Origin of the sequence: Mesorhizobium sp. M1365, from assembly GCF_040317865.1 — a bacterium.
In the GTDB taxonomy this organism is placed as follows: domain Bacteria; phylum Pseudomonadota; class Alphaproteobacteria; order Rhizobiales; family Rhizobiaceae; genus Mesorhizobium.
Genome location: NZ_JAMYLG010000020.1, coordinates 1 through 95,125 on the forward strand (window position 1 = coordinate 1; position 95,125 = coordinate 95,125).

Annotated in this window: 106 protein-coding genes, 1 tRNA gene and 3 pseudogenes; 55 read left to right on the top strand and 55 right to left on the bottom strand. The window is 62.1% G+C overall.

The features are described from left to right. Window positions 1-233 precede the first annotated feature (233 nt). The 3 genes from NKH04_RS33245 to NKH04_RS20545 form a co-directional block, all read right to left on the bottom strand. Window positions 234-359: an abortive infection family protein gene (locus tag NKH04_RS33245; RefSeq protein ID WP_502913431.1), complete on the bottom strand. Its 126-nt coding sequence runs from the start codon at window positions 357-359 to the stop codon at window positions 234-236. Between the two features lies 1 nt (window position 360). Further along, entirely contained in the window at window positions 361-993 is a 633-nt protein-coding gene (locus NKH04_RS20540; RefSeq protein WP_353044831.1) for a hypothetical protein, read from the bottom strand. A 77-nt stretch (window positions 994-1,070) separates the two neighbouring features. Continuing rightward, the gene (locus tag NKH04_RS20545) at window positions 1,071-1,289 is read right to left on the bottom strand and encodes a DUF982 domain-containing protein (RefSeq protein ID WP_353044832.1); all 219 of its coding nucleotides are present in this window, start codon (window positions 1,287-1,289) and stop codon (window positions 1,071-1,073) included. Between the two features lie 1,088 nt (window positions 1,290-2,377). On the opposite strand from NKH04_RS20545, the gene NKH04_RS20550 reads away from it, so the two are divergent. The 3 genes from NKH04_RS20550 (at window position 2,378) to NKH04_RS20560 (ending at window position 2,921) form a co-directional block, all read left to right on the top strand. Then, complete coding sequence (locus NKH04_RS20550; protein WP_352453788.1) at window positions 2,378-2,557, top strand: hypothetical protein; 180 nt, start codon at window positions 2,378-2,380, stop codon at window positions 2,555-2,557. Next, the gene (locus NKH04_RS20555) at window positions 2,521-2,775 is read left to right on the top strand and encodes a tyrosine-type recombinase/integrase (protein ID WP_353044833.1); all 255 of its coding nucleotides are present in this window, start codon (window positions 2,521-2,523) and stop codon (window positions 2,773-2,775) included. Before NKH04_RS20550 ends, NKH04_RS20555 begins: the two co-directional genes overlap by 37 nt. A 57-nt stretch (window positions 2,776-2,832) precedes the next feature. Next, window positions 2,833-2,921 (top strand) — tRNA-Leu (locus NKH04_RS20560). Between the two features lie 101 nt (window positions 2,922-3,022). On the opposite strand, the gene NKH04_RS20565 is transcribed toward NKH04_RS20560, so the two are convergent. Beyond that, entirely contained in the window at window positions 3,023-3,412 is a 390-nt protein-coding gene (locus NKH04_RS20565; RefSeq protein WP_352614073.1) for a hypothetical protein, read from the bottom strand. Between the two features lie 48 nt (window positions 3,413-3,460). Beyond that, window positions 3,461-4,039, bottom strand: coding sequence for an NUDIX domain-containing protein (locus NKH04_RS20570; RefSeq protein ID WP_352684894.1), 579 nt, complete (start codon window positions 4,037-4,039; stop codon window positions 3,461-3,463). Window positions 4,040-4,192: 153 nt separating this feature from the next. Between NKH04_RS20570 and NKH04_RS20575 the strand changes: the two genes are divergently transcribed. From NKH04_RS20575 to NKH04_RS20610, 8 genes are all read left to right on the top strand, one after another. Then, on the top strand, window positions 4,193-5,296 hold the full coding sequence (locus tag NKH04_RS20575; RefSeq protein ID WP_352970497.1) for an NADH:flavin oxidoreductase/NADH oxidase: 1,104 nt from the start codon (window positions 4,193-4,195) through the stop codon (window positions 5,294-5,296). Between the two features lie 109 nt (window positions 5,297-5,405). Then, window positions 5,406-5,723 (top strand): SH3 domain-containing protein, encoded by a 318-nt coding sequence (locus tag NKH04_RS20580; protein ID WP_353044834.1) that lies wholly within the window; start codon window positions 5,406-5,408, stop codon window positions 5,721-5,723. 62 nt (window positions 5,724-5,785) lie between these two features. After that, window positions 5,786-6,079: a DUF982 domain-containing protein gene (locus NKH04_RS20585; RefSeq protein WP_352541401.1), complete on the top strand. Its 294-nt coding sequence runs from the start codon at window positions 5,786-5,788 to the stop codon at window positions 6,077-6,079. A gap of 28 nt (window positions 6,080-6,107) precedes the next feature. Beyond that, complete coding sequence (locus NKH04_RS20590; protein WP_023674770.1) at window positions 6,108-6,347, top strand: DUF2188 domain-containing protein; 240 nt, start codon at window positions 6,108-6,110, stop codon at window positions 6,345-6,347. Between the two features lie 164 nt (window positions 6,348-6,511). Next, the gene (locus NKH04_RS20595) at window positions 6,512-7,597 is read left to right on the top strand and encodes an ABC transporter ATP-binding protein (RefSeq protein WP_353044835.1); all 1,086 of its coding nucleotides are present in this window, start codon (window positions 6,512-6,514) and stop codon (window positions 7,595-7,597) included. A gap of 33 nt (window positions 7,598-7,630) precedes the next feature. Further along, the gene (locus NKH04_RS20600; RefSeq protein ID WP_353044836.1) at window positions 7,631-8,956 is read left to right on the top strand and encodes an ABC transporter substrate-binding protein; all 1,326 of its coding nucleotides are present in this window, start codon (window positions 7,631-7,633) and stop codon (window positions 8,954-8,956) included. Window positions 8,957-9,143: 187 nt separating this feature from the next. Further along, on the top strand, window positions 9,144-9,995 hold the full coding sequence (locus NKH04_RS20605) for a carbohydrate ABC transporter permease (protein ID WP_502893743.1): 852 nt from the start codon (window positions 9,144-9,146) through the stop codon (window positions 9,993-9,995). A gap of 1 nt (window position 9,996) precedes the next feature. Beyond that, entirely contained in the window at window positions 9,997-10,890 is an 894-nt protein-coding gene (locus tag NKH04_RS20610; RefSeq protein WP_023674766.1) for a carbohydrate ABC transporter permease, read from the top strand. An 89-nt stretch (window positions 10,891-10,979) separates the two neighbouring features. On the opposite strand, the gene NKH04_RS20615 is transcribed toward NKH04_RS20610, so the two are convergent. After that, window positions 10,980-11,966, bottom strand: coding sequence for an alpha/beta fold hydrolase (locus NKH04_RS20615; RefSeq protein WP_353044837.1), 987 nt, complete (start codon window positions 11,964-11,966; stop codon window positions 10,980-10,982). A 147-nt stretch (window positions 11,967-12,113) separates the two neighbouring features. Here NKH04_RS20615 and NKH04_RS20620 point away from each other — a divergent pair, with 147 nt between their 5' ends. From NKH04_RS20620 to NKH04_RS20645, 6 genes are all read left to right on the top strand, one after another. Next, window positions 12,114-12,863: a competence/damage-inducible protein A gene (locus NKH04_RS20620; protein ID WP_353044838.1), complete on the top strand. Its 750-nt coding sequence runs from the start codon at window positions 12,114-12,116 to the stop codon at window positions 12,861-12,863. A 77-nt stretch (window positions 12,864-12,940) separates the two neighbouring features. Continuing rightward, the gene (locus tag NKH04_RS20625) at window positions 12,941-13,774 is read left to right on the top strand and encodes a universal stress protein (RefSeq protein WP_352474045.1); all 834 of its coding nucleotides are present in this window, start codon (window positions 12,941-12,943) and stop codon (window positions 13,772-13,774) included. Between the two features lie 127 nt (window positions 13,775-13,901). Continuing rightward, entirely contained in the window at window positions 13,902-14,402 is a 501-nt protein-coding gene (gpt, locus tag NKH04_RS20630) for a xanthine phosphoribosyltransferase (RefSeq protein ID WP_352481145.1), read from the top strand. Window positions 14,403-14,624: 222 nt separating this feature from the next. After that, window positions 14,625-15,113 (top strand): NUDIX hydrolase, encoded by a 489-nt coding sequence (locus NKH04_RS20635; protein WP_352819695.1) that lies wholly within the window; start codon window positions 14,625-14,627, stop codon window positions 15,111-15,113. A gap of 650 nt (window positions 15,114-15,763) precedes the next feature. Then, window positions 15,764-19,528 carry a vitamin B12-dependent ribonucleotide reductase gene (locus tag NKH04_RS20640; RefSeq protein ID WP_353044839.1) on the top strand — a complete coding sequence of 1,255 codons (3,765 nt, stop codon included), beginning with the start codon at window positions 15,764-15,766 and terminating at the stop codon, window positions 19,526-19,528. A 6-nt stretch (window positions 19,529-19,534) separates the two neighbouring features. Then, window positions 19,535-20,542, top strand: a complete 1,008-nt coding sequence (locus tag NKH04_RS20645; protein WP_353044840.1) for a DUF4238 domain-containing protein — start codon at window positions 19,535-19,537, stop codon at window positions 20,540-20,542. Between the two features lie 224 nt (window positions 20,543-20,766). Here NKH04_RS20645 and NKH04_RS20650 read toward each other — a convergent pair whose 3' ends face one another. From NKH04_RS20650 to NKH04_RS33250, 3 genes and pseudogenes are all read right to left on the bottom strand, one after another. Beyond that, window positions 20,767-21,138 (bottom strand): endonuclease domain-containing protein, encoded by a 372-nt coding sequence (locus NKH04_RS20650; protein ID WP_353044841.1) that lies wholly within the window; start codon window positions 21,136-21,138, stop codon window positions 20,767-20,769. Window positions 21,139-21,366: 228 nt separating this feature from the next. Beyond that, window positions 21,367-22,158 (bottom strand): annotated as a pseudogene (locus tag NKH04_RS20655) (glycoside hydrolase family 25 protein); the annotation flags it as partial. A gap of 84 nt (window positions 22,159-22,242) precedes the next feature. After that, a pseudogene (locus NKH04_RS33250) lies at window positions 22,243-22,386 on the bottom strand (glycoside hydrolase family 25 protein); the annotation flags it as partial. A gap of 259 nt (window positions 22,387-22,645) precedes the next feature. Here NKH04_RS33250 and NKH04_RS20660 point away from each other — a divergent pair. Then, complete coding sequence (locus NKH04_RS20660; protein WP_353044843.1) at window positions 22,646-23,560, top strand: hypothetical protein; 915 nt, start codon at window positions 22,646-22,648, stop codon at window positions 23,558-23,560. Window positions 23,561-23,573: 13 nt separating this feature from the next. Here the strand turns inward: NKH04_RS20660 and NKH04_RS20665 are convergent, their stop codons facing one another. From NKH04_RS20665 to NKH04_RS20685, 5 genes are all read right to left on the bottom strand, one after another. Continuing rightward, window positions 23,574-23,786 carry a hypothetical protein gene (locus tag NKH04_RS20665; RefSeq protein WP_023717422.1) on the bottom strand — a complete coding sequence of 71 codons (213 nt, stop codon included), beginning with the start codon at window positions 23,784-23,786 and terminating at the stop codon, window positions 23,574-23,576. Window positions 23,787-23,904: 118 nt separating this feature from the next. After that, window positions 23,905-24,303, bottom strand: a complete 399-nt coding sequence (locus tag NKH04_RS20670) for a GFA family protein (protein WP_352474034.1) — start codon at window positions 24,301-24,303, stop codon at window positions 23,905-23,907. Between the two features lie 195 nt (window positions 24,304-24,498). Continuing rightward, window positions 24,499-25,455 carry an alpha/beta fold hydrolase gene (locus tag NKH04_RS20675; RefSeq protein WP_352501610.1) on the bottom strand — a complete coding sequence of 319 codons (957 nt, stop codon included), beginning with the start codon at window positions 25,453-25,455 and terminating at the stop codon, window positions 24,499-24,501. A gap of 24 nt (window positions 25,456-25,479) precedes the next feature. Beyond that, window positions 25,480-25,965 carry an SRPBCC family protein gene (locus tag NKH04_RS20680; RefSeq protein ID WP_352501609.1) on the bottom strand — a complete coding sequence of 162 codons (486 nt, stop codon included), beginning with the start codon at window positions 25,963-25,965 and terminating at the stop codon, window positions 25,480-25,482. A 121-nt stretch (window positions 25,966-26,086) separates the two neighbouring features. Next, entirely contained in the window at window positions 26,087-26,335 is a 249-nt protein-coding gene (locus NKH04_RS20685; RefSeq protein WP_023674751.1) for a ParB N-terminal domain-containing protein, read from the bottom strand. A 155-nt stretch (window positions 26,336-26,490) separates the two neighbouring features. Between NKH04_RS20685 and NKH04_RS20690 the strand changes: the two genes are divergently transcribed. The 5 genes from NKH04_RS20690 to NKH04_RS20710 are packed head-to-tail and all read left to right on the top strand — an operon-like array spanning window position 26,491 to window position 31,990. After that, the gene (locus tag NKH04_RS20690) at window positions 26,491-28,131 is read left to right on the top strand and encodes a N,N-dimethylformamidase beta subunit family domain-containing protein (RefSeq protein WP_353044844.1); all 1,641 of its coding nucleotides are present in this window, start codon (window positions 26,491-26,493) and stop codon (window positions 28,129-28,131) included. A gap of 1 nt (window position 28,132) precedes the next feature. Further along, on the top strand, window positions 28,133-29,500 hold the full coding sequence (locus tag NKH04_RS20695; protein ID WP_353044845.1) for an aminotransferase family protein: 1,368 nt from the start codon (window positions 28,133-28,135) through the stop codon (window positions 29,498-29,500). Between the two features lie 10 nt (window positions 29,501-29,510). After that, entirely contained in the window at window positions 29,511-30,440 is a 930-nt protein-coding gene (gene kce, locus NKH04_RS20700; RefSeq protein ID WP_353044846.1) for a 3,5-dioxohexanoate:acetyl-CoA acetone transferase, read from the top strand. 9 nt (window positions 30,441-30,449) lie between these two features. After that, on the top strand, window positions 30,450-30,962 hold the full coding sequence (locus tag NKH04_RS20705; RefSeq protein WP_352501604.1) for a GNAT family N-acetyltransferase: 513 nt from the start codon (window positions 30,450-30,452) through the stop codon (window positions 30,960-30,962). Then, complete coding sequence (locus NKH04_RS20710; protein ID WP_352819678.1) at window positions 30,959-31,990, top strand: histone deacetylase family protein; 1,032 nt, start codon at window positions 30,959-30,961, stop codon at window positions 31,988-31,990. The genes NKH04_RS20705 and NKH04_RS20710 overlap by 4 nt, the downstream gene beginning before the upstream one ends. 18 nt (window positions 31,991-32,008) lie before the next feature. On the opposite strand, the gene NKH04_RS20715 is transcribed toward NKH04_RS20710, so the two are convergent. Together NKH04_RS20715 and NKH04_RS20720 are read right to left on the bottom strand one after the other, a co-directional pair. Beyond that, a complete protein-coding gene (locus tag NKH04_RS20715; protein ID WP_353044847.1) occupies window positions 32,009-33,274 on the bottom strand; it encodes a cysteine desulfurase-like protein in 1,266 nt (421 codons plus the stop codon). Window positions 33,275-33,321: 47 nt separating this feature from the next. Further along, entirely contained in the window at window positions 33,322-34,389 is a 1,068-nt protein-coding gene (locus tag NKH04_RS20720; protein WP_353044848.1) for an aldo/keto reductase, read from the bottom strand. A gap of 384 nt (window positions 34,390-34,773) precedes the next feature. Here NKH04_RS20720 and NKH04_RS20725 point away from each other — a divergent pair, with 384 nt between their 5' ends. Continuing rightward, on the top strand, window positions 34,774-34,938 hold the full coding sequence (locus NKH04_RS20725) for a hypothetical protein (RefSeq protein ID WP_023674744.1): 165 nt from the start codon (window positions 34,774-34,776) through the stop codon (window positions 34,936-34,938). 45 nt (window positions 34,939-34,983) lie between these two features. Here NKH04_RS20725 and NKH04_RS20730 read toward each other — a convergent pair whose 3' ends face one another. Continuing rightward, window positions 34,984-35,490: a DUF1993 domain-containing protein gene (locus NKH04_RS20730; RefSeq protein WP_352681897.1), complete on the bottom strand. Its 507-nt coding sequence runs from the start codon at window positions 35,488-35,490 to the stop codon at window positions 34,984-34,986. 121 nt (window positions 35,491-35,611) lie between these two features. On the opposite strand from NKH04_RS20730, the gene NKH04_RS20735 reads away from it, so the two are divergent. After that, window positions 35,612-36,649 carry a DUF1176 domain-containing protein gene (locus NKH04_RS20735; protein ID WP_353044849.1) on the top strand — a complete coding sequence of 346 codons (1,038 nt, stop codon included), beginning with the start codon at window positions 35,612-35,614 and terminating at the stop codon, window positions 36,647-36,649. Here the strand turns inward: NKH04_RS20735 and NKH04_RS20740 are convergent. The 6 genes and pseudogenes from NKH04_RS20740 to NKH04_RS20760 form a co-directional block, all read right to left on the bottom strand. Next, a complete protein-coding gene (locus NKH04_RS20740) occupies window positions 36,646-37,503 on the bottom strand; it encodes an alpha/beta hydrolase family protein (protein WP_353044870.1) in 858 nt (285 codons plus the stop codon). The genes NKH04_RS20735 and NKH04_RS20740 overlap by 4 nt on opposite strands. Before the next feature lie 92 nt (window positions 37,504-37,595). Beyond that, window positions 37,596-39,206 carry an NTP transferase domain-containing protein gene (locus NKH04_RS20745; protein WP_353044850.1) on the bottom strand — a complete coding sequence of 537 codons (1,611 nt, stop codon included), beginning with the start codon at window positions 39,204-39,206 and terminating at the stop codon, window positions 37,596-37,598. After that, a complete protein-coding gene (locus NKH04_RS20750) occupies window positions 39,203-39,907 on the bottom strand; it encodes an XdhC family protein (RefSeq protein ID WP_352614091.1) in 705 nt (234 codons plus the stop codon). Before NKH04_RS20750 ends, NKH04_RS20745 begins: the two co-directional genes overlap by 4 nt. Window positions 39,908-39,913: 6 nt before the next feature. Next, a complete protein-coding gene (locus NKH04_RS20755) occupies window positions 39,914-40,252 on the bottom strand; it encodes an XdhC family protein (RefSeq protein ID WP_352474017.1) in 339 nt (112 codons plus the stop codon). An 85-nt stretch (window positions 40,253-40,337) separates the two neighbouring features. After that, window positions 40,338-40,434 (bottom strand): annotated as a pseudogene (locus NKH04_RS33255) (AAA family ATPase); the annotation flags it as partial. A gap of 33 nt (window positions 40,435-40,467) precedes the next feature. Next, window positions 40,468-40,962 (bottom strand): flavin reductase, encoded by a 495-nt coding sequence (locus NKH04_RS20760; RefSeq protein WP_352457772.1) that lies wholly within the window; start codon window positions 40,960-40,962, stop codon window positions 40,468-40,470. A 179-nt stretch (window positions 40,963-41,141) separates the two neighbouring features. Here NKH04_RS20760 and NKH04_RS20765 point away from each other — a divergent pair, with 179 nt between their 5' ends. Both NKH04_RS20765 and NKH04_RS20770 read left to right on the top strand, forming a co-directional pair. Next, window positions 41,142-42,215: a branched-chain amino acid ABC transporter substrate-binding protein gene (locus NKH04_RS20765; RefSeq protein ID WP_353044851.1), complete on the top strand. Its 1,074-nt coding sequence runs from the start codon at window positions 41,142-41,144 to the stop codon at window positions 42,213-42,215. 14 nt (window positions 42,216-42,229) lie between these two features. Beyond that, window positions 42,230-43,249 carry a P1 family peptidase gene (locus NKH04_RS20770; protein ID WP_353044871.1) on the top strand — a complete coding sequence of 340 codons (1,020 nt, stop codon included), beginning with the start codon at window positions 42,230-42,232 and terminating at the stop codon, window positions 43,247-43,249. 46 nt (window positions 43,250-43,295) lie between these two features. Here NKH04_RS20770 and NKH04_RS20775 read toward each other — a convergent pair whose 3' ends face one another. Next, window positions 43,296-43,550: a DUF2171 domain-containing protein gene (locus NKH04_RS20775; RefSeq protein ID WP_023674734.1), complete on the bottom strand. Its 255-nt coding sequence runs from the start codon at window positions 43,548-43,550 to the stop codon at window positions 43,296-43,298. 249 nt (window positions 43,551-43,799) lie between these two features. Here NKH04_RS20775 and NKH04_RS20780 point away from each other — a divergent pair, with 249 nt between their 5' ends. From NKH04_RS20780 to NKH04_RS20795, 4 genes are read left to right on the top strand one after another with little or no spacing between them, the layout of a single operon-like run. Continuing rightward, complete coding sequence (locus tag NKH04_RS20780; RefSeq protein ID WP_352772745.1) at window positions 43,800-44,525, top strand: DUF2259 domain-containing protein; 726 nt, start codon at window positions 43,800-43,802, stop codon at window positions 44,523-44,525. 11 nt (window positions 44,526-44,536) lie between these two features. Continuing rightward, window positions 44,537-45,037 carry a hypothetical protein gene (locus tag NKH04_RS20785; RefSeq protein WP_353044852.1) on the top strand — a complete coding sequence of 167 codons (501 nt, stop codon included), beginning with the start codon at window positions 44,537-44,539 and terminating at the stop codon, window positions 45,035-45,037. Between the two features lie 59 nt (window positions 45,038-45,096). Continuing rightward, a complete protein-coding gene (gene purB, locus NKH04_RS20790; protein WP_352576020.1) occupies window positions 45,097-46,404 on the top strand; it encodes an adenylosuccinate lyase in 1,308 nt (435 codons plus the stop codon). After that, the gene (locus NKH04_RS20795) at window positions 46,404-46,976 is read left to right on the top strand and encodes an RBBP9/YdeN family alpha/beta hydrolase (protein ID WP_353044853.1); all 573 of its coding nucleotides are present in this window, start codon (window positions 46,404-46,406) and stop codon (window positions 46,974-46,976) included. The genes purB and NKH04_RS20795 overlap by 1 nt, the downstream gene beginning before the upstream one ends. Window position 46,977: 1 nt before the next feature. Here NKH04_RS20795 and NKH04_RS20800 read toward each other — a convergent pair whose 3' ends face one another. Then, the gene (locus tag NKH04_RS20800; protein ID WP_353044854.1) at window positions 46,978-47,790 is read right to left on the bottom strand and encodes a VOC family protein; all 813 of its coding nucleotides are present in this window, start codon (window positions 47,788-47,790) and stop codon (window positions 46,978-46,980) included. A 271-nt stretch (window positions 47,791-48,061) separates the two neighbouring features. On the opposite strand from NKH04_RS20800, the gene NKH04_RS20805 reads away from it, so the two are divergent. Continuing rightward, window positions 48,062-48,610, top strand: coding sequence for an RBBP9/YdeN family alpha/beta hydrolase (locus tag NKH04_RS20805; protein ID WP_352474656.1), 549 nt, complete (start codon window positions 48,062-48,064; stop codon window positions 48,608-48,610). 99 nt (window positions 48,611-48,709) lie between these two features. On the opposite strand, the gene NKH04_RS20810 is transcribed toward NKH04_RS20805, so the two are convergent. Both NKH04_RS20810 and NKH04_RS20815 read right to left on the bottom strand, forming a co-directional pair. After that, entirely contained in the window at window positions 48,710-49,483 is a 774-nt protein-coding gene (locus NKH04_RS20810) for an HpcH/HpaI aldolase family protein (protein WP_352474655.1), read from the bottom strand. A 120-nt stretch (window positions 49,484-49,603) separates the two neighbouring features. Then, the gene (locus tag NKH04_RS20815; protein WP_254817651.1) at window positions 49,604-49,924 is read right to left on the bottom strand and encodes a DUF1476 domain-containing protein; all 321 of its coding nucleotides are present in this window, start codon (window positions 49,922-49,924) and stop codon (window positions 49,604-49,606) included. Between the two features lie 270 nt (window positions 49,925-50,194). Here NKH04_RS20815 and purC point away from each other — a divergent pair, with 270 nt between their 5' ends. The 3 genes from purC to NKH04_RS20830 are packed head-to-tail and all read left to right on the top strand — an operon-like array spanning window position 50,195 to window position 51,509. Then, the gene (gene purC, locus NKH04_RS20820) at window positions 50,195-50,989 is read left to right on the top strand and encodes a phosphoribosylaminoimidazolesuccinocarboxamide synthase (RefSeq protein WP_023674725.1); all 795 of its coding nucleotides are present in this window, start codon (window positions 50,195-50,197) and stop codon (window positions 50,987-50,989) included. A gap of 40 nt (window positions 50,990-51,029) precedes the next feature. Next, window positions 51,030-51,272: a phosphoribosylformylglycinamidine synthase subunit PurS gene (gene purS / locus NKH04_RS20825; RefSeq protein ID WP_353044872.1), complete on the top strand. Its 243-nt coding sequence runs from the start codon at window positions 51,030-51,032 to the stop codon at window positions 51,270-51,272. A gap of 18 nt (window positions 51,273-51,290) precedes the next feature. After that, window positions 51,291-51,509 carry a hypothetical protein gene (locus NKH04_RS20830; protein WP_353044855.1) on the top strand — a complete coding sequence of 73 codons (219 nt, stop codon included), beginning with the start codon at window positions 51,291-51,293 and terminating at the stop codon, window positions 51,507-51,509. On the opposite strand, the gene NKH04_RS20835 is transcribed toward NKH04_RS20830, so the two are convergent. Then, window positions 51,495-52,241 (bottom strand): hypothetical protein, encoded by a 747-nt coding sequence (locus NKH04_RS20835; RefSeq protein WP_353044856.1) that lies wholly within the window; start codon window positions 52,239-52,241, stop codon window positions 51,495-51,497. The two genes, NKH04_RS20830 and NKH04_RS20835, sit on opposite strands and share 15 nt — an antisense overlap. Before the next feature lie 119 nt (window positions 52,242-52,360). Here NKH04_RS20835 and purQ point away from each other — a divergent pair, with 119 nt between their 5' ends. Genes purQ through NKH04_RS20855 form a run of 4 tightly spaced genes read left to right on the top strand, consistent with a single transcriptional unit; the run spans window position 52,361 to window position 54,785 of the window. Next, window positions 52,361-53,029 (top strand): phosphoribosylformylglycinamidine synthase subunit PurQ, encoded by a 669-nt coding sequence (gene purQ / locus NKH04_RS20840; protein ID WP_353044857.1) that lies wholly within the window; start codon window positions 52,361-52,363, stop codon window positions 53,027-53,029. 31 nt (window positions 53,030-53,060) lie between these two features. Beyond that, window positions 53,061-53,726 (top strand): glutathione S-transferase family protein, encoded by a 666-nt coding sequence (locus NKH04_RS20845; protein WP_352819664.1) that lies wholly within the window; start codon window positions 53,061-53,063, stop codon window positions 53,724-53,726. 2 nt (window positions 53,727-53,728) lie between these two features. Further along, window positions 53,729-54,139 carry a hypothetical protein gene (locus NKH04_RS20850; protein ID WP_352474652.1) on the top strand — a complete coding sequence of 137 codons (411 nt, stop codon included), beginning with the start codon at window positions 53,729-53,731 and terminating at the stop codon, window positions 54,137-54,139. A 4-nt stretch (window positions 54,140-54,143) separates the two neighbouring features. Continuing rightward, the gene (locus NKH04_RS20855; RefSeq protein ID WP_352501588.1) at window positions 54,144-54,785 is read left to right on the top strand and encodes a Pr6Pr family membrane protein; all 642 of its coding nucleotides are present in this window, start codon (window positions 54,144-54,146) and stop codon (window positions 54,783-54,785) included. 26 nt (window positions 54,786-54,811) lie between these two features. Here NKH04_RS20855 and NKH04_RS20860 read toward each other — a convergent pair whose 3' ends face one another. Next, window positions 54,812-55,057 carry a DUF1127 domain-containing protein gene (locus NKH04_RS20860; RefSeq protein ID WP_352449398.1) on the bottom strand — a complete coding sequence of 82 codons (246 nt, stop codon included), beginning with the start codon at window positions 55,055-55,057 and terminating at the stop codon, window positions 54,812-54,814. 93 nt (window positions 55,058-55,150) lie between these two features. Here NKH04_RS20860 and NKH04_RS20865 point away from each other — a divergent pair, with 93 nt between their 5' ends. The 4 genes from NKH04_RS20865 (at window position 55,151) to NKH04_RS20880 (ending at window position 60,023) form a co-directional block, all read left to right on the top strand. Then, entirely contained in the window at window positions 55,151-56,563 is a 1,413-nt protein-coding gene (locus NKH04_RS20865) for an aminotransferase-like domain-containing protein (protein ID WP_353044858.1), read from the top strand. A gap of 148 nt (window positions 56,564-56,711) precedes the next feature. Then, the gene (gene purL, locus NKH04_RS20870; RefSeq protein ID WP_353044859.1) at window positions 56,712-58,949 is read left to right on the top strand and encodes a phosphoribosylformylglycinamidine synthase subunit PurL; all 2,238 of its coding nucleotides are present in this window, start codon (window positions 56,712-56,714) and stop codon (window positions 58,947-58,949) included. A gap of 85 nt (window positions 58,950-59,034) precedes the next feature. Beyond that, entirely contained in the window at window positions 59,035-59,268 is a 234-nt protein-coding gene (locus NKH04_RS20875) for a BolA/IbaG family iron-sulfur metabolism protein (RefSeq protein WP_023674714.1), read from the top strand. A 20-nt stretch (window positions 59,269-59,288) separates the two neighbouring features. Continuing rightward, entirely contained in the window at window positions 59,289-60,023 is a 735-nt protein-coding gene (locus NKH04_RS20880; protein ID WP_352541435.1) for a class I SAM-dependent methyltransferase, read from the top strand. A gap of 2 nt (window positions 60,024-60,025) precedes the next feature. Here NKH04_RS20880 and NKH04_RS20885 read toward each other — a convergent pair whose 3' ends face one another. Further along, window positions 60,026-60,820: a phosphodiester glycosidase family protein gene (locus NKH04_RS20885; protein ID WP_352474643.1), complete on the bottom strand. Its 795-nt coding sequence runs from the start codon at window positions 60,818-60,820 to the stop codon at window positions 60,026-60,028. Between the two features lie 163 nt (window positions 60,821-60,983). Here NKH04_RS20885 and grxD point away from each other — a divergent pair, with 163 nt between their 5' ends. Next, a complete protein-coding gene (gene grxD / locus NKH04_RS20890) occupies window positions 60,984-61,319 on the top strand; it encodes a Grx4 family monothiol glutaredoxin (RefSeq protein ID WP_023674712.1) in 336 nt (111 codons plus the stop codon). Window positions 61,320-61,526: 207 nt separating this feature from the next. Further along, entirely contained in the window at window positions 61,527-62,726 is a 1,200-nt protein-coding gene (locus NKH04_RS20895) for a multidrug effflux MFS transporter (protein WP_502893744.1), read from the top strand. A gap of 18 nt (window positions 62,727-62,744) precedes the next feature. Here NKH04_RS20895 and NKH04_RS20900 read toward each other — a convergent pair whose 3' ends face one another. The 4 genes from NKH04_RS20900 to rpsD all read right to left on the bottom strand — a co-directional run bounded on the left by NKH04_RS20900 (window position 62,745) and on the right by rpsD (window position 65,677). After that, window positions 62,745-63,152, bottom strand: coding sequence for a UCP034077 family protein (locus NKH04_RS20900; protein WP_352501584.1), 408 nt, complete (start codon window positions 63,150-63,152; stop codon window positions 62,745-62,747). A 50-nt stretch (window positions 63,153-63,202) separates the two neighbouring features. Next, window positions 63,203-64,030: an inositol monophosphatase family protein gene (locus NKH04_RS20905; RefSeq protein ID WP_352819660.1), complete on the bottom strand. Its 828-nt coding sequence runs from the start codon at window positions 64,028-64,030 to the stop codon at window positions 63,203-63,205. Next, window positions 64,020-64,907: a tRNA 2-thiocytidine(32) synthetase TtcA gene (ttcA, locus tag NKH04_RS20910; RefSeq protein ID WP_352474638.1), complete on the bottom strand. Its 888-nt coding sequence runs from the start codon at window positions 64,905-64,907 to the stop codon at window positions 64,020-64,022. The genes NKH04_RS20905 and ttcA overlap by 11 nt, the downstream gene beginning before the upstream one ends. 152 nt (window positions 64,908-65,059) lie before the next feature. Then, window positions 65,060-65,677 (bottom strand): 30S ribosomal protein S4, encoded by a 618-nt coding sequence (rpsD, locus tag NKH04_RS20915; RefSeq protein WP_023717376.1) that lies wholly within the window; start codon window positions 65,675-65,677, stop codon window positions 65,060-65,062. Window positions 65,678-66,057: 380 nt separating this feature from the next. Between rpsD and NKH04_RS20920 the strand changes: the two genes are divergently transcribed. After that, a complete protein-coding gene (locus tag NKH04_RS20920; RefSeq protein ID WP_023674706.1) occupies window positions 66,058-66,270 on the top strand; it encodes a hypothetical protein in 213 nt (70 codons plus the stop codon). Between the two features lie 90 nt (window positions 66,271-66,360). Here NKH04_RS20920 and NKH04_RS20925 read toward each other — a convergent pair whose 3' ends face one another. From NKH04_RS20925 to NKH04_RS20940, 4 genes are all read right to left on the bottom strand, one after another. Further along, window positions 66,361-66,549: a DUF3008 family protein gene (locus NKH04_RS20925; RefSeq protein ID WP_023674705.1), complete on the bottom strand. Its 189-nt coding sequence runs from the start codon at window positions 66,547-66,549 to the stop codon at window positions 66,361-66,363. Window positions 66,550-66,625: 76 nt separating this feature from the next. Further along, window positions 66,626-67,438 carry a glutamate racemase gene (murI, locus tag NKH04_RS20930; protein WP_353044860.1) on the bottom strand — a complete coding sequence of 271 codons (813 nt, stop codon included), beginning with the start codon at window positions 67,436-67,438 and terminating at the stop codon, window positions 66,626-66,628. A gap of 140 nt (window positions 67,439-67,578) precedes the next feature. After that, entirely contained in the window at window positions 67,579-68,223 is a 645-nt protein-coding gene (locus NKH04_RS20935) for a DUF805 domain-containing protein (RefSeq protein ID WP_353044861.1), read from the bottom strand. Window positions 68,224-68,303: 80 nt separating this feature from the next. Next, window positions 68,304-69,170, bottom strand: coding sequence for an RNA methyltransferase (locus NKH04_RS20940; protein WP_352681941.1), 867 nt, complete (start codon window positions 69,168-69,170; stop codon window positions 68,304-68,306). 206 nt (window positions 69,171-69,376) lie between these two features. Between NKH04_RS20940 and NKH04_RS20945 the strand changes: the two genes are divergently transcribed. From NKH04_RS20945 to NKH04_RS20955, 3 genes are read left to right on the top strand one after another with little or no spacing between them, the layout of a single operon-like run. Continuing rightward, the gene (locus NKH04_RS20945; RefSeq protein WP_353044862.1) at window positions 69,377-70,588 is read left to right on the top strand and encodes an NADP-dependent isocitrate dehydrogenase; all 1,212 of its coding nucleotides are present in this window, start codon (window positions 69,377-69,379) and stop codon (window positions 70,586-70,588) included. Window positions 70,589-70,599: 11 nt separating this feature from the next. Continuing rightward, on the top strand, window positions 70,600-71,220 hold the full coding sequence (locus tag NKH04_RS20950; protein WP_352681943.1) for a glutathione S-transferase family protein: 621 nt from the start codon (window positions 70,600-70,602) through the stop codon (window positions 71,218-71,220). Window positions 71,221-71,235: 15 nt separating this feature from the next. Next, window positions 71,236-71,817 (top strand): demethoxyubiquinone hydroxylase family protein, encoded by a 582-nt coding sequence (locus NKH04_RS20955; RefSeq protein WP_353044863.1) that lies wholly within the window; start codon window positions 71,236-71,238, stop codon window positions 71,815-71,817. A gap of 134 nt (window positions 71,818-71,951) precedes the next feature. On the opposite strand, the gene NKH04_RS20960 is transcribed toward NKH04_RS20955, so the two are convergent. The 3 genes from NKH04_RS20960 to recA all read right to left on the bottom strand — a co-directional run bounded on the left by NKH04_RS20960 (window position 71,952) and on the right by recA (window position 76,834). Then, window positions 71,952-72,746 carry a PhzF family phenazine biosynthesis protein gene (locus NKH04_RS20960; RefSeq protein WP_352932893.1) on the bottom strand — a complete coding sequence of 265 codons (795 nt, stop codon included), beginning with the start codon at window positions 72,744-72,746 and terminating at the stop codon, window positions 71,952-71,954. 64 nt (window positions 72,747-72,810) lie between these two features. After that, complete coding sequence (gene alaS / locus NKH04_RS20965) at window positions 72,811-75,477, bottom strand: alanine--tRNA ligase (RefSeq protein ID WP_352918670.1); 2,667 nt, start codon at window positions 75,475-75,477, stop codon at window positions 72,811-72,813. Window positions 75,478-75,736: 259 nt separating this feature from the next. Next, a complete protein-coding gene (gene recA / locus NKH04_RS20970; RefSeq protein WP_023674696.1) occupies window positions 75,737-76,834 on the bottom strand; it encodes a recombinase RecA in 1,098 nt (365 codons plus the stop codon). Window positions 76,835-77,110: 276 nt separating this feature from the next. Here recA and NKH04_RS20975 point away from each other — a divergent pair, with 276 nt between their 5' ends. Next, window positions 77,111-78,034: a PfkB family carbohydrate kinase gene (locus tag NKH04_RS20975; protein ID WP_353044864.1), complete on the top strand. Its 924-nt coding sequence runs from the start codon at window positions 77,111-77,113 to the stop codon at window positions 78,032-78,034. Between the two features lie 34 nt (window positions 78,035-78,068). Here the strand turns inward: NKH04_RS20975 and NKH04_RS20980 are convergent, their stop codons facing one another. Then, window positions 78,069-78,392 (bottom strand): TfoX/Sxy family protein, encoded by a 324-nt coding sequence (locus NKH04_RS20980; RefSeq protein ID WP_023674693.1) that lies wholly within the window; start codon window positions 78,390-78,392, stop codon window positions 78,069-78,071. 90 nt (window positions 78,393-78,482) lie between these two features. On the opposite strand from NKH04_RS20980, the gene NKH04_RS20985 reads away from it, so the two are divergent. Further along, the gene (locus NKH04_RS20985; protein ID WP_352458423.1) at window positions 78,483-78,980 is read left to right on the top strand and encodes a GFA family protein; all 498 of its coding nucleotides are present in this window, start codon (window positions 78,483-78,485) and stop codon (window positions 78,978-78,980) included. Here the strand turns inward: NKH04_RS20985 and NKH04_RS20990 are convergent. The 9 genes from NKH04_RS20990 to NKH04_RS21030 form a co-directional block, all read right to left on the bottom strand. Beyond that, complete coding sequence (locus NKH04_RS20990; protein ID WP_352474721.1) at window positions 78,977-79,510, bottom strand: DUF2199 domain-containing protein; 534 nt, start codon at window positions 79,508-79,510, stop codon at window positions 78,977-78,979. The genes NKH04_RS20985 and NKH04_RS20990 overlap by 4 nt on opposite strands. Window positions 79,511-79,521: 11 nt before the next feature. Next, the gene (gene sufA, locus NKH04_RS20995; protein WP_352474720.1) at window positions 79,522-79,908 is read right to left on the bottom strand and encodes a Fe-S cluster assembly scaffold SufA; all 387 of its coding nucleotides are present in this window, start codon (window positions 79,906-79,908) and stop codon (window positions 79,522-79,524) included. Window positions 79,909-80,019: 111 nt separating this feature from the next. Then, window positions 80,020-80,412, bottom strand: a complete 393-nt coding sequence (locus NKH04_RS21000) for an SUF system Fe-S cluster assembly protein (RefSeq protein WP_352474719.1) — start codon at window positions 80,410-80,412, stop codon at window positions 80,020-80,022. Between the two features lie 5 nt (window positions 80,413-80,417). Further along, window positions 80,418-81,659, bottom strand: coding sequence for a cysteine desulfurase (locus tag NKH04_RS21005; protein WP_352918674.1), 1,242 nt, complete (start codon window positions 81,657-81,659; stop codon window positions 80,418-80,420). 52 nt (window positions 81,660-81,711) lie between these two features. Then, window positions 81,712-82,980 carry a Fe-S cluster assembly protein SufD gene (gene sufD, locus NKH04_RS21010; protein ID WP_353044865.1) on the bottom strand — a complete coding sequence of 423 codons (1,269 nt, stop codon included), beginning with the start codon at window positions 82,978-82,980 and terminating at the stop codon, window positions 81,712-81,714. Between the two features lie 43 nt (window positions 82,981-83,023). Further along, window positions 83,024-83,779 (bottom strand): Fe-S cluster assembly ATPase SufC, encoded by a 756-nt coding sequence (sufC, locus tag NKH04_RS21015; protein WP_352681963.1) that lies wholly within the window; start codon window positions 83,777-83,779, stop codon window positions 83,024-83,026. 72 nt (window positions 83,780-83,851) lie between these two features. Continuing rightward, window positions 83,852-84,169: a hypothetical protein gene (locus NKH04_RS21020; protein WP_352681965.1), complete on the bottom strand. Its 318-nt coding sequence runs from the start codon at window positions 84,167-84,169 to the stop codon at window positions 83,852-83,854. 10 nt (window positions 84,170-84,179) lie between these two features. Beyond that, window positions 84,180-85,697, bottom strand: a complete 1,518-nt coding sequence (gene sufB, locus NKH04_RS21025; protein ID WP_352932881.1) for a Fe-S cluster assembly protein SufB — start codon at window positions 85,695-85,697, stop codon at window positions 84,180-84,182. Window positions 85,698-85,886: 189 nt separating this feature from the next. Continuing rightward, a complete protein-coding gene (locus NKH04_RS21030) occupies window positions 85,887-87,065 on the bottom strand; it encodes a cysteine desulfurase family protein (protein ID WP_353044866.1) in 1,179 nt (392 codons plus the stop codon). 255 nt (window positions 87,066-87,320) lie between these two features. Between NKH04_RS21030 and NKH04_RS21035 the strand changes: the two genes are divergently transcribed. After that, window positions 87,321-87,995, top strand: coding sequence for an alpha/beta hydrolase (locus NKH04_RS21035; RefSeq protein ID WP_023674683.1), 675 nt, complete (start codon window positions 87,321-87,323; stop codon window positions 87,993-87,995). Window positions 87,996-88,001: 6 nt separating this feature from the next. Then, window positions 88,002-88,652 (top strand): FMN-binding negative transcriptional regulator, encoded by a 651-nt coding sequence (locus NKH04_RS21040; RefSeq protein ID WP_353044867.1) that lies wholly within the window; start codon window positions 88,002-88,004, stop codon window positions 88,650-88,652. Between the two features lie 40 nt (window positions 88,653-88,692). Here NKH04_RS21040 and NKH04_RS21045 read toward each other — a convergent pair whose 3' ends face one another. Both NKH04_RS21045 and NKH04_RS21050 read right to left on the bottom strand, forming a co-directional pair. Further along, window positions 88,693-89,025, bottom strand: a complete 333-nt coding sequence (locus tag NKH04_RS21045; protein ID WP_023674681.1) for a lipid-A-disaccharide synthase N-terminal domain-containing protein — start codon at window positions 89,023-89,025, stop codon at window positions 88,693-88,695. After that, window positions 89,018-89,746 carry a glycosyltransferase family 2 protein gene (locus tag NKH04_RS21050; protein WP_352474713.1) on the bottom strand — a complete coding sequence of 243 codons (729 nt, stop codon included), beginning with the start codon at window positions 89,744-89,746 and terminating at the stop codon, window positions 89,018-89,020. Before NKH04_RS21050 ends, NKH04_RS21045 begins: the two co-directional genes overlap by 8 nt. Before the next feature lie 387 nt (window positions 89,747-90,133). Between NKH04_RS21050 and tyrS the strand changes: the two genes are divergently transcribed. Then, entirely contained in the window at window positions 90,134-91,387 is a 1,254-nt protein-coding gene (gene tyrS / locus NKH04_RS21055) for a tyrosine--tRNA ligase (RefSeq protein WP_352501564.1), read from the top strand. 547 nt (window positions 91,388-91,934) lie between these two features. Here tyrS and NKH04_RS21060 read toward each other — a convergent pair. Continuing rightward, window positions 91,935-93,029 carry an alkene reductase gene (locus NKH04_RS21060; RefSeq protein WP_353044868.1) on the bottom strand — a complete coding sequence of 365 codons (1,095 nt, stop codon included), beginning with the start codon at window positions 93,027-93,029 and terminating at the stop codon, window positions 91,935-91,937. 57 nt (window positions 93,030-93,086) lie between these two features. Then, window positions 93,087-93,875: an SDR family NAD(P)-dependent oxidoreductase gene (locus NKH04_RS21065; protein ID WP_352501562.1), complete on the bottom strand. Its 789-nt coding sequence runs from the start codon at window positions 93,873-93,875 to the stop codon at window positions 93,087-93,089. Between the two features lie 110 nt (window positions 93,876-93,985). Here NKH04_RS21065 and NKH04_RS21070 point away from each other — a divergent pair, with 110 nt between their 5' ends. After that, window positions 93,986-94,549, top strand: coding sequence for a TetR/AcrR family transcriptional regulator (locus tag NKH04_RS21070; protein ID WP_353044869.1), 564 nt, complete (start codon window positions 93,986-93,988; stop codon window positions 94,547-94,549). Window positions 94,550-95,125 lie beyond the last annotated feature (576 nt).

The following is a 95,125-nucleotide window of genomic DNA, read 5'->3' on the forward strand; positions in this document are numbered from 1 at the left end:
CCTGAGGGCCTTGGCCGCCTGAGCACCGTCATGTGTCCGCCGCTCCGCTAAACACGGGGGCTGCGCGGCGGACACGCCGACGTCACCGCAATGCCACGCCATTTTGCAGAACTTGACGCACACAACTCGAAGTTCTCCTCAGGGTGTAGCCGAGGGGGCACAGGGACACAGGAGACCAGTACCTATCTACCGAAGGAGGGGGTTGGGGCAGCCTTAGGGCTCTGCATTCCCACCTATTTAGCCATCGCCTCCTCGGCGGTCGTTAGAAATACGAGGGTCGAAGCCATCATGTGGAGCATATAGGCCGCTATGTGACCAGGCACCTCAGTCGGAGTCGTACCTTGTCCGTGCCCGCCCATCCTATTGCGGCTTGTGATCGACCCTCCCACCGGACTTTATTAACTTTGCGGTCGCTATCAAAACATAGGAAAATGTCATGTATGCTACAAGGACAAGTATTGAATTGGAAAGAATTACCCAATTACTTGAAAACAACTTTCTCCAAAAGGAGACTTCGTCTGGAACGTTTGTTTGCCCATATTCAATACAAAGAAGGATGCAAATGCAAACAGCGAAACCAACGACATTGACCACAGATGCCCTCACGTGAAAAGCAGTTAGTGGCTTTAATTCTGAACTTAATAAGAAAAAAAATAGAACACATAGCGCCGCCAGCGAAGCGACCAATATATATATTCCAGCAGCGAGCGATATAATATAGCGAATAGACAACCCGTCCATTGCAATAAAGTATCGATAATTGTTGCCAACGGAATAAAAATTTTCAAGCCAAAATGGCTTCACGATCGTAACAGCATGCGTCATTAATAAACTTGCAGGTAAGAAGCAGGAAAAAAGCGTGGCCACTAGGAGCATGCCTTTAAATACCCAATTAATTGTTTGAAGATGGTCATATAGCTTCGGGCACTCGTCTCGCGTCAATATCCAATCAGAAGGGTCTCTTTTGCCCATCCTTTCTAGAAGTTCAATCACGGATGTCCACCTCTACAGTAGTCGATTGATAGCAACCAGTGTCCCTACACATCTGCTTCGTCGAGCATAATGCAGGGCTATACAGGAGTAAGGAACATCTTCTCTTCCTTGGCCGCCGCCTCGAATGCCCTGCGGGCATCCTGGGTAGGCACTTCGGCTTCCATTGCGGCCATGCAGGTTTCCACCGCCTTCTTCCACTTCGGGCCCCTCTTGGTCCACTTCAGGAGTTCCTCGGCGGCACCCTCGACATTGTTGCAGCCGTAGGTGACCCCAGGTCGGTCGGTTTTGACGTACACCGGAGGGGAGAACCAATGGGTTGCCATGAGGGGAACTTAGCGTGGCCGACACAATTAACTAGCGCCACGACTGTGCCTCGCTCATTTTGGCGGAGGTGGCGTGGTCTCGTCTATCCCGGAGTGGTAGATTGCCAACATCCCTGTGATGGAGGGAATGACGCGATTAGTCGACTGTACGCCACCACCTTCACTGATGCTGTGGTAGTTACAGCTATTTGCAAAGTCCTTTTGGTCCGGTTTGTAAGCGACACGTCTTACGCTTGTCCTGACGTAGTTGTAAGGGGCCAGCTTACCCGTCTCCACAAGCCCCCCGCTGGGGTCGATGCTCGAAGGTACTTGATCACCGCGACATGAGAGATGTCATCATCTCGAAAGACCAAGTCATCATAGCCCGATTTGGGTAGTGGCTTACGCACGAGCATCATGCACGTCAGCCCTGTGTCAACAAATGAGCGAGCGGTACCTTTGTTTTGAAATACGACCGTGGCGGTCGTGACCGAAATCAAAGCGGTGAGCAGCGCGAGCGTAGAATTTCCCCATGGAATGAACCGCCGCCAGTCCTGAAATTCGCCGCAGGTCGTACATTTGCGTGCTCGCGCCGGAATAGGCGTGCAGCACATGAGACACGGCTCCGCGCGGGCGATCAGATAACCGGCTCGCACGAAGACCCCTTCGTTTCCCACGTCGTGCCGCTCGCGTTGCCTTCCGTCCCACAATCATTCCCACAACACGACAGATTGTCGAATGATTTCAATGCGGCAAACAGGATAATGTATCTCTTATCGGCCATGAGGGGCACATAGGGGTGTGATCGAGGCGCGTAGAGGTGGCAAGGCATAGGCAAATGTTCCTACGCTTCCCTTCCAATCGGTGCTTTTGCCAATTGACAATCTGTCACAAAATGACCCGGCGATTGCTCCACGGTTCAACGCTAGATGCAACGCTAGGGGCACATCGGCAACGCACATCGGCAAACCTTGCCCTGTCTCTAGCTCCGCGTATACGTAGGGCGGCCAGTGGCGGTGGCGGGCATTTCGTGGGATTGATGCACTGAATTTGGGGCCGCGCCGGCCAGGGGGGAAAAGACCATGAAAACCGCCATCACAGTACTCATTGTTTTGCAAGTCGCCAATTTGGCGGCCACGCTTGGGGCCGATTACTTTGGTCGTCGCCGCGCCACGGCTATTCGCTGCCTGATCTATGCCACGCACGCCATGGGCGAGCCGAAGGCTTGCACGGAGGCATTTCCACGGCCCGAGCTGCCATAGGACGCGCGTGCCTAGTCTACACGACGCGGCATACGTGCTACTCGTGGCAGATCATCCGTGGCATCGACATCCGGCGCGTCCAAATCTGGATGGGCCACAAGTCGATCCAGACCACCCTGAACTACGCCCACCTCGCACCCAATCACTTGCTCGACAACCTGACCGCCCTCGAAGGTGGCGCGGCTCCGAGGCTCGTGGTAGTGAACGGCAAATCCTAGGCCGACCGTGTGGGAAACCATGTGGGAGACCGGTGGGATTTCCCCACAATGTGGGAGGTGGGCGTGGCGGAACTGGTATACGCAGCAGACTTAAAATCTGCCGGTGTTTCAAGCACTTACGGGTTCAAATCCCGTCGCCCACACCAACCCTCGCAACGGACTTAAAATCCCTCGATCTCCGATCGTACGGGTTCGATTCCCGTCGTCCGCACCAGATTTGGATTTGCCAAGACAGCTTAAGGGCGGTTCACTTTGCGGGACCGCAATTACCGACAGCTCGCTTGTTGAGCTTACCAGCCTTCAGGTCTGAAAGCTGCGGAATGGATGCATCAAATCCGGCGTATTTTTCGTAGACTTCCCTGTCCAACGAGATTTGCCGACCGGCGGCAGTAAAAGCGACCATCCCTGTAGTGCCGATATAGGCTCGCGCCGCTCGCATTCTGCAGAAGTATTTTTTCTCGCCGTTGGACACGAACCAGCCCAGCGAGCCTGATGCACCTCGCGACAGCTTGCCGGTCTTGTATCCTTTGCTTTGCAGGTTGGAATAGGATTCAGCGTGTGACGGGGTAATCGATGCCAGGAGAAAGACAGCCATCGAAGTCGCACCCAACCACTTCGGCAAGTTTTTGATAATCATAGATCTGTTCCCTTTCAGCTGCATCTCAGCCCGTTGCGGCAAAGCCGTTCACCCCCCGATCGGGTTCAGCTTCAAATGCTGGATCAGGATAATCGTCTTGGCGTCGATGATCCGACCATCGTTGATGCCAGCCAGTGCCTCGTCTAGCGGCATCTCCAAAACCTCGATGTCCTCGCCTTCGTCGTGGGCGCCGCCGCCGTCGGAAATGCGGTCGGCGGGCGAGTAGCGGGCGACGAAGAACCAGAGCCGCTCAGTGACGCTGCCGGGACTCATATAGGGCGAAAACAGCCGCTGCACGTCCTTCAGGCGGTAGCCGAGTTCCTCCTCGGCCTCCTTGCGGATGCAGGTTTCGGGATCGTCTTCGTCGAGCAGGCCGGCGCAGGCCTCGATCAGCGGCTCCTTGTGGCCGGTGACGTAGGCCGGGTAGCGGAACTGCCGCACCAGAAGCACCGTCGAGCGGTCGGGATCGAAAGGCAGGATCACCGCGCCGTCGCCGCGATCGTAGGTCTGGCGGGTGTGCGTTTCCCATTTGCCGTCGCGCCGGCGGTAGTCGAAGACGGTCTTTTTCAAAACCGCCCACTCGTCGGAAAGGACTTCCTCAGAGCGGATGCGAATGCGATCTTCCATGGTGGACTCCCTGCTGCCGCGGCAAGGCGTAGCCGCGAACGGCGGTTCGTACAATCGGGCCAGCAATTGGTCCAGAGCGCCGGTTCACCGTCTCGTGTCTGGCGCTGGCACAATCGGCTGCCTAAATAGCGGCAACCCTCTCCGGAGTTTTTTATGACCTCATCGCTTTTCCAGCCGATCACCCTCGACGGCCTCACCTTCCCCAACCGCATCGCGGTCGCGCCGATGTGCCAGTATTCGGCCGAGGACGGCTCGGCCAGCGATTGGCATCTCTATCACTGGATGAACCTGGCGATGTCCGGCGCCGGCATGGTCACCGTCGAGATGACCGATGTCGAACGGCGCGGCCGCATCTCGCATGGCTGTCTCGGCCTTTATTCCGAGGACAACGAGGCGGCGGCGCGACGCACGCTGGATGCAGCCAAGCGTGTCGCCGCACCGGGCACGAAATTCGGTACGCAGCTTGCCCATGCCGGCCGCAAGGCCTCCAACCGGAAACCCTGGGAGGGCGGCGGCCCGCTGCATGCCGATCAGGATCCGTGGCCGATCGTGTCGGCCTCGGCGATCGCCTACGACACCGGCTGGCAGGTGCCGCGGGCGCTGGAGGACGACGAGATCCTGCAAATCATCGAACGCTTCGCAGAAGCGGCACGGCGGGCCGAGCGCGCCGGCTTCGACTTCATCGAGCTGCATGCCGCGCATGGCTATCTGATCTTCCAATTCCTGTCGCCGCTCTCCAACCGGCGCACCGACCGCTGGGGCGGCTCGCTGGAAAACCGCATGCGTTTCGCCGTCGAGATCGCCAAGGCGGTGAAGAAGGCGGTGCCGAGACTGATGCTCGGGGCGCGTCTGTCGATCAAGGAATGGGTCGATGGCGGCTTCGAGGTCGAGGATGCGATCGAAGTGGCAAAGGCGCTGAAGGAAGCCGGCGTCGCCTATCTCTGCTGCTCGAGCGGCGGCAACTCGCCGTTGCAGAAGCTGCCCTCCGGGCCCGGCTATCAGGTGCATCTGGCCGAAGCGGTGCGCAAGGCCGTCGGCATCCCGACGCGGGCCGTCGGCCTGATCGACGATCCGAAACAGGCCGAGGCGATCGTCGCCGACGGCCGCGCCGACATGGTGGCGCTGGCGCGCGCCTTTCTTGCCGATCCGCGCTGGGGCTGGCGCGCCGCGGCCACCTTCGGCGAAGAAATCCACCCGGCGCCGCAGCTTGCCCGCTCGGTGACGACGATGCAGCACTGGATGAAGGCGGCGAACTGACGGCGGGTTCGTCTCGCTGGACGGGCCAGCACAGCTTCGCATTGATCCTCTGCCGGTGTAGAGTGGCCGGGGGCCGCGGCTGGGCGCGGCGGGTTGGGGGAGCAGAGACATGTCGTTCAGGGGGATTTCCATTGCGGCCGCCGCCGCGGTTGTGGCCGGGCTGTCGTTCGCCGCACCGACGCCGGCCGGGGCGCAATATTGCGAAGGCACGGTGCACGGCCTTTCCAGGCACTACAATCTGGCGACGGGAAGCGGCTTTCTCGCCGTTCGGGCCCGGCCGAACTCGTCGTCGCGCATGGTCGGGCAATTGTTCAACGGCGACCAAACCGAGATCTTCGACCGCCGCGGAAACTGGTACAAGGTCGATTTCGGCGGCCGCATCGGCTGGGCGAATGCACGCTGGCTGCGCAACGACTGCGGCTATTGAGCTATTTTCGCCTGAGCTAAAATAGCTGTTGCAACCAAATCGGCCGCTCCGCGTTGGCGGCGATGATGGACAGCAAGCCATTTGAAAAGCCGGTCGTGGTCGAACTCGGCCATGTCGGCAAATATCGGCAGATCCGCAGCGCCCAGGAGGCGGCGGAGTGCCTGATGACGATCTGGCCACTCAACCGCGGGCCGCGTCATCGTGATGCCCTCGACACTTGCCTAAAAGTGCTGGAAGGTTATCGTTCGACGGCGGATGCGCGCCGGGCACTGATCGAAGCCGCCAGGGAATCGGACGTGCTGGTCCCAGACGACAGGCTGCCAGACGACAGACTGGCCGACGATAGGCTGCATTGAGGCAACGGGCTTTCAACCGGAGGGTTTCATGGCGAAACTGACCTACAAGATCGTCGAGCATGACGGAGGCTGGGCCTACAAGGTCGGCTCGACATTCTCCGAAACGTTCCCCACCCATCAGGACGCGTTGCGCGCCGCCGAGATCGCTTCGGCCGAACAGCAGGTCGCCGGCAACACCGACGGCATCCAGTACGAGGACGCCGACGGCAAATGGCACGACGAGCTAGCCGACGGCCGCGACCGGCCGCAGACCGAGGTTTCGGATTAGCCGTGTGTCGATATCCAGGTGTGCCGGCGTGCTTTACAGGTCGGTTTGGTAGCGCTACCGTTTCACATCGCGCGTGACCGGGGAGGAGCCTGGGCGCTGTCGCGGGCCAGGCAGGAAAGCGGTTTCCTTCGAAGTCGTTGCGGGAATCAATCGGGAGGAGATCGATGGCGTCTGTCGCGATCGGCGATGTCTACAAATCATTTGGGACCGTCGAGGTCCTGCACGGGGTTAGCGTCGACATAGACGACGGCGAGTTCGTCACGCTGGTCGGTCCTTCGGGTTGCGGAAAGTCGACCCTGCTCAGGATGATCGCCGGCCTGGAAAAGATCTCGCGCGGCCAGATCGCGATCGGCAAACGTGTCGTCAACAACGTTGCGCCAAAGGAGCGCGACGTCGCCATGGTCTTCCAGAACTATGCGCTCTACCCGCATATGACGGTCGCCGAGAACATGGCGTTCTCGCTGATGCTCAAGGGCGTTCCCAAGACAGAGAGCGATGCCGGCGTGCGGCGCGCGGCCGAAATCCTGGGACTGGTGCCGCTGCTCGACCGCTATCCGCGCCAGCTTTCCGGCGGGCAGCGCCAGCGCGTTGCCATGGGCCGGGCGATCGTGCGCGACCCGCAGGTTTTCCTGTTCGACGAGCCGCTATCCAATCTCGATGCCAAGCTCCGGGTGCAGATGCGCGCCGAGATCAAGGAACTGCACCAGCGCCTGAAGACGACGACGGTCTACGTCACCCACGACCAGATCGAGGCGATGACCATGGCCGACAAGATCGTCGTCATGCATGACGGCATCGTCGAGCAGATCGGGCCGCCGCTCGAGCTGTACGACCGGCCGAACAATCTGTTTGTCGCCAGCTTCATCGGCTCGCCCGCCATGAACATGCTCAGGGGCGAGATCGTAAGCGACGGCTCGCCGTCATTTCGCGGCGCCGGCGGGATTTCGGTCCCGTTGGCCTCCGCACTTTCCATCGGCAACGGTGAGCCGGTCGTGCTGGGGATACGGCCCGAGCATTTACGGCTGTCCGACAATCAGGGCATTCCGGTCACCGTCGTGGTGGTCGAGCCGACAGGGTCCGAAGTGCAGCTCATCGGCCGCACCGCCGGTGGCGAGGAGATCGTCGCAAATTTCCGCGAACGCCATTCCTTCACGCCGGGCGAAACCATCCGGCTTACGGCCGAGCCTGGCCTCATTCACCTCTTTCACGGCGAAACCGGACAGCGGTTCGAAACGCCCATCGGGCAGTAGGACGGCAAGGACAATAAGCAGGAGGAAGCGAGCATGAAATTCACCAGACGCGACGTGATCCGCACCACCGCCGGCGTTGCGGCGGGAGCCTTGGGAAGCCGGCTCATCGGCTCTCCCGCCTTTGCCCAGGAGGGGTTGAAATACAAGCCCGAGGACGGCGCCAAGCTCAGGCTGCTGCGCTGGTCGCCTTTCGTGCAGGGCGACGAGGATCAATGGCTGGCCAACACCAAACGCTTCACCGAAGCGACCGGCGTCGAGGTCCGCGTCGACAAGGAAAGCTGGGAGGACATCCGCCCCAAGGCGGCGGTCGCCGCCAATGTCGGCTCCGGCCCGGACCTGATGTTCGTCTGGTTCGACGACCCGCACCAATATCCCGACAAGCTGCACGACGTGACGGAGCTGGGCGAATATCTCGGCTCGAAATATGGCGGCTGGCACGACGGACCGCACCAATATGCGACACGGCAAGGCAAGTTCCTCGGCCTGCCGCTGGCGACCATCGGCAATGCCATCGTCTATCGTGAAAGCTGGGTGAAAGAGGCTGGCTTCTCCGAATTTCCGAAGGACACGGCAGGCCTGCTCGAGCTTTGCAAGGCATTGCAGACGAAGGGGCACCCGGCCGGCTTCACGCATGGCCACGGCGTCGGCGATGGCAACAACTACGCCCACTGGCTGCTGTGGAGCCATGGCGGCCAGATGGTCGACGAGAGCAGCAAGGTGACGATCAACAGCCCCGAGACGCTGAAGGCGATCGAATACGCGCAGCAACTCTACAAGACCTTCATTCCCGGTACCGAAAGCTGGCTCGACGTCAACAACAACCGCGCCTTCCTGGCCGGGCAATTGAGCGTCATCGCCAACGGCATTTCGGCCTACAACACCGCCAAGATCAACAAGGACAAGGATCCGAAACTGGCCGAGATGGCCAAGGACATCCGCACCACCAACCTGCCGATCGGCCCGGTCGGAAAATCCGTCGAGCTGTTCCAGGTGACCACGGCCGTGATCTTCGACTACACGCCCTACCCCAACGCCGCCAAGGCCTACCTGCAGTTCATGTTCGAGGATCCGCAAATGTCGCAGTGGATCACGTCGTCAGCAGGCTATTGCTGCCAGACGCTCAAAGCCTTCGACAACAACCCGGTGTGGACGGCCGATCCGAACAATGCCGCCTACGCCAAGGCCTCGGCGACGCTGCGGCCCAACGGCTATGCCGGCCCGCTTGGCTATGCCTCGGCAGCGACCATGGCCGATTATGTGCTGGTCGACATGTTCGCCAAGGCGGTGACAGGCCAGGCGACGCCGCAAGAAGCGATGGAAGAAGCCGAGAAGCGCGCAAACCGCTACTATCGCGTTTGAGCCGGGTTCAGCCGGGCAGCCATGCTGCCCGGCTTCGAATCGCGCATGGCCGCCCGGCCGTTCAATGAGACCTTAGAGGAGCCGACCCATGGCCGTGACCTCCGCTGCCGCTCAGCCACGCCGGTCGGCGCTGTCGCGCATTCTGACGTTCGTGTCCGAAAGTCATAACGCGCTTGGCTTCGGCTTCATGCTGCCGGCGGCGGCGCTGCTGCTGGTCTTCCTGACCTATCCGCTCGGACTCGGCGTCTGGCTCGGCTTCACCGATGCCCGCATCGGCCGCCCCGGCATCTTCATCGGTATCGAGAACTACGAATATCTGTGGGATGACGCCGTCTTCTGGCTCTCCGTCTTCAACACCTTGCTCTACACGATCAGCGCCTCGGTCCTGAAGTTTGTGCTCGGCCTGTGGCTGGCGCTTATCCTCAACCAGAACCTGCCGTTCAAGTCGTTCTTCCGCGCGATCGTCCTGCTGCCCTGGGTGGTGCCGACGGTGCTGTCGGCGATCGCCTTCTGGTGGATCTACGATTCGCAATTCTCGATCCTGTCCTGGGCGCTTATGGAAATGGGCCTGATCGACCATCGCATCAACTTCCTCGGCGATCCCGAGAATGCGCGGGCTTCGGTCATCGCCGCCAATGTCTGGCGCGGCATTCCTTTCGTGGCGATCACGCTGCTTGCCGGCCTGCAGACGATTCCGCAGTCGCTCTACGAGGCCGCCACGCTCGACGGCGCCAGCCGCTGGCAATTGTTCCGCTATGTGACGCTGCCGCTGCTGACGCCGATCATCGCCATCACCATGACTTTTTCGGTGCTGTTCACCTTCACCGATTTCCAGCTGATCTATGTGCTGACGCGCGGCGGGCCGGTGAACGCCACGCATCTGATGGCGACGCTGTCGTTCCAGCGCGGCATTTCCGGAGGCCAGCTTGGCGAAGGCGCCGCGATCGCAGTCGCCATGATCCCGTTCCTGCTGGCGGCGATCCTGTTCAGCTATTTTGGCCTGCAGCGCCGCAAATGGCAGCAGGGCGGCGGAGATTGACATGACCGCGATCGAAACGAGCAAACGCCCGGAACTCGACGAAGGCGGCATGGGCTACCTGCAGAGTTTGCCGCGCCGCGTGGTGACGGTCTACCTGCCGTTGCTGATCTTCGTCATCGTGCTGTTGTTTCCGTTCTACTGGATGACGATCACGGCGGTTAAGCCCAACCTCGAGATGACCGACTACGCCAATTTCAATCCGTTCTGGGTGGTGCATCCGACGCTCGAGCATATCCGCTACCTGCTCTTCGAGACGTCTTATCCGGGCTGGCTGCTCAACACGATCATCATCTCGACCGCCGCCACGTTCCTGTCGCTGCTGGCTGCGGTGTTCGCTGCCTATGCGATCGAGCGCTTGCGGTTCTCCGGGGCGCGGCAGGTCGGCCTCGCGGTGTTCCTCGCCTATCTCGTACCGCCCTCGATCCTGTTCATTCCGCTGTCTGTGATGGTGTTCAACCTTGGTCTTTACGACACGCCGTTCGCGCTCATCCTCACCTATCCGACCTTCCTGATCCCGTTCTGCACATGGCTGCTGATGGGTTATTTCCGCTCGATCCCGTTCGAGCTGGAAGAATGCGCGCTGATCGACGGGGCGAGCCGTTGGCAGATCCTCACCAAGATCGTGCTGCCGCTATCGGTGCCGGGCCTGATTTCCGCCGGCATCTTCGCATTCACGCTGTCATGGAACGAGTTCATCTACGCCTTGACCTTCATCCAGTCGTCCGAAAACAAGACTGTGCCGGTCGGCGTGCTCACCGAGCTGGTGCGCTCGGACGTCTATGAATGGGGGGCGCTGATGGCGGGAGCGCTGATCGGCTCGCTGCCGGTGGTGGTGCTCTATTCGTTCTTTGTCGAGCACTATGTTTCCTCGATGACCGGAGCCGTGAAGGAATAGCCGACGTGATTAAGTTCGGAGGTATTCCCGGCGGCCGGGATGCCCGGGGCGGGCACCCTGCCGGCCGAGACCGGCGTTCCGGGAGGGTGTCAGCTGCTGGTGTCGGACTTCGGCGCAAATGCGCGGTCGGCAATGCGTTCGATGAAAGCGACGACCCGTTCCGGCTCGACGAATTGCGGCATGTGGCCAAGCCCCTCGACAGGTTCGAAATCGAGCCCGCTGATCTTTTCCATCACCGGCCAGCCGTGGATATCGATGCCCAGCACGCGGTCGGAAGCACCAAACAGAATGCCGGCCGGCATGGTGATTTCACCATAGCGTTGCTCGATGCGGCCAAGGTCATGCTCGATGGCCACGACATCGGTCGACGTTGCATAGAAATGGCTTGGCCTGAGCCCGCACCAGCCGCCGCCCTCGACCATATAGTCGGCCGGCGCCGTCTGCGGCGCGAAAATGAAGGCAAGCGTCGCTTCGGCATATTTGAGAGCCGCCGGGATCGCCACCGTATAAGCCATGATCCGGCGCCGCAGCGGCGACTTGACGTACAGCGGGCCGAACTTCTCGCGCGCGTCCGGCTCCAGATGGGTCAGCGGTGCCAGCAAGGCGATGCCGGAAATCGCCTCTGGATGCTCGATAGCCAGCGTCAGCGCGATGGCGCCACCCAGCGAATGACCGACGACCAGCGGCTTTTCCAGCCCAAGCGCGTCGATAAAATGCCGCACGAAGTCGGCCTGCTCGGACAGCCGTCCGCTGGCGCCCCTGGCCCGCACCGAATAGCCGGAGCCCGGTCGGTCGAGCGCGATCAGCCGATAGTTCGGGCCGAACCGTCCGAACAGCGTGTGGCCGAATTGATGAAGCTGCGCGCCGAGGCCGTGCAGGAAGACGATCGGCCGCCCCTCGCCCGTCTCGACATAATGGATGCGGTTGCCGTCGATCTCGATGAATTTGCCACTGGCCGGCACCAGCCTTTCGGCCTTCGCCGCGATCCGCAGCGTCGCCAGCAGCGGATAGGCTGCCACGACGAGCGCCAGCAGAAACAGCGCGCCGGGTAGCCATAGCAGAATTGATACTGGCATCTTTCCCTCAGCGCCCAAACCGGCGCAGCATCACCCGCCGACGGCTCCACTGCAAGGGAGGTGGCACAGGTGGATCCGTCGTTTGGCGGCATTGCCGCCGGCCGTTTGCCGCGCTATCTCAGGCGACCCCGTTTGCCGGAGCCTGCCATGACCGAAATCGTCACCGCCGCCATGCTCGTCATCGGCGACGAGATTCTGTCCGGCCGCACCAAGGACAAGAACATCGGCCACCTCGCCGAGATCATGACGGCGATCGGCATCGACCTGAAGGAAGTGCGCATCGTTGCGGACGAGGAAGACGAGATCGTCGCTGCGGTGAATGCGCTGCGCACCCGCTATACCTATGTCTTCACCACCGGCGGCATCGGCCCGACGCATGACGACATCACCGCCGATTCGGTTGCCAAGGCCTTTGGCGTGCCATGCGAATACAACGCCAAGGCCTACGCCCTGCTGGAGGCAAGCTACGCCGCCCGCGGCATCGAATACACCGAAGCGCGCAAGCGCATGGCGCGGATGCCGCGCGGGGCAGACCACATCGATAATCCAGTGTCGGTTGCGCCGGGCTTTCGCATCGGCAACGTCCATGTCATGGCCGGCGTGCCGGCGATTTTCCAGGCGATGCTCGACAATGTCGTGCCGACATTGCGGGCCGGCACCAAAATGCTGTCGGCAACCGTGGAATGCCCGTTCGGCGAAGGCCTGATCGGCGGGCCGCTGGGCGACATCCAGAAGGCGCACCCGGACACGATCATCGGCTCCTACCCGAAATATGGCGACGGCAAGTTCTGGACGGAACTGGTGGTGCGCGCCCGCAGCCAGCAGGCGCTGGACTCCGCACGCGCCGACGTAGAGGCTATGGTGGCGGGCTTGATCAAGGAAAGCCGAGTGGGCTGATGGCCGGCCTGACGGAACCAGCATCGCGCAGTGACGTTTGTCACGAGTGGGATCGCCGTATGAAGTGAGGGACTGCCATGCGCTTCAAGACCATCGTCGCCATATTGCAGAATGAACCGGATGCCGAGCGCGTCCTCGACTGCGCGATCCCGCTGGCCAGCCGATTCCAGAGCCATCTGATCGGCATCCATGCCGAGGCGCTGCCCGTGCCCTACACCTCTGCCACCGGCTTTCCGGACACCGAGTTCCTGCAGGTTTCCGCCGATATGAACCGGGAGCGCGCCGAGAAGTTGCAGGCCGCCTTTCACAAGCGCATCGAGAATTCCGGCCTGTCGTTCGAGTGGCGCAGTCTCGAGAGTTTTTCCGGCGACAGTGCGCTGACCGGCATCTCGACCGTTCGCACCGCGGACCTGATCATCGCCGCGCAGCGCGAATCGGGCAGCGACCCGAGCGCCGACGTCGACACGCTGGTCTACGATGCCGGCCGGCCGGTGCTGGTGGTGCCGCATTCGGGTTCGCTGGTGACCAGCTTCAAGCATGTGCTGCTCGCCTGGAACGGCAGCAAGGAAGCCGCGCGCGCCGCCTTCGATGCCCTGCCCTTCATTATCGAGGCCGAAAAGACGGACATCGTCGTCATCGACCCGCCCGATACGCTCGACGAGGCGCCGGAAACAGCCGGCGCCGAGATCGCCGCCTCGCTGTCCAGGCATGGCGCGACCGTCAGCGTCTCGGTGCTGAGGTCCGGCGGCGCCTCGGTCGACGACATCATCCAGACCAGGGTCGCCGAGTCGGGTGCGGACCTGCTCGTGCTCGGCGCCTACAGCCATTCCTGGCTGCGCCAGCTGCTGTTCGGCGGGGTGACGCGAACGGTGCTGCGCACCGCCCCGGTGGCGGCTTTCCTGTCGCGGTAGGTTCACAGGGATAGCTGGCAGGACAATCGCTCTGCCGCGCCCTTGCCAAAGCCAAGCCTTTCCAGTTAATTCCGCGCGCATTCCATAGTGTCTGCGCGCGATGCGCGCTTTGCGGAGTGCGCGAGAGATGTCCCTGCCCGAAAAAGCCTTCCCGGTCTCCTGGGACCAGTTCCACCGCGACGCGCGCGCTCTCGCCTGGCGGCTTGCCGGCGCCAACAAGGGGCAATGGAAGGCGATCGTCTGCATCACGCGCGGCGGCCTGGTTCCGGCGGCTATCATTTCGCGCGAACTTGGCATCCGCATCATCGAGACGGTCTGCGTCGCCTCCTACCACGATTATACCAGCCAGGGCCAATTGCAGGTGCTGAAGGAGGTCACGCCGGCGCTGCTCGCCGATGACGGGGCCGGCGTGCTGATCATCGACGACCTCACCGACACCGGCAAGACGGCGGGCATCGTGCGCGCGATGATGCCCAGGGCGCATTTCGCCACCGTCTATGCCAAGCCGAAAGGCAGGCCGATGGTCGACACTTTCGTCACCGAGGTCAGCCAGGACACCTGGATCTATTTCCCCTGGGACATGGGCTTCACCTACCAGAAGCCGATCGCCGACGACCACGCCGGCTGATTCGCGGCAGCGCCGCTTGATGCACCGAGTCCGCCCAGAGGACCTCCGCACACCGATAAAGGCGTGGCGCGACGCTGCTGCAGTCGCGCCATTAGGCTGAGATCGGCGCAGATTGACGGAATCTGGCCGATCCGTGAAACATTTTTTACTTTCATTGCTTATAATTAGCCGTAAGATTCGTGAGACGGCAAATGATTCTGGAAGCTGGGGCAAGCTTCTCCGATGTTGACGAGGCCAACGACGCACAACCATAAGGCCGAAAGGGTCCGGCGACTCTTAGGCGCGGTGCCGTACCGCCTGCAGGTTGCAGCCCTGCCCTGGCGCGATAGCGGGGACGGCGTCGAAATCATGCTGATCACCAGCCGCGATACCGGCCGCTGGGTGCTTCCCAAGGGCTGGCCGGAAGCAAAGGAGCCGCTTTGTGAAGCGGCGGCACGCGAAGCGGGCGAGGAGGCCGGGCTGCGCGGCACGATCTCGCATCACGAGGCCGGCCGTTATTTCTACGCCAAGCTGCTGGATTCCGGCGAGGAAGTGCCGTGCGAGGTGCTGGTCTTCCCGCTGCAGGTCGACAAGGTCGCCGACCGATGGAAGGAAAAGCGGGCACGCACCCGCAAATGGGTCAGCGCCGCCGAGGCTGTGCGCATGGTCAACGAACCCGACCTCAGCCAGATCATCGCCCATTTCTGCGCGGATCCGCATCGGTTCTCCTGAGTCTCAGTCGCGCATAGCCTATTCGCTCAGGTGCTGTGAACGTCGTTGCCGAAGCGCCTCCACCCAGAGCCGACCCTTCCTCGCCGCGCTCCGCTTCTATCCCCGTTATCCACATATGTGACACACAAGATGTTGGGGTCATAAAAGCTACGCAAACGAATCCTTGACGCCGCAAAACGAGTCGCCTTTTATAGGCCATGCGCTTTTGTTGAGAGTGCGACCGGAAAAGTTTCGAGGCCGGTCTTTTTCCCGGAATATGTGCGTTTTGATCCGCATTCCCGCCTGTTTACGAGGCCGGCGAATGCGTGGGATTTTGAAGCCTTGGGGGGCGAAAGGGGAGGATTGTCGGACTTGAATAAATTGTCTGTTAATACTATATTTAGTGTTTGCAGGTAGGTTCGACGCTAGATAATGTGAAGTTCCCTCGACCGAGGGCGTTACAAAAAGTTTTCAGTTTTGAGGGACCCACAGGGTCCGTGAGCGCGTCGGACAGCGGCCTCGCAAGAGGTTCGACCGGCAGGGCGGCGGAGACTGTGACGATGAGGGCCGGCGGGTTTCGAACGCCGGCAGACGGCGGACATGCGCGTTTCGTCAAGAGGGCAGAAATCCTCTGGGAAAAGCGCTATATGTAGACAAAAGGGACCGGACCAATGCGCATCGAGCGTCGTTTCACCAAGCCAGGACAATCTGCCTATGCGGAGATCGAATTCCGCAAGGCGCTTTCGGAGATCAAGAATCCGGATGGGTCGGTGGTGTTCCGCTTGGACAACATCGACGTGCCGGCGCAGTTCTCCCAGGTTGCCGCCGATATCCTGGCGCAGAAATATTTCCGCAAGGCGGGCGTCCCGGCACGGCTGAAGAAGGTCGAAGAGACGCAAGTCCCCTCCTTCCTGTGGCGCTCGGTCGCCGACGAGGCTGAACTGGCCAAGCTGCCGGAAGCCGAGCGCTACGGTTCAGAGACCGACGCCCGCCAGGTCTTCGACCGGCTTGCCGGTACCTGGACCTATTGGGGCTGGAAGGGCGGCTACTTCAAGTCGGAGGAAGACGCGCGCGCCTTCCGCGACGAGCTCGCCTATATGCTGGCCACCCAGCGCGTCGCGCCGAACTCGCCACAATGGTTCAACACCGGCCTGCACTGGGCCTATGGCATCGACGGTCCGAGCCAGGGCCACTTCTATGTCGACCCGTTCACCGGCAAGCTGACCAAGTCGAAGTCTTCCTACGAGCATCCGCAGCCGCATGCCTGCTTCATCCAGGGCGTGCAGGACGACCTCGTCAACGAGGGCGGCATCATGGATTTGTGGGTGCGTGAGGCGCGCCTGTTCAAATACGGCTCCGGCACCGGCTCCAACTTCTCGTTCCTGCGCGGCGAAGGCGAAAAGCTGTCGGGCGGCGGCCGCTCGTCGGGGCTGATGAGCTTCCTCAAGATCGGCGACCGCGCGGCGGGCGCCATCAAGTCGGGCGGCACGACGCGTCGCGCCGCGAAAATGGTCATCGTCGACGCCGATCATCCCGATATCGAGGAATTCATCGACTGGAAGGTCAATGAGGAGCAGAAGGTCGCCTCGCTGGTCACCGGCTCGAAGATCGTCAAGAAGCATCTCGAAGCGATCATGAAGGCCTGCATCAACTGCGAAGGCAATGGCGACGATTGCTTCGATCCGGCGGTCAACACCGCGCTGAAGCGCGAGATCAAGGCGGCCAAGAAGGACGCGGTGCCGGAGAACTACATCTACCGCGTCATCCAGTTCGCCAGGCAGGGCTACACCTCGATGTCGTTCAAGACCTACGACACCGACTGGGATTCGGACGCCTATCTCACGGTTTCCGGCCAGAATTCCAACAATTCGGTGTCGCTGAAGGACGATTTCCTGCGCGCCGTCGAGCAGGACGGCGACTGGCATCTCACCGCCCGCAAGGACGGCAAGGTGCTGAAGACGCTGAAGGCGCGCGATCTCTGGGAAAAGATCGGCTATGCCGCCTGGGCGTCGGCCGATCCGGGCCTGCATTTCAACACGACGATGAACGACTGGCACACCTGCGCCTCGGCCGGTGCGATCCGGGCGTCCAACCCGTGCTCGGAATACATGTTCCTCGACGACACCGCCTGCAATCTGGCCTCGATCAACCTTCTGCCCTATCGCAACGCCGACGGCACCATCGACATCGCTGCCTACGAGCACACGGTGCGGCTGTGGACCATGGTGCTGGAAATCTCCGTCATGATGGCGCAGTTCCCGTCGAAGGAGATCGCCAAGCTTTCCTACGAGTACCGCACGCTCGGCCTCGGCTACGCCAATATCGGCGGCCTGCTGATGACCTCGGGCATTCCCTATGATTCCGACGAGGGCCGCGCCATCTGCGCCGCCCTCACCGCGATCATGACCGGCACCGCCTATGCCACTTCGGCCGAAATGGCCGCCGAGCTCGGCGCCTTCCCCGACTACGACCGCAACGCGCAGAACATGCTGCGCGTCATGCGCAATCACCGCCGCGCGGCGTATGGCGAAAGGGACGGCTACGAGAAGCTCGCCGTCAATCCGGTGCCGCTGGTCGCCTCGGATCTCAGGCAGCAGGAGCTTGCCGAACATGCCAAGGCCGCCTGGGACCGCGCCATCGAGCTCGGCGAGGAGCATGGCTACCGCAACGCGCAGGCAACGGTGATCGCCCCGACCGGCACGATCGGCCTGGTGATGGATTGCGATACCACCGGCATCGAGCCCGACTTCGCGCTGGTAAAATTCAAGAAGCTGGCCGGCGGCGGTTATTTCAAGATCATCAACCGCGCGGTGCCCGAAGCGCTGCGCACGCTCGGCTATTCCGAGAGCCAGATCGCCGAGATCGAGGCCTATGCCGTCGGCCACGGCAATCTCAACCAGGCGCCGGGCATCAATCCCGGCTCGCTCAAGGCAAAAGGCTTTACCGACGACAAGATCGCAGCGCTCAATGCGGCATTGAAGTCGGCCTTCGACATCAAGTTCGTCTTCAACCAGTGGACGCTGGGCGCCGACTGGGTGAAGGAGACGTTCGGCTTCACCGACGAGCAGCTAAACGATTTCTCGTTCGAGATGCTGCCGGCGCTGGGCTTCTCGAAGAAGGACATCGAGGCCGCCAACATCCATGTCTGCGGGGCGATGACGCTGGAAGGCGCGCCGTTCCTGAAGGCCGAACACCTGCCGGTGTTCGACTGCGCCAGCCCGTGCGGCAAGATCGGCAAGCGCTCGCTGTCGATCAACAGCCACATCATGATGATGGCGGCGGCACAGCCCTTCATTTCCGGCGCCATTTCCAAGACCATCAACATGCCGAACGACGCAACGGTGGAAGATGCCAAGGGCGCCTACATGCTGTCGTGGAAGCTGGCGCTCAAGGCCAACGCGCTCTATCGCGACGGCTCAAAGCTGTCGCAGCCGCTCAACGCCTCGTTGCTTGCCGACGTCGAAGACGACGAGGACGAAGCCATCGAGCAGCTGATCGCGGCGCCGGCCGCGCAGCGCGCCGTGCAGGTGACCGAGAAGATCGTCGAGCGCGTCGTCGAGCGTCTCTACCGCGACCGCGAGAAACTGCCGAACCGCCGCAAGGGCTATACCCAGAAGGCGGTCGTCGGCGGCCACAAGGTCTATCTGCGCACTGGCGAGTTTGATGACGGTCGTATCGGCGAGATCTTCATCGACATGCACAAGGAAGGTGCGGCCTTCCGGGCGATGATGAACAACTTCGCCATCGCCATCTCGCTCGGCCTGCAATATGGCGTGCCGCTCGAGGAATTCGTCGAGGCCTTCACCTTCACCAAATTCGAGCCGGCTGGCATGGTGCAAGGCAACGACGCCATCAAGAACGCCACGTCGATCCTCGACTATGTCTTCCGCGAACTCGCCGTCTCCTATCTCGGCCGCCACGACCTGGCCCATGTCGACCAGTCGGACTTCGACAAGACTGCGCTCGGGCGCGGCATCAACGAAGGCAAGGCAACGCCCTTCTCCAAGGGCCTGACCCGCGGCGCCTCGCCGGTCAAGCTGGTGTCGGGCATGGGCGCCGAGCCGAAAGGCTTTGCGGGTTCCGGCTCCGGAACTCCAGCCCGGACCGCCCCGACCGCCTTCTCCGGCTCCAACGTGCTGACGCTGAAGCCGGCCAGCGACGAAGCCATCGCCTACAAGCGCGACTACGAGGAGCGCGCCAGGGAACTGGTCGAGGACATCGTCTACGCGGAAGCCTCCGACCCGACGGAGCTGTTCACCGACGAGGCCGCGAAAGAAGCAGCCGAAGCCAAAGCGCTCGCCGCCAACCGGCGCCAGCAATCACTGATGCAGGGCTACACCGGCAACGAATGCTCGGAATGCCATAACTTCACGATGGTGCGGAACGGGACTTGCGAGAAGTGCGATACATGTGGGGCTACGAGCGGGTGTAGCTGAGGACTGGTGCCGCGTGAGAACCAGCACTATGTTCCACAATTCCTTCTGCGCAATTTTTGCGCAGAAGGACAATGTCATGTCTTTGACAAATCGACCTGCAAAGAATTTCGAACTAACCCACGCAATATTATGGGCGAAGCGGATTATAATGTAGTCCGCCTAAAAGGTAATTTTTACCTGGATTTCGAAAGCAAGTTCACCCACGTAGAGAACCTAGCAAAACCTGTTCTTGAAAGCATAATAGCTAACGAGACCGTATCTGCCTTAAGCCCCATGGATTTGGCAACGCTGTGTTGTTTTGTGGTTGTGCAGCACCTTCGCTCGAAGTCGTCGCGTCAAAGCTACTCTGGCATATTTCAAGATGTCAAACTTCGGTTCCCCGATCTGAAAACGAACGACATTCCCGAGCATTTTTCGGACGAAGAATATGAAAAATTTTGTCTCCTTAAAATGAACCTCGATAAATTGGATGAGATTGCAGGATACTTGACAACCAAGAAATTGATCTTGCTAAAAAAGTGTTGCGCCGGAGAATTATACATCTCAGACAATCCACTCGTAATGCACAATTACAACGACTTTGGACCGTACGGAAATATTGGACTGGGTGTACCAGGGATCGAAATTTATTTACCGATATCTTCGGATCTCGTCCTAGGTTTTTTGTGTCCTACGATCATCGACGGCTTTCATAAAGAACGTGCCAAGGCAGAGCAAAAAATAAGTGAAATCCAACTGAAGGTTTTCGTGGATGGCGCTCTTCCGCTTCAAAGCGGTGTGTCAGTGATTTTAGATGCGAAGGAAAGGTTAGAACAGGCAAAAATGAAAATCGCAATGCTTGTCGATTCTCAATACGCGCCGATATCCAAGGACATCCTTATTTTTCTGAATGCTCTTCAAATACAATGGGCTAACAGATTTATCGCAGCACGGAGGAAGGATTTTTCCTTTGCGCATAAAGTAATGAAGGAAAAACCTCACTGGCGTGAGCACCCGCGAATTGAAGTGGCTTAAAATTAAGCCCCACCAGCGGCAAAATCATCCGTGCCGGCGACTAGCCGCGAGGGACGTGTTCGCCTCTCCCTTCTACCCTTGTGGGAGAAGGTGGCCTCGCGAAGCGAGGTCGGATGAGGGGTGCTCCAGCTTGGCACCGGCGGCGCTCCGTCCAACACCCCTCAACCGTCTCGGCGCTCCGCGCCGAGCCACCTTCTCCCACAGGGGGAGAAGGGAAGAGCGCGCTACCGCCAAGGCTGCAAACTCTCGTCCCGTACGTAGGCGATGATGGTATCGCAGACGGCGTTCATATCCCGCAGCACGTCATCGTTCCAGAAGCGCAGCACGCGAAAGCCCCTCGCCTTCAATTCGGCATCCCGCTCCCGATCATAGCCCGAATCCGCGTGCTGGCTGCCGTCGATCTCGACAATCAGCCTGCCCTCGGCGCAAACGAAATCGGCGATGAACCGGCCGACCGGGACCTGACGCCGGAATTTGATGCTGTCGAGCTTGCGTCCGCGCAGCTCATGCCACAGGCGGTCTTCCACCTCGGTCGGCTCGCGTCGCATAGAGCGGGCGAAACGACGCTTGGTCGGCGCGACGGGCTGGTGCGGCATGGGACGAGGGTATCCAATCTGGGCATGACGTCCAAGGAATTTGAGACCAAGTGTGGAAAACCGAGCGCTATCCCTTCTCCCCTTGTGGGAGAAGGTGGCCTCGCGAAGCGAGGTCGGATGAGGGGTGCTCCAGCTTGGCACCGACGGCGATCCGTCCAACCCCTCATCCGGCTCGGCGCTGCGCGCCGATCCACCTTCTCCCACGAGGAGAGAAGGCAAGAGCTGCCGCTACTCGGCCTCGGCCACCATCTGCCGGCCGCCAACCCAGTCGCGCCACGCCCTCTCATCACCATGGAACACGTTGAGGTCGATGCGGCCTCTTACGCCGTGCGACAGGCCGGAGCCGGAATATTGCCAGAACAGCCATTTGCGGCCGGGATAAACCTTTGATGGGTGCGCCGCCACGGCGCGCAGCCAGAATGGATAATCTGGGAAGGCGCCCCTGAGATTGTCACGGTAGAAGTCAGGCGCGGTGTAGATGATTGGGCGCTGGCCGTAGTAGCGCTCGAGCTTGTCCATGAACACCTGCATCTTCTCCAGCACCTTTTGCCGCGACGGGCGGCGCTTGCAGCTGGATTCGCCGTTCCACTCGACGTCGATCACCGGCGGCAGCGCACCCTCGACCCGCGGCACGTTGCGGATGAACCAATCGGCCTGCTCGCCGGCAGTGCGGCACCAATAGAAGAAGTGATAGGCGCCGCGCTTGAGGCCGGCGGCGTCGGCACTGCGCCAGTTTCTGGTGAACATCGGGTCGAGATGGTCGCCCCCGTCGGTGGCCTTGATATAGGCGAAGTTGGCGCCCTGGGCACGCAGCTTTCCCCAGTTCACATTGCCCTGCCAGCGCGAAACGTCGACGCCGTGGACGGCGAGACGCCTCGGCGAGGATGCCTTGCCGAAATTGATCGGCTTGGCATCGCGAAAACCATAGCGCGTGACCGGCTCGGCAAGCATCGCCGGTGCTGCGCGTGTCAGCCGCCTCGGCGGCGATACCAGCGCGATCACCTCGGCCGGCGGCTCGACGCTTTGGTCGGGTACGTCCATCACGACCGGCTGTTCGTCCTGCTCCTGTTCGGCAAAAGCGGGCGCAGCATCAGTTTTCGCCACGGACGCCACCGGCGCGGGTGGCCGCACAACCGAGCTAGTGGTCTCGCTGGACGGCACTTGCAGCGCATCGACGCCGGAGGTTGACGTGCAGCCGGCAAGGCACAGCGCTGCGATCGAGAAGATGACGACGCCTGATAACCGCATCTGGACCTGTACGCAAAACACAACAGACCGAAGGCAGGACAACGCCGCCGGACAAACCAAGCTGGATTCCTAACAAGAAACTACCAACAAAGTTTGAATCGAATTGTTAGGGCTTTGCATCGGGACGTTCGCCCGGAAGGAGGTGCGCTATCCCCCAGCGTTCGGCCACCTGGCTGCCTCGCAATCCCGCTTGACAACTCGCGGCATGAGATTAGTCTTCGCTAATCTTACGGTGTAAGGCCGTACTTGGGAGGAAGTCATGCAGCCCGCCGCCTTGTCAGAATTGCAGCCCGTAGTCCCGCCGGAGCCACGCTCGCCCGCCATCGGGATCGACGAGATATCTGGCGATCTCAGCCGCGTCATCGAACGCGCCGAGGTCGATGCCTGGCTCGACCTCTATCGCGCCGCCCCGGCAGACTTTGCCGCAAGGCAAGGCCTTGCCATCGCCGAAGATGGCGATCTCGTCTGGACCACCTGCACGACGATCCCGTTCATCCATTTCAACTGCGTCAAGAATCTCGGTGTCGATAGCGCAGCCACCGAGAGCCGGCTCGACGCGCTTCTGGCGCATTATCGCGAGGCCGGCATTCTGCGGCCCTGGTTCTACACCAATCCACATACCGAGCCGGCGACGCTCAGCTGCTGGCTCGAGGCGCGCGGCTTGCAGCGTCAGGGCGGCTGGGAACGCATCTTTCGCGACGCCGCGCCATTGCCAGCGGAGCCGCTTTTCCCGACTGAGAACGTCTCGGTCGAGCGGGTGACGCCGGCAACGGCAAGGGAATGGGCCGGGTTCATCGACAGCCAATATCGGTTGCCGACCTCACCGTGGTTGCTGGCGCTGGCCGGCCGACGCGGCTGGCAGCATTACATGCTGCGGCGGGACGGCGCGGTGGCGGCGGTGCGCTCGATGTTCATCGGTGCCGACGGCATGGCCTGGAGCGGCATCGACGCGCCGGTTCCCGGCATCATGGCGCCGAGCTTCGACCTCGATGCAATGCTCGGCGAAGCGATGGTGCGCGACGGACTTGCGAGCGGTGCAAAACTGTTCGTGGCCGACATCGAGGCGCCGCAGTCCGAACGCGACGGGCCGGCCTACCGCAACTATGCACGCCTCGGCTTCAAGCTTGCCTATTTCCGCAGCCATTACAGCTATTTGCCGGCAAATTCCGGCTGACCGTTTCAAGACCCTAGCCGCACAGCCACAGCTTGTGGCAGGTCGTGGCCATCAGGTGGGCCGGCGGTACAAAACGATCGTTGACCGCCACATCATCGTCCGCCCGGCGGACCTTTTCCTCGAGCAGCGTACGAAGTTCTGCCGGCTGCACGCGGTCGCGCTCCATCACCAGCTTGATCATCGGATCGCTCAAGAGCTCGTCCAGGGTGTTGATGCTGTCGTTCATTCCGTCGCCTCCTCGACTGCCGCCCGCACGCAATAGATAGGCAGCAATGATGGCCCGCCAATGACGCTTTGCCGGCTATCTCGTGTCGCTTCGGATTAAATTTTGTCCAGATTTGACCTCAAGCCGGAGGTGGCGCGCCTTCATAGTGCGGCAGGCCGTCATCAATCTGCACCCAGGGCTGCTTCGAGGCGGTCCAGATATGCATCTCAGGCCTGAACACCGAGGGATCATCGAGGGAGCCGGTGGTGATGCCGATGATACCGGCGGAATCGCGTCGGGAAAACATCGTCGTGCCGCAGCGGGGACAAAAGCCGCGCTTGAGATCGGGCGAGGAATTCACCGTCGCCAGCGGTCCGTCGACCGTCACATCGTCGATGCGGAACAGCACGCGCGCGTTGAAGGCGGCACCCAGTGCCTTCTGGCAGAGCCGGCAATGGCAGACGCGCTCATTGATCGGTGCCGCCTCGGCACGGTAGCGCACCGCACCGCACAAACACCCGCCCTGATATCTTGCCATCGCCCGTGTCCCTTCCCTGCGAGGATAGGCGATACCTATCGATAGGCGTGGCGGCGTCAATTGAAAAGCTTTGATGGCGCCATCCAAAGCTGTGATCCGGCCGATGGGCGATCGGCTAGATGCGCCGCGCCAAGGCCTCATCAACGAAATGCCGGCCATCGCGCAGGAGACGGCCGGCAGACAATTAACCGGGCGTCAGTTCGTTTCGTTGACGACCTCATCCCAGGTCTTGACCTTGGTCTCGCCATTGAGGAACGGCAGCGTGGCAGCTGTCAGTTCCGGCGCGAAGAACACGTCGTAGTGGGTGCGGTTCGGCAGGATCGCCAGGCGGTTCTGCGACAGGTTCTCGCGCATCCAGCCGGCGTCCTTCAATCCGCCGCCGAGCATCTGGTAGAATTTGATCTCGTGCTCGGGCCGGTACATATCGCTGTCGCCGAACACCAGCATGACCGGCATTTTCAGCTTCGGCACGTCGGCGGAATAATCGTAGTCCTTGCGCATATAGGCGCCGAGCTGGTCGAGCAGTTTCGGAAAATCCTCCGGATGCGGCGCGACCGCGACGTAGGATTTGTACATCGGCGTGTCCTTCATCATGTCGGCCATCGCCGCACCGACTTGTGCCTGCTGACCACGCATTTCGGCATAGAAGCCGTCCGCGGCGTAGCCGGTCGAGACCAGCACCAGGCGGCGCACCGTTTCGGGATGCTGCACGGCCATGCGGAAGGCGACGCCGCCACCCAGCGAATAACCCATGACGTCGATCTTGGCGTAGCCGAGTGCCTTGACGATCGCCGCCATGTCGTCGCCCATCGCCTCCAGGCTGAGCGGCCGGTCGCCGAGCGCGGTGCGGCCATGGCCCTGCAGGTCGACCCCGATCACGGTGCGGTTCTCGGTAAGCTTCGGCAGGATCGGCGCGAACATGTCGATCGTGCCGAGACCGCCATGCAGCAGAAGCAGCGGCTCGCCCTTGCCATAGACGGCGTAATAATAGTTCAGGCCGTTGATCGGCAGCAGGCCGGATTTTTCCGGTGTCGGCAGTGTTGCGGTTGCGGTCGTCATGGCGGGCTTGGCCTCGTCTGCGTTGATGGTGCCCGGCGCGGCAAATAGCGCGGCGGCCGAGGCGAATATGGCGAAAAATACCGATCTGGACACGTCAGTCTCCCTCTCCCGTTTGCATCAAAGTCGCTTTGCGACCTCCTCAAGCTGTTCGGCGCACTGGCCCCAGCCCTCGTGAAAACCCATTTTCTCGTGCTGTTCACGGTCGGCGACCGACCAATGCGCGACGCGGGCAATGTAGCGGGTCTTACCCTCGCCCTCGTCCTCAAAGGTCAGCACGACCGTCATGAACGGCTTTTCGGACGGCTCCCACGCCTTCGTATAGGCATCGGTGAAGACGAGCTTTTTGCCCGGTACGACTTCGAGGAAGATGCCTGGATTCGGGAACTCCTTGCCGTCGGGATCGGCCAGGACGACAAGGGTGGAGCCCCCGGTCCGCACATCCATTTCGGCGCGCGGGGTCATCCACGGCTTCGGCGAGAACCATTGCGTCAACAGCTTTGGCTCGGTCCAGCAGCGATAGACGTTCTCGTGCGGCGCATCGATGATGCGCGCGAGAACCAGCTCGCGGTCGGAGTTGGGGGCGATGTCGAGCTTGGTGGTCATGGTGTTTCCTCACACGTCGGTTTTGGCTTCCGTGTCTAGGACGAACCGACACGACGCAAGCCGACACGGCCCGCGAAAAAATCCGCGGGACAGGAGATTCGCACGACGGAAATAAGTGGCTTCAGTGGCGCTTGGCTTGCACCAGATAGGCGTCGATCTCGGTCTCGCCGAGCCACTTGGCCGCTTCCAGCCGATGCAACCCTTCGACCAGGATATGGCGCTTGCCGTCATGGCGCACTTGGATCGGCATCTTCATGCCGTTTTCCAGAATGTCCTCGGCCAGATGGCGGACGGTCTCGGGATGCAGCGTCTTTTTGCGCGCCGTCGGTACGTAGATATCGTTGACCCTAACCTTTTGCACTCTCAGCATGTCGGCTCCCGTGGCGGACAAGGCCGCGTTTTGTGAGATAGTCTGTTTGTCCGGCAACGCCAAGGGAGCGCCCGGCAATGGCTGGCCCGATCGTTTCCAATTGACGCTTGGCCGGCGGATGGCCGAAATGGCGGCCTTCGACCTTAGCGGTGTCCATGAACCACCTGCCGACCGAGTTTCCCGATTTCGGACTGACGCCGGAGCAGCGAGGCCAGGCGGTGCGCAGCCATTACTGGGAATGGCCGGGGATGGATGGCGGGCGCGGCGAAATCTGGTGCTACAGCGACCGTTTTTCCTACCGTCCTGGCGACATGGTGGCACTGCATGTCAGTTCGACGGCCGCCAGTTTCGGCATCGCGATCGTCCGCGACGGCGGCGCGGAAACGACAATGTTCGAAGGGACCGGAATCGCGGCGCGCTGGCAAGATACGCCGGACCAATGTTCGGTCGAAGGCTGCGGCTGGCAAGCGTCGTTCGAGTTTCGCATCGGCGACGACTGGCCGTCCGGCGCCTATCGCGTGACGCTGACGGCAGATGGCCGGGACGGCAAGCCGATCCGCTGCCACCATCTTTTTATCGTCGCGCCGCAGCCCGGCAAAAAGCCTGGCCGTGTGCTGCAGGTGGCGGCCACCGGCACCTGGCTCGCCTACAATACATGGGGCGGTTCCAACCATTACGAAGGCATCACCGGGCCAGACCGGGACCAATATGCACGAATGGTGTCGACCCAACGGCCGTGGTGCCGCGGCTTCGTCGTGCTGCCCAGGGACGCGCCGCGCGTGCCGCTCGAAGTCGCCGTGCCGCCGAAAACCGTGCCGCGCTATCCGCATATGGAATGGGCCTTTGCTACCGGCCATTCGAAGAAATACGCCTCGTCCGGCTGGGCAAGCTACGACAGCCATTTCTTCCGCTTCGCCGAGCGTGCCGGCTACGCCGTCGATCTCGCCAGCCAGCACGATCTGCATTTTTCGCCTGACATTCTCGACGGCTATGACTGCGTCGTCCTGGTCGGCCACGACGAATATTGGACCTGGGAAATGCGCGATGCGGTCGACACCTATGTCGAGCGCGGCGGTCATGCGGCGCGCTTTGCCGGCAATTTCATGTGGCAGACCAGGCTGGAGGACGAAGGCCGCCGGCAGGTCTGCTACAAATACCGCGCCCGTGCCGAGGACCCGGCCTATCGCGGCGGCGATATAAGGCGCGCCACCAATTCCTGGGAAGCGCCGGAAATCGGCCGGCCGGGTGCCGCGACCTTCGGTCTCAACGCGACAAGAGGCGTCTATGCCGGCTGGGGCGGCTGCGCGCCGCGCGGCGTACGCGGCTTTCCGGTCTACCGGCCGGAGCATTGGGCGTTTGCCGGCACCGGCATCTACTATGGCGATCTGCTCGGCGCCGACAGCCATGTCTATGGCTACGAGGTCGACGGGCTCGATTTCGAGATCCGCGGCGGCCTGCCCTACCCCAAGCCCGACAGCGGTGCACCGGACGGGCTGCAAGTGCTGGCCGTCGGCATGGCGAGCCAGGTCGAGGAAAGCGCCGACATTGCGTTCGAGGACCAGTTTCTCGGCGACGAGGACGGACGCTTCACCGCCGAGACGCTGTTCGGCGAGGCAAGCGATGCCAACCTCGACAAGGTCAAACGCGGCAACGGCATGATCGTCAATTTCCCGCGCGGCAAAGGCGAGGTGTTTCACGCCGGAAGCTGCGAATGGGTTGCCGGCCTGCTAAGGCAGGATGCGATTGTCGAGCGCGTCACCAGAAATGTCCTCGACCGCTATCTTGGAAAGCCATGACATGTTGAAGTCTCCTGCCCCGGAAACTCGCGAAGCCTCGCATCTGTTTTATCTATCCAGCGTGCGCCGGCCGCTGATCGACCGCGCCGAAGGCATCTACATGTGGACGCAGGATGGCCGCCGCTTCATCGACGGATCGAGCGGTCCGATGGTTGCCAATATCGGCCACTCCAATCGCAACGTGCTCGACGCGATGAAACGGCAGATGGACCGCGCCACCTTCGCTTACCGTCTGCATTTCGAGAACGAACCGGCAGAGGAGCTCGCGCGGCAGCTGGCGGCCAAACTCCCCGAGGGCATGGACCGCATCTTCTTTGTCTCCGGCGGCTCGGAAGCGACCGAATCCTGCATCAAGCTGGCGCGGCAATGGGCGGTCGCCACCGGCCAGCCCAGCCGTTGGAAGGTGATCTCGCGCTTTCCCTCCTATCATGGCGGCACGCTCGGCGCGCTCGCCGTTACCGGCGACGATGCGCTGTCCGAAACATTTGTGCCGATGATGCAGATGATGCCGACCGTGCCGGCGCCCATCGCCTGGCGCGACCGCGACAATCTTTCGATGGAACAGCGCGGCATCCGCTACGCCGACATGCTGGAGGAAAAGATCCTCGCCGAGGGACCGCAGAGCGTGCTCGCCTTCATCATGGAGCCAGTCGGCGGCGCTGCCACGGCAGCACTGGTGGCGCCCGACAGCTACTATCCGCGCATCCGCGAGATCTGCGATCGCTACGGCATCCTGCTCATCCATGACGAAGTGATGAGCGGTGCCGGCCGCACCGGAAAATTCCTCGGCGGCGACCACTGGAACTGCAAGCCCGACATCGTCGCGCTGTCGAAGGGGCTGGGCTCGGGCTATGCGCCGCTCGGTGCGCTGGCGGCACCGATGCGGCTGGTGCAGCCTTTGCTCGCATCGGGCGGCTTTCAGCACGGCCATACCTACGCCGGCAACCCGCTCGCCTGCGCCGCCGGGCTCGCCGTGCTCGGCGAGATGGACCGTCTCGACCTGATCGCCAACGCGGCTGTCATGGGCGAGCTATTGATGGACGAGCTGAAGGGATTGGCGAAGCGGTTTCCGTTCATCGCCGACATCCGCGGCAAGGGCCTGCTCACCGGTGCCGAAATGGTCGCCGATCCAGACACGCTGAGGCCGATAGAGCCGGCGAAAAAGGCCACCCAGCGCCTGCTCGACCTCGCCTATGAGCGCGGCCTGATCATCTACGGACGCAAGGTCAAGGGCGGCGTCGACGGCGACAATTTCATGGTCGCGCCGCCGATGATCGTCACCGCCGCGCAGATCGGCGAGATCATATCCATCATCGGCGGCTCGCTCGAGGTGCTGGCCGGCGAGCTCGACCTGCCGGTCGAAGGCTGAGGAACGAACTATGGCACCGGGCAAAGTCATCATAACCTGCGCCGTCACCGGGTCGGTGCACACCCCGTCGATGTCGCCGCATCTGCCCGTGACGCCAGACCAGATCGCCGCAGACGCGATCGCCGCCGCCGAGGCCGGCGCTTCGATCCTGCATCTTCATGCCCGCGACCCTAGGGATGGGCGGCCGACCGCCGACCCCGAGGTGTTCATGCAGTTCCTGCCGCGCATCAAGCAGGCGACCGATGCGGTGGTCAACATCACCACCGGCGGATCGTCGCTGATGACGCTCGACCAGCGGCTGGCCGCGCCGCTCAGGGCCGAGCCGGAAATGTGTTCGCTCAATATGGGTTCGATGAATTTTGCGCTATTCCCGATGCTCGTGCGGCCGCGAGAATGGCAGCACGAATGGGAGCCGAAGCTGCTCGAGGCTACTCATGACACGATCTTCAAGAACACCTTTGCCGACATGGAGACGGTGCTCGAGAAGCTCGGGCGTGGTTGCGGCACGCGCTTCGAATTCGAGTGCTACGATGTCGGCCATCTCTATTCGCTGGCGCATTTTCGCGATCGTGGACTGGTGTCCGGACCTTTATTCATCCAGTTTGTTTTGGGCATTCTTGGCGGCATCGGCGCAGATCCAGAAAACCTGATCCATATGAAGCGCATCGCCGACAAACTGTTCGGCGACAGCTACCGGTTTTCGGTGCTGGCCGCCGGACGCCACCAGATGCCGATGATCTCGATTGCGGCGGCGATGGGCGGCAATGTCCGCGTCGGGCTGGAGGACAGCCTCTACGACGGGCGCCAGCTCGCCAAGTCCAATGCCGACCAGGTGCGCCGCATCCGCGGCGTGCTCGACGGATTGTCGCTGGACGTCGCGACGCCGGCCGAGGCGCGGCAGATGCTGGCGCTCAAAGGCGGCGACCGCGTGGCGTTCTGAGATGCGACCGTGACCAACCCACCGTCAAGAGACATTGTCATCCGGCCCGGGACCGTCGAGGACGTCGAAACCATCCACGCCGCGCTCCTGCGGCTCGGCGCGCATGTCGGCGCACATCAGGAGATCACCTCGACAGCTCAGGATCTCCGCACCTATGGCTTTGGCGAAAAGCCTGCCTTCTCGACCTTGATCGCCGAAATCGGTGGCGAATTTGCCGGGCTTTGCCTGTATTTCCCGATCTTCTCGACATGGATGGGACGGCCCGGCGTCTATGTGCAGGACCTCTATGTCGAGGACCGTTTTCGTGGCCGCAGGATCGGCGAACGCCTGCTGCGCCGAGTCGCGGCGCAATGCCGGAAGAACGGCGGCGCCTATCTCAGGCTGTCCGTCGATACCGACAACGAGACCGCCAAGGCTTTTTACGAACGATTGGGCATTGCCTGGTCCAGCTACGAGCAGGTGCAGAAGATCGTCGGCGACGCCTTTTTCGCTTTTGCCGATGCACCGGAGGAGCCAACATGAAAGCCTTCTATGCCGAAGAACAGAAGCGCCACGACCCGAAGGCGTTCCTCTCGAGCGGCGCGCCGCAGCCCAATCCGGAAAAGCCGGAACGGGTCGAGCGATTGTTGGCCGGCGCAAAGGCTGCCGGCTGCACGATCGAACGGCCGCGGGATCACGGGCTCGGCCCGATTGCGGCGGTGCATACGCCGGAATATCTCTATTTTCTCCAGCATATCTTCGCGCGCTGGCAGCGCATCGAGGGCGCGTCGGCCGAGGTCATCCCCAATATCCATCCGATCGCGCGGAACGGCTCCTATCCGGCCTCGGCGGTCGGCCAGGCCGGCTACCACATGGCCGACACCGCCTGCCCGATCTCCGGCGAGACGTGGCAGAGCGCGCTTTGGAGCGCCTGGAGCGCGGTTGAAACGGCCGCGGCGGTGATGTCGGGAGCGCCGGCCGCCTATGCGCTGTGCCGGCCGCCCGGCCATCACGCCTTTGCCGATGTCGCCGGCGGCTTCTGCTTCGTCAACAATTCGGCCGTCGCTGCACAGGTTCTGCGCAAGCAGGCGGCGCGGGTGGCGATCCTCGATGTCGACCTGCACCACGGCAACGGCACGCAAGGCATCTTCTATGCCCGGCCGGACGTGCTCACCGTGTCGCTGCATGCCGACCCGGTGCGCTTCTACCCGTTTTTCTGGGGCTATGGCGACGAGCGCGGCGAAGGCGCCGGCCTCGGCTACAATCTCAACCTGCCGCTAGCGCGCAAATCCGGCGACGCCGCGTTCCTCGAAGCGCTGGCGATGGCGTTCCAGCGCATCAAGGCCTTCTCGCCCGATGCGCTTGTGGTGGCGCTGGGGCTAGACGCCTTCGAAGGTGATCCGTTCGGCGGGCTGTCGGTGAGCACGCCTGGTTTTTCGCGCATTGGCGAGGTGATCGCCGGGCTCGGCCTGCCAACGGTCATCGTCCAGGAAGGCGGCTATCTCTGCGACGAGCTCGGCGACAATCTCACCGCCTTCCTCACCGGTTTTGGCGGCACCCACAAGCGATGATCCGCCCGCGAGGGCCGCTCAGGATCGTTCCTGCCGCAGCATGGCGACAACGCGGTGCACGCTCTCCAGCGTCTCGTCGATCTCGGCTGCAGTGTTGTAATGAGCGATGCCGATGCGCACCACGCCCTGCTCGGCCGGAATGCCGAGCTGGTGGACGATCTCCCAGGCGTAGTTGTGGCCGGACCACAGGAAGATGTTTTCCGCATTCATCTGCCGCACGATCGTCTCCGGCACGATGCCCTCGACGGTGAACGACACCGTCGGCACGCGCTCATTGATCCGCTTCGGATCGGTGATGCCGTGGATGGTCAGGCCGGCAATATCCGACAAGCCATCGATCAGTTGTCGCGTCAGCGGGTTCTCGTAAGCGATTGAAACTTCGAAGGCCTTGGCGATTTTCAGCCGACGCGATCCTTGCGCGCCGGCTGCCGCGCCCAACTCGGCAAAATAATCGACAGCTGCCGACAGGCCGGCCATCAATTCAATCTGCGGCGTGCCGAGCTCGAAGCGCTCCGGCAAGGCATTGGACGAGCAACGGCATTTATACGGCTTAAGCGCATCGATAACGTCCAGCCTGCCCCACAAAATCCCCATATGCGGGCCGAAGAACTTGTAAGCCGAGCAGATCAGGAAATCGCAGCCGAGGTTTTGGACGTCGATCAGGCCATGCGGCGCGAACTGGACGGCATCGACGTAGACCAACGCACCAGCCCGCCTGGCGATGCCGGTCAACGCCTTCACCCGGTTGATCGACCCGGTGAGATTGCTGGCGTAGTTGAGCGCGACGAGCCGCGTCCTCTCGGAAAGCAGCGCGGCGAGCGCCGCCTCTTCGATCTGCCAGCTCTGCTGGTCGAAGGGCAGCCAGCGCACGACAAGGCCAAGGTCTTCTGCCAGTTGCAGCCAAGGCGAGACGTTGCCCTCATGGTCCATGCGGGTGAGGATGATCTCGTCCCCGGGCTTCATCGTGCGGCCGAGCGTTCGCGACATGTGGTAGGTCAATGTCGTCATGTTGGCACCGATGATGATTTCCTGCGGGCTCGCAGCGCCGAGAAAATCCGCCATCGCCAGATGGGCCTCGTCCACGATGTCTTGTGCGGCAACGGTGGTCTCGAAGAAGCCGCCGAGGTTAGCATTGGTGGTCAGCAAGCAACGCGATACTGCGTCCGCCACCGCCTGCGGGACCTGCGTGCCGGCAGGATTGTCGAGATAGATGCGCCGGCGGCTCTTGTCGGTCAGCGACAAAGCCGGAAATTTCGCGCGCACCGCGTCGATCCGGAAGTCCATGGCTGTTCCCCCTCCTTATGACGATCGGACAACCGCGTCCCGACGCATCAAGGGCACGGATTGCCGACGCGCTGGTGGATCGCATCAACGGCTTTCTGCATGTCCTCGGTCCAGACCACGTCGGCGGAAGAGAGCGCCATTTCGAGTTGCGAAATGGTGGTGGCGCCGATGATGTTCGAGGTGACCAAGGGCCGGTTCGAGACATAGGCATTGGCAAACAGCGCCGGCTCCATGCCGAATGTGCGCGCCAATCGGTTGTATTCGAGCTGCACCTCGGCAGCATTCGGAGTCTCGTAGCGCTGGCCGCGGTTGAACAACTGCGAGCGCGAGCCCTGCGGCCGCGCGCCATGATCGTATTTGCCGGTTAAATAGCCTTGCGCCAGCGGCGAATAGGCAAGCAGCGACACCTGCTCGCGCTCGCAGACTTCGGATAGGTTCACCTCGAAGGTGCGGTTGACGAAATTATAGGCGTTCTGCACGGAGGCGACGCGCGGGCCGAGGCCCTTGTCGGCTTCGCCAATGAAACGCATGACGCCCCAGGAATTCTCGTTCGACAGGCCGAAATGGCGGATCTTGCCGGCCTTCACCAGTTCATCGAACACGGCAAGCGTCTCGGCGATCGGCGTCTCGCCCTCCGGCACGCCGGCGGCATCGGAGCGTCGCGGCACGGCGCCGATCCGGTTCGGATTGGCGCCCCACGGCACGTCGCGTTCCGGCCAATGGATCTGATAGAGGTCGATGTAATCGGTGTTGAGCCTGGCGAGTGACTTATCGATAGCGTCGAAGATATCGGCGCGCACCAGCTTAGACGGGCGGTCGCCCCGAAACCAAGTGTTGGCGGTGCGACCAACTACCTTCGAGGCGATGATCACCTGGTCGCGATTGCGCTTCTCCTTCATCCAATTGCCGATGAATGTCTCGGTACGGCCTTGTGTCTCCGCCTTGGGCGGGATCGGATAGAGTTCGGCGGTGTCGATGAAATTGACGCCGCGAGCAAACGCCAGATCCATCTGGGCGTGACCGTCCGCCTCGGTGTTCTGCTGGCCCCAGGTCATCGATCCGAGGCAGATTTGCGACACGAAAAGATCGGTCTGGCCGAGACGGCGTTTGTGCATGGAGTTTCTCCGGCGGGAATTTTGCGCGGCTGCGCGAGGAGGAAGCAATAGCATACAGGAAAGCGTCGCCCGCTTCCAAGCCCACGGATGGAAGGTCAGACGACTTTCCCGGGACGCCGGCGGACAGGGTTTATCCCTGCGGCTAATAAAAAGCCGGACTGCATTTTCATGCAGTCCGGAAGTTCGCCAGGAATGGCGAGGAAAAAACCGGCCAAGTGCCGGCATAGACGCCTACGGTCAAAGCGCCGCAGAAGTTTCGCCGGACCAGCCGAATTATGTCAAAAAAGATCAGGGCAGCATGGCTGCCATGCGAATGCTGCACTGCACAATCGTCATGATCTGCTTATATTGACCGCCTTGGAGGTTCAATAAGGGGCTTGAATCATGGGATTCTTCACTGAAATGTTCGCTCGTCCGCGTCCGCGGGAACAGCTGCGCTATCGAGCGGCGCTGGCGCTGCTCCATTCGATGAGCAATGCCGATCGCGCCGATATCGGCGTCAAGCCGGCCGATTTCCCGCGCATCGCCCGGGAAATGTCCCTGCGCTAAACAACCGTGAGATATCCGCCGTGGCGGATATCTCCCGAGCGGATCTCAACGCGATCCGAGGAAGATCGACTTGCCCAATGGCACGCCGTTGTGGCGCAGGATGTTGTAGGCGGTGGTCAGGTGGAAATAGAAATTGGGCATGGCGGCATGCAGCAGATACTGCATCCCCGGCATCGAAACCTCGCGTCCCGCAAGCCGCAGTTCGACTATCCTGTCATCTGAACCATCGAATTCGGCCGCCGAAAATGTCGCGAGATAGTCGAGCGTCTTGGTAAGGCGGGCCTGCAGATCAGCGAAGTTCGCCTCATTGTCCTCGTATTTTGGCACCTCGCGTCCCGCAAGCCGTGACGGGGCGCCTTTGGCGTGATCGGTGGCAATCTGTACCTGCCTGGTCAGGGCAAACATGTCCGGCGCCAACCTCGCCGTCAGATACACCTGCGGATCGATCTTGCGATCAGCCGCATTTTGCTCGGCAATGTTCAGCACATTGGCTAGTGCCTTCAGCCTCGCCGAAAATACCGGCACGGATGCTTCATACATTGATATGGTCACAAGAAATCTCCACGCGGCCCGACTGCCGAGGGCGAGAGGTAGCGCCTTCGCAGGCGATTGTTCAAGCGTCACCACGTCGCCGCAATCGATATGATAGGATTTCATCGAGTGGAGGTTCCCGATGAGACGCGCCCTTTTTGCAGCGACCGCTTTTGTGTCTCTTGCCATTGCCGGCCAATCGGCGCTCGCCGCAGACGCGCCTTATATCGATGACAGGTCGAATGCCGAAGCGGTCATCCGGTCACTTTATAGTGCCGTCAGCCGGCACGAATTCGCGCGCGCCTGGGATTATTTCGGCGACACCAAGCCGGCCAAGGATTTCAATTCCTTCGTCAAAGGCTATGACAGCACGGACACGGTCGAAGTCAAAACCGGTGGCGTATCCGAAGACGGGGCTGCCGGCAGCATCTACTATAGCGTTCCGGTCGCCATCCGGGCGACGGCCAAGGACGGCAGCGAAAATGTCTTTGCCGGCTGCTATACGCTGCGCCAGATCAACGCCTCGATCCAGGAACCGCCATTTCGCTCGATCTTCATCGATAAGGGTGCGCTGAAACCCTCAAAGGCCGATTTCGAGGATGCGGTGCCGGCAAGCTGCGGCGAAGGACCGCCGCCGCCGAAGAAGGACGCAGCGCTTGAGCAAGCCAAAAAGGCGTTTGCCGCGACTTATGGCGACCAGTGTGACAAGGATCTTTTGGCGCAGGAGCCGGACATTTTCTCGATCCACTATAAGGGCAAGGATGCGTCTGCCAGTGATCCCGAAAGCGAAACGCGGCTTTTCCATTTCGCCTGCTCGGCCGCGGCCTACAACGAAAACTCGATCTATTACATGAGCGACGACGTGCTTGGCGTGAGACAATTGCAGTTCGCCGAACCTGAGATGGACATCCGCTACGAGAACAATGACAGCGACGGCAAATTGCTGGGCATGACCATAGTTGGCTTCCAGACCTCCGGCTGGGCAACTAATTCCGATTACGACGAAGAGACCAAGACGATCACCAGCTTCAACAAATGGCGTGGCATCGGCGATGCCTCTTCATCAGGGACCTATCTGTTTCGCAACGGCGATTTTTCCCTGGTCCAGTACGATGTCGACGCGTCTTATGACGGCGAGGAAAATCCGCAGACGGTCGTCGACTACAATACCGCGCCTTAGGGAGCCTTCGATAACATCCAGTTGAGCGTGCCGCGCCAGTCAGTCATGCGGATCGGCGTGCCGTGCGTGCCAGTCTCGAAGCGGACGAAGCGGGTCGGATAAGTTTTCGATTTGGCCAGGATGGAGCGGAAGAAGGCTTCCTGTTTCTCGATTGGAAACACCGGGTCCTTGCTGCCCTGGCCGAAGAAGACCGGCACACGGCGCTTGAAGGCGGGGCTTGAGAAGAAACTCTCGTCCCATAGCGAGCCGAGCAGCAGCAGCCCGTCGATGCGCCCGCCGGTGTCCTTGCGGGCGGCCAGCTTCCAGCACAACGCGCCGCCCATCGAGCCGCAGGCGACGAAGATTTTTGCGCGCGCCGATTGTTCGGCATAGTGGTTGATCAGCGCGGCGATCTGGGTGGCACCGGTGTCGCCGAAATCGGAAAAATCCGGCGACAGGTAGAGGCCGCCATTGCCGGCCATCAGGTTCTTGATACGGTTGAAATTGCCGCCGAAGGTGAAGTCGTCGGTGCCCTGCTTACGGCTGCCGCCCTGCCCGTGCAGATAAAGCACGATGATGCTGGCGCCCCCGGTCTTGCCGACGGCAATGTGGCGGACATCGCCTGCGTCGGTCTTCAGCAACAGATCCTGCTGCACCTTGCGCACGCCGGGTTCGGTGTATTGCGCGTGCACACGACGCTCAGGCACTTCGTCGCGGGCGTTGATGTCGCGCAGCTCACGATAATCGATGACCGTATAGGCGCCGTTGCTCTCGGACGAAAGTGTGGCCGGATAGGCGAACAGATCGTCCTTGAAGGGTTTGAGTTCGAGAGCGTTGGCGTAGGCGGCACAAGAGAGCGACAAAAGAATCGCCATCAGCAGGGCCGGGAGGCCGGAGGAAGGCAAGCGGAACCGGAAGCAGGAACGAAAGGCCATCCCTCAGCCATGCGTTTTTCGGCTTCGGTTTGTCAATCCTGCAGCACGCCGCCGGCGCCTTCCAGCGCCTCGCGCGTGTCGACGTCGACGGCTGCCCCTTCGCCGATCTCGACATCGATGACATCTAGCCCTTCGGCCTCGACCAGATGGCGGGCGCCGGTATCGCCTTCGAGGTGAGCGATCGCGGCAAACAGCGAACGCGGCAGCAGCACCGGATTGCCGCGCCGCCCGTCGTGCGAGGCCCGCACCACCGATCGGCCTTCGGACCTGCGGAACGCCTCAATCAGCCTGTCGAGGTCGGCCGAGGCGACGCCGGGCATATCGCCGAGGACAATCATGGCGCCGGCGGCGTCGCCGGAAATCTTGGCGATGCCGGCCTTCAGCGACGAAGACAGACCCTCGCCGAAATCCGGATTGTCGGCGAAGGTCACATCGAGGCCAGACAGTGCATCGCGCACGCGCTCGCGCTGGTGGCCAGTGACGACGATAGTGGCCCCGGCTTTCGAACCGACCGCGCGTTCGGCAGTGCGACGGACCAGCGGCTTGCCATCGAAGAGCGCCAAGAGCTTGTTCGGCCCGCCCATGCGGCTGGAGCGGCCGGCGGCCAGAAGCACGATCTCGACCTTTGGTTCGGCTTTGGCCGGCAATGGCTCGCGCGGCTGCGGCCGCGTCGGAATTTCCATCAACAGCCCGCCGACACCCATGCCGGCAATATCCTTGGCGGTCACGTCGAGACCGGCGATCAGCCGGTCAAGCACCCAGTCGAAGCCGTTCTCCTTGGGACTGCGGGCGCAGCCCGGCGCACCGATGATGCGCTTGCCGCCTAGAGTGCCTAGCACCAGCAGATTGCCGGGATCGACCGGCATGCCGGCGCGGATGACAGTGCCGCCTGCCTTTTCGATGGCAGCGGGAACGACGTCGCCGAAATCGGCCATCGCCGAGGCGCCGAAGATAACCACCATATCGTTGTCGCGGATCAGCGAGGCCGCAGCCTCGGCGACGGGGATAATTTCATGCAGGGTTCGACGCTCCGCCGTCAGCCTGCCGCCCGAACGCGCGAGGCGCGCTTCGGTGACGCGCAGCGTCTTGTCGAGCACGCTGGGTTTGATGCCGGGCAGCACCGTCTGAATGACGCCGACGCGCACCGGCTGATAGGCGTTGACCGCAAATATCTCGCCGCCGGCGCAGATCCTTGCCACGGCATCGACCAAAGCGGAGGCGACCGCGAATGGGATGATCTTCACCGTTGCTACCATCTGACCTTTTTCGACCGGCGCATGCTGCGCGAGCGTGGCGATGGTGATCGTCGGATCGACGGCGTTGATGGCGTTGATCATCGCCGCGTCGACGGTGAACATGCCGGCAGCCTGCGCGTGGAGGTTGACCCTACCTGTCGCGGCGGGCTTCGCCTCGATGTTGCGATGGATCATGGATGCGGCGATCTTTTCGGCGGCGACGTCCTCGCTGAGATCATCGGGCGCCAACACCGCCGCTACGACCTCGGAAATGCCAGCGGCCTTCAACAGGGACAAATCCCCGGCGCTTAGCCTGTGCGCCTTGCGGAAGCGGCGCTCTCCGACCGTGGTGGCGTGCGCAAGCACTGCCCCTTCGGCCGTATCGATCGCAACGGGACCAAATTTCACGCGACCGCGCCTTTGGATTCGAGGCCGCGGGAGCGAAAGGCGTGGATCGCTTGCGCCAACACCGCGACGGCGATCTCGGCCGGGCTGGCAGCCCCAATGTCGAGGCCGATCGGGGCATGAATGCGGGCGATCTGGTCGGCGGTCGCTCCCGAAGCCAGCAGGCGTTCCACACGTTTGGCGTGGGTCTTGCGGCTGCCGAGCGCGCCGACATAAAAGCAGCCGGCGTCGAGCGCCGCCTTCAGCGCGAAATCGTCGATCTTCGGATCGTGGGTGAGAGCAGCCAGCGCCGTATAGCTATCGAGCGGCTGAGGCGTCAGCACATCCTCTGGCCATTCGGCATGCAGCGCGATATCGGGAAAACGATCGGGCGTGGCAAAGGCCGTGCGCGGATCGATGATCTCGACAGGATAGCCGGCGATCCTGGCCATCGGTGCCAGCGCCTGGCTGATGTGGACGGCGCCGATCACCACCAGGCGCGGCTGCGGCAGATGTGCGTTGAGGAAGAAGGTCCGTCCCTCAGCTTCGACCAAACCGGAATTGCCCGTGCGAAATGCCTTGGCGATGGCCGCCCCGAGTTCGCCGGCTACCCGGTCGCCCTCGCGCACGACACGGTCGCGGCCGTCGCCGAGATCGGTGACCAGGATTGCCGCGCGGCGGGCGCGGCGTTCGGCGTTGAGTGTCTTCAGCGCATAGGGATCCATTCGAGATCAACCCAATCTTTCTACATAGACCTTGATGCGGCCGCCGCATGACAGGCCGACTTGCCAGGCGGTCTCGTCTGCGACGCCGAATTCGAGCATTTTGGCCTTGCCGCTATCGATAACATCGACCGCCTCGGCGACCACGGCGCCTTCGACGCAGCCGCCCGAGACGGAGCCGTGGAAATTGCCTTCGGCGTCGATGACCAGGTGGCTACCGACCGGGCGCGGCGCCGAGCCCCAGGTCTCGACCACGGTGGCAATGGCGACATCCTTGCCGTCCTTCATCCAGCCCTCCGCGATGATCAGCGGGTCGCGGGCCTCATCGAGATAGATACTGCGTTCCATGATTTTCTCCCTGGCAGACATGTGGTGATGCGACGCGCTTCACGCCAGCCTCGATCCACGGGCGCGCGTCGACCGAACGCATAAAAAACAGCACGGTTGCCAGCGACCGGTCCGCCACATAGTCCGCACCGGTCAACAGATCGATCGTCCGCGGCGCCGGACGCGGTTTTCAACTCGGTCATCCTGTCTTCGCGGACGCGGCCATCTGAAAGCCTCTACAAAGCGTGGTAACCGCGGTTGTGATAGATCAGCGGCCGCAAATTATCGCCGATGCGCAAACCTGTAACCTTGCCAAAAAGCACACGGTGGGTGGCCAGATCCTTGGAGTCGATCAGTTCGCAGTCGAAGACGGCGAGCGCACCCTTCAGCGTCGGCGCACCGGTCGAGATCACATCCCATTCGGCCAATGCGAAACGCTCCTCGACCGGCAGGCCGGTAATGCCGGAAAAGCCGATCGACAGCGGCTCCTGATCCGAAGCCAGCGTGTTCAGGGCAAATTTGCCGTTTTCCACGAACGGCTCGTTCTTGGGATTTTCACGATTGAGGCAAACCAGGATGGTTGGCGGCGTGTCCGACACCGAGCAGGCCGCGATCACCGTCGCGCCGCGCCTGCCGGCAGGGCCATCGGTGGTGACTACATGCACATGGCCAGCAAAATGGGCCATCGCGTCGCGGTAGGCCTGCGGCCCGATGTCATTCTTCTTGAGCACCGATGATTTTCCACTAGTCAGAACCAACCGTTATATATGGGGGGATATTGCAGGCCACAAGCGAAGTGCTTGACCTATATCCCGAATTCGCGTGTTGCGCCAAAGCTGGCCAGCCTTTAGGTCTTGACGGCATTGGCGCCGGCAACCACGCGACCGGCGCGGAGGAATTCTTCGCTCGCATGCGACCTTGGACAACCACGATAGCGGTGCTGGCCTGGCTCTCGGTCGCCGGTAGTGCGAGCGCCGAGACGCTGCGGGTCGGCGTCGCGGCACCTTTGTCGGGGCCGTCGGCAATCCTCGGCAAACAGATCGAGGCCGGCGCGACAATGGCGGCTGAAGCTGACGGTACCGAGATCAGGACGATCGATGACGCCTGCACGGCCGACGGTGGCGCCGCCGCCGCGCGGGAATTCACCGCGGCCAAGGTCAACGTCGTCATCGGGTTTTTGTGCACCGACGCAATCGAGGCGGCTCTGCCGATCCTCAAGGATGCCGGCATACCGGTGATCACAGTCGGCGTTCGCACGGAAAGCCTGACCGACCGGCGCGCCAAGACCGGATGGCCGATCTATCGTCTCGGGCCGCGCGGCGACGACGAGCGCAATGCCGTCGCTGCCATCCTCACCCGCCTATGGCAGACCGAGCTGTTCGCCATCGTCGACGACGGCACGATCTATGGCCGCGAAATGGCCGAGACGTTTCGGGCAGCCGCCGAGCAAGCGGCTCTGAAGCCGGTGTTCGTCGACACGTTCCGGCCGCAGCTCGACAACCAGATCGGCCTGATCGGCCGGCTGAAGAAAGCCGGCGCAACGCATGTCTTTGCCGGCGGCGACGGCGATGATGTCGCCATTATGGGCCGGGATGCTGGCCAGCTAAATACCGGCATGGTGTTTGCCGGCGGCGAAGCGTTGCGCGCGCCGCTCGGCGACGTGCCTTATTCCGTCGGCACGCTGATGATCGCGCCGCCCGAATGGGCCGATGTCGCCGACCCCAAGGTGTTGCAGAGCTTTGCCGGACAAAACATCGTGCCGGAAGGTTACACGCTTCCCGCCTATGCCGCGGTCGAGATCGCCAAGTCGGCTTCAGCATTGACGCAAAGCTCCGGCGAGAGGCTGGCCAACGTGCTGACCGCGCATGACTTCACCACGGCGATCGGACCGATCCGCTTTGACGAAAAAGGTGACCTGACGCAAAATCCTTATCGAGCCTTCCGTTTCGACGGCGGCCGTTTCGTGCCGGCGGAGAGCCAATGATGTCCAGCACAGGGATGTTCCATACGGGTCCGCGCAATCTCATCACCGACGTCGCCGGCCTGCGTGTCGGCAATGCGGCGAATGCCAAGCTGAAATCTGGTGTGACCACCGTCATCTGCGACGAACCGGCCGTGGCCGGCGTGCAAATCCTGGGCGGTGCGCCGGGCACCCGCGAAACCGACCTGCTCGAGCCGCACAATTCGATCCACGCCATCCATGCCGTGGTGCTTTCGGGCGGGTCGGCTTTTGGCCTCGACGCCGCGTCGGGGGTGCAGGCAGCATTGCGTGAAAGAGGCATCGGCGTCGAGGTCGGCGGCTTTCGCGTGCCGATCGTGCCGGCGGCGATCCTGTTCGACCTGCGCAATGGCGGCGACAAGGATTGGGGCCGGTATCCGCCTTACCGTGACCTCGGCTACGAAGCCGCGCAAGCCGCCGCGATCGACTTTGCGCTCGGCACCGCCGGCGCGGGTGCCGGCGCGCTGAGCTCCGGCCTGAAAGGCGGGCTCGGCTCGGCCTCGACGGTGCTGGACAGCGGCGTCACCATCGGCGCGCTCGCCGCCGTCAACCCGACCGGCTCGGTGACGGTCGCAGGGACCCGCCATTTCTGGGCGGCGCCGTTCGAGATCGGCGACGAGTTCGGCGGGTTAGGCTATCCCCACCCGATGCCTGACGATGCCAGAAAGGTCCTGCTGAAGTTCCGTGACAAGCATGCGGCAGAACAGGCGGAAACCGGCGCCAACACGACCATCGCCGTGATCGCCACCGATGCGGTACTCACGAAGGCCGCCGCCAAACGTCTGGCGATATCGGCGCATGACGGCTTTGTCCGTGCCATTTGGCCGACACACACGCCCGCAGACGGCGATCTGGTCTTCGCGCTGGCAACGGGCAAGAGCGGCATTGAGCTCGCACCCAACGATGCCGTCGATCTCTACGCCGCGGCCGGCGCCACGATGGCACGCGCCATCAGCCGCGGCGTCTTTGCCGCGACGCCGGCCGAGGGCGATCTGTTCCCGGTCTGGTCGTCGCGCTGAACGCGCAACGCTCATTCGGGTGAGCCGTAGTCAGACTGGATTATGATCAGGTGGGTTCGGATTTTTCTTCCTCGAACGTGACCGCAACATCCGAGTTTGCCGACAGCCGCACCTTCTGGCCCTCGACCTCGGCGACAAGGCTGAGAGGAATGAAGTGGTGATGGCCCCTGTGAGCGCCCTCGCCGCTGTCGCGCTTGGTCAGCTTTATGCGATCTCCGTCAACCTTGTCGACGGTACCGACATGGACGCCGTCGGCGCCGATCACTTCCATACGTTCGCGAATCTTGGCTGCATCAGTCATTGGGGGTCTCCCTTAGAGCGCCGCGCGTCCCGTTGAACGCGCAAAGGACGCTCTAAACATCTTTGAATCAATGCACCGTGCCGTACGGAAATCCTCCCCGTTTTTGGGAGGGCACGATGCGGTGAAGTTGCCGACAATAACAAACGACGGCCGGATTGGATGCATCGACTTTGTGTTTCAGTCAGCACGATCTTTTGACGGCATCGTGATAGGAATTTGAGGGCGTCGACCGCCGGAATGGAAAGCCCCATGCGAAATCTTGCCCTGTTTGCAGTCTGCCTGCTTGCCCCGCTTGCGACTTTGGCCGCCGCCTTCGCAGGCGATGTCGCCGAGCTTGAGATCCTCGGCTTCAGCAGTGACGGCGGGGTCTTTGCCTTCGAGGAATACGGCGTCCAGGACGGATCGGGATTTCCCTATGCGACACGCTATTATATCGACACGGCCGACGACAGTTTCCTGAAGGGTTCGCCGATACGTGTCCGGCTCGACGACGAGAATGCCACGGTGGCCGCAGCGCGGCTGCGGGCCCGGCAAAGGGGCGAAGCGATCGTCAGTCAGGCGGAACTCACGGCAAATCGCGGCATCACCGCCGGCTTCAACCCGGTGACCGAGCTTTCTGCCGATCCCTTCCGCATGGTGGTCAATCCGCGCCCGATCTTCTCGCCGGTCGACGATCCGCTCGAGTTCCGGCTCGACCAGATCGGCATGAATGACACCGAACGCTGCCAGAGCCAGGGCGAGATCAACGGCTTTCGCCTGCTGCGCATCGAGGCGAAGGATGGCGGCCAGACGAGGATCATTCACGAGGACAAATCGATCCCGCAAAGCAGAGGCTGTCCGAATGGCTACCAGATCGGCGCGGTTCAGACATTTTCGCTGGATAGCCTCAGCGCCTATGCCGTGCTGATCGCGGTGCGCCAATACGGCTTCGAAGGGCCGGACTATCGCTGGATCGCGGTAACCGGTCGCCTGTGACGTTCCCCGCCATGCGCTATCGCGCTCTGCGCCGTCTCCGCCGTGTTCTGCCGTCGCTGCGCACCGCATTTGCCGGTGCCTTGCTGTGGGCGGCAGCGATGGGCGCCAGCGCGCTGCTCAATCTGCTGCAGTACGATTGGGAGACCCCGGCAAAGATCCGCTTCGTCTCGCTGCTTTATGCTGCCGGCGGTGCGCTGGCTTTCCCGATTGGGCTTCTCCTGGCGCGGCTCGTCTCGCTCGGACGCCACTGGGAGATCGCCCTCGCTGCCGCCTTCGTTTGCCTTCTCGCAGCGACGATCGCCGTCACCGGCGGCCTCTTTGGGCTGCAATACCGCTCCTACTATGTCCAATGGCATGCGCCTGCGTTCACCATCACCTGGATTTTCCAGTTCGTGTTCACGATGTTGACGGCACTCTATCAGTTCGTCGTCCTCGGCATCCGGCTGTATTTTCCGCTCGGTTTCGTTGCACTCGCTGTCGCCAGTGTCTGGTTTGCGCGCCAGCAACGTTGAGCATTTTGCCTGCCTCTGTTAGGACGCGGGCAAATGCTCTCACAAGTCAGGACCGACTGATGATCCCTCGCTACTCCCGGCCGGAAATGGTGGCCATCTGGTCACCCGAAACCCGGTTCCGTATCTGGTTCGAGATCGAGGCCTACGCCTGCGACGCATTGGCCGAGCTCGGCGTCATCCCGAAGGAGGCCGCCAAGACCATCTGGGAGAAAGGCGGAGCGGCGAAGTTCGACGTCGACGCCATCGATGAGATCGAGCGCGTCACCAAGCATGACGTCATCGCCTTTCTCACCCATCTTGCTGAATTCGTCGGGCCGGATGCCCGCTTCATCCACCAGGGCATGACATCCTCCGACGTTCTCGACACCTGTTTTGCCGTGCAGCTCACCCGCGCCAGCGACATCCTGCTGGCCGACATTGACGGGCTGCTTGCGGCGCTCAAGCGCCGCGCCTTCGAGCACAAGGACACCATCACCATCGGCCGCAGCCACGGCATCCATGCCGAGCCGACCACCTTCGGCGTCAAGCTGGCGCAGGCCTATGCCGAATTCTCGCGTTGCCGCGAGCGGCTGGTGCACGCACGCGAGGACATCGCCACCTGCGCCATCTCGGGTGCGGTCGGCACCTTCGCCAATATCGACCCCTATGTCGAAGAATATGTGGCCAAGAAACTCGGACTGAAGCCCGAGCCGGTGTCGACGCAGGTGATTCCGCGCGACCGCCATGCGATGTTCTTCGCCACGCTCGGCGTCATCGCCTCGTCGATCGAGCGGCTGGCGATCGAGGTGCGCCATCTGCAGCGCACCGAGGTACTCGAAGCAGAAGAGTACTTTTCACCCGGCCAGAAGGGCTCGTCGGCGATGCCGCACAAGCGCAACCCGGTGCTGACCGAGAACCTCACCGGCCTTGCCCGCATGGTGCGCTCCTTCGCATTGCCGGCAATGGAGAATGTGGCGCTCTGGCACGAACGCGACATCTCGCATTCCTCGGTCGAGCGCATGATCGGGCCCGACGCGACGGTGACGCTCGATTTCGCGCTCTCACGCCTGACCAGCGTTGTCGACAAACTGCTCGTCTACCCCGACAACATGCTGAAGAACATGAACAAATTCCGTGGCCTTGTGCATTCGCAGCGCGTGCTGCTGGCGCTGACGCAAGCCGGTGTTTCGCGCGAGGACGCCTACCGGCTGGTGCAGCGCAACGCCATGAAGGTGTGGGAGCAAGGCGCTGATTTTCTTGAGGAACTTTTGGCCGACAAGGACGTTGTCGCAGCCTTGCCCGAGGCCGAGATCCGCGAGAAATTCGACTTGGGCTATCATACCAAGCACGTCGATACGATCTTTAGCCGAGTGTTTGGAGAAGCCTGATGATTTCGTCGGCCGGAGATTTCGATTTCCTCGCCCTGCCCGGGCGCGGCAATTCCGGGCCGGATCATTGGATGTCGCATTGGTGCCGGGTGTTCCCCAATTCGAGCCGCGTGCTGCAGGCCGAGTGGGACCGGCCGAAGCCTGAAGACTGGATCGGCCAGTTGGATGCCGCGGTGGCCGCCGCACCGCGCCGCGTCGTGCTGCTTGCGCATTCGCTGGCGGTGGCGACGGCGGTGAAGTGGGCTGCCGGCGCCAGTCAAAGCCAGCTCGACAAGGTCGCGGCGGCATTCCTGGTTGCCGCGACCAATGTCGAGGATACCGATCCTTCATTCGACGCGGTGCGCCCGTTCGCGCCGATGCCGCTGAAGCGCCTGCCCTTCCCGACATTGGTGGTGGCGAGCCGCAGCGACCCACGCGTCACTTTCGACAAGGCGACCGCCTTTGCCGGAGCCTGGGGTGCGGACATCGCCGATGCCGGCGATCTTGGCCATATGGGAAACGAGGCCCGCCTCGGCTTATGGCCAGCGGGCCTGCTGATGCTTGGACGCCTGCTTGAGAAGGCGAACCTCTAGCCTACGCCTTACCGGGAACCGTCCTTATCGCCGTGCCCCACGGATCCTCGCGGGTGGTCTCGCTTGCGGCATTGTCCGAACGCATCTCGACCCAGGCCAAGCCGGAGCGGGCGGGATCGCGGTGACCGGCGCCCGCGCTCTGCCACGCATTCGCGCCAATGTGGTGATGATAGCCGCCGGACGACAGGAACACCGCCGCGCCACCGTATTTTGCCACAGTGTCGAAACCGAACTCCTGATGCCACCATGCTTCGGCTTCTTCCGGCCTGCCGACCCGCAAATGGACGTGGCCGATAATGCTGTTTTCCGGCGCGCCCTGCCAGCCGGCGTCACCGGCCGGCACTTCGGCAATGACCGACGGAATGTTCAGCCGCTCCGTCGCCATCGCGATCTTGTCGCCATTCCATTTCCAATCCTGGGGGCGGCGGTCGGCATAGATCTCGATGCCGTTGCCTTCCGGGTCGGTCAGATAAAGAGCCTCGCTGACCAGATGGTCGGATGCGCCCTCGATGCCGATCTTGCCGGCGATGGCGTGATTGATCCAGCGGCCGAGATCGGCCCGGCTGGGTAGCAGGAAGGCGGTGTGGAAAAGACCGGCGCTGCGCGGGTCATCGGGTTTCGCAGCCGGATCCGCTTCGATGTCGAGCAAAGGGCGATTGACTGCGCCGAGCGTAATCGTGCCGCTGGAGCGGCTCAGTTCCTGCAAACCGACGACTTTGCGATAGTAGGCAGCGAGATTTTCTGCATCGCGAGCCCGCAAGCCGACACGGGCAACGCTGACCGGGGTCGTCGCGGCAAAAGGCAGTTCGCTCATCAAAGTGCTCCGTTCAGCCGGCGCTCGACAAGCTTCCAACGGAGGAACCCGGCGCCATCAATCATTCTACGCCGTGTCCGTGCCAAAATCTCGGAACAGCCATTCTTTCCCAGCGACAGATCGTCGATCGCGATCGTTCACACAAGAGCGCAAGAAGCGAACATGGTGTTCACAATAGCGAGCAGAACCGGGCTGATGAGAGGCCGTTTGCGTGTCGCTGTCGAGTTCATACCCGGTTGCACCCGACAGCGCCTCTCGCTACATGCGCGCCATGAAAGTCAGGGAAGCAGATATTCTCATCGTGCCGGGCTACACCAATTCCGGCCCCGATCATTGGCAGAGCCGCTGGCAGTCGAAACTATCGACAGCGCGCCGCGTCGAACAGACGGAATGGTCGAAGCCGGTGCGCGAGGATTGGACGGCCGGTGTCGCCAAGGCGGTTAACGAGGCCGAGCGGCCGGTCGTCATTGTCGCTCACTCGCTTGGCGTCGCCGCGGTCATCCAGGCATTGCCTCGGTTCGAGCGACCGGTCGCCGGCGCTTTCTTCGTGGCGCCGCCCGATGTCGCCAACCCTGAAATAAAGCCGAGGCACCTGATGACCTTCGGCCCCTACCCGCGTGACCCGCTGCCATTTCCGTCGGTGGTGATCGCAAGCCGCAACGACCCGTTCTGCGCCTTCGGCGTCGCCGAGGACATTGCCGCGGCGTGGGGCTCGCTGTTCATCGACGCCGGCGATGCCGGTCATCTCAACGCGGATTCCGGCTTCGGCCCATGGCCCGAAGGTTCGATGACGTTCGCGAAATTCCTGACGGACCTCTAGAGCGGTTCATCGTTTCACGGAAACGGCGAACCGCTCTATCTCTTTGTTTTGACGCAATTCCGGACGGAAAAACCGTTTCACACTTTTCCTGGGATTGCTCTAGGAAGCGATCGAATCCCTGACGCTGCTCAGCAGGGTCTTTGCCCCAAGCGAAATCAGCGAATGCTCGGAACCCAACGCCAGCAGCCGGTAGCCCATCGACACCACGCGACCGGCGATGGCCGGTTCCATCACATAGATCGCCGCATGCTTGCCGGCCTTGCGGGTGCGCTCGGCGATCGAGGCGACGGTCTCCATCATGCTCTCCAGCGTCGAACTGACGGTGGTCCCCTTCGACCAGGCGATCGAGAAATCCGACGGGCCGAGGAAGATCCCATCGATACCCGGCGTGTCGAGAATGCCGTCGAGTGCATCAAGCGCGGCGCGCGTTTCGACCATGGCGAACGCCATGGTGCGCTGGTTGCTGTCGCGCAGCCAGTCGGCATAATCGCCCTTGCCATGGCGCGGAAAAGCATAGGTGGGACCCCAGGAGCGCTCGCCGAGCGGCGGGTATTTCATGGCGGCGGCAAACAGCTTTGCGTCCGCCACTGAATTCACCATCGGCGCAATCACAGCCTCGGCGCCGAAGTCGAGCGCGCGGCTGGCCATGTCGAAGCGGCCGACCGGGATGCGCACCAAAGCCGGCTTGTTGGCGGCCAGCACCGGCACAAGCCCGCGCAGCACGCTGTCCTCGTGATGGCCCCCATGCTGCATGTCGAGCGTAACCGCGTCGAACCCTTGCCTGGCCAGTATCTCGACCGTCAAGGCATCCGGCACGCCGGACCATGCGGTGAACAGCGTCTCGTCGACCGCAAGGCGTGACTTCAGGGACATTGGCGATTTCCTCTTTGCTTGCAGCAATTCAGCCGGAAATGACCGCAAAGGCAAAGAAAAACCGCGCGGTTAGGCCGGGCGGTCGATTGGTCCAGCATTCGATCGGTACCGGCTGAAAAATCAGGTGTTCTTGATCTGCTCGATCGCCTGCGCCATCAATTCATCCATGGTGCGGCGGATCTGATGGTCCGACTGGTCGATGCCCGCCGCATCGAAATCCTTGCGTATCTTGCGGAAAACGTCGTGATCGCCGGCTTCCTCGATGTCGCTGACGACCACTTCCCTGGCATAAGCGTCGGCATCGGTGCCGGATTTGCCGAGCTTTTCGGCAGCCCACAGGCCGAGCGCTCTGTTGCGGCGTGCCGCAGCCTTGAACCGAAGTTCCTCGTCGAATGCGAATTTGCGCTCAAAGCCCTCTTCGCGGTCTTTCATGCTGCTCATGGCATCCCTCCGTGAAATCCGATTCGTTGTGCCAATATGTGTTGCCGGAGCACAAACCAAAAGGGCGCAGGCCGGTCAATATGCTACATTGCTTGCTGCGCTGCGGCATTTCGGTGCCCGAAAGCGGTTGATTGAAAGGATTTGCCGATTGAGCAAACAGTGCGATTGGGATAGACACCGGCATTGAACCCCACCGTCGCCATCTTATTTTAGGCAGACGGACAGGAACTGGTCGCTTGCCGCCTGCCCGCAAATCCAGAGAAAAATCAGATGAAAAATCGCCGCCGCATCTATGAAGGCAAGGCCAAGATCCTTTATGAGGGACCGGAGCCTGGCACGCTGATCCAGTTCTTCAAGGACGACGCTACCGCTTTCAACAAGAAGAAGCATGAAATCGTCGATGGCAAAGGCGTGCTCAACAACCGCATTTCCGAGCACATCTTCAACCATCTCAACCGGATGGGCATTCCGACCCACTTCATCCGCCGGCTCAACATGCGCGAGCAGTTGATCAAGGAAGTCGAGATCATCCCGCTCGAAGTGGTGGTGCGCAACGTCGCCGCCGGCTCGCTGGCCAAGCGCCTGGGCATCGAGGAAGGCACCGTGCTGCCGCGCTCGATCATCGAATTCTATTACAAGGCCGATGCACTCGACGATCCGATGGTATCGGAAGAGCACATCACCGCCTTCGGCTGGGCGAGCCCACAGGAGATCGACGATGTCATGGCGCTGGCCATTCGCGTCAACGACTTCCTTTCCGGCCTGTTCATGGGCGTCGGCATCCAATTGGTCGATTTCAAGATCGAATGCGGCCGCCTGTTCGAAGGCGACATGATGCGCATCGTCGTCGCCGATGAGATCTCGCCGGATTCCTGCCGGCTGTGGGACGTGGCGACGCAGGACAAGCTCGACAAGGACCGCTTCCGCCGCGACATGGGCGGGCTGGTCGAAGCTTATCAGGAAGTTGCCCGCCGCCTCGGCATCATGAACGAGAACGAACCGCCGCGCCCAGCCGGACCGGTGCTCGTCGCATCGACCGACGGTGTCAAAGGCAAGCCGCACTGATGGCTTGCCCGCTCAACAGATGAACAGGAACATGTCCAGCGTGATCAAGGCCCGCATTACCGTAACCCTCAAGAACGGCGTGCTAGACCCACAAGGCAAGGCAATCGAGCATGCGCTGTCCGCAATGGGTTTCGGCGGCATCGGCCAGGTGCGGCAAGGCAAAGTTTTTGATATCGAACTTGCCGAGAGCGACAAGGCCAAGGCCGAAGCGGATCTGAAAGCCATGTGCGACAAGCTTCTGGCGAATACGGTGATTGAGAATTATAGTGTGGCCATTACCTGAGGTTGTCCCGGAGGGTAGATGACCGAGATCGATGGAAGCCTGATTTTTGAAGTCCTCAAATCCATTCAGTCGCGGCTGGACAGGATGGATTTGACACTTGGCGAAGTAAAGTTCGAGTTGGGCTCGATCCGTGGTCATCTCATCGCCACCGAGGGCGATGTGAAGAACATTTACGGTGTGCTGGCGCGGCAGGACGATCGCCTTGGGCATAGCGAACGCCGCTTAGAGCGCGCCTAAAACGAGGGCCAGTTTGTACAGCCCGTGAATTCCTGCGGCCAAAAAGAGGCCCGCCACTACCACTGCCGATAACGTCCATCGTCGAGCCTGGGTTGGCCGCCTCACACCGCCATATTTAGCATGAATGTCCAGTATTTCGGCATGCAGCCCCGAGTCAGTTCGCAACTCGTTATGGTTTCGATGGAGAGCTATCGCTCGAAAGCACAGAATATCAATCATAATAAGCATCCAAGACCCAAAACCAAGCCAGATGCTCATCACGTAAATGCGAATAAAATTAGTATTGTGACTCTGTAGGCATGCGTCAGCTATGCTCAATCGCCGCCCGAAAAATCTGCGGCCTGTTGAACTTAGCCAAAACCCGTCGTCGTTCATCGCCATTGCCAGCAAGATGAGAATGAACGCAGATGTCCCAAGCAGAAGCTTGAGATATCCGGCCCTGTTCGCAGCGTCTCGAACACAAACCACGGCAAGGCACGCCATGAGGCCCAGAAGCACCAGGCAGATCGTCAATGCATAGGAAATCTGCGCCATGATCAGATTGGCAAAAGACGAGGAGCACCGCCCGAGATCGACTTTCAGAGAAAGCGCTTTCGAAAACGCCGTCGCAAAGGTTGCGTCAGCTTGAGAAAAGAACGCATAGATAAATGCGGAAACAAGCAGGACAATCGCACCGGAGACCCCGGCGGCCCAGTGTCGGTCTTCGAATTTCAGTTCCCAGCCGCTCTTCAAATGCGTTCGCCCGGTTTGCCGTCGTTAAATAGCCCAAAAGCCTTAACTGCCGCTTGACCCGTGAATACGCCGCCGATACGCCAAACTTGGATATGCCTCTTGATTCAATTGGACACGCCATGAAATCAGCCGTCGTCCTGCTCCCCGGCCTCAATCGCGACCGCGACATGATCGCGGCGCTGACCAAGATTTCCGGCACGCCGCCGGTCACCGTCTGGCAGACCGACACCGAAATTCCCGATGTCGACCTGATCGCCATTCCCGGCGGCTTTTCCTTCGGCGATTATCTGCGCTGCGGCGCGATTGCCGCGCGCATGCCAGTAATGCGGGCGGTGGCCGAAAAGGCGGCCATGGGCGTCATGGTCATCGGCGTCTGCAACGGCTTCCAGATCCTGGTCGAGGCCGGCCTGCTGCCGGGCGCATTGATGCGCAATACCTCGCTGAAATTCGTCTGCCGGCAAGTCAAGCTGCAGATCGCCAACGCCAACACGATGTTTACCCGCCGCTATCAGCCGGGCCAGGTCATCCGCGCGCCGGTGGCGCACCATGACGGCAATTATTTCGCCGATGCCGAAACGCTGGCCCGCCTCGAAGGCGAAGGCCAGGTGGTGTTCCGCTATGCCGAAGGCACCAATCCCAACGGCTCGATCAACGACATTGCCGGCATCGTCAACGGCCGCGGCAACGTGCTCGGCCTGATGCCGCATCCCGAGAACCTGATCGAAGCGGCGCATGGCGGCAGCGACGGCCGGGCGCTGTTCGAAAGCGCGCTGGGCATCGCCGCTTGATACCTTCAATTTTCCTCCTGGAGCCACGGTCATGAAACTCTATTCGCGGCCGTTGTCGCCCTATTCGTCGATCGTGCGGGCGTTGGCCTACATCAAGAACGTGCCGCTCAAGCTCATTGCACCGCCGCCGGGGTTTCCCATCCCCGAGGCGTTTCGTGCCATCTCGCCGTTGAACCGGATTCCGGTGCTGATCACCGGCTCCGGCGAAACGATCGTCGAATCGGTGGTCATCGCCGAATATCTGGAGGAGCGCTTTCCCGAGCCGGCGCTGCTGCCGAGGGACTCGAAGGACCGGGCGCTGGTGCGCATGTTCGCCCGCATCACCGACCTCGACGTGCTCGCCCCGACCATGAAGCTGTTCGAGCTCCATTTCGTGCCGCAGCGCAACGAGGCGGAGATCAAGGCACAGTTCGCCCGATTGCATCACGGGCTTGCGGCAATCGAGGCGCGCATGGCGCATGGCCCGTTCGCGCTCAGCGACGACATCTCCTTCGCCGATGCCTGGCTGACGCCGACCCGCTTCGTCTTCAACAATTTCAGGGCGACGATCGGCCGCCCCGACCTGCTTGATGGCTATCCGAAATTCGATGCCTATGAGCAAATCGCCCTGCAGCATCCGGCGCTGTCGCGCGTCTGGGGTGAGATGACAGACGGTCTGAAGGTGTTTCTGTCCGAACTCGAGATGGGCGCCGCTTGACCATGCGATCGACACTCGCCCGCCTCGCCCTCGCCGCTTCCGCCGGTCTTGTACTCGCCTCCTGCCAGTCAGGCCCGAAGAGCGCGCCGGCGCCGGCGGGCAAGAGCGCGTCACTGCTTGCCATGGAGCAGGTGGCAATAGCTGCCCACAAATGCTGGATCGCCAGCAAGGACCCTGCCTTCAAATCGTACCAGATGGCCAACGAGCTGAATTCGTTCAGCGGCACGCCGCGCTTCCTGCTGGTGCCGGCCAAACATTATGGTGGAAAGCCGTTGCTGGTCGTGCAGGCGCAAGGCAATTCGAGCCGCGTCGACGTGTTCGGCCCATTGATGGCGGAACCGCTCGGCGCCCGCATCGGCTCGGACATTGCCCGCTGGCAGGCGGGCAATCCGGCCTGCGGCGCTGCTGCCTAGCCCAATGGGTCGCGTGCTGCAGATCGCCGGTCTGGTCGTCGGCCTGGCCGGGCTCGTCCTGCAGCTCTGCATCACCGTCCCGGCATCAATGGAAGCCGGCCGCGGCTTTGCCGGCTCGCTGGTCTTCTATTTCAGCTTCTTCACCATCCTGACCAACATCGGCGCGGTGCTCGTCCATGCCTCGTTGCTGTCGTCGACGGGTTATGCATGGTTTCCGGCCTTTTCCGCGCCACGGATGCGGGCGGGCGTAGCCGTCGCCATAACGCTGGTCCTCATCGTTTATGCAACGGTCCTGGCGCAGCTTTGGCAGCCGCAAGGGCTGTTCCTGCTCTGCGATGTGCTCCTGCACTATGTGACGCCGGTGTTGTTCGTGCTGTGGTGGCTTGTGGCAGGCGCCGACGGCTCGACGCGGTGGCGCGACATCTCCTGGTGGATGATCTATCCGATCGCCTATCTGGCCTACGCGCTGCTGCGGGCGCCGATTGCCGGTGAAGTGCCCTACCCGTTCCTCGATCTCGCCAAGAACGGCGCGACCAGCGTCGCCGTCTCGGCTCTGGCCATCACTGGGCTCTTTCTGATGCTGTGCATTGTGGCGGTGCTTGTGGACCACGGTGTCACGCGGATCAGGGCGGCGGGCGTCCGCTAAAGCGCGATAGCGCCCCGTCGAACTCCTCAGTCCCAGAACGGCCTCAGACCTTCACGATGGGCATCGCAGCGTGAAATGCCGATATCCTTGAGCTGGGCGTCGGTCATCTCGAGCAGGACCAGCCGACTGCGGCGGCGATCCAGCAGGCTGTCGATCCATCGGACGAATGACGTGACCACTTGCACGAGCCCGCGAACATAGGATCTCCGGCCCGACGAGCGGCTTCCGGTCAATTCAACTGCCGCGTAGCGGATTGTCTCTATTGTACCCATTTTCTTTCTGCCAAGATTGCAATTGTGCCTTTTCGTACGGCCCGCTCCATATGTATTGACTCTCATTTCGGTGCAATGTAGAAAATTGTCACCATGACAACTTGGCTTCCAGACCTGACCGCCGGCACCGGCCCGCTCTATCAGCGGCTTGCCGATTCCATCGAGACGGACATCGACCGCGGCTTGATCGGCGCAGGGGCAAAGCTGCCGCCGCAGCGCGATCTGGCATACGACATCGGCACGACCGTCGGCACCGTCGGCAGGGCGTATCAATTGCTGCGCGAGCGGGGATTGGTCAGCGGCGAGGTCGGCCGCGGAACCTATGTTCTCGCTCAACAGTCGGAGAGCGCAAAGCCGGATTTCCTGGGGCCGGTCGAACAAGGCACGCGCTATATGGATGCGCCCGGCGACAAGCTGCGCTTCGATAGCACCGCCGCACCGGACGTCGGCCAGGGTGCCATCGTCGCCGACGTGTTGACACGCACGGCGCAAGACCATCCGCATGAGATTTCAAGCTATACGCGTGATTTCCCGGACCGCTGGTTCGAAGCCGGCAGGCGCTGGCTGTCGCGCAATTCCTATCGCCCGGCGACGGATGCAATCGTTCCCACGCTCGGCACCCACGCCGCGGTGATGGCAACCATTGCGGGGCTCACCGCCCCCGGCGACTATGTCGTCTTCGAGCACCTCACCTATTCGCAGATCTCGCGCAGTGCCGGCCTGATCGGTCGCCGGACCGCACTGGTGGCGACTGACGACGAGGGCATCGATCCGCAGGATTTCGAGCGCGTCTGCGCACAAAAGCACCCGAAGATGATGTTTTTGATGCCGACGGCCAAGAACCCGACGCTGACAACGCTGTCGGCATCGCGCCGCGAGGCAATCGCGCATGTCGCCCGTCAATATAACGTCGTCCTGATCGAGGACGATCTCTATGGCGGACTGACCGATGACCCAACGCCTTTAATGGCCGAATATGCTCCCGAACGAACCATCGTTGCCGGCGGCCTGTCGAAATCGGTTGCGGCGGGTGTTCGCGGCGGCTGGCTCGCTTGCCCGCCGGCCTATCGTCACCGCATCCGGGTTGCCCACAAGATGATGACGGGCGGCCTGCCCTTTCTGCTGGCGGAGGTGGGCAGCCGGCTGGTGCTGTCCGGTCAGGCCGCTGAGGTGCGCAAGCGCAGCATTGCCGAGATCGGTGCGCGCATCGCGATCGTGCGCGAGACACTCGACGGCTTCGATTTCAAGGCGCTGGATAACGTGCCGTTCGTCTGGCTCACTTTGCCGGACCCATGGCTTTCCGGCACTTTCAAGCAGGCCTGCCTCGAACATGGCGTGCTCATCGACGACGAGGACGAGTTCAAGGCAGGGCGTTCCGAACAGGCCTTTCACGGCGTACGGTTTGGCATCTCGCAACCGCGGCAGCGGGACGATATCGCGCACGGCGTCGCGGTAATCCGGCGGCTTCTGGACGAGGGCCGCGCCGGCTACGACAGCTTTTCCTGAACCGGCTTGAAACCGGCGGGTCGAGTGGCGATCTTTCGCTACTTGCGGTCAGCTGTTGCTTTCCATCGTTTTAGTCATCCAACGGGGTGTATCGGCTGCAACGCTTGCGATAAGACGGGACTCGATCTCAAGGACACAATTGCCGATCATGACCATTTCCAATTCCGTGCCGATCACTCCTGAACTCATTGCCGCGCACGGGCTGAAGCCCGACGAGTACCAGCGCATCCTCGACCTGGTCGGGCGCGAACCGAGCTTTACCGAACTTGGTATTTTTTCGGCGATGTGGAACGAGCATTGTTCCTACAAATCCTCGAAGAAGTGGCTGCGCACGCTGCCGACCACCGGGCCGCAAGTCATCCAGGGCCCGGGCGAGAATGCCGGCGTGGTCGACATCGGCGACGGCGACTGCGTCGTCTTCAAGATGGAGAGCCATAACCACCCCTCCTATATCGAGCCCTATCAGGGAGCTGCGACCGGCGTCGGCGGCATCCTGCGCGATGTCTTCACCATGGGCGCGCGGCCGATCGCGGCGATGAACGCGCTACGCTTCGGCGCGCCGGACCATCCCAAAACCAGGCACCTCGTTGCCGGCGTCGTTTCCGGCGTCGGCGGCTATGGCAATTCCTTCGGCGTGCCGACGGTCGGCGGCGAGGTCAATTTCGACGCCCGCTACAATGGCAACATCCTGGTCAATGCCTTTGCGGCGGGGCTTGCCAAGACTGATGCGATCTTCCTGTCGGAAGCCAAGGGTGTTGGCCTGCCGGTGGTCTATCTCGGCGCCAAGACCGGGCGCGACGGTGTCGGCGGCGCCACCATGGCCTCGGCCGAGTTCGACGACAAGATCGACGAGAAGCGGCCCACCGTGCAGGTTGGCGATCCGTTCACCGAAAAATGCCTGCTCGAAGCCTGCCTCGAACTGATGGCGTCCGGCGCCGTTATCGCCATCCAGGACATGGGTGCCGCCGGCCTCACCTGCTCGGCAGTCGAAATGGGCGCCAAGGGCGACCTCGGCATCGAGCTCGATCTCGACAAGGTGCCGGTGCGTGAAGAGCGCATGAGCGCCTATGAGATGATGCTTTCGGAGAGCCAAGAGCGCATGCTAATGGTGCTGCGCCCCGAAAAGGAAAAACAGGCCGAGGCGATCTTCCACAAATGGGGCCTCGACTTTGCCATCGTCGGCAAGACCACCGACGATCTGCGCTTCCGCGTGCTGCACCAGGGCGACGAGGTCGCCAACCTGCCGATCAAGGATCTCGGCGATCAAGCGCCGGAATATGACCGTCCCTGGGTCGATCCGAAGAAGCCGGCGCCGCTGGCCGGCGATGCACCGCAAGCCGATGTGGCCGACGCACTGCTCAAGCTGCTGAGCGGACCAGACCTTTCCTCGCGCCGCTGGGTCTGGGAGCAGTACGACACGCTTATCCAGGGTAATTCCCTGCAGCTTCCCGGCGGCGACGCCGGTGTCGTGCGCGTCGATGGCCACCCGACCAAGGCGCTCGCCTTCTCCTCCGACGTGACGCCGCGCTATTGCGAGGCCGACCCTTACGAGGGCGGCAAGCAGGCGGTTGCCGAATCCTGGCGCAATCTTACCGCCACCGGCGCTCTGCCGCTCGCGGCCACCGACAACCTCAATTTCGGCAATCCGGAACGGCCGGAGATCATGGGCCAGCTGGTTGGTGCTGTGAAAGGCATCGGCGATGCCTGCCGGGCGCTTGGCTTTCCGATCGTCTCCGGCAACGTCTCCCTCTATAATGAGACCAACGGACAGGGCATCCTGCCGACACCAACCATCGGCGGCGTCGGTCTGATTGCCGACTGGTCGAAAATGGTGCGCATCGGCTTTGCCGCCGAAGGCCAGATGATCGTGCTGGTCGGCGCGCCGACGATATGGGGCTCGCATCTTGGCCAGTCGGTCTATATGCGCGACATCTTTGGCCGCGCCGACGGCCCGCCGCCGCCGGTCGATCTCGGCCACGAGAAGCGGGTCGGCGACCATGTGCGGGCACTGATCGCCTCCGGTGTCGTTACCGCGGCGCATGACGTTTCCGATGGCGGCATCGCGGTAGCGCTGGCCGAGATGGCGATGGCCTCCGGCATCGGCGCGACCATCCCCGGCCTGATCGGCACAGATCCAATCCCCGTCTGGTTCGGCGAGGACCAGGGCCGCTATCTCTTGACGCTGTCGATCGACCCGCAGAGCGAGCAATGGGACGCCATTCGCGAACAACAAAACAAGCTCGGCGTTTTTGCGCCGTGGATCGGCTCGACCGGCGGCAGCGACCTGAAGCTGGGCGAGGCGCGTGCGATACCGGTCAGCGAATTGACCGCCGCCCACGAATCCTGGTTCCCTCGCTTCATGGCAAATGAGGTCGTGGACCCGTGATGTGATCGAGTGGGCTCTTTCCCTGTGGTTCATCCGCCATTTCGACCATATCTATGAGATCACGACCTGAACAAGGAATCCTCATATGGCAATGGACGCCCACGACATCGAACGGCTGATCAAGGAAGGCATTCCCGACGCCAAGGTGACGATTCGCGACCTGGCCGGCGACGGCGACCATTATGCGGCTGAGGTTGTGGCCGAAAGCTTTCGCGGGAAAAGCCGGGTCCAGCAGCACCAGATGGTCTATGACGCGCTGAAGGGCAATATGGGCGGCGTGTTGCACGCGCTTGCCCTGCAGACCAGCGTGCCGGACTAATTCTACGCAAGCGGGAAGTCATGGCCAAAGGCGACAGCGATCCGGTTGCAGTCAGTGCCTATGCTTCCTTCGCCGAGCGCTATGACGCGCTGGCGCCGATCAAGCCGCACAACGCTCTTTATGAACGGCCAGCCTCGCTGGAGTTGCTGGGCGACGTGACGGGTCTGAACATACTGGACGCCGGTTGCGGCTCCGGTATCTGCTCGGAAAAGCTGGCTGGCTCAGGTGCGCGGGTAAGTGCCTTCGACATTACGCCGGAAATGCTGGCTCTGGCACGTCAGCGATGCGCTGGGCTCGATGTCGATATCCGGCTTGGCAACCTCGAAAGGGCTCTCGACTGGCTCGCGGATGGCAGTTTCGACCGAATACTTTGCTCGCTGGCGCTCGACTATGTCGAAAAACTGGAGCCGGTATTCGCTGAGTTTCATCGCGTGGCCTGCCCGGGCGGCTGGCTGGTGTTCTCTATGGGCCATCCAATGCGCGACTGGCAGGACACGCGCACGCGCGGGACGAAAACCTATTTTGAAACGAATCGCTGGGGCATGTATTGGGGAGGTTTTGGGGAGCCCAAGCCCTATGTCGAATCCTATCGCAGGCCGCTCGGCGATATCCTCAACGGGCTTGCCGACACAGGCTGGACGCTCGATCGTTTCGTCGAGCCGGTTCCCGCGCCCGAGATGGAAATGGTCGACTCCAGGCATTTTGCCGAACTGAGTTTGGCGCCGGCATTCATATGCGTACGTGCGCATAAATAAATTCACCTTTTCGCCGACACGGCGATGATCGGCCCGACCGGATAGCTTCCACCCACAATCATCCGCTCGCCGTTCGACAGCGCCGAAACGACCCCGTCGAAGAAAAGCGCGTTGGGACAATTGAGCGCATCTCGAAACAGTCGCGCGAAGCTGCCGAGGCTGACCTCAGAGCGCGAGATCGCCAGCACGACAGTGTTTTCGTCACGCACGCCGATGCCATTGCGGATATAGCGCGATGTGCCGTTTTGCTCGAAGCGGGGATGAAGCCGGCCGTCGATCACCAGCATCGGGCCGGATTGCGTGGCAAACATCACGTCCAGTCTGGTCGCAGCATAGGCGCTTGTCTCCATGACCGCCGCCTTGCCGTCCTTCCGGACCAGGAAGACGCCATTCGGTTTCAGGAAGAAATTCCCTTCGCTGTCGGCGACGTTGATCGGCGCCTTCTCCCGGCCGTCTTCGACGAGAAGGCCGACCGGAGTCAGGTCTTGGTGATACATGCCGGCGTTCATGGCGAGCAGCACCGGCCGGCCATGATCCGCCATCGCCTTGTCGAATTTGTCCAGTGAACCGAAAGCCTTGCCGTCAAGGCCTGCATGGAACACACCGATGTCATAGTGGCGCAGATCGATTTCGCAGACGACATAGGCGACCGCCTCGAAGCTCGCGTCGCGGCACGGCGCCGGTAATTCACCGCCGACGACGAGAGATGGCTGTCTCGGCGACCTGGCCCACCAGATCAAGGACAGTGCGGCGAACAGAACGGCGAGGAGGAACCCGGCGAGATATCGTCTTTTCATCGCGCCTCGGGAAAGATGGTGGCCAACGCTCTTGGCCCAAGATCAGACGTTCCTTTGCGCCATTTGCATGGCAAGGCGGCAAACATCTTGTTTCGCGCAACCCATGGGTTTATTTGAAGGGTAATGTTCGAGCCTGACTCCCACAGGCATGAAAGGGTATTCCATGAGCGGCATCAACGACTACATCGACAATGAAGTGAAGGGCAACGACGTCGTTCTCTTCATGAAGGGCACGCCCGGCTTCCCGCAATGCGGATTTTCCGGCCAGGTCGTGCAGATCCTCGACTATATCGGCGCCGACTATAAGGGCGTCGACGTGCTGACGTCGGCCGAACTGCGGCAAGGCATCAAGGACTATTCCAACTGGCCGACCATCCCGCAGCTCTACGTCAAGGGCGAGTTCGTCGGCGGCTGCGACATCATCCGCGAGATGTTCCAGGCGGGCGAATTGCAGACCTTCCTCGTCGAAAAGGGCGTCAGCGTCAAAGGCGCCGCCTGACTTCTGTTTCTGCGTATGACCTTCCGCCTGCGATTTTCGGGGGTCATGCGCTAAGCGCCGGGGCAGCCCCCACCTTGGCAAAAAGTTCTGCCCGCTATCGGGCAATCAACGAATGGATGCGTCGGCCAGCCGGCGCATTTTCGTTTGAGGATCGGACTGGCCTTGGATCAGCAAGCACAAGCGCAGCAAAAGGCAAGCACCTTGCCCATTCCGCGCTGGGAATTCATTGCGCTGTGCGCGGCGCTGATGGCGCTCAATTCGCTGGCAATCGACATTATTTTGCCGGCGCTGCAGCAGATCGGCGCTTCGCTTGGCATCGAAAATGAAAACCACCGGCAATATGTTGTCACCGCCTATATCCTTGGCTTTGGCGGCGGACAGCTGTTCTTCGGGCCGATCTCGGACCGCTTCGGGCGCCGCGCGCCGCTTGTCGCAGGGCTGGTGATCTACGTCCTGGCGGCCGGCGCTGCGGCAATCGCCCCGTCATTCGCCACGCTTCTGCTATGCCGGGCGGTGCAAGGCATCGGCGCGGCGGCGACGCGCGTCATTGCCGTCTCGATCGTGCGCGATACGTTCGACGGAAGGCGCATGGCCGAAGTCATGTCCTTGATCTTCATGGTGTTCATGGCCATTCCGGTGGTGGCGCCCGGTATCGGCCAGTTCATCATGCTGTTTGCGACCTGGCATGTGATCTTCGTCACCATGGCAGCCGGCGCGCTGATCGTGTCCGCCTGGTCGCTGCTGCGCCTGCCCGAGACACTACACCCCGAATATCGCCGGCCGCTGACGCTGTCCTCCATCATCGGCGGCTTCCGCATCGTTCTCACCAACCGCATCGCGCTCTGCTATGCCTTCGCCAGCACCTTCATCTTCGGCGCCATGTTCGGCTTCATCGCCTCGGCCCAGCAGATCTATGTCAGCGTGTTCAATGTCGGCGAGATGTTCCCCGTCATCTTCGCGGGGGTTGCCGGCGTACTTGCTTTTTCGAACTACCTCAACTCGCGCCTCGTCGGCCGCATCGGCATGCGCCGTCTGTCGCAAAGCGCGCTGCTGCTGTTTCTGGCCATCAGCCTTGCCTGGCTGGTCGTTTCCATCGAAATAAAGATGCCGCTCTGGCTCTTCATTACCTTCTTTGCCTGCGCCATGGTCCCGTTCGGCGCGCTTGGCGCGAACTTCAACGCGCTTGCCATGGAGCCGCTGGGGCACCTGGCCGGCACTGCGTCGTCGATCCTTGGGTTCATGCAGACATTTCTTGGCGGCATTCTCGGTACGCTGATCGGCCAAGCCTTCAACGGCACGGTGACGCCGCTGGCCGCCGGGTTCTGCAGCGTGTCGGTGGCGGCGCTGCTGATGATCCTGCTGGCCGAGCGCGGCAGACTGTTCCAGCCGCATAACCCGCCGGTTTAATGCACATTGCGCGTGCGCCTAGGATGCACCCTCACTGACCGCGGTGAAGCGGGGGAACAGCGTACGTCCTGCGATTGCTCCACCCATACTGTCCGAAACGGGCAGTGGAAGAGCCTTGTCGAGCGCCTCGAGGACGGAAGCCACGAAGGCCCGATTGAGCGGACCATCGTCCCCTAGATGGGAGTAAGTGGCGCGCGGCTTGCCGATAAGCGTGCCGTTTCGGCGAATTGAGAACTGCAGCGTCAGGGTCATGCCCGCGGTTCCGGGCGGCGGCTTCCAACAGGCGAAGATCGCGGAGAACATCTCGTCTATGGTGTCGACGGAGTCGGGACTGCGACATGCGCGTTCCCCAGCGCTTGCTTCATTGACACCGGCAACCAAGGCAAGGGCAAAGGCCGTTGCAACAATTGCGGACCGAGGTTTCATTCGAGGTCTCCGGTTTCGCACAGGATTGGACAACTTTTGGCAGCGAAGAGTTATTCCGCCCAGAGCTCGCGGCGCAGCTCCCGCCAGCTCTCCCGGTCCGGCGCGACCAGCAGGCCACCTCCGACATGCGACGGCAGATAGGCGCTGCCGTCGAAGCGCGCGGCATGGCCGCCCGCCTCCGCATGGATCAGCACGCCAGGCAGGTGATCCCAGGGCATCAGCTTGTTGTAGACGACGAAATGGCCGTGGCCGCTGGCCAGCAGGCGGTATTCGTGGGCGGCGCAGCGATAATTGAACTGCGATAGCGACTTGGTCTGGTTGCGCGCCAAACGTGAGCGGTCCGGCTCGAGCACGTAGTGCCATGAGACCGCACCGGTCATTTCCGACATCGGCGCCGGTTTGGCGACATGGACCTTTTCCAGATTGCCATGGGCATGGCGGATATGGCTGCCGGCGCCACTAACGCCGATCAGCCAATCCTTGCCGACGGGATCGTGGATGATGCCGGCGACCGTCTCGCCCTTGATCACGACGCCAAGCATGACGCCGAAAAGCGGCACGCCGGAGGCGAAGTTGAAGGTGCCGTCGACCGGGTCGATGACGAAGGCGAGTTCGGCATCGCCGAGACCGTCGAGCAGCGTCGGGTCGTCGGAGCAGGCCTCCTCGCCGACGATCATTGCGTGGGGATAACGCTGGCGCAGCCTGGCGGTGATGAGCCGTTCGGCATTGACGTCGGCCTCGGTGACGAGATCGGCGGCCGAGGTCTTGCGACGGACGTCGCCCTCGCTCAACCGGCGAAAGCGCGGCATGATCTCGGCGACGGCGGCTTCCGACAGAAGGTCGGCAAGCCAGTCGATCGCGCTATCGTCAAATGTCATCGGGACGCCTGGTGGTGAGGGTTTCGTTGAGGGCGGCGAAATCGAACAGCTTCCTGTCGAGCAGATGCGAACGCCGCACATTGGTCATGGCGCGGATCATCGTGTCCTTGCGGCCAGGCATGCGCTTCTCGATGTCGTCGAGCATCGCCTTCATGGCGTTGCGCTGCAGGCCTTCCTGGCTACCGCACAGATCGCACGGAATGATCGGGAATTTCATGGCGCCGGCGAATTTCTCGAGATCGGCTTCCGCACAATAGGCGAGCGGCCGCAGCACCATGACATCGCCTTCGTCGTTGAGCAGCTTCGGCGGCATGGCGGCAAGGCGTCCGCCATGGAACAGGTTCATGAAGAAGGTTTCCAGTATGTCCTCGCGGTGATGACCGAGCACCAGCGCCGAGCAGCCCTCCTCGCGGGCAATGCGATAGAGATGGCCGCGCCGCAGCCGCGAGCACAGCGAGCAATAGGTGCTGCCCTCGGCCAGCTTGTCGGTGACCACCGAATAGGTGTCCTGATATTCGATGCGATGCGGAATGGCATATCTATCGAGATAATCGGGCAATATGTGCTTGGGAAAGTTCGGCTGGCCCTGGTCGAGATTGCAGGCCAACAGCTCGACCGGCAGCAGCCCGCGCCATTTGAGATCGAGCAGCACGGCAAGCAGGCCGTAGGAATCCTTGCCGCCCGACAGAGCGATCAGCCAACGGTCGCCGGGTCTCACCATGGCGAAATCGTCGATCGCCTGGCGGGCAAGCCGCAACAGCCGTTTGCGCAGCTTGTTGAACTCGACGGAGGACGGCACATCGGCAAACAGCGGATGAAAGCCGCCTTCGGTGTCGGCGACCGGTTCGAGTGTTTCGGCGTCTGGCAGCATATTCATGGCGCGTCCGCCCCAAGATCCTGTTGCCGCCCGCAGTAGCGCATCGGACCGAAAACCGAAATCGATTTCGGATTCACGCCGCGGAAAAGGAACGAAAAAAGAAAGGCCGCCTCGACGGGCGGCCTTCGATTGTATCGCGACGAACGCGCCGATCAGCGCGAATAGAATTCGACGACCAGGTTCGGTTCCATCTGCACGGCAAACGGAACGTCCGCCAGGCCGGGGATGCGCGTGAAAGCCGCGGTCATCTTGTTGTGATCGGCCTCGATATAATCGGGCACGTCGCGCTCGGCCAGGCCCACCGATTCCAGCACGATGACCAGCTGCTTCGACTTCTCGCGCACTTCGATGACGTCGCCCGGCTTGCAGCGGTACGAGCCGATGTTGACGCGCTTGCCGTTGACGTTGACGTGGCCGTGATTGACGAACTGGCGCGCCGCAAAGATGGTCGGCACGAACTTGGCGCGGTAGACGACCGCGTCGAGGCGCGATTCGAGCAGGCCGATCAGGTTCTCCGAGGTGTCGCCCTTGCGGCGGTCCGCCTCTTCATAGACCTTGCGGAACTGCTTTTCCGACACGTCGCCATAGTGGCCCTTCAGCTTCTGCTTGGCGCGCAGCTGCAGGCCGAAATCGGAAAGCTTGCCTTTGCGACGCTGGCCATGCTGGCCGGGGCCGTATTCACGCTTGTTGACCGGGGACTTCGGGCGGCCCCAGATGTTTTCGCCAAGACGGCGGTCGATCTTGTACTTCGCGGATTCGCGCTTGCTCATCGCATTCCCTTTCAAAACAATGCACCCGGAACCTCATGGTCCGGGTGAAGGAAACGCGCCCTCCTCTGGCCTCCGTTTTCGAGACCTGACAGGGTTTTCCACGCAACGCGACGGAAAACCCACGGGACACGTCATTTCAAGCAAGACATAAGGAAAGTAAAACCGGCTTCCCAAACGTCTCGCACACATAAAGAAAACCACCGGGCATTGCGGCCCGGTGTTGGTGGGCTGGTTAAACGGAGATTTAACCGCTGTCAAGCTTCCGGCTGGCGCGAATCGCCGAACCGGATAGTGTTACGGTTGTAGAACGTGCCGGATGTGGCGGGAGGTTGCGCCAGCGGCATCAGGAAGGGACTGAAGTCAGAGGAGCTGGAATTCGCATGAAGAAGTTCTTCCTTACGTTGGTAGGCGCCGCGGTGATGGCCGGCACGATGGCGGTCGCGCCCGAGCCGGCGCAGGCCCGGCATTGGCATGGGCACAGGCATCACCAGGTCTGCCGCATCGTGGTCAAGAAGAAGGTGGTGTGGCGGCACGGTCATCGCAAGGTGATCCGCTACAAAGTGCGGCGCTGCGGGTGGGGCTGGAACTGGTAATTTTCGTCCTCGCCCGTTGAGACTTCATGGCCCGCGGCTCAGCCGCGGGCCTTTTATTGACCGGCATCCGCCGTCAGAATGGCCAGTCGATCAGTGTTTCGACTTCTTTTCCGGCAGGCCCTTGCGCTTGGTCTCGGCGAATTCCTCGAGCTGTTTTTCGCTCATGGATTTATACATTCCCTTCGACGCGCCTTTGAGCGCGCCCTTCTTGGTCTCGCCGCGCTTGGCTGACAATGCCGCGCCGGCCGCTTTCTGCTGGGCTTTTGAGGTGGCTGGCATGATGGTTTCTCCCGTTTCCAATGAGAGGAAAACGCATTGTCCGGTGTGATGTTCCCAAAGCGAAAATTGCCTGCGATCAGGATATCGCCAGGCCAAATCCCTGCATCAGCCGGCGCGTCGGAAAATCGGCGCTGTTCGAGGTGAAGAATGCAAGGTCGGCGCCTTCCGGCAGTGCCTCTCTGCGATAGCGGGCCTCGGTATCGGCAAGCAGCGACAGCGCCCGGCGTGCGATCGCCTCGGCCGGGTCGAGCCAGTCGACCGGCCACGGTGCTGTCTTGCGCATGCGGTTGGCCAAAAACGGATAATGGGTGCAGGCAAGCACGACGATGTCGGTGCGCAGCCCGTCATGCTCGACGAAGCACGGCGCGATCTCGGCGCGCACGGCGTCCTCGTCGACAAAACCATCGCGCATATAGGCTTCGGCCAATGCAGCCAGCCTGTCGCTGCCGACCAGGCGGACGTGGCATTTCTGCGCCCATTTGCTGATCAGGTCGCGCGTGTACTGGCGCTTGACGGTGCCGGGCGTCGCCAGCACCGAAACCAGGCCTGAGCGCGTGCGTTCCGCCGCCGGCTTGATGGCCGGCACAGTGCCGACGAAAGGGTGGCCGGGAAACCGGTCGCGCAACGCATCGATGACCAGCGTCGAGGCGGTGTTGCAGGCGATGACCGAAATGGCCGGCGAAAACCGTTCGAGCAGCCTAGCGAACAACTCCAGGATATGTGTTCTCAGCGCCGGCTCCTCCCAGCCGCCGAAGGGGAACGCCGCGTCGTCGGCGACATAGATGAAGCGGCGGTCAGGCATCAGCACGCGCGCCTCACGCAGCACGGTGAGGCCGCCAATGCCGGAATCGAACATCAGGATCGGACGGGCGCTCGATGGATCGGTCATTGTCATTGAGTCACTAAGGGCTGGGAATCACAAACGAGATCACGGGGGAAGGCCCGGCCCATGCTTTCTGCTTCGGCCAATGATGCTTTATCCCGGCCGCCTCTATGTGGAACCATCATGGCCTTGATGCGGCGAGCCGGTCACACAAGGCCGCGCTTGCCGAAGCCGCCGGGCCGCGGCCGGCCGTTCGCCGGAGATGCAGGTTGAGATGCAGGGTGGTTCGACGGCACCGGCGCGGCCCGCGTGGCGTAGGCTGCAGCCAGGGCCGTCGCGCCGGTGGCTGACGCTGAATGGAGCGCGGCGGTGCCGCGCAGCGGCCCGGGCGGGTCGAAATCGTCGAAACTCAGGGATGACGCCATATCCGCAGAGCCACCGCCCGCCTGCTTGCCCGCCAAGATGACGGCCCACAGCCCGACAAGAGCTAATCCCAGCAGGTTAAGGCCGGAATGCGAATCTTCGCCGTCGAATTTTACGACAAGAACAGTGCCGGCCTGCAGGATCGCGAACAGCGTCGAGAACACGATATACGACCAAAGGATCCAACCCGACCCTTGCGCGTCGCGGCTTCGACGCCAGGCGAAATTCGCGCGGAACAGAACGATCACCAGCGAGGTAACGAGAACAGCCGCGGCCAGCCCTTCCCTGGAAGGACCGGGTTTCGAATTGGCCAAACCCTCGAAGCCGACGGTCCCCACGACGCACAGCACGAATGTCACGATTTCCGCAACCAGCAAGGCCGCGGAATAGAAGAAAAAGCGAAGACGCCCGATATTTGAATTGAACATCGAAAGGATCCATCGTTTTCCAGACAATGGATCACACCAAATAACATTCGGTTACTGGTGAGGTATGGGTCGTTCCGAGGCTAGTCTTTGTCTGTCGCCCTGCCAGCGCGCCGGGCCGCCGCCGGGAGCCGCCTTGGATCGTCGCCGGGCGATCCGTCGCCGCGCGGCATGGCCGGCGAGAACCTGTCCAGCGATGATAGTATGCCGCGCAGCACCTTGAGCTCCGGCTCAGCAAAGCCGGGGCGGGTCAGCACTGCACGCAAATTGTCGACCATCTTCGGCTTCTTCGCTGCCGGGCGGAAATAGCCGCGCGCCTCCAGTGCACCTTCCAGATACGCCAACAGGCCGTGCAATTCTTCCTTGGCAGCCGGCGGCATTTCGGGGCCGGAGAAGTTGGTCCTGGTCTCGTCTTCCAGGCCGGACTTCATCCATTCATAGGACATCAGCAGGGCAGCCTGGGCGATGTTGAGCGAGGAGAAGGCTGGATCGACGGGGAAAGTGACGATCTCGTCGGCAAGGCCGACCTCGTCATTATAGAGGCCGAAGCGCTCGCGGCCGAACAGGATGCCGGTGCGCTGGCCGGCCCGCTGCCGCGCGCGCAGCGCCCTGCCCGCCTCGACCGGACCGCGCACCGGCTTGAAATTGTCGCGCGCGCGCGCCGTGGTGGCGAAGACGAAGTTCAAATCGGCAATCGCCGAGGCGAGGTCATCGAACACCGTGACTGCATCGATGACGTGGTCGGCGCGGCTTGCGGCGGCACGCGCCTTCTCGCTCGGCCAGCCGTCGCGCGGATTGACGAGCCGCAGCTCGGTAAGGCCGAAATTGGCCATGGCGCGCGCAACCATGCCGATATTCTCGCCGAGCTGCGGCTCGACCAGGATGATCGCCGGTCCGGACGCTGGAGTTCCGGAGGCAAGAGGGGTGGCAGGATCCTGGGTAGCGGCCATGGTTGTCAGTGAACTGCTGTTTGCGGCATTTCGCAGTCCCCTGCCACATTTGGCGGCGAAAATGAAGCTTTCGCAAGGAATGCCGACACTACGGCGCGGTTCGCCGTTTGCGCGGCCAAAAAGCCTTTGATATACGGGCCGCATCCCAGGGCCGGCAGCCGTGCGGGCAAGGCCGTTCCGTTCCCCAAAAGTGAGGCATTCTTTCCATGGCGAAGATCAAGGTGGCGAACCCGGTCGTCGAACTCGACGGCGACGAGATGACCCGCATCATCTGGCAGTTCATCAAGGACATGCTGATCCACCCTTATCTCGACCTCAAGCTCGAATATTACGACCTCGGCATCGAGCACCGCGACGCCACCAACGACCAGGTGACCATCGATTCGGCCAATGCCATCAAGAAATACGGCGTCGGCGTGAAATGCGCGACGATCACGCCCGACGAGCAGCGCGTCGAGGAATTCAAGCTGAAGAAGATGTGGAAGTCGCCGAACGGCACCATCCGCAACATCCTCGGCGGCACCATCTTTCGCGAGCCGATCATCATGAAGAACGTGCCGCGGCTGGTGCCCGGCTGGACCAAGCCGATCATCGTCGGCCGCCACGCCTTCGGCGACCAGTACCGCGCCACCGACTTCCGCTTCCCCGGCAAGGGCAAGCTGACGATCAAATTCGTCGGCGAGGACGGCCAGGTGATCGAGCACGACGTCTTCGACGCACCCGGCGCCGGCGTCGCCATGGCCATGTACAATCTCGACGAATCGATCCGCGAATTCGCCCGCGCCTCCCTGAACTACGGCCTGCTGCGTAATTACCCCGTCTACCTCTCGACCAAGAACACCATCCTCAAAGCCTATGACGGACGCTTCAAGGACATCTTCCAGGAGGTCTACGAAGCGGAGTTCGAAGCAGAATTCAAAGCGAAGAAACTCTGGTACGAGCACCGGCTGATCGACGACATGGTGGCCTCGAGCCTGAAATGGTCGGGTGGCTATGTCTGGGCCTGCAAGAATTATGACGGCGACGTGCAGTCCGACACGGTGGCGCAAGGCTTCGGCTCGCTCGGCCTGATGACCTCGGTGCTGATGACGCCGGACGGCAAGACCGTCGAGGCGGAAGCCGCGCACGGCACCGTCACCCGCCACTATCGCCAGCACCAGAAGGGCGAGGAGACCTCGACCAATTCGATCGCCTCGATCTTTGCGTGGACGCGCGGCCTCGCGCACCGCGCCAAGCTCGACGACAATGCCGAACTGAGGCGCTTTGCCGAGACGCTGGAAAGGGTCTGCATCCAGACGGTCGAGTCCGGCTTCATGACCAAGGACCTGTCGCTGCTGATCGGCCCCGACCAGCCATGGCTTTCGACCACCGGCTTCCTCGACAAGATCGACGAGAATTTGCAGAAAGCGATGGCCTGAGCCCAACCGGCATGGGCAAGCCCGTCGTCTACGGCGCGGACTACAGCGTCTATGTACGCATCGTGCGGCTGGTGCTGGAGGAAAAGGGCGTCGGCTACGAGCTCGTGCCCGTCGACATCTTTGCCGCGGACGGCATTCCCGGCTGGTATTTCGAGCACCAGCCGTTCGGCCGCATCCCGGCCTTCGAGCATGACGGCTTTCGCCTCTACGAGACCGGCGCGATTGTCCGTTATGTCGACGAAGCCTTTGGCGGCCCGGCGCTGCAGCCGGTCGAAGCCCGGCCTCGAGCACGCCTTAACCAGATCACCGGCCTGCTCGACGCCTACGCCTACAGGACCATGGTCTGGGATGTCGCTGTCGAGCGGCTGGAAAAAACGTCGCCCGACGAAGCCGTGATCGCCAACGGGTTGCGGCAGGCAAGAACGGCATTGCAGGCGCTCTCCTCGCTGAAAGCCGAAGGGCCTTGGCTATTGGGAACGGACCTGACGCTGGCCGACCTGCACGCCGCACCGATCATCGGCTATTTCGTCAAGGTCGCCGAGGGACAAGCCCTGCTGGCCGAGTTTGCCGAGATCCAGAATTGGTGGACCCGCATTGCGGCGCGTGCGAGCGTTGCCGGCAGGCTGACTTAACTCTCGAGCGCATTCATGGCCAAGCTCTCTCACCAGGACGCACTGACGGTGGCCAGAATAGTCAGAATCAACCACGCCGGCGAGTACGGCGCGATCAGAATCTATTCGGCACAGATTCTTGTCGCGAAGCGTTTCTGGCCGGACTGCGTGCCGTCTTTGTCGGAGATGCTTGGGCACGAGCGCACCCATTGCGCGTCTTTCCATGCAGCCATGCCACTGCGAAATTCCCGACCGTGTCGCGTGATGCAATTCTGGAGCTGGGGCGGCTGGCTGCTGGGTTTCCTCACTGCCCTGCTCGGCCCGCAAGGCGTCTGGGCCTGCACCGCAGCTGTCGAAGCGGCGGTGCACCGCCATCTCGATGATCAGCTGTTCTTTCTCACCGGACGCGATCACGAGTTGCACGGCATCATCCTGTCCGTCCGCGAAGAAGAGCTTGCCCATCTCCGTCACGCCGAAGAGCTGCTGACCTCGCCTGGACCGTTGCTGAACCGCCTGCGCGCAGCGATCTCCGTTACCACCGACTGCCTGATTTGGCTGTCGACCTGGGGGGACTCGACGCGAATGACGCGTGCCCTGAAGGCATCAAGGCATCTCTGATGAGCGCTATGCCGTTCTAGCGCCGCCTCTTTGGGGCCACTGCCCTGCGCCATCGGGCCGCCGCCCGGCCCTAACGCCATACCGTGATCTGGACACCTGGCTCAGGCGAAGCAGCCACCGAATTGGCAAGCCGCTCAATCGGGAAGGTAGATCTCCGCCTTCATGAAGGTCTTCGCACGGCCTGTGATCAGCACGCGATCTCCGGCCAGTTCGCATAGCAAATGCCCGCCGCGCTGCGAGCATTGGAATGCCGACAGATGCATCTTGCCGAGTTTTTCAGACCAATAAGGCACCAGCGTCGCATGAATGGAGCCGGTTACCGGATCCTCGGGAATGCCCGCCCCAGGCACGAAGTAACGGGAGACGAAATCGTGGGCTCGCCCAGGCGCGGTAATAACCAGGCCGAGAGGATGAAAACGTCCGATCCTGAGCAGATCGGGAACGAAAGATCGCACGGTTGTCTCGTCGGCAAGCTCGACAATCAGGTTCTCGAAATTGCGGAAGCTCGCAACCGGCCGCTGAGGCAATATCGCTTGCAGCGCCGAGTTCAGCTCTTCCTCGACGGGCTGCGGCGGAAAACAAGGCAGATCGAGCTGATAGCCCCCTTCCCACCGGGAAACCCGCAGCTCGCCGACCCGGGTGGCGAAGGCCATTTCGCCCTGACCATTGTATTCCGTAGCCAGCACATGGGCGGCCGCAAGAGTGGCGTGGCCGCAGAAGTCGACCTCGTGGACCGGCGTGAACCAGCGCAAATCCCAACCTTTGCCATTCGGCCGCACAAACGCGGTTTCAGCAAGATTGTTTTCGTTGGCGATGGCCTGCATTACCTGCTCCGACAGCCATTCCTCTAAAAGGAGAACGGCGGCAGGGTTACCCTGGAAGGCCCGTTCGGCAAAGGCATCGACCTGATACATCGTCAGCGTCGGCATATCGGCCCTCAGAGATATCCACTGGGCGACGCGCCATTTCGGCCGTGCCGCCCCGGGTGCAGGTTCACGCCGCTTCGAGAGCCGCCTTCACCGCAGCGATCGCGTCTTCGGCCTTCGAGGCGTCCGGGCCGCCGGCCTGAGCCATATCGGGTCGCCCGCCGCCGCCCTGCCCGCCCAATGCCGCGGACGCGACGCGCACCAGATCGATGGCGCTGAAGCGGCCGGTCAGATCATCGGTGACGGCGACGACGACGCTTGCCTTGTTGTCCTCGCCGGCGCCGACAAAGACGACGATGCCGGAGCCGAGCGACTTCTTGCCGGCATCGGCCAACGGCTTAAGATCCTTTGGCGAGACGCCCGATACCGCCTTGCCGAGAAAACCGACACCGGCAATGGTTTCGTTTTCCGCCGGCACACCGGCTGGCGAGCGATCGCCCAGCGCCAGCTTCTTGCGCGCCTCTGTCAGCTCCTTTTCGAGCTTCTTGCGTTCGTCGAGCAGCGCCTCGACGCGGGCCGGCACATCGGCCGCCGAAATCCTCAGCGCTGCGGCGGCCGCCTTCAGCCGCTTGTCCTGTTCGTCGAGATGCTTTCTGGCCGCCTCGCCGGTCAACGCCTCGATGCGGCGCACGCCGGCAGCGACCGCGCTGTCGGACAGGATGCGCACCAAGCCGATATCGCCGGTCGCCCTGACATGCGTGCCGCCGCATAGCTCGACCGAATAAGGCCGGTTGGCCTTGGCGCCATGCAAGCCCGTGCCCATCGAAACGACGCGCACTTCATCGCCATATTTCTCGCCAAACAGCGCCATGGCGCCTTCGGCAATGGCGTCGTCGACAGACATCAGCCGCGTGGTTACAGGGCCGTTCTGAACGACGATCTCGTTTGCCATGCGCTCTACCTCTTCGAGCTCGTCAGGCGAGATCGGCTTGTTGTGGGAGATGTCGAAGCGCAGACGCTCGGGCGCAACCAGCGAGCCCTTCTGCGCCACATGGGTACCCAGCACCTCGCGCAGCGCCTCATGGATCAGATGCGTGGCGGAATGGTTAGCGCGCAGCCTGGAGCGGCGCGCGTGGTCCACCTTCAGCTCGACGGTCGCGCCTGTCTTGACCGTGCCGTTAGCCACCTTGCCGAGATGGACGAAAAGCCCATCGGCCTTCTTCTGGGTATCGGATATCTCGATCGAGAACCCGTCGCCCGAAATGACGCCGGTATCGCCCATCTGGCCACCGGACTCGCCATAGAACGGCGTCTGGTTGACAACCACGGCAACGGCGTCACCCTTGCCGGCGCTGTCGACGGTTTTGCCGTCCTTGACCAGCGCCTGGATGAGGCCTTCGGCCTGCTCGGTCTCATAACCCAGGAATTCGGTGGCGCCGGTCTCCTCACGCACCGCGAACCATATCGTCTCGGTTGCGGCCTCACCGGAACCAGCCCAGCTTTTGCGCGCCTCCGCCTTCTGCCGCTCCATCGCCTCGGTGAAGCCGGCAAGGTTGACCGAGATGTTGCGCTGGCGCAGCGCATCCTGCGTCAGATCGAGCGGAAAGCCATAGGTGTCGTAGAGCTTGAACGCTGTCTCGCCATCCAGCATGTCGCCGGAGGCCAGCTTTTCCGTCGCCTCGGAAAGCAAGCCCAAGCCGCGCACCAGCGTCTTGCGGAAACGAGTTTCCTCAAGCTTCAGCGTTTCGGTGATCATCTGTTCGCCGCGCACCAGTTCCGGGTAGGCTTGGCCCATCTCGCGGACCAGCGCCGGCACCAGGCGCCACATCAGCGGATCGTGGGCGCCGAGCAACTGCGCGTGGCGCATGGCGCGGCGCATGATGCGACGAAGCACGTAGCCGCGGCCTTCGTTGGACGGCAGCACGCCGTCGGCGACCAGGAAGCAGGACGAACGCAAATGGTCGGCGATGACGCGGAACGATGCGACGGTGCCCGCATCCGGACCTTTGCCAAGCGCCGACGACGCAGCGTCGATCAGGTGGCGGAACAGGTCGGTTTCGAAGACGCTTTCAACGCCTTGCAGGATGGATGCCATGCGCTCGAGGCCCATGCCTGTGTCGATCGACGGACGCGGCAGGTCGACGCGCTCGTCCTTCGTCACCTGTTCGTACTGCATGAACACCAGGTTCCAGAATTCAAGGAAACGGTCGCCATCCTCCTCGGGGCTGCCGGGAGGGCCGCCCCAGATATGCTCGCCGCGGTCGATGAATATCTCCGAACACGGCCCGCAAGGCCCGGTGTCGCCCATTGCCCAGAAATTGTCCGAAGTCGCGATGCGGATGATGCGATCGTCCGAAAGGCCGGCGATCTTCTTCCAGTACGAGGCCGCCTCGTCGTCGGTGTGGTAGACGGTGACCAGCAGCTTGTCCTTCTTCAGCCCGAACTCCCTGGTGATCAGGTTCCAGGCAAGCTCTATGGCCCGCTCCTTGAAATAGTCGCCGAAGGAGAAATTGCCGAGCATCTCGAAGAAGGTCAGGTGGCGCGCGGTGTAGCCGACATTGTCGAGGTCGTTGTGCTTGCCGCCGGCGCGAACACTCTTCTGGGCAGTCGTGGCGCGCGAATAGGGCCGCTTCTCCAGACCGGTGAAAACGTTCTTGAACTGCACCATGCCGGCATTGGTGAACATAAGCGTCGGGTCGTTGCGCGGCACCAGCGGGCTTGACGCGACGACCTCGTGACCTTCCTTGCGAAAATAGTCGAGAAATGCCGACCGGATCTCGTTGACGCCACTCATGAATACTGCCTTTTCGAGAGAACCGCCGGCTGCCGGCGGAAAATAGACATGGCCTTTTAGCGGTCGCACCGCAGCCTGTCCAGAAACACCAAATGGTCTCAAATCCCGGCTTTCACCAGCGCCTTGAAATGCGTCTGCCTCGCCGTCAAACGCGAACCGCCGGCCATGGGCCGGCGGTTCGAAACGCATCGATTACGCAAACTCAAAATCAAAACATCAAATCGAAACCTGGCTGAGGCTCAGCGAGGCGTCGCTTGCCCTACATCACCCCAGCGTCGTCCTCGAAACCGTCGTCGCTGCTTTCGGAGCCGCCGTTCTCAAGGAATTTCTCAGCAATCAGCCCGGCATTCTGCCGTAGCGCCAGCTCGATCTCGCGCGCCGTGTCGGGATTGTCGCGCAGGAACAGTTTTGCGTTTTCGCGGCCCTGGCCAAGACGCTGCGAATTGTAGGAGAACCAGGCGCCCGACTTTTCGACCACGCCCGCCTTGACGCCGAGATCGACCAGCTCGCCGGTCTTCGAGACGCCCTCGCCATACATGATGTCGAACTCGACCACCTTGAAGGGCGGCGCCAGCTTGTTCTTGACGACCTTGACGCGGGTCTGGTTGCCGACGACCTCGTCGCGATCCTTGACCGAGCCGATGCGGCGGATGTCGAGGCGGACCGAGGCATAGAATTTCAACGCATTGCCGCCGGTCGTCGTCTCGGGCGAACCGAACATGACGCCGATCTTCATGCGGATCTGGTTGATGAAGATGACCATGGTGTTGGAGCGCGAGATCGAGGCGGTGAGCTTGCGCAGTGCCTGGCTCATCAGGCGGGCCTGCAGACCGGGCAGCGAATCGCCCATCTCGCCTTCGATTTCCGCCCGCGGCGTCAACGCCGCCACCGAATCGACCACCAGCACGTCGATGGCGCCGGAGCGCACCAGCGTGTCGCAGATCTCCAGCGCCTGCTCGCCGGTATCGGGCTGCGAGATCAGCAGGTTTTCGAGATCGACGCCGAGCTTGCGGGCATAGACCGGGTCGAGCGCGTGCTCGGCATCGACGAAGGCGCAGATGCCGCCCTTCTTCTGGGCTTCGGCCACCGTGTGCAGCGCCAGCGTCGTCTTGCCCGAGCTTTCCGGCCCGTAGATCTCGACGATGCGGCCGCGCGGCAGGCCGCCGACGCCAAGCGCGATGTCCAGCCCAAGCGAGCCGGTCGGCACCGTTTCGATCTCGACGACCTGCTCGTTCGCGCCGAGCCGCATGATCGAGCCCTTGCCGAAGGCACGCTCGATTTGCGACAGCGCCGCATCCAGAGCCTTTGATTTGTCCACCGCTTTGTCCTCTACAAGCCGCAAAGAATTCTGAGCCATGATACATCACCCCGTGGTCGTCAATGGAGGCCGGACAATCCCGCAATCCTTAAAAGAATGTACCTCATTTGTTCTCATTTGTCAATGAGCACCAAGGGTTTGAAAAATAACGCATATCCCTATTTGTTCTATTTTTGTTTCGCAATTATTGCTTCCGATGCGTCTCGCCTCGCATGCGGCGCCGTTGCCGTTACCGACCGAATCGGACCCGCGATTGCAGGGTTCCGCCCGGCGACCTAGTCTCCCCGGGCAACAGCTAAAGGGCATTTTGACGGCATGATCAAATCCCCGACGATCCTGGCCGTGGGCGGCGCCTATATCGAGCGGCGCGGCCGGGTTGCCGGCGCCTTCGTGGCAGCAGCGTCTAATCCCGGCACGATGCGCGAGCATGTCGGCGGCGCCGTCTTCAACGCCTTGCGCTGTGCGGTGCGACGCGGCGCCTCGGCCTCGCTGCTTTCGGTACGCGGCGGCGATGCCCTGGGCGACACGGTTTTACGCGCCGTCATCGAGGCCGGCATTACCGACCTGTCGGCGGTGTTCCTCGACCGAGCAACGCCAAGCCATACGATGCTGATCGACAGCGACGGCGGGCTGATCGCCGGCCTTGCCGACATGGTGCTCTACGAGCTGGCGCTTCCCAAGCAGATCCGCCGCGCCAAGGTGCGGGAAGCGATCGGTTCGGCCGACGCGGTGCTGTGCGACGCCAACCTGCCGTCGACCGCGCTGGAGCGGCTGGCGGCACTCGCCGCCGGCAAGCCGGTGTTTGCGCTTGCGGTCTCGCCCAACAAAGCGGCGCGGCTGACGCCGGTGCTCGACCGTCTGGCGATGGCCTTCATGAACCGGCACGAGGCCGGCGTGCTCGCCGGCGTCCAAATCGATCAAGGCATCGTCGACGGCCTGAGACGCGCCGGGCTGAAAAGCGGCGTGATCACCGCCGGCGACGAACCAGTGCTCGGTTTCGACGAATTGAGCGCGTTCTCGATCTCGCCACCGCCGCTGCAAAAGCGGACCGATGCTGCGGGCGCCGGCGACGCATTGGCAGGCGCCACGATCGCTGCCCTGCTGCGCGGCCTGACGCTGCGCGCGGCACTGCGCGAAGGCATTGCCGCAGCGATGCTCGTCGTCGAGAGTGCCGCCTTCACCAGCGCTGGCTTTGCCGAAGCGCTGGCGCTCGTGCCCGAGGCGCGGGACCTGGCGTGAAATGCGGCCCGGAATTGCCGAAGCATGACGCAGCCTATTTGCCGGCGCGCCGTCCTGCCTCGTAGGCGCGGCGCGCCCAGATCGCCATCTCGTCGGGATCGTCGAACGCGCTGTCGGGAACGCTCCAATAGGGCATCGACACGAGCTTGCCGTGGCGCGAGCCGGTATAGGTCCATTGCCGGCAGCCGGCCGCTTCGAAATCGGGCGCGCTTTCGGCGTCGGCCTTCAGCATCAATTCGCCACCGATGACGATGGCGACGATGACGCCGTCGAAATAGATGCCCTTGCCGCCGAACAGCTTGCGGATGCTGACCGGGCCGAGGCCTTCGAAAAGCTCTTCTATGCGCTCGTTGTCCATGCGGCGATCATGTCATCCGGATTTCCTCTTGTCATCGCCGCAACCGGCGCCATCCTGACAAAGTGCAAATCACTTTAGTCGGAGTTTCTCATGCCGCTTCTGCTCAAAGGGTCCTGCCGGTGCAATGCCGTGCGTTTCGAGGTGGAAAGCCACACGCCGGTGCCGTTCATGCTGTGCTACTGCTCGATCTGCCGCAAGCAGCAGGGCGGCGGCGGTTTTGCCATCAATCTCGGCGCCGATTACGAGACGCTGAAAATCCAGGGCAAGCGCCATCTCGGCGTCTACCGCGCCGAGATCGAGGACGACGAGCACCCGCAACGCGAGACCTCGACCGGCGAGCGGAACTTCTGCACGAAATGCGGGACGGCACTCTGGCTCTACGATCCGACCTGGCCGGAGCTGGTGCACCCCTTCGCCTCGGCGATCGACACAGACCTGCCGAAGCCGCCGGAGAAGGTGCATCTGATGCTGAAATACAAGGCGAACTGGGTCGAGCCGGATATCGGCAAGGGCGACAAGGTCTTCGATGTTTACCCGGAGGAGTCGATCGCAGACTGGCACAAGCGAACGGGGATGTGGGTGGATTAGTTGCTCCCGGCCTTAGGTCGGTGCGTGAGAGCCACCCAGCGCTCTATCTGCGCCACATCCACCCCACTGCGTTGGGCCGCAACCAAGGGATGATCTGCATCATGCAGAAACACCTTCGGACGCTGATCACCGGGCTGAAATACAACATTGGCATGCAGATGCAACGAGCCGGGATACTCAGGAATGTTGTGCATCAGATATCCAAAACAGAGTTCTTCTTCATACTGGCCACTGTCATATCCATCTCGGTATAGATCCCAGCTTTTTTCCGAGACCGACATCCATACGCCGAAACAGAACTCGCTGGATAGCTGAGGCACTGGCAGAGGCAGCAAGCAACGAACAAACCGATCTGTTACCCCCGACGCACGGCGCACCTCGCAGAAATCTTCATTCTTACGAAAGGTCGCTCGAGCGGCATCGTCAAGCGTGTCCGTGTCCACGGGCGCACCGAACGCCATATCTGTTGGAAGCCCGGTATATTCCTGACCGCAACAGGCACACCGCCAGCGATATGCCTCGGCACTCATCACCAGAGACGCTAAGCCGCGCTTGCTTCGCGCGCCTCGGCCAGTGCCTTCAGGTCGGCCGGCTTCAATTCGACCGATTCGCCGCAGCCGCAGGCCGAGCTCTGGTTCGGATTGCGGAAGGTGAAGCCGGTTCGCAGTGTCGTCTGCTCGAAATCCATCTCGGTGCCGAACAGGAAAAGTGCCGCCTCCGGCGCGACATAGACATGGGCGCCATCGCGCTCGATATGGTCGTCCTTGGTGTTCGGCTCGGTCACCAGATCGACCGTATATTCCATGCCGGCGCAGCCGCCCTTCTTGATGCCAAGGCGAATGCCATGCGCATTCTCACGGGTCGCGACGATCTCGCGCACCCGGTCGGCAGCCTTTTCGGTCATCGTGATGACGGCGAAGCGTCCCATGTCTTTCCTTCTCCATTCTTTGCAGGTTCAAGGCCTGCCGAATGATTCCTCACCTAAAATGGTGAAGTTTTGTACCCGGCGCAAGTGCGCCAGCCTCCGGCTGGTCGGATGCTAATACCAGCCCACCGCCACCTGTGCCTCTTCCGACATGCGGTCGGGCGACCAGGGGGGATCGAAGGTCATGTTGACCTCGACGCCGGAAACGCCTTCGACGGCGCCGACGGCATTTTCGACCCAACCCGGCATTTCGCCGGCCACCGGGCAGCCCGGCGCGGTCAGCGTCATGTCGATCTTGACCGAGCGGTCGTCCTCGATGTCGATCTTGTAGACCAGGCCGAGCTCGTAGATGTCGGCCGGGATTTCCGGGTCGTAGACCGTCTTCAGCGCCGAGACGATGTCGTCGGTCAGCCGCGCCAATTCGTCGGCGGGGATTGTCGATCCGGAAACCGCCGCATTGGTCGTCGCTTCCGAATTGGTCTCGGCGGTGTGGCTGGCATCATCCATGATCGTCACCCGAAGAATTTTCGCGCTTTTTCCAGCGCATCGGCCAAAGCATCGACTTCGGCCCTGGTATTATACATGCCGAACGACGCCCTGCATGTGGATGTTACGCCGAAGCGTTTCAACAGCGGCTGGGCGCAATGCGTGCCGGCGCGGACCGCCACTCCCTGCCGGTCGATGACCATCGACACGTCATGGGCATGGATACCCTGCAGCTCGAACGAGATGATGGCGCCCTTGCCGGGCGCATCGCCGAAGATGCGCAGCGAGTTGATGGCGCGCAGTTTTTGATGCGCATAGTCCTTCAAATCGGCCTCGTGCGCGGCGATGCGCTCGCGGCCGATCTTTTCCATGTATTCGAGCGCGGCACCAAGCCCGATTGCCTGCACGATCGGCGGCGTGCCGGCCTCGAAACGGTGCGGCGGATCGTTGTAGGTGACGATGTCTTGCGTCACCTCCTCGATCATCTCGCCGCCGCCCATGAACGGGCGCATGCGCTCCAGAATATCCTTCTTGCCATAGAGCACGCCGATGCCCGACGGGCCATAGACCTTGTGGCCGGTGAAGACGAAGAAATCGCAGTCGAGATCCTGCACGTCGATCGGCATATGCACGGCGCTCTGGCTGCCGTCGACCAGCACCGGAATGCCGCGCGCATGGGCGATGCGCACAATGTCCTTGATCGGCGTCACCGTGCCCAGCGCATTCGACATGTGGGTTATGGCGACCAGTTTTGTCCGGTCGGTCAGCCGCTTTTCGAATTCCTCGATGTGGAAGACGCCGAGATCATCGACCGGCACCCAGACCAGTTTGGCGCCCTGCCGCTCGCGGATGAAATGCCACGGCACGATGTTGGAATGATGCTCCATGATCGACAGCACGATCTCGTCGCCTTCGCCGATGTTCGGCATGCCGAAACCATAGGCGACCGTGTTGATCGCCGCCGTGGTGTTCGAGGTGAAGACGATGTTGTCGGTGCTCGGCGCATTCAGAAATCTCTGCACTATCTTGCGCGCGTTCTCATAGGCGTCGGTCGCGGCATTCGACAGGAAATGCAGGCCGCGATGGACGTTGGCATATTCCTGGGAATAGGCGTGCTGAATAGCGTCGAGCACCGCCTGTGGCTTCTGCGCCGAGGCGCCATTGTCGAGATAGACCAGCGGTTTGCCGTAGATTTGCCGCGACAGGATCGGGAAGTCGCGGCGGATCGCCTCGACGTCGTAGGGGATGTTTTCGACTTTCTGGTCCATCACAACTCTCTCGAGGCACCGCCTCATTCCGTCCAGCACCCCTCAGTCACCTCTACCCGTGCGTCAAAAACCAATCGTCGAGCCGTGCTTCGAGCGCCTCGACGATGGCCTCGTCGTCCAGTTCCTCGATCACTTCGGCGACGAAGGCCTTGACCAGCAGGCCGCGCGCGGTCTTCTCGTCGATGCCGCGCGCCATCAGGTAGAACAGATGGCTGTGGTCGATCTCGGTGACGGTCGCGCCATGGCCGCAGACGACGTCGTCGGCGAAGATTTCGAGTTCCGGCTTGGTCGAGAACTCGCCGTCGTCCGACAGAAGCAGTGTGTTGCAGGCCATCTTGGCGTTGGTTTTCTGCGCATATTGGTGGACGTTGATGCGGCCCTGGAAGACGCCGCGCGCCTTGCCGGTCACCACGTTGCGGATGACTTCGGTCGAGGCGGTATGCGGTACGGCGTGGTCGAGCACCATAGTAACGTCGGTATGGGTATCGCCGGCGAGCAGATTGATGCCGCGCAAGGTGAATTCGGCGCCCTCGCCGGTCGTCTTCACAACGACCTCCTGGCGGACAAGCTTACCGCCGGCATTCATGACGAACAGCGTCAGTTTCGAATTCTTGCCGAGATGCGCCTTGAACTGGGCAAGATGCGTTGCCGTATCCGGCTGCTCCTGCACGACCAGCCATGTCACTTCGGCGTCCTCGCCAAGCACAAGCTGGCTGACCGAGCTGACCAATGCCGCCCCCTCGCCTGCCTGGCGTTCGACGACGACAGCCTTGGCGCCGGCACCGACACGGACGGCCAGCCGTACATGCGTCTGTCCACCGGCCTGCAAATTCTGCAATTCGAGCGGCTTGTCCAGTTGGGCACCGTCGGCGATGTCGACGAAATAGCCGTCGGCGACAAAGGCAGTGTTGAGCGCGCCGATGGCGTCGTCGCTGCCATAGGAATCCAGCCCCGGGGCGATGCTGCCGTCGGTCAGCTTCTCCGACAGGCGCTGCACGGCAACGCCTTCGATACCTGGCAGTTTCGTACTCGAAACGCCGTTCAGCACCGGCAAAACGCTGGACCCTTCGACGATCGGCGCAATGGCTTTCGCGACCGCTGCCGGATCGAAGTCCGGCACCGAAGTCAGCAGCCGGCGCAGGTCCGTATAGTGCCAGGATTCGATGCGCCGCGTCGGCAGGCCGCTCTTGATCGCCTCGATGGCGTCGTCGCGCTTTAGCATCACCGCGCCGTCGCCGGGCAGCAGCGACAGCCGCTCGCCAAAGGCGTCGATCAGCGCCGTTTCGGCTAATGTCCGCTGGGGTGTCGTGTGCATATTCATCAGTATCGCCTTGTTTGGCTTGCCTTCCGGGCCCGCTTGCATCTCACGCGGCTTGCCCGATCACGCCGGCATAGCCATTGGCCTCGAGGTCGAGCGCCAGCGACTTGTCGCCCGACTTGATCACCTGGCCCCTGTAGAGCACGTGCACCGTATCCGGGACGATGTATTGGAGCAGGCGCTGGTAGTGGGTGATGACGACAATGGCCCGGTCCGGCGAGCGCAGCGTGTTGACGCCGTCCGCGACGATCTTCAGCGCGTCGATATCGAGACCGGAATCGGTCTCGTCGAGCACGCAGAGTTTCGGCTCGAGCAGCTTCATCTGCAGGATCTCGGCGCGTTTCTTCTCGCCGCCGGAAAAGCCGACATTGAGCGGCCGCTTCAGCATCGCCATGTCCATGTTGAGCGAGGCGGCAGCTTCCTTCACGCGCTTGAGGAATTCCGGGATTTTCAGCGGCTCCTGGCCGCGCGCCTTGCGCTGCTCGTTCATCGCGACCTTCAAAAATTCCATCGTCGCCACGCCCGGTATCTCCATCGGATACTGGAAGGCGAGGAAGATGCCGGCGGTTGCGCGCTCGGCGGGATCCATTTCGAGGATCGACTGGCCGTTGTAGAGGATGTCGCCCTCGGTGACCTCATAATCCTCGCGCCCGGCAAGGATATAGGACAGCGTCGATTTTCCCGAGCCGTTCGGCCCCATGATGGCGGCGACCTCGCCGGCCCTGACCGTCAGGTTCAGGCCGCGAATGATCTCGGTGCCGTCGTCGACGATACGGGCATGGAGGTTTTTTATCTCAAGCATTTTTTGCAGTCTTTCAGTCGTATTGGATCGTGGCGTTAGCCGCTGAATGAATGTGTTACGTCAATCTCGCCTTCATGGACTCGTGCCCTCCTCAGACCAGAGGCCGGACCCGTCAATAAAGCCGAGCGCTTCCTTCCCGCCGCAGCCGAACCGACGTTTTACCGAACGCCGCGCGTCCAAACGTGAAACGCCCGACGCCCGCTGACTGCTAAGAAATTTTTCAACTTCGTCAGATGTCACGACCAAATCACGAGCCGGCTGGAGTTCGAGCCCATACCGTCCGCGAATCTCCTTGATCGTCTTAATCGGGTCTTCCCCACGAGCATTCTGTTCGCGCACAAACTCCTGCGCGTCGGTATGTGGGGATACGTCTCTGTCAACAAGGTTCATGGCGACGTTACTACCCTACACTCCCCTCGAGGCTGATCCCGATCAGTTTCTGCGCCTCGACCGCGAACTCCATCGGCAGCTGCTGGATGACGTCCTTGACGAAGCCGTTGACGATCAGCGCGATCGCCTCTTCTTCCGGAATGCCGCGCTGCATGACGTAGAACTTCTGGTCCTCTGAAATCTTCGAAGTGGTCGCCTCGTGCTCGAACTGCGCGGTCGAATTCTTGGCTTCCATGTAGGGCACGGTGTGTGCGCCGCACTGGTCGCCGATCAGCAGCGAGTCGCAATTGGTGAAGTTGCGGGCGTTGGTCGCCTTGCGGTGCGCCGAGACCTGGCCGCGATAGGTGTTCTGCGAGTAGCCGGCGGCGATGCCCTTGGAGATGATGCGGCTCGACGTGTTCTTGCCGAGGTGGATCATCTTGGTGCCGCTGTCGACCTGCTGGTAGCCGTTCGAGACGGCGATCGAATAGAACTCGCCAGAGGAATCGTCGCCGCGCAGGATGCAGCTCGGATATTTCCAGGTGATCGCCGAACCGGTCTCGACCTGCGTCCACGAAATCTTCGAGCGATGGCCGCGGCAGTCGCCGCGCTTGGTGACGAAATTGTAGATGCCGCCCTTGCCTTCGGCGTCGCCGGGATACCAGTTCTGCACCGTCGAATATTTGATCTCGGCATCGTCGAGCGCGATCAGTTCGACCACCGCGGCGTGAAGCTGGTTCTCGTCGCGCTGCGGCGCCGTGCAGCCTTCGAGATAGGAGACGTAAGCCCCCTCCTCGGCGATGATCAGCGTGCGCTCGAACTGGCCGGTATTCTTCTCGTTCATGCGGAAATAGGTCGACAATTCCATCGGGCAGCGCACGCCCTTGGGCACGAAGACGAACGAACCGTCGGTGAACACGGCCGAATTCAGCGTTGCGTAGAAATTGTCGGAGGTCGGCACGACCGAGCCGAGATACTTCTTCACCAGCTCCGGATGCTCGCGGATGGCTTCCGAGATCGAGCAGAAGATGACGCCGGCCTGCGCCAGCTCCTTCTTGAAAGTGGTGACGACGGAGACGGAATCGAACACCGCATCGACGGCGACGCGGCCCGACTTGTAGACGTTGTCGCTGGCTTCCTCGAACTCCGACGCATCGGTCTTCTGCACGCCGGCGAGGATTTCCTGTTCCCTGAGCGGAATGCCGAGCTTCTCATAGACCTTCAGCAGTTCGGGATCGACCTCGCTGAGCGAAGTCGGCCCCGGCGTGCTCTTGGGCGCCGCGTAATAGTGGAGGTCCTGGAAATCGATTTTGGGATAGTGGACGCGCGCCCATTTCGGCTCGTCCAGCGTCACCCAGCGGCGATAGGCTTCCAGGCGCCATTCCAGCATCCAGGATGGCTCGTCCTTCTTCGCCGAAATGAAGCGGATAATGTCTTCGCTCAGGCCCTTGGGGGCCTTGTCCATCGCGATTTCGGTCTGGAATCCGTATTTATACTGGTCGACATCGATCTTTCGAACTCGATCGATCGTCTCCTGCACAGCAGGCATCAGCGTTCTCCATCCACGCCGGGGTCAAGGCCCGGCAGTTTTCAAACTATGGCACCGCAAACGAGCACCCATCAGGCACCCGAGGCGGCGTAAGTTTCATATAGTGCGTTCATGCCGGAAATTCACCCGGCCAAATTCGAACGCACGGCTTCTACCAGGCCGCAAGGCCCTACATTTCGTCTGCCGCGCTCAGGCGGCTCGTTCCCTGCTTGCCTTTTCCTTGCCGGCTTGGCGCGCGACGATCGTCGCCAGCGCCGAACGGAACAGCTCAATGTCTTCGGCGCTGGTCGCGTGACCGACGGACACGCGCAACGCGCCGAGGCTGTCGCCATAACCCATGGCTTTCAGCACGTGACTCGGCCCTACTTTGCCCGACGAACAGGCCGATCCAGCCGAGAGCGCCACACCGGCTAGGTCGAAGGCAATCTGCGCCGTCTCGGCCTTGATGCCGGCAATAGCGAAGAATGTCGTATTGGCAAGCCTTGGCGCGCCGGTCCCGAAGATTTCGGCGTCCGGAACAAGCGTTTTCACGATCGCCTCGATTTCGTCGCGACGCTGCCGCACCGTTTCGATCGTTTGCAAGCCGGCAGACGCCTCGCGCGCCGCCGCGCCAAACCCGGCAATCGCCGCCAGGTTTTCGGTGCCGCCGCGATGGCCTTTTTCCTGGCCACCGCCGCTGACCAGCGGTCTTGGCATCATCAGGTCCGACGCCGCGACCATGGCGCCGACGCCCTTGGGTCCGCCGATCTTGTGCGAGGAGAGAATCAGATAGTCTGCGTAACCCGCTGACATATCGAGCGGAATGCGGCCCGCCGCCTGCACGGCATCGACAACCAGGATGCCACCCGCCGCCTTGACGATTTCGGCAATGCGGCCAACCGGCTGGATGACGCCGGTCTCATTGTTGGCGGCGTGGATCGCCACCAGCGGCAAGCCTTCGGCCTTGTCATGCGCACCGAGCGCTGCCGCCAGGGCGTCGAACCTGACGATGCCGTCGACGTCGACGCCGATTCGCGTTACCTGCCCCGTGGGGAAGCGCCCGCCATTCAGCAGGCAGGGATGGTCGGCCTCGGACACGTAAAGCCGGCTCATGCGGACAGCGCCGCGCCCCATCTGCCAGTCCGGGGTCAGCAGCGTCGAGGCCGCTTCCGTAGCGCCGGAGGTGAACACGACATGCTCGGCTTTGGCGCTGACCAGTCGCGCCACGTCGCGCCTGGCGTCTTCGATCAGCCGCCGTGCAGCGCGGCCCTCGGCATGAACCGAGGACGGGTTGGCGGCGACGTCGAGCGCAGCCACCACCGCCGCGCGCGCCGAGGCAAGCAGCGGCGCGCTGGCGTTGTAGTCGAGGTAGGCGCGTGCTCCGGCCATTTCCGTCCAACTGGTCCCTTCAAAAGCCGTTCCGCGAAGATAGCGCGTTATTTCCTTGAAATTGCAAGGCAAGACGTCCTATTTACGCGGCTTGTGGCGCGGGTGGCCGAGCCACAATTTTTGGCCGCCCAGTTTTGAACAATTCTAAACTAGCTTCTAGAAAGACGCTCGCCCTGCGTCAAGGCCTAGGGAAGACTGGGGCCAGAGGAAGAGTTGTTCCGGGCGCCACGCAATTTATGCCAAGTGGAGTATTTCATGCCTGAGGTCATTTTCACCGGTCCGGCCGGCCGCCTGGAGGGTCGTTATCAGCCCTCGAAGGAAAAGAGCGCGCCGATTGCCATCGTCCTGCACCCGCACCCCCAGTTCGGCGGCACGATGAACAACAAGATCGTCTACGACCTCTTCTACATGTTCCAGAAGCGCAATTTCACCACGCTGCGCTTCAATTTCCGCGGCATCGGCCGCAGCCAGGGCGAGTTCGACCACGGCACCGGCGAATTGTCCGACGCCGCCGCGGCGCTCGACTGGGTGCAGTCGCTGCATCCGGATTCCAAGAGCTGCTGGGTTGCCGGCTATTCGTTCGGCTCGTGGATCGGCATGCAGCTTCTGATGCGCCGGCCGGAGATCGAGGGCTTCATCTCGGTCGCGCCGCAGCCCAATACCTATGATTTCTCGTTCCTGGCGCCATGCCCGTCGTCCGGCCTGATCATCCACGGCGACGCCGACAAGGTCGCGCCGCCCAAGGACGTGCAGGGCCTGGTCGACAAGCTGCACACGCAAAAGGGCATTACCATCACCCAGAAGACCCTGCCCGGCGCCAACCATTTCTTTGCCAACCATGCTGAGCTTCTGATCGAGGAATGCGCGGACTACCTCGATCGCCGGCTGGCCGGGGAACTGTCCGACCCACGGCCGAAGCGGCTGAGATAATCGGCGATGTACCAACCGCCTCACTTCCAGGAAACACGGCCGGACGTCCTGCACTGGCTGATCCGGGCGCATCCGCTTGGCCTGCTGGTGTCGAACGGCGTCGAGGGGCCGGTCGCCAACGCGATTCCCTTTCTTCTAGACGCGGATGTGCCACCGAACGGCAGGCTGCGCGCCCATTTGGCCAAAGCCAATCCGCAATGGCGGCTTTTGGCCGACAATCCCCTGGCGCCGGTACTGGTCGTATTCCAGGGCGCCGATGCCTATGTGACGCCGTCCTGGTACGAGACCAAGCGTGAAACCGGCAAGGTGGTACCGACCTGGAACTACGCCATCGTCCAGGTGCGCGGCAGCGTCACGGTGATCGAAGACCAGGATTGGCTGGCCGAGCAGATTTCCGATCTGACGATGTCGCAGGAGGGCAGCCGCTCGGCGCCGTGGGCGGTGACCGACGCGCCGGCGCCCTTCATCCAGTCACAGATCAAGGGCATCGTCGGCCTGGAGATCGAAATCACCGAAATCAGCGGCAAATGGAAAGTCAGCCAGAACCGCCCGGCCGCCGACCGCGTCGGTGTCGCCGAGGGGCTCGAGAGCGAGACTGCCGATTCGGCCGACATGGTCCGGCTGGTAAGGTCTTACGGCGGGCTGGACGGCAAGTAATCTGGATTGCTTGCTCGACCGGTTCAGGCCGGTCGCGGGCTCAATCGACCTTGGTCATCGCCGCCTTGCGCTCGTTGGCGATCAGCCAGAGATTGCGGATGTAGATCAACAGGCCCATGGCCTGGCCGGCGATGAACACCGGATCCTGACGCTGGATGGCGTAGATCAGCAGCAGGCCGCCGCCGAACAGCGAAAAGAACCAGAAGGCGATCGGCACGACGCTGCGCTTGGCCTTTTCCGACGCCACCCACTGCACCAGAAAGCGCATGGTGAAGAAGAACTGGGCGACGAAGCCGAGCAGAACCCAGGCATCGAATTGCTTGACGAAAACATCGTGAAGCCAGGTCGCCAATTCCTGAAGCACGTTACCCATGCCTGATTTCCTCTACTTTGGGCATTCTGCGGCGCCTGCGGCGCAGCCACCAGACGCCGGCAAGATCGAGCACGCCCTGCAGGCCGCGATCGAAGATGCCGTAATTCGATTTGCCGTGACGGCGGGAGCGGTCGACGACATCGCAATGGACGACGCGGTAGCCCTCCTGGATGACCAGCGCCGGAACAAAGCGGTGGGTGCCGTCGAAGAACGGCAATTTCCGCAAAATGTCGGTGTAGATCGCCTTGAGGCCGCAGCCGGTATCCCGCGTCTCGTCGTGCAGGATGGCTTTTCTCAGCCCGTTGGCGAAACGCGACGCCAGTTGCTTGATCTTGCTGTCGCGGCGCTTCAGACGCTGTCCCTGCGCGGCCCCGACTTCGGGACCAGCCTGCCGCAGCGCGTCGATCAACACTGGGATATAACCGGGGTCGTTCTGACCGTCGCCGTCAATGGTGGCGACGATATCGCCGCGCGCCGCCCAGGCGCCCGAGCGCACCGAGAGCGACTGGCCGGCGGATTTTTCATGCCTGAGATGGCGCAGCGGAAACCGGCGAAGCGCTGCCTCTGCGGCAAGCACCGAAGGTGTATCGTCTGTCGAGCCGTCGTCGACGACAATGACCTCGAAGTCCCGCCCGGCCATGGCAGTGCCGATCTCGTCGAGCAGAAGCGGCAGGTTCGCCGCCTCGTTCCGGCAAGGAATGACGATGGATATCTCCGGCATCTCGACTCTGTCACAGGATATGGCATTCGATCGATGCCGCGCGGTCCAGTGGAAGAGCCCCGCTGGCGCGGCGCCTCATTACGCCAGCCGAAACAATGACGCAAGCAGGCCGCACGCTTGGGGTTCTCCCTTCTCCCCTTGTGGGAGAAGGTGGCCGCGCGAAGCGCGGTCGGATGAGGGGTGTTCCAGCTTGGCAAGGACGGCACTCCGTCCAACACCCCTCAACCGTCTCGGCGCTGCGCGCCAATCCACCTTCTCCCACAAGGGGAGAAGGCAAGAGGGTGTCGCAAAACCGGATTCCACTTTTGCTGATCGCGCTTGAGTGCTAAACGCCCGCCTTCATGCATCGCCGAGCCGCGTTCGGCCGGAAGCTTTTCGGGAAAGAAAATGTCCGCCTTCAAATCCGATTTCCTGCGCACGATGAGCGAGCGCGGTTTCATCCACCAGACCTCGGACGATGCCGGCCTCGACCAACTTTTCGCCACGGAAACGGTGAGCGCCTATATCGGCTTCGACGCCACCGCCAGGAGCCTGCATGCCGGGTCGCTGATCCAGATCATGATGCTTTACTGGCTGCAGCAGACCGGCCACCGGCCGATCGCGCTGATGGGCGGCGGCACCTCGATGATCGGCGATCCGTCGTTCAAGGACGAGGCGCGCAAGCTTTTGACGCCGCAGGACATCGAGGACAATCTCGCCGGCATCCGCCGCAACTTCACGCCCTACCTCAAATTTGGCGGCGGCCCCAACGACGCCGTCATGATCAACAATGCCGACTGGCTGATGGACATCAACTACGTCAATTTCCTGCGCGATGTCGGCCGGCATTTTTCGGTCAACCGCATGCTGGCCTTTGATTCGGTCAAGCTCCGGCTGGATCGCGAGCAGTCGCTGTCGTTCCTCGAATTCAACTACATGATCCTGCAGGCCTACGACTTCGTCGAGCTCTACAAGCGCCTCGGCTGCCGGCTGCAGATGGGCGGCTCCGACCAGTGGGGCAACATCGTCAACGGCATCGATCTCGGCCATCGCATGGAAGGCGCGCAGCTCTATGCGCTGACGACGCCGCTGCTCACCACCTCGTCCGGCGCCAAGATGGGCAAGTCGGCCTCGGGCGCGGTCTGGCTCGATGCGGAGATGCTGAGCCCATACGAGTTCTGGCAATACTGGCGCAACACCGAGGATGCCGATGTCGGCCGTTTCCTGAGGCTCTACACGACCCTGCCACTCGCCGAGGTCGGACGCCTCGAACGGCTCGGCGGCTCGGAGATCAACGAAGCCAAGAAGATCCTCGCCACCGAAATCACCGCCATGCTGCATGGCCGCGAGGCGGCGGAGGAGGCCAGCGAAACGGCGCGTAAGACGTTCGAAGAAGGGGCGCTCGCCGAAACACTGCCAACCGTCGAGGTGGGCAGGACCGATCTTGAAGCCGGCGTCGGCATATTGTCGCTGTTCGTCACCGCCGGGCTGGCCGGGTCCAACGGCGAGGCACGGCGGCATATCCAGGGCGGCGCCGTGCGCCTCAACGACCAGCTCGTGGCCGACGATCGCAGGATGGTGACGCTGCAGGACCTTGGCCCGGAAAACGTCGCGAAGCTGTCGCTCGGCAAGAAGAAGCACGTTCTGGTGCGGCCGGTCTGACCAGGGCCCGGCACTTCCTGTTAGATCTTTTCCGAAACCGGTTTCATCTTGCGGCGCTGACCTTCGGTTCGGAATCACCGCCGAGGTTAATCAGCTAGCTCCCGAGAATGGCCGAGATGCCATTCGTCTCATCGATCGGAACGAGCAGGTAGCGCAAATAGCGGACGTTCTGCGGCGCTTCGATGAACGTCTTGTTCGGGGCACGGAAGCGGACTTGCGGCTTGGAGGCTTGGAGGCTTGGAGGCTTGGAATGTGAGAAGCGGACGTTCAGGCGCCCCCATGCATCGACGCGATCTGACCCATTCACGACAGTCGAAATCACGGTGAACGGGTCCGCTTGCGCCGGTAAAGCGAACGTACGACGTGCTACGAATCTCGCCTGGCTGGTCCTGGGCGGACCAGAGGAGCTAACGTCTATGCTATAGCCCTCCATGGCCCTCCTGAATCCCTGGGTTTGGACACCAGTTCGAGCGGAACGCCAGAGAGATGCCCTGAGGCGCTGCTGTCACGTGGGATGGCTGCCTCGCAGGCGCCGCCCTCCGATAGCTCATGGGCGGCTTGAGGCGGCGATCGCGGGATAGTCGGTATAGCCAGCGGAGCCTCCGCCATAGAGCGTCGCCGAGTTGAACTCCGTCAGCGGCGTGCGCGTCTTCAGCCGTTCCACAAGGTCGGGATTGGCGATGAACGGGCGCCCGAAGGCGAAGAGGTCCGCCTTGCCCTCGCCGAGCCGCGACGCCGCGAGGTTGAGGTCGTAGCCGTTATTGGCGATATAGGTATTGTTGAAGCGGCGGCGGAGCGATCCGAAGTCGAACGGCGCGACATCGCGCGATCCGCCCGTGGCGCCCTCGACGACATGGATATAGACGATGCCCAAAGCATCGAGTTGATCGACGATATAGTCGAACTGCGCCTGGGGGGCGCTGCTCGAGACGCCGTTGGCGGGCGAGACGGGCGAAATCCGGATGCCGGTGCGCTCTGCGCCGATCTCCTCGACCACCGCAGTCGCAACCTCCAGCATCAGCCGGGCGCGGTTCTCGACCGATCCGCCATAAGCATCCGTGCGGACATTGGCACCGTCCTTGGCGAACTGGTCCAGCAGATAGCCGTTGGCGCCATGAATCTCGACGCCATCGAAGCCGGCCTCAATGGCGTTCGCGGCTGCTTGCCGGAAATCGTTGACGATCCCCGCAAGCTCGTCGAGCGCCAGCGCGCGGGGCTCCGAAACCTCGACAAAGCCGTTGTTCACGAACGTCTTGGTCGCGGCCCGGATTGCCGAGGGCGCGACGGGCGCGGCGCCGTTCTCCTGCAGATCGACGTGCGAGACGCGACCGACGTGCCAGAGCTGCAGGAAAATCCGCGCGTCCTTGGCGTGCACCGCGGTCGTGACCTTTCGCCAGCCGTCGATCTGAGCCTGAGAATAGATGCCGGGCGTGTCCTGGTAACCTTGTCCCTGCCGCGAGATCTGCGTGGCCTCGGAGATCAGCAGGCCGGCGGAGGCCCGCTGGCCGTAGTACTCGGCGGCAAGATCGCCCGGAACGAAGCCCGGGCCAGCGCGATTGCGCGTGAGGGGCGCCATGACGATACGATTGGAGAGCGTCAGCGAGCCGAGAGAATAAGGCTCAAAAAGTGCTTTGTTGGTCATAGGTCACCTTGTTTGTCCCGCCGCGACGAGGTCGTTATCAAATGGTTTCGTTGGTGTTCAGGCGACCTTGCGGTACCGCTCGGCGGGATGTTCGTTCCGATAGTTCGGAAGCATGGCCTGGCGCGCGGCCTGAAGCGCATCCCACTGCCCGGCATCGGGAAGCGGCGGGATGGTCACCGGTTCGCGGCGGTCGAAGCCGACCAGCGCCGCATCAACCAGATCGTCCACCTCCATCACGTTGGAAAGCGTGTTGATGTCGGCGCCGACGTGGCCCCAGATCTCCGTACGCGTCGTGGCGGGCAGCACGGCCTGGACGTAGACACCCTTCGGCGCGAGCTCGAGGCTGAGCCCCTGCGACAGAAACAGCACGAAGGCTTTGGTTGCGCCGTAAACCGTCATCCCGAACTCCGGCGCCAGCCCGACCACGGAGCCGATGTTGACGATCGACCCTTCGCCAGCTTTCGCAAGACGCGGGGCGATGGCGCTGGCAAGTCGCAGAAGCGCGGTCGTGTTGAGCGCAACCAGCCGGGCGACGTCATTGGTACTCTGCTCGATGAAGCTTCCGCCGATGGCTGTTCCGGCATTGTTGACGAGAATCCCGATGCGGGCGTCATCGCGCAGCCTCGTCTCTACCGTTGCAAGCTCGGCAGGCTGCGTAAGATCAGCCTGGATGATGTCGATCGCAACGCCAGTTTCCTGACGGAGCCGGGCTCCCAGTGCCTCCATTCGTGCCACGTCACGGGCAACCAGCACGAGGTCGTGTCCGCGGCGGGCGAACCGTTCGGCATAGGAAGCTCCGATGCCCGTGGAGGCGCCGGTGATGAGGACTGATGGAATGGTGGTCATGGCATTGCTCTTTTCTCTGATGGAACCTATATTCATGACGATCATCATGATTGCGGCTAAATATGATGGGCATCATGTAAATGTCAACGGGGCCGACGGAGAATTTTGAAATGAAGGTCAGTCGAGAGCAGATGGCGGAGAACCGTCACCGGATATTGGATGCGGCCAGCCGGCTGTTTCGCGAGAAGGGGTTCGACGCGGTCAGCGTGGCGGAAGTGATGAAGGCCGCCGGGCTCACCCATGGCGGCTTCTATGGCCATTTCAGTTCGAAGGACGACCTGATCGCGCAGACCCTTGCCCGCGTCCTCGCCGCGGACTCAGGCGGAGGGGGCGATCTTCGCGCTTATGTAGGTTCCTATCTTTCGCCCCGGCATCGGGACAACTGCGCCGGCGGTTGCCCGACGGCGGGCCTTGCCGCAGCCATCCGCCATCAGACCCCGGCTGCACGCTCGGCCATGACGGAAGGCCTACGATCGCAGATCGACCGTATCGGCAAGGCGCTCCCGGAGTTGGATCCGGCAGACAGACGCCGCGCGGCGATCGGAAGCTGGGCAGCGATGGTGGGGGCAGTAATCCTCGCCCGGGCGATCGACGATCCCGCGCTGTCGGATGAAGTGCTTGAGCAGACGCGCGCCTGGGTCGATGCCGGGATCAGCCAAGTGTCTGCCAGCTAGGTGGTCTGCGGCAGGAGTGCTCTCGTCGAGAGCAATGCGGCTATCGGCCTTGGTTGGGTGACTATCTTGCAGAATATCGCACCGCAGCATGCAATCAGCGGGATTCGCGGACCAAGAGGGTTTCGAACTTCCCTGTTGAGGCAACCATGCTGTCGCCCAATTTCCGCTAAACGGGCGAATGAAGCCGTTCAACGGCAGAACATCGAATGACCGCTCCTGGCGCAACTACGTCCTCAAGCGCGATCGCCGGTGATGTCCGCTGTAAGGCGGTGGCACAACTAACTTTAACGGCCGACATTGCTGAAGGGTTTCGGGTGCCGTCAGGCGTACGAAAGTCTCTGATGCAGGAACCCGCGGGCCGCAGGCGGTGAGCTATGGGGATTTGTGTTTCGGGGTGTGCCAGCGCCTGTCGCGAACTTCCGCATAGGACGCGGTGGGCATGTCGTGGAAGCGGCTTCCGGGCCAGGTCGCAGAGCCTGTAGCGTTGATTCCGACGGGATTGGTGTGCGTGACGACCGGCGTCACGGCAACGTGCACATAACATCCCGTTGACCGGCGCCAGCGTGGCGCGGCCGT

What these genes read in the sequence shown, in the direction of transcription:
- sufB (WP_352932881.1), bottom strand. Translation starts at nt 85,697, where the DNA reads ATGCCTGCTGTGCAGGAGACGATCGATCGAGTTCGAAAGATCGATGTC.
- NKH04_RS21045 (WP_023674681.1), bottom strand. Translation starts at nt 89,025, where the DNA reads ATGGGTAACGTGCTTCAGGAATTGGCGACCTGGCTTCACGATGTTTTC.
- NKH04_RS20650 (WP_353044841.1), bottom strand. Translation starts at nt 21,138, where the DNA reads ATGCCGCACCAGCCCGTCGCGCCGACCAAGCGTCGTTTCGCCCGCTCT.
- NKH04_RS20770 (WP_353044871.1), top strand. Translation starts at nt 42,230, where the DNA reads ATGTTCCATACGGGTCCGCGCAATCTCATCACCGACGTCGCCGGCCTG.
- NKH04_RS20905 (WP_352819660.1), bottom strand. Translation starts at nt 64,030, where the DNA reads ATGACATTTGACGATAGCGCGATCGACTGGCTTGCCGACCTTCTGTCG.
- NKH04_RS20985 (WP_352458423.1), top strand. Translation starts at nt 78,483, where the DNA reads ATGCCGCTTCTGCTCAAAGGGTCCTGCCGGTGCAATGCCGTGCGTTTC.
- NKH04_RS20670 (WP_352474034.1), bottom strand. Translation starts at nt 24,303, where the DNA reads ATGGCAAGATATCAGGGCGGGTGTTTGTGCGGTGCGGTGCGCTACCGT.
- NKH04_RS20865 (WP_353044858.1), top strand. Translation starts at nt 55,151, where the DNA reads ATGACAACTTGGCTTCCAGACCTGACCGCCGGCACCGGCCCGCTCTAT.
- NKH04_RS21070 (WP_353044869.1), top strand. Translation starts at nt 93,986, where the DNA reads ATGAAGGTCAGTCGAGAGCAGATGGCGGAGAACCGTCACCGGATATTG.
- recA (WP_023674696.1), bottom strand. Translation starts at nt 76,834, where the DNA reads ATGGCTCAGAATTCTTTGCGGCTTGTAGAGGACAAAGCGGTGGACAAA.
- NKH04_RS20710 (WP_352819678.1), top strand. Translation starts at nt 30,959, where the DNA reads ATGAAAGCCTTCTATGCCGAAGAACAGAAGCGCCACGACCCGAAGGCG.
- sufA (WP_352474720.1), bottom strand. Translation starts at nt 79,908, where the DNA reads ATGGGACGCTTCGCCGTCATCACGATGACCGAAAAGGCTGCCGACCGG.
- murI (WP_353044860.1), bottom strand. Translation starts at nt 67,438, where the DNA reads ATGACCGATCCATCGAGCGCCCGTCCGATCCTGATGTTCGATTCCGGC.
- NKH04_RS20845 (WP_352819664.1), top strand. Translation starts at nt 53,061, where the DNA reads ATGAAACTCTATTCGCGGCCGTTGTCGCCCTATTCGTCGATCGTGCGG.
- NKH04_RS21000 (WP_352474719.1), bottom strand. Translation starts at nt 80,412, where the DNA reads ATGGATGATGCCAGCCACACCGCCGAGACCAATTCGGAAGCGACGACC.
- NKH04_RS21030 (WP_353044866.1), bottom strand. Translation starts at nt 87,065, where the DNA reads ATGGCCGGAGCACGCGCCTACCTCGACTACAACGCCAGCGCGCCGCTG.
- NKH04_RS20625 (WP_352474045.1), top strand. Translation starts at nt 12,941, where the DNA reads ATGCGCTTCAAGACCATCGTCGCCATATTGCAGAATGAACCGGATGCC.
- NKH04_RS20925 (WP_023674705.1), bottom strand. Translation starts at nt 66,549, where the DNA reads ATGCCAGCCACCTCAAAAGCCCAGCAGAAAGCGGCCGGCGCGGCATTG.
- purL (WP_353044859.1), top strand. Translation starts at nt 56,712, where the DNA reads ATGACCATTTCCAATTCCGTGCCGATCACTCCTGAACTCATTGCCGCG.
- NKH04_RS33245 (WP_502913431.1), bottom strand. Translation starts at nt 359, where the DNA reads ATGGGCGGGCACGGACAAGGTACGACTCCGACTGAGGTGCCTGGTCAC.
- purB (WP_352576020.1), top strand. Translation starts at nt 45,097, where the DNA reads ATGATCCCTCGCTACTCCCGGCCGGAAATGGTGGCCATCTGGTCACCC.
- NKH04_RS20880 (WP_352541435.1), top strand. Translation starts at nt 59,289, where the DNA reads ATGGCCAAAGGCGACAGCGATCCGGTTGCAGTCAGTGCCTATGCTTCC.
- NKH04_RS20725 (WP_023674744.1), top strand. Translation starts at nt 34,774, where the DNA reads ATGGGATTCTTCACTGAAATGTTCGCTCGTCCGCGTCCGCGGGAACAG.
- NKH04_RS20810 (WP_352474655.1), bottom strand. Translation starts at nt 49,483, where the DNA reads ATGTCCCTGAAGTCACGCCTTGCGGTCGACGAGACGCTGTTCACCGCA.
- NKH04_RS20785 (WP_353044852.1), top strand. Translation starts at nt 44,537, where the DNA reads ATGCGCTATCGCGCTCTGCGCCGTCTCCGCCGTGTTCTGCCGTCGCTG.
- NKH04_RS20570 (WP_352684894.1), bottom strand. Translation starts at nt 4,039, where the DNA reads ATGGAAGATCGCATTCGCATCCGCTCTGAGGAAGTCCTTTCCGACGAG.
- NKH04_RS20735 (WP_353044849.1), top strand. Translation starts at nt 35,612, where the DNA reads ATGAGACGCGCCCTTTTTGCAGCGACCGCTTTTGTGTCTCTTGCCATT.
- NKH04_RS20755 (WP_352474017.1), bottom strand. Translation starts at nt 40,252, where the DNA reads ATGGAACGCAGTATCTATCTCGATGAGGCCCGCGACCCGCTGATCATC.
- NKH04_RS20920 (WP_023674706.1), top strand. Translation starts at nt 66,058, where the DNA reads ATGAAGAAGTTCTTCCTTACGTTGGTAGGCGCCGCGGTGATGGCCGGC.
- NKH04_RS20795 (WP_353044853.1), top strand. Translation starts at nt 46,404, where the DNA reads ATGATTTCGTCGGCCGGAGATTTCGATTTCCTCGCCCTGCCCGGGCGC.
- NKH04_RS20855 (WP_352501588.1), top strand. Translation starts at nt 54,144, where the DNA reads ATGGGTCGCGTGCTGCAGATCGCCGGTCTGGTCGTCGGCCTGGCCGGG.
- NKH04_RS20610 (WP_023674766.1), top strand. Translation starts at nt 9,997, where the DNA reads ATGACCGCGATCGAAACGAGCAAACGCCCGGAACTCGACGAAGGCGGC.
- NKH04_RS21040 (WP_353044867.1), top strand. Translation starts at nt 88,002, where the DNA reads ATGTACCAACCGCCTCACTTCCAGGAAACACGGCCGGACGTCCTGCAC.
- NKH04_RS20695 (WP_353044845.1), top strand. Translation starts at nt 28,133, where the DNA reads ATGTTGAAGTCTCCTGCCCCGGAAACTCGCGAAGCCTCGCATCTGTTT.
- gpt (WP_352481145.1), top strand. Translation starts at nt 13,902, where the DNA reads ATGTCCCTGCCCGAAAAAGCCTTCCCGGTCTCCTGGGACCAGTTCCAC.
- purQ (WP_353044857.1), top strand. Translation starts at nt 52,361, where the DNA reads ATGAAATCAGCCGTCGTCCTGCTCCCCGGCCTCAATCGCGACCGCGAC.
- NKH04_RS20615 (WP_353044837.1), bottom strand. Translation starts at nt 11,966, where the DNA reads ATGCCAGTATCAATTCTGCTATGGCTACCCGGCGCGCTGTTTCTGCTG.
- NKH04_RS21050 (WP_352474713.1), bottom strand. Translation starts at nt 89,746, where the DNA reads ATGCCGGAGATATCCATCGTCATTCCTTGCCGGAACGAGGCGGCGAAC.
- NKH04_RS20635 (WP_352819695.1), top strand. Translation starts at nt 14,625, where the DNA reads ATGTTGACGAGGCCAACGACGCACAACCATAAGGCCGAAAGGGTCCGG.
- NKH04_RS20720 (WP_353044848.1), bottom strand. Translation starts at nt 34,389, where the DNA reads ATGCACAAACGCCGTCTCGGCCAGACCGATCTTTTCGTGTCGCAAATC.
- NKH04_RS21060 (WP_353044868.1), bottom strand. Translation starts at nt 93,029, where the DNA reads ATGACCAACAAAGCACTTTTTGAGCCTTATTCTCTCGGCTCGCTGACG.
- NKH04_RS20605 (WP_502893743.1), top strand. Translation starts at nt 9,144, where the DNA reads ATGCTGCCGGCGGCGGCGCTGCTGCTGGTCTTCCTGACCTATCCGCTC.
- NKH04_RS20950 (WP_352681943.1), top strand. Translation starts at nt 70,600, where the DNA reads ATGGGCAAGCCCGTCGTCTACGGCGCGGACTACAGCGTCTATGTACGC.
- NKH04_RS20690 (WP_353044844.1), top strand. Translation starts at nt 26,491, where the DNA reads ATGAACCACCTGCCGACCGAGTTTCCCGATTTCGGACTGACGCCGGAG.
- NKH04_RS20580 (WP_353044834.1), top strand. Translation starts at nt 5,406, where the DNA reads ATGTCGTTCAGGGGGATTTCCATTGCGGCCGCCGCCGCGGTTGTGGCC.
- NKH04_RS20975 (WP_353044864.1), top strand. Translation starts at nt 77,111, where the DNA reads ATGATCAAATCCCCGACGATCCTGGCCGTGGGCGGCGCCTATATCGAG.
- NKH04_RS20875 (WP_023674714.1), top strand. Translation starts at nt 59,035, where the DNA reads ATGGCAATGGACGCCCACGACATCGAACGGCTGATCAAGGAAGGCATT.
- NKH04_RS20955 (WP_353044863.1), top strand. Translation starts at nt 71,236, where the DNA reads ATGGCCAAGCTCTCTCACCAGGACGCACTGACGGTGGCCAGAATAGTC.
- tyrS (WP_352501564.1), top strand. Translation starts at nt 90,134, where the DNA reads ATGTCCGCCTTCAAATCCGATTTCCTGCGCACGATGAGCGAGCGCGGT.
- NKH04_RS20640 (WP_353044839.1), top strand. Translation starts at nt 15,764, where the DNA reads ATGCGCATCGAGCGTCGTTTCACCAAGCCAGGACAATCTGCCTATGCG.
- NKH04_RS20945 (WP_353044862.1), top strand. Translation starts at nt 69,377, where the DNA reads ATGGCGAAGATCAAGGTGGCGAACCCGGTCGTCGAACTCGACGGCGAC.
- NKH04_RS20665 (WP_023717422.1), bottom strand. Translation starts at nt 23,786, where the DNA reads ATGAACGACAGCATCAACACCCTGGACGAGCTCTTGAGCGATCCGATG.
- NKH04_RS20715 (WP_353044847.1), bottom strand. Translation starts at nt 33,274, where the DNA reads ATGGACTTCCGGATCGACGCGGTGCGCGCGAAATTTCCGGCTTTGTCG.
- NKH04_RS20990 (WP_352474721.1), bottom strand. Translation starts at nt 79,510, where the DNA reads ATGAGTGCCGAGGCATATCGCTGGCGGTGTGCCTGTTGCGGTCAGGAA.
- ttcA (WP_352474638.1), bottom strand. Translation starts at nt 64,907, where the DNA reads ATGAATATGCTGCCAGACGCCGAAACACTCGAACCGGTCGCCGACACC.
- NKH04_RS21020 (WP_352681965.1), bottom strand. Translation starts at nt 84,169, where the DNA reads ATGAACCTTGTTGACAGAGACGTATCCCCACATACCGACGCGCAGGAG.
- NKH04_RS20900 (WP_352501584.1), bottom strand. Translation starts at nt 63,152, where the DNA reads ATGAAACCTCGGTCCGCAATTGTTGCAACGGCCTTTGCCCTTGCCTTG.
- NKH04_RS20600 (WP_353044836.1), top strand. Translation starts at nt 7,631, where the DNA reads ATGAAATTCACCAGACGCGACGTGATCCGCACCACCGCCGGCGTTGCG.
- NKH04_RS20940 (WP_352681941.1), bottom strand. Translation starts at nt 69,170, where the DNA reads ATGGCCGCTACCCAGGATCCTGCCACCCCTCTTGCCTCCGGAACTCCA.
- NKH04_RS20750 (WP_352614091.1), bottom strand. Translation starts at nt 39,907, where the DNA reads ATGGATCCCTATGCGCTGAAGACACTCAACGCCGAACGCCGCGCCCGC.
- NKH04_RS20765 (WP_353044851.1), top strand. Translation starts at nt 41,142, where the DNA reads ATGCGACCTTGGACAACCACGATAGCGGTGCTGGCCTGGCTCTCGGTC.
- NKH04_RS21035 (WP_023674683.1), top strand. Translation starts at nt 87,321, where the DNA reads ATGCCTGAGGTCATTTTCACCGGTCCGGCCGGCCGCCTGGAGGGTCGT.
- NKH04_RS20565 (WP_352614073.1), bottom strand. Translation starts at nt 3,412, where the DNA reads ATGATTATCAAAAACTTGCCGAAGTGGTTGGGTGCGACTTCGATGGCT.
- NKH04_RS20775 (WP_023674734.1), bottom strand. Translation starts at nt 43,550, where the DNA reads ATGACTGATGCAGCCAAGATTCGCGAACGTATGGAAGTGATCGGCGCC.
- NKH04_RS20980 (WP_023674693.1), bottom strand. Translation starts at nt 78,392, where the DNA reads ATGGACAACGAGCGCATAGAAGAGCTTTTCGAAGGCCTCGGCCCGGTC.
- rpsD (WP_023717376.1), bottom strand. Translation starts at nt 65,677, where the DNA reads ATGAGCAAGCGCGAATCCGCGAAGTACAAGATCGACCGCCGTCTTGGC.
- NKH04_RS20815 (WP_254817651.1), bottom strand. Translation starts at nt 49,924, where the DNA reads ATGAGCAGCATGAAAGACCGCGAAGAGGGCTTTGAGCGCAAATTCGCA.
- sufD (WP_353044865.1), bottom strand. Translation starts at nt 82,980, where the DNA reads ATGAATATGCACACGACACCCCAGCGGACATTAGCCGAAACGGCGCTG.
- alaS (WP_352918670.1), bottom strand. Translation starts at nt 75,477, where the DNA reads ATGAGTGGCGTCAACGAGATCCGGTCGGCATTTCTCGACTATTTTCGC.
- NKH04_RS20860 (WP_352449398.1), bottom strand. Translation starts at nt 55,057, where the DNA reads ATGGGTACAATAGAGACAATCCGCTACGCGGCAGTTGAATTGACCGGA.
- NKH04_RS20660 (WP_353044843.1), top strand. Translation starts at nt 22,646, where the DNA reads ATGCAGCCCGCCGCCTTGTCAGAATTGCAGCCCGTAGTCCCGCCGGAG.
- NKH04_RS20595 (WP_353044835.1), top strand. Translation starts at nt 6,512, where the DNA reads ATGGCGTCTGTCGCGATCGGCGATGTCTACAAATCATTTGGGACCGTC.
- NKH04_RS21065 (WP_352501562.1), bottom strand. Translation starts at nt 93,875, where the DNA reads ATGACCACCATTCCATCAGTCCTCATCACCGGCGCCTCCACGGGCATC.
- NKH04_RS20550 (WP_352453788.1), top strand. Translation starts at nt 2,378, where the DNA reads ATGAAAACCGCCATCACAGTACTCATTGTTTTGCAAGTCGCCAATTTG.
- NKH04_RS20740 (WP_353044870.1), bottom strand. Translation starts at nt 37,503, where the DNA reads ATGGCGATTCTTTTGTCGCTCTCTTGTGCCGCCTACGCCAACGCTCTC.
- NKH04_RS21005 (WP_352918674.1), bottom strand. Translation starts at nt 81,659, where the DNA reads ATGGACCAGAAAGTCGAAAACATCCCCTACGACGTCGAGGCGATCCGC.
- NKH04_RS20575 (WP_352970497.1), top strand. Translation starts at nt 4,193, where the DNA reads ATGACCTCATCGCTTTTCCAGCCGATCACCCTCGACGGCCTCACCTTC.
- NKH04_RS20780 (WP_352772745.1), top strand. Translation starts at nt 43,800, where the DNA reads ATGCGAAATCTTGCCCTGTTTGCAGTCTGCCTGCTTGCCCCGCTTGCG.
- NKH04_RS20590 (WP_023674770.1), top strand. Translation starts at nt 6,108, where the DNA reads ATGGCGAAACTGACCTACAAGATCGTCGAGCATGACGGAGGCTGGGCC.
- NKH04_RS20620 (WP_353044838.1), top strand. Translation starts at nt 12,114, where the DNA reads ATGACCGAAATCGTCACCGCCGCCATGCTCGTCATCGGCGACGAGATT.
- NKH04_RS20800 (WP_353044854.1), bottom strand. Translation starts at nt 47,790, where the DNA reads ATGAGCGAACTGCCTTTTGCCGCGACGACCCCGGTCAGCGTTGCCCGT.
- NKH04_RS20850 (WP_352474652.1), top strand. Translation starts at nt 53,729, where the DNA reads ATGCGATCGACACTCGCCCGCCTCGCCCTCGCCGCTTCCGCCGGTCTT.
- NKH04_RS20960 (WP_352932893.1), bottom strand. Translation starts at nt 72,746, where the DNA reads ATGCCGACGCTGACGATGTATCAGGTCGATGCCTTTGCCGAACGGGCC.
- sufC (WP_352681963.1), bottom strand. Translation starts at nt 83,779, where the DNA reads ATGCTTGAGATAAAAAACCTCCATGCCCGTATCGTCGACGACGGCACC.
- NKH04_RS20685 (WP_023674751.1), bottom strand. Translation starts at nt 26,335, where the DNA reads ATGCTGAGAGTGCAAAAGGTTAGGGTCAACGATATCTACGTACCGACG.
- NKH04_RS20935 (WP_353044861.1), bottom strand. Translation starts at nt 68,223, where the DNA reads ATGTTCAATTCAAATATCGGGCGTCTTCGCTTTTTCTTCTATTCCGCG.
- NKH04_RS20585 (WP_352541401.1), top strand. Translation starts at nt 5,786, where the DNA reads ATGATGGACAGCAAGCCATTTGAAAAGCCGGTCGTGGTCGAACTCGGC.
- grxD (WP_023674712.1), top strand. Translation starts at nt 60,984, where the DNA reads ATGAGCGGCATCAACGACTACATCGACAATGAAGTGAAGGGCAACGAC.
- NKH04_RS20805 (WP_352474656.1), top strand. Translation starts at nt 48,062, where the DNA reads ATGAAAGTCAGGGAAGCAGATATTCTCATCGTGCCGGGCTACACCAAT.
- NKH04_RS20885 (WP_352474643.1), bottom strand. Translation starts at nt 60,820, where the DNA reads ATGAAAAGACGATATCTCGCCGGGTTCCTCCTCGCCGTTCTGTTCGCC.
- NKH04_RS20830 (WP_353044855.1), top strand. Translation starts at nt 51,291, where the DNA reads ATGACCGAGATCGATGGAAGCCTGATTTTTGAAGTCCTCAAATCCATT.
- NKH04_RS20680 (WP_352501609.1), bottom strand. Translation starts at nt 25,965, where the DNA reads ATGACCACCAAGCTCGACATCGCCCCCAACTCCGACCGCGAGCTGGTT.
- purC (WP_023674725.1), top strand. Translation starts at nt 50,195, where the DNA reads ATGAAAAATCGCCGCCGCATCTATGAAGGCAAGGCCAAGATCCTTTAT.
- kce (WP_353044846.1), top strand. Translation starts at nt 29,511, where the DNA reads ATGGCACCGGGCAAAGTCATCATAACCTGCGCCGTCACCGGGTCGGTG.